The following is a 112,452-nucleotide window of genomic DNA, read 5'->3' on the forward strand; positions in this document are numbered from 1 at the left end:
ACACAGCGCCGCCGCGTCGAGCAACTCACGGTTGGATTCGCTCCGTCCTTGCACCCGACAATTCTCGACGGTCTGGGCCCAAATCGCGAGCACCGAAGCGAGAATTGTTCAACAGTGTCCTAGCTGGCCGTGAAGTTGGCCGGGCGGCGCTCGCCGTAGGCGGCGGTCCCCTCGGCGAAGTCGGCGGTGGCCCGCAGGCGGACCTGCTCGGCGTCCTCGTGGCGGGTGATCTCTCGGATGGCCGCGGGGAGCTGTCCCCGCAGCGTCTGGCGGATCGAGCGCACCGCGAGCGGAGCCGACTGGGCGATCTCGAGGGCGAAGGCGTGGGCCGCGGCCCGCAGCTCGTCGGCGGCGACCAAGCGGTCGACCAGGCCCATGGTGTGGGCCTCTTCGCCGGTCAGGCGCCGTCCGGTGTAGAGCAGGTCGAGGCTGCGCTGGTGCCCGACGATCAGGGGGAGGGTGACCGACAGGCCGAAACCTTGGTGGAAGCCGAGGCGGGCGAAGTTGGCGCTCAGGCGGGACTCGGGGGTGGCGAAGCGGAAATCGGCGCTGCAGGCCACGCCGAGTCCGCCGCCGACCGCTGCGCCTTGGAGCGCGGCCACCACCGGCGTCTGGTTGGAGAACATCTTGACCGCCTCGGCGTAGAGGGCGCTGGCCCCCTGGGCGTCGAGCGGTTCGGCGTCGCTGGCGCCGTGGAAGTCGGCGCCGGCGCAGAAATGCTTGCCCTCCGAGCACAGGACGATGGCCCACCCGGCGTTGCTTTCGTCGACCCAGCGGTACGCGTCGGCGATGTTGCGGATCAAGGTGGTGTCGAAGAAGTTGGACGGTGGCCGGTGCATCTCCACCGTGGCCACGTGGTCTTCACCGATCTCGACGGTGACGTCTCCGAACTCGTTCGCTGCCATGGCCGCCACCTTAGAAGCTGCCCTCGACCCGCCTCAGGAGCCGCCGCCCTGCCCGCCGCCTGGGTAGCCGCGCTTCACGCCTCGCCGCTGATCTCCGGAGGTTGGTGGGCCCTCACCGGGGGTGCCACCCCATCGAAGCGGGCCAGCTCCACCAGGGCGTGCTGGCCGGTGCACGCCTGGCTGAGACGGGACGCGGCGCGGTCTGCGGTCAACACGTTGGGGTTGCCGTGCACGCAGGTGGGAGCGTCCGCGGCCGGGTCGTCGGGGTCGTACCAGGCGCCGGTCGACAGCTGCACGACGCCGGGCATCACGTCGTCGCTCACCACCGCGCCGGCGAGGACGCGGCCCCGGTCGTTCCATACTGCGACCACGTCGCCGGTGCTCACGCCGCGTGGCTCGGCGTCGGAGGGATGGATCCGCACCGGCTCGCGCCCCGCGACCTTCGACCCGGCGGAGAGCGCCCCGACGTCGAGCTGGCTGTGCAGCCGGGTGGCGGGGTTGTTGGCCACCATCACCAACGGCCAGCGCGCCGCCGCGGGGGCGCCGGCCCACTCCGCGGGTTCGATCCACGTCGGTACGCCCGGGCAGTCCGCGTACCCGTAGCCGTCGATGACCGCCGACGCCAGCTCGATGCGCCCGCTCGGGGTGGCGAGGGGGTGGGCGGCGGGATCGGCCCGGTACGCGGAGAGGTACACCCGCCGGTCGTCGGCGGCGTCGAAGCGCTGCTCCCCCGCGGCCCAGAACTCGTCGAAGCTCATGGTGGGCATCCCCGCGTCGGACAGCCTCCGGCTCCACCGGGCCCACAGGTGACGCAGCCATCCGTCCTCCTCGCGCCCTTCGGTCAGCTCCGCCTCGAAGCCCAACCGTCGCGCCAGGCCGGCGAAGATGTCGAAGTCGTTGCGGGCGGAGCCGTAAGGCGCCAGCGCGGCCTGCATGGCGGTGACGTGGCCGTCGCCCCGGCCGACGGCCACGTCGTTGCGTTCGAGGGTGATGGTCGCGGGCAACACGACGTCGGCGTGGCGGGCCGTGGCCGTCCAGTACGGCTCGTGGACCACCACGGTGGCCGGCCGCCGGAGGGCTCGGCGCAGCCGGTTGAGGTCTTGGTGGTGGTGGAACGGGTTGCCGCCGGTCCAGTACACCAGGTCGATGGCGGGGTAGACCCTCGCCTCGCCGTCGATCTCGTAGCGGCCGCCGGGGTCGAGAAGCATGTCGGCGACCCGGGCGACTGGGATCCAGCTGCGCGCCGGGCGCCCGGCGCCGGGCAGGCTGGGGAACGGCACCCGGTTGCGGCCGCCGCCGATGTCGGCCAGCGACGAGTACCCGTTGCCGAACCCGCCTCCCGGTAGCCCGATCTGGCCGAGAAGGGCGGCCAGCGCGATCGACGCCCACACCGGTTGCTCGCCGTGCTCCGCCCGCTGCAGCGACCACGAGGTGGTGACCAGGGTCCGCCGGGACGCCATCCTCCGGGCCAGGCTGGTGATGACCTCGGCGGGCACTCCCGACAGCGACGACGCCCAATCGGGGGTCGCGCCGGCCAGCCCGGCGACGAAGCGGTCGACCCCGGCGCAGTGGGTGGCGCAGAAATCGAGGTCGGCGAGCCCCTCGTCGACGAGGACGCGCGCCATCGCCAGCATGACCGCCACGTCGGTGCCGGGACGCACCGGTTGCCATCGGGCGCCGAGCCCGGCGGCGACGTCGTCGCGAAGCGGGCTGAACGAGACGATCTCGAGGCCCCGGGCCGCGCCGGCCGCCAGGTGGTCTTTGACGGTGTGACGGGTGACGCCGCCGGGTGACACCGCGGCGTTCTTGGCGGGCAGGCCGCCGAAGCAGACGAGCAGCTCGGTGTGCTCGGCGATGACCGGCCACGCGGTCGCGGAGCGCCACACCTGCTCGTCGCTGCCCACCACGTGGGGGAGGATCCGTTCCGCGGCGCCGGTGCTGTAGGTGTTGACCGACACGGTGGAGCCGCCGAACAGGTTGAAAAAGCGGCGCAGCTGGCTTTGGGCGTGGTGGAACCGCCCGGCGCTGGCCCAGCCGTAGGACCCGGCGTAGACCGCTTCGGGCCCGCCAACCGAGCGGACCCGTTCCAGCTCGGCGGCCAACCGGTCGAGGACCGCGTCCCACCCGACGGTCAGCCATTCGTCCCGGCCCCGACGTTCGTCGGCTCCGGGGCCGTCCTCCCACCATCCCCGCCGCACGGTCGGTGAGAACACCCGGGCGGGGTGGCGGGCCGCGGCGGCGATGTTGTCGAGGAGCGGGGACGGGTTGGGGTCGTCGGGGTGGGCGACGACTCGCAGCACCCGCTCGCCGTCGGCGTCGACCGAGAACGAACCCCAGTGCGATGCGTGCCGGGCCCGGCGGGGACCCGCGGCGGTACCGGACCCGGTCATGCCCGCGGCCGTCCCGGCGCCGGCGCCGCTGGCTGCGACAGGGACCCGAGGCGGCGGACCGCCTCGGCTAGGACCTCGGGCCGCTTGCAGAACGCGAACCGCACGAACGCCTCGCCGCCGCGGCCTCCGGGGTAGAAGGCCGACGCCGGGACTGCGACCACCCCGCAGCGCTCCGGGAGGGCCCGGCACAGTTCGACGCCGTCTTCGAACCCGAGCGGGCGGATGTCCGCCATCGCGAAGTACGTCGCGGCTGGCGGGGTGACGGCGAAACCGGCGGCGGCCAGCCCGGCGCAGAGCTGGTCGCGCCCGGCCCTCAGCCGGTCCGCCATGGAGGTGAACACGTCGTCGGGAAGTCCCAACCCGAGCGCCACGGCAGGCTGGAAGGGGGCGCCGTTGACGTAGGTCATGAACTGTTTGGCGGTGCGCACCGCGGCCACCAGCGGCGCCGGCCCGCACGCCCACCCGATCTTCCAGCCCGTGAAGGAGAAGGTCTTCCCGGCGCTGGAGACGGTGACGGTCCGATCTGTCATTCCCTCCCGCTGGGCCAGCAGCCGGTGGGTGCCGTCGAACACCAGGTGCTCGTACACCTCGTCGCTGACCGCCAAGAGGCCGGACTCGACGCAGCAGCGGGCCACCTGGTCGAGCTCGTCGGCGGAGAAGACCTTCCCGGTCGGGTTGTGAGGGGTGTTGAGCAGCACCAGGCGGGTGCGGGGGGTGATGGCCGCGGCCAGCTCGTCGGGATCGAACGACCAGTCGGGGGCCCGCAGCGGCACGGTGACCAGGCGGGCGCCGGCCATCGCGACCGCCGCGGGATAGGAGTCGTAGACCGGGGCGAAAGCCACCACTTCGTCGCCGGTCTCGCACAGCGCCATGACCGCGGCGGTTACCGCCTCGGTCGCCCCGGCGGTGACCAGCACCTCGGTGTCGGGGTCGAGGGTCTGGCGGTAGAACCGCTCCTGGTGGGCGGCGACGGCGCGGCGCAGGACCGGCATGCCGGGGCCCGGAGGGTACTGGTTGACGCCCGAACGGATCGCTTCTACGGCGGCGTCGGACACCTCGGAGGGGCCGTCGGTGTCCGGGAAGCCCTGGCCCAGGTTGACCGAGCCGGTGGCCCCCGCCAGCGCCGACATCTCCGCGAAGATCGTCGTGCCGAGCCCCTGCAGCCGCGACGCCACGTAAGGCACTCGCTCGGGCACGGCGCGGGGGCGTCCAGGGTCGGGCACGGACCTTTACGGTACCGGGCCCCCTCCGGGCTGGCGCGCCCCCGGCAAAGCCATTAGCGTCGTCTGGGTCTTGGCATCCAACCGGACGCTGCCACGCGCAGCTGCCTGCCGGGGCACGAGTCGCCGCTTCACCGTTCGTCGCACTTCCGATCGGCGCAGCGCTCGCAGCCCAGTGCAGACGATGGTGAGCCTTCTGGGCGCCGTTGTCGTGTTCGCCGCGCCGGTGCTTCTCGCCACCTCCACCGCCGGGGCCGACCCGATCGGCTCCACCCAGTCGCAGATCGCCTCGGTCGAGGCGCAGATCGCGGCCAGCGCGGGCCGGATCCACCAGCTGACCAGCGCTTTCGATCAGGCCAACCTGACCGCCACGACCGGCGCTCAGCAGCTCTCCGCCGACCAGGCCACGCTGGCCGCGGCCCGGGCCAGGCTGGCCGGGACCGAGCAGGCGCTGCGCCAGGACGCCCTGCGGTCCTACACCGGCGGGTCCGTCGGCCCGGTGGCCGACACCCCGTCGGTGGCGCTGGATCCCGGCGTGTCGAGCGCCTACATCAACGTCGCGGTCGGCGACTTGTCCGACTCGGTCGACCAGTTCCACCTGCAGCAGCAGCAGCTGGAGGCCGACGTGGCCGAGGTCACCGCCCAGCAGCGGATCAATCAGCAGGCCCTCACCGCGGCCGCCAACGCCCGAGCCGCGGCGCTGGCCGAGGCGGGGGCTGCGCAGACCAAGCTCGCCGCCTTGCAGTCCAGGCTCGGTTCGCTGGAGGCGGCTCAGGCCGCGGCGGCCGCCGCGGCTCGGGCCGCGGCGCCGCCCCGCTCGCAGGGCGGCCCGGTCGGCAACGGCCTGGTGGCCGTGGTCACCGCGATCGTCCAGGCTCCTGCGCCCGCCCCGGCAGTGGCCGCTCCGGCCGCTCCGGCCGCGCCTGCCCCCGCTCCGGCTGTCGCCGCGCCGGTCCAGGCCCCGGCGGCCCCGGCGGCCCCGGCCGCCACGCCCCCGTCTGGCGGTGTGTGGCTGCAGCTGCGGGAGTGCGAGTCGGGCGACAACTACCAGGAGAACACCGGCAACGGATTCTTCGGCGCCTACCAGTTCAGCCCTTCGACGTGGTCCGGGCTGGGCTTCCCCGGCCGGCCCGACCTCGAGCCGCCGGCGATGCAGGACCAGGCCGCGGTGAAGCTGCAGGCCAGCTCCGGGTGGGGCGCGTGGCCGGCGTGCTCCGCCGCTCTCGGGCTCCACTGAGGACCCGTATCCGCCCCGCGAGGCGTCTATCCTCGGCGGGGTGAGCGCGCTGCCGGACTTGTTGCACTTCGACTGCCCTCGCTGCAACCAGCCCGTCGACGAGCGGTTGTACGGCCCGTGCCGGGAATGCCGTGACGCCCTGTCCGCCCTCGGAGGGCAAGGCGGTGGTGAGGTCGTGACCGAGCGGTTCGAGCCACGGATGCACGTGGTCCCCAACCAGGTGGCCACCAAGGAATAGCGGTTCGGCGCCGGAGCCTCGGTTGGCCCCGGCCCGGTCCGGGTACGAAAGCGGAGCGCTTGGGCCTATTCGGCCGGGAGGAGACACGACCAAATGGCCGAAGGGTTCACCCTCTCGCTCGGGGGGCTGCAGGTCCACTGGGACACACCGTCAGATGGCTCGGTGCGCCTCGACTTGGAAGGGGAACTGGACAACTTGAGCGTCCCGGTCCTGCGCCAGGCCCTCGACTCGGTGTACGCCGACGAATGCTTCCGGGTCCGCCTGGACCTGGCCGGGCTGGAGTTCATCGACTCGAGCGGCCTGGGCGCCTTGGTCGGTGCGTGGCGCCGATGCTCGCAGCAGGAGGGGTCGGTCACCGTTCTCAACCCGAAGCCGACGGTGAGGCAGCTTATGGACATGACCGGGATCTCCAAGTTCCTCCTCGCCCCGGAGGAGTAGACCCGGCATCACCGGCGGCGCAGGAGGGTATGTACCCCCGCCGTGACTTCCCCCCAGCCTGACGCTGTACGACCGCCGCAGGTGTCGGTGACCAACAGCCCTCGAGAAGAGGCGCTCGAGCGCAGCTTCGACCGGATCGTCGAGGACGGACGCCCGCGGCTGCGCCGGGGCGCCACCGACTTGTTGGCGACCGGCGCGACGGGCGGGATCGAGGTCGCCTTCGGGGTGCTCGCCCTCCTATACGTGGAGGACCGCACCGGCGACCCGCTGCTCGGCGGCCTGGCCTTCTCGATCGGTTTCATCGCGTTGCGTCTCGGTCACAGCGAGCTGTTCACCGAGGGGTTCTTGGTGCCCGTCACCGTCGTCGCCGCCGGCGAAGCCCGGGTCCGGGACATGCTGCGGATGTGGGTCGGGACCCTGGCGGGCAACCTGGCCGGCGGCTGGCTGGTGGCGTGGCTCATCGACACGGCGTTCCCCGAGCTGAGGTCCACCGCCAACCAGGTCGCCGGCTACTACATCCGCGCCGGGATCAACGCCCGGTCCTTCGCGCTGGCGGTGCTGGCCGGCGCCGCCATCACCCTCCTGACCCGGATGCACAACGGGACCGATTCGGAGCCGGCGAAGCTGATCGCGTCGGTGGCCATCGGGTTCTTGCTGGCCGGGACCCGCCTGTTCCACTCGGTGCTCGACTCGCTGCTGGCGTTCGTGGCCCTCGACACTGGCCGGGCGCCGTTCGGCTACCTCGACTGGGCCGGGTGGGTGGTGTGGGTGGTGGTCGGCAACGTCCTCGGGGGGCTGGTGCTGACCAGCGCCCTCCGGCTGGTCCGCAGCCGGGGCCGGCTGCTCGACCACCGAGTCGCCAACGACCTCGACACCCCCGGCGTGTCCGTCGCCGTCGGCAGGCAGCGCGACGGGGTCACCACAGACCGCTGAGATCCCGGGCCACGGTGTCCGCCAGTGCCACGACCCCCGCGGCCGGCGCCACGTCCTCGGTCGCCGAGCGCACGGCCCGATGCTCGAGGAGGTGATCCAACTCGGGCGGCAAGAACCGGGTGCGCGGCGCGTACCCGTGGCGGTCGCCCCTCCCGGACTGGCCGCCGAAGTGGTAGCGCAGCGGGGCGTACACGTGGAGGTGGCGGCGGGCCCTGGTCAGCGCGACGTAAAACAGGCGCCGCTCCTCGTCGATGCTCGCCTGGTCTCCTGTCGCCATGTCGGAGGGGAAGTTGCCGTCCGAGGCGTGAATGACGTGGACGACGTCCCACTCTCCGCCTTTCGCCGAGTGCACCGTCGAGAGGACCACGTAGTCGTCGTCGAGGAGGGGCGGGCCGGCCAGGTCGCCGGTGGCGGACGGCGGATCGAGGGTCAGGTCGGCCAGCAGCGCGGCCCGCGAAGGCGACCCGACGGCCAGGCGGGCCAGCTGGTCGAAGTCTCGGAGGCGGACCTCGGCGTGGTCGTAGCGGCGCCGGATCATCGGGTCGAGGATCTCGCGCAGCCGCTCGACCTGGGCTCCGGGGGGTAGCTCCCCCCGGCAGTCGGCGAGGCCCGCGGCCAGCGCATCCAAGTCGCCGCCGGCCCGGCCCGGCGCCGGTCTGGTGCCCCCGACGAAGCGCTGCAGCGGGTCGGCGTCCCCGGACCCGTCCCCGTCGCGGCGCGGGCGGACGCCGAGCGCCTCGAGCAGCCGGCGGGTCGCTGCCGGCCCGACGCCGTCGGCCAGGCCGAGCACGCGCGGCCAGGCCAGTTCGTCCCACGGGTTGTCGAGGACCCGCAGCAACGCAGCCAGGTCCCGCACGTGGGCCGCCTCGAGGAAGCGCAGGCCGCCGTACTTCACGAAAGGGATGCGCCGGCGGCGCAGCTCGACCTCTACCAGGTCGGAGTGATGGCCGGTGCGGAAAAGGACCGCCTGGGCCCGCAGCAGCACCCCCCGCTCGTAGTACTCGAGGAGCGTGTCGCACACTGCGTCGGCCTGGGCGGCCTCGTCGGGGCAGGTCGCCAGGATCGGGCGGGCCCCGCCGGGCTGGTCGCTCCACAGCTGCTTGGGCCGACCCTCCGACAGTCCGGCGACCACCGCGTTGGCTAGGTCTAGGACCGGTTGGGTCGAGCGGTAGTTGTGCTCGAGGGTCACCGTGGTCGCGCCGGGCCAGTCCCGCTCGAAGTCGAGCAGGTTGCGGACGTTGGCCGCCCGGAACGAGTAGATCGCCTGGGCGTCGTCGCCGACCACGGTCAGGCGGTCGTCGTCGCTTCGGAGGTGTCGGAGGATGGCGGCCTGCACGAGGTTGGTGTCTTGGTACTCGTCGACGAGCACGTGGTCGTAGGCGCCGGCCAGGACCGGCCCGAGCGACGGGTCGGCCAGCGCGGCTCGCCAGTAGAGCAAAAGGTCGTCGAAGTCGAGCAGGAAACCGGCCCGCTTGCGCTCGGTGTAGCCGCGGAAGATCTCCCGCAGCCCGTCGATGTCCTCGCCGCACCACGGGAACCAGGTCCTGACCGCCTCGTCGACGGGCACTTGGGCGTTGACCACCCGGGAGTACACGCTCAGCACCGTGTCGGCCCGGGCGAAGCGCCGGCGGGGACCCTGGCGGCTCGACTCCTCCACCACCTCGGCGCGGACCAGCTTGACCAGCTCTGCGGCGTCGGCTTGGTCCAAGACGGTGAATCCCTCTCCGAGCCCCAGGCTGCGGCCGTGGCGGCGCAGCACCCGGTGGGCCACGGCATGAAAGGTGCCGGCGTGGATGCCCCGGGCCAGCGCCGGGTCGGTCAGCGCCCCGACCCGGCGGATCATCTCCTGCGCCGCCCGCCGGCTGAACGTGACCAGCAAGATCCGCTCCCCGGCCACGCCGCCCTCTAGGAGCCGGGCCACCCGGGCGACCAGCGTCGCGGTCTTGCCGGTGCCAGCCCCGGCCTGGATGACCAGCGGCCCGCCGTCGTGGTCGACCGCGGCGCGCTGCTGCGGGTTCAGGCCGCCGGCCCAAGCCGCCTCGTCGCCGCCGGCGGCCTCTTCGCGGTCGGCGGCCAGGTGGGCTCCGCGGGCGTCTGCCCCGCTGTCAGCCTGGTTGCCCACGGTGTAGACCACCCCCCGACGCTACCATCCGCAACGAACACACGTTCGCCACCGCGGCTGCCAACATGGTCGGGTGCTCTCCCCCCGCTTGGTCTTGGCGTCGGCCTCACCCGGCCGGTTGGGGCTGCTCCACGCCGCCGGGATCGACCCGCTGGTCGAGGTCAGCGGCGTCGACGAGGACGCTGTCGACGAGCTCGACCCCGACGCGATGGTGGCGATCCTGGCGCAGCGCAAGGCCGAGGCGGTCGCCGCCCGGCGCTCCGAGGGACTGGTGGTCGGCGCCGACTCGACGCTCGTCCTCGACGGCGTGGCCCTGGGCAAGCCCCACACCGCGGAAGAAGCGACCGCCCGCTGGCGCCGCCAGCGGGGCCGTGCCGGGGTGCTGGCCACCGGCCATCACGTGATCGACGCGGCGTCGGGCCGCCGGGCCGGCGCCGTCGCCCGGACCGCGGTCCATTTCGCCGACATCGACGACGAAACCATCGCGGCTTACGTGGGGACCGGCGAACCCCTCGAGGTGGCCGGGGCGTTCACCCTGGACGGCTACGGCGCGGCCTTCGTCGAGCGGGTCGAGGGCGACCCGAGCAACGTGATCGGCCTGTCGCTGCCGCTCCTGCGCCGCCTCCTCGCCGATATCGGCGTCGAATGGCGGACACTGTGGCGATGACCGGCACTGCGGCAGCGACCGGCACTGCGGCCACGACTGGGCGGGCGCTGCAGATCGGGCCGCTGCCGGTGGAGCCGCCGGTGGTCCTGGCGCCGATGGCCGGGGTGACCAACGCGGCGTTCCGTCAGCTCTGCCGGCGCTACGGCGGCGGCCTGTACGTCAGCGAGATGATCACCGCCCGGGCCCTGGTGGAGGGCAACGAACGGACCCTGAGGATGTTGGCGCCCGCGCCCGGCGAGCAGGTCCGCAGCGCCCAGCTCTACGGCGTCGACCCCGCCGTCATGACCAGCGCGGTGCGCCGGCTGGTCGACGACATCGGCGTCGACCACGTCGACCTCAACTTCGGCTGCCCGGCGGCGAAGGTCACCCGCAAAGGCGGCGGGGCGGCGCTCCCCTTGCACCGCGTGCTGTTCCGCAACGTCGTGCGGGCCGCGGTGCGCGCCGCGGGCCGGGTGCCGGTCACGGTGAAGATGCGCATCGGCCTGGACGACGCCCACCGAACCGCCATCGAAGCCGGCCTGACGGCCGAGGAGGAGGGGGTCGCGGCGGTGGCCCTCCACGCCCGCACCGCCTACCAGCACTACGCCGGCACCGCCGATTGGGAGGCCATCGGGGAGCTCAAAGCCGCGATCAGCACCATCCCGGTGCTCGGCAACGGCGACATCTGGGAAGCCGGCGACGCCCTCGCCATGATGGCCGCCACCGGCTGCGACGGTGTGGTCGTCGGCCGGGGCTGCCTGGGGCGCCCGTGGCTCTTCGCCGACCTCGACGCGGTGTTCGCTGGCGGGCAGCCCGCCCCTCCCCGCCGCTTCGGGGAGGTGACGGCGGTCATGGCCGAGCACGCCCGACTCCTGGGCGAGCACCTGGGCCCCGACCGGGGCATCCGGGACTTCCGGAAGCACGTCGGCTGGTACCTGACCGGTTTCCCGGTCGGTGCCGCCCTCCGCGGCGCGCTGGCCCGGATCACGACCCTCGAGGAAATGGGGCGCCTCCTCGCCGGCGTGGACCCCGATCTGGAGCTGCCGCCGGGCGCGCAGCGCCTGGCGCGGGGCCACACCAACGGCCCGCGCCCCGTGGCGCTGCCGGCCGGGTGGCTCGACACCCTCGACGACCCGTCTCCGCCCGCCGGCGCCGACACCTTGGTGTCCGGCGGCTGACAGCCGACCGGGGAGGACCTGATGCCAGAAGGGTTCAAAGAGCGGGTCATCGCGGTCGTGTCCGGGCTGTCCGCCGGCGAGGTGGTGTCCTACGGCGACGTCGCCGCGCAGGCCGGCTACCCGGGGGCGGGACGCGGCGTCGGCGCGGTCCTCGCCGGTGGGACCGGACCGCTCCCCTGGTGGCGGGTGGTGTACGCCGACGGCCGTCTGGCGCCGGGCAAGGAAGCCGACCAGGCCCGCCGGCTGCGAGCCGAAGGCGTCACCGTCAACGACGGGCGGGTGGCGCGCTCCTCCCGACCGCCCCGCTGAGCCTCGCCGCTGAGCTTCGCCCCCGGGCCGGCCGGGCCCGCGGGGAGACGCTCCCCGCGGCGGTAGACCTCCGCCGTGACCGCCGGGTCCCTATGCTAGGCCCGCTGCCCGCCGGCGCCGCCCCGGGCATGCGAACGGACGCGGGCCCGACGCCCGCCGAGGAGTGGTGAGTGGCACTGGCAGCCGAGGTTCCCGGAGATGACGAGGTGCAGGTGTCGGTCGTCGTGCCGACCCGGAACGAGGCGCCCAACATCGCGCTCCTAGTCGAGCGGCTCGGAGCCGCCCTCCGGCGCGACCTGGGACCGGACCTGACCTGGGAGGTCATCTTCGTCGACGACTCCGACGACGCCACCCCCGCAGCCATCCAGGCCCAGGTCGACGCCGGCCACCCCGTCGCGCTGCACCATCGCCGGGCCGGCAACCGTCCCGGCGGGCTCGGCGGAGCGGTCCGGGACGGGTTCGAGGTGGCCCGCGGCCGCACCGTCGCGGTGATGGACGCCGACCTGCAGCACCCGCCGGAGGTCATCCCCCGGCTCCTGGCACCGATCATGGCCGGCGAAGCCGACCTGGTGTCAGGGAACCGTTACGCCGCAGCCGGCGACCGCGGCGGTCTGGCCGGCCCCTGGCGTCGGCTGGTCGCATCCTCGAGCCGCCGGCTGGTCCACGCCGTGATCCCCCGCTCCCGGGTCCTCCGCGACCCGATGAGCGGGCTTTTCGCGTTCGACCGCGGGAGCCTCGACGGAGTGGACCTGCAGCCGAACGGGTTCAAGATCCTCCTCGAGGTGATCGCGCGCGGCGACTGGCAGCAGGTGGGCAACGTCTCGTACCGCTTCGACCGCCGCCACGCCGGGCACTCCAAGGCGTCGCTGCGCCAGGGTTGGCTGTTCGCCCACCATCTCCTGCGCCTCGCCCGCGTGACGCGCTGCCCCCCCGACGAGCTGGCGCTGCGCCGCCGGGCCGTGGTGGGAGGCTGACCGGTCGATGACCGACCTGCGCCAGGCGCTGCGGGCGACACCCGCGGTACGGGAGTTCACCGACGAGCCGGTGAGCCGCGACACCGTCGCCGCGATCCTCGACACCGCCCGGTTCGCTCCGAGCGGCGGCAACCGCCAGGCGTGGCGGGTGGTGCTGGTCGAGGACCCGGCCACCAAGGCCGCCCTCCGGGACCTGTACCTGCCGGGCTGGTACGACTACCTGGCCATGGGTGCCGCCGGGCTGGTCGCCTGGTCGCCGCTCGCCGACCGCGAACAGGAGGCGAAGGCGAAGGAGGCCGCGCCGGAAATAGCCGCCCGGGCCGCGGCCGGGCCTGGCGGGATGGCCGAGCACCTCGAGCGCGTGCCGGTCCTCTTGGCGGTGTTCGCCGACCTGGGGTCCCTGGCGGCGGTCGACCGGGACCTGGATCGCTACACGCTGGTGGGCGGCGCGTCGGTGTACCCGTTTGTGTGGAGCATTCTCCTCGCCGCCGGCGAGCACGGCCTGGGCGGGGTGATCACCACCATGCTGACGGCGCGCGAAGCGCAGGTCCGCGACCTCCTCGGCGCTCCGGCGTCGATGGCGTTGGCCGCGATGGTGGCCCTCGGTCACCCGGTCCGGCGGCCCACCAAGCTGCGCCGGCGGCCGGTCCCAGAGTTCGCGACCGTCGACCGCGTCGATGGCGTCCCTCTCGAACCCCGGTAGCTGGCCGGCCGGCGCCGGTCAGTCAGCGGTGCTGCGGTGCTCCTGGTCCCCCGGGTCGGTTTCGCGGGTGGCTTCCCGCCGGTCGGAGTCCTCGAGGATCGCCGCGGCCTGCGCGCCGGGGTCGTCGCTGCCAGCGGCCTTCTCCTCGGGGAGCAGCTCGTCAGCCCGCTCCGCCCACCGCTTGTCGTCGCTCTCGGCCATCCTCCTCTCGTACCCACCGCGGCGCCGCCCTACTCTGAGCGCCAACGGCTACAAGAGGGACCGATGACCGATCTCCTTTCCGACCTCGAGGGGTACTACGTCGGGGAGGACGACGACGACGACCCGGTCCTCTACGGCCCTGATGGCCAGCCGGTGTCGACGTGGAAGGAGCACTACCCCTACTCGGAACGCCTCGGCCGCGACCACTACGAGACGACCAAGCGGCACCTGCAGATCGAGCTGCTCAATCTTCAGCGCTGGTTGAAAGACACCGGCGGTCGGCTGGTCATCCTCTTCGAGGGCCGCGACGCCGCCGGGAAGGGCGGCACCATCAAGCGGTTCATGGAGCACCTCAACCCGAGGGGCGCTTCGGTCGTCGCACTGGAAAAGCCCACCGAGCGGGAACGGACACAGTGGTATTTCCAGCGCTACATCGCCCACCTACCCGCCGCCGGCGAGATCGTCCTGTTCGACCGGTCCTGGTACAACCGGGCCGGGGTGGAGCGGGTGATGGGGTTCTGCACCGACGACCAGTACGAGGAGTTCCTCGTCCAAGCGCCGCAGCTCGAGGCGCTTCTCGTCAGCTCCGGCGTGCACCTGATCAAGCTGTGGTTCTCCGTGTCGCGCGCCGAGCAGCGCACCAGGTTCGTGATCCGCCAGGTGGACCCGGTCCGCCAGTGGAAGCTGTCGCCCATGGACCTGGCGTCGCTGGACCGGTGGGACCAGTACACCACCGCCAAGGAACGGATGTTCCTGGCCACCGACACCCCCGAAGCGCCGTGGACGGTCGTGAAGAGCAACGACAAGAAGCGGGGTCGGCTTGAGGCGATGCGCTACGTCCTCAACCGGTTCCCTTACGACGGCAAGGATCACGACCTGATCGGCCGTCCCGACCCGCTGATCGTCGGGCCCGCGGCGGAGGTCACCGGCGGCGACGACCGCCGCTGAGCGCAGCCGCGCCTCCGGCTCGCCGTCACCCCTGCGACATCGGTCACTCTTGCATGTGCGACATTGGTCACGTACTGTTTGGGTGTAAGAGGGGGCGTCCGAGGCCGGTGGTTGACGGGGGACGGGGGGGCGCCACCTGGCCCGGACGTGACGGTCCCGGACCGGTACCGGTTCGGGTCTACGGTGGCGGCGGTGCCGCCGAGAGCCGGCCGGGCCACGGGAGGTAGAGGATGATCGGAGGCGAGGCGCTGCTGCGCACGCTGGTCGCCAGCGGCGTCGACACCTGCTTTATGAACCCCGGCACGTCGGAGATGCACTTCGTGGCCGCCCTCGACGCGGTCCCGGAGATGCGGGGGGTTCTGGCCCTCTTCGAGGGCGTCGCCACCGGCGCCGCCGACGGTTACGCCCGGATGACCGGCCGGCCCGCCGCGGTGCTGCTCCACCTCGGACCGGGGCTCGGCAACGGCGTGGCCAACCTGCACAACGCCAGGCGGGCGTGGTCGCCCGTCGTCGCCGTGGTCGGCGACCACGCCACCTATCACAAGCCCTTCGACGCCCAGCTCGAATCCGACATCGAGACGGTGGCCCGCAACGTGTCCCCCGCGATCATCAGGGTCGCATCCTCCGCCTCGGTGGGCGTGGACGCGGCGGCCGCGGTGGCGGCCTCCACCGGTCCGCCCGGGCGGGTCGCCACCTTGATCCTGCCCGCCGACCTGTCCTGGTCCGATGGCGCGACGGTCGGCGCGCCGGTGGCTCCCGCCCGACCCCCTGCCACCGAGGGGGCGGCCGTGGCGACCGCGGCCCGGGCGCTGCGCTCCGGGGAGCGTGCGGCCATCGTGGTCGGCAGCAGCGCCTGCCGCTCCGAGGAGTTGCGGCTGGCCGCGTCGATCGCCGCCTCTACCGGCGCGCCGATCATCTGCGAGACGTTCCCCGCCCGCCTGCAGCGCGGCGCCGGCCTGCCGGCGGTGCCGCGGCTGGCGTACCTCGGCGAGATGGCGGCCGCCCAGCTCCAAGGTGTGCGCCACCTCATCCTGGTCGGGGCCAAGGCACCGGTGAGCTTCTTCGCCTACCCCGGCAAGCCGAGCCGGCTCGCCCCCGAGGACTGCGAGCTGCACCAGCTGTCGGCGCCCGGCGTCCCGTCCCTGGCGGCCCTCGACGCCCTTGCCGGCGAGCTGGCGGTCGCTGCGTGGAAGCCGGGCCCCGACGCCCCCCGCCCGGCAATCCCCTCCGGCGAGCTCACCCTCCAAGCGGTCAGCGCCGCGATCGGCGCGCTGCTGCCGGAAGGGGCGATCGTCTCCGACGAGTCCAACACCTCCGGCCTCGGTCTGGGCGAGGCGACGGCCGGAGCGCCCCCCCACGACTGGCTGACCCTGACCGGAGGGGCCATCGGCCAAGGGCTGCCCGCCGCGTGCGGCGCGGCGACGGCCTGCCCGGACCGCAAGGTGGTGGCCCTGCAGGCCGACGGCAGCGCCCTCTACACCTTCCAGGCGCTGTGGACCATGGCCCGCGAAAGCCTCGACGTGGTGGTGGTGCTCTACAACAACCGGTCGTATGCGATCTTGAACATGGAGCTTCAGCGCACCGGCGCGGCCACCGGCGGCACCCGGGCCAAGCGGATGCTGGACCTGTCGGACCCCGACGTGGACTTCGTGGCGCTGGCGTCGGGGCTCGGCGTGCCGGCGCAGCGGGCGACCACCGCCGACGACTTCGCGGCCGCCCTGGGCCGGGCTTTGGCCGCTCCCGGCCCGGCGCTGATCGAGGTCGTCGTCCCGACCCTCTACTAGACGCAGAGCCCCTGCTAGCATCCTCCGCCGTTAATCCGTTGCAATAGTCGTCCAAGTTCTTCGAGGATCTGGTCGGCGGTCTTGGTCCAGATGAACGGCTTGGGGTTGTCGTTCCATGCTGCAATCCAGGCACGGATGTGGATGTCGAGTCCGTCGGGGACCGTGGCGTCGATCTTGGCCAGGAACTTCTTGAACTCGATCGGGCGGTGCCGGCGGTGCAGCGAGGAGATGACCGACCCGTCGGAGGTGTTGAACGCCGCGAACAGGCTGGTCGTGCCGTGCCGTAGGTAGTCATGCGTGCGTTTCTCGGGCATGTACGGCATCATCGGGAACGCCGGCTGCGAGCGGGCCAGCGCCTGCATGTGACTTCTCGTCCCCGCAATAGACGGCGCCGTCAGGAGGGTTGAGGTAAAGCCCAACGACGTCGTACACCTTGTCCACAAACAACGGATGGTTTGACAGCTTGAACCCGTCGGTCCGGTGCGGTTGACCAGCGCCTTCGTCGGGTCCTGAGCCCGAGGGTGGTGCGCTGGCCCTGAACCCCCGCCACCATTTGCAGGAGCTACGTGCCCCACCCCGGGCGCAGTGTTGGGTTCGCCGGCTCCCTCGCCTGGGGCATCTGCAGATCTGTCGGTCCAACGGATAAGCGATTAGCCGCCGACCGCCGCCTGCGACGATGCGAGGTCGGCGCGCAACGCGGCCATCACTGGCATCTGGTCGAAGCCGACGGTGATCATCCGGAAGCCCTGCTTCGCTCGTACGGCGGCGAGGGCGGGGCTGGCATGCACACCGGGAACGACGCCGTTCCGATCGCAGGAGTCGACGACGGTCGCCAGTGCGTCGAGGAAGTCCGCGTCGTCATGATCGGCGAGCGGGGGGAGACCCATCGTCAGTGACAGGTCGGACGGCCCGACGTACACGGCGTCGATGCCGGGGACGGCGAGGATCTCGTCGATCCGCTCGACGGCCTCGACAGTCTCGATCATCGGGATGCACGCAACCTGCTCGTTCGCAGTTCCGAGGTACTGGACGCCGTGTCGGGTTATCGCCGTGACCGGTCCGAAGCTGCGGCTACCCGCGGGGGCATACCGGCATGCGGCCACTGCGCGCTCGGCGTCCTGCGCATCGTTGACCATCGGAATGATGACTCCCAGTGCTCCGGCGTCGAGCACGCGGCCGATGATGCCGGGCTCGTTCCACGGCACGCGCACGACCGGTGCCGCCGCCGAGCGTCCGAGTGCCTGCAGCATGGCGACGGCGTCGGTGTAGGACGCCAGGCCGTGTTGCATGTCGATGCAGACGTAGTCGTATCCGGCGTCTCCCGCGGCCTCGGCGAGCACTGGCTCGCGCAGGAACATCCACGCGCCGAGGACGGTGGCGTCGTCTTGCCAGCTCTGAGGGAGAGGAATGGCCGTCATGGCCCCACCGTAGACCCGCTGAGACTGTAAACCAAGCACTTGCTTGTGTCGCCTGGATTCCGTACGCTCGTCGGAGGCCACGACAGGGGGATCTGATGAGCGACGGACGGCGTACGACCATCGACGGGGTGAGCGTCCCATGCGATCACCTGATCGACGGGGAGCGCGTCGGAGGCGGCGAGCTCTATGCGGTGCGCTCGCCGGTGGACGGTTCACACCTCGGCGACATCCCAGACGGCAACGCCGCCGTCGTCGACTCGGCGGTCGCCGCCGCACGTCGCGCCTTCCCGGAGTGGGCGGCACTGGGCCCCGACGGACGGGGTGACATCCTCGACCGGTTCGCCCAGGCCATCCTCGACCGGGCCCAGGACTTGGTGATGGTCGACACTGCGGACAACGGTTCGGTGCGCGCCGCCATGCTGCACGTGGGGACCGGGCGCAGCGCGCATAACGTCAAGTTCTTCGCCGACCTGGCCCGTACGCTGGAGCACCCGCCGATCGAGGGACCGGTCGCCGACAACTCGGTGCGCTACGACCCGTCCGGCGTGGCCGCCCTGATCGTGCCGTGGAACGCGCCCCTCATGCTCGGGACGTGGAAGATCGGGCCGGCGCTCGCCGCGGGCTGCGCGGTCGTGGTCAAGCCGCCGGAGTGGGCGCCATTCAGCTTGTCCCTGCTGGGTGAGATCGCCACCGAGGCCGGCTTGCCACCCGGCGTTCTGAACATCGTGCACGGCGTCGGCGAGCGCACCGGTGCGGCGCTCGTTTCGCATCCCGACGTGGACCGCATCAGCTTCACCGGGTCCCCCGACACGGCACGAGCGATCGCGATGGCGGCGGCCCGCAACCTCACGCCGTTGAGTTTCGAGTTGGGGGGGAAGTCGCCGTTCATCGTGTTCGACGACGCCGACCTCGAGCTGGCGGTGCGGACCGCGGCAGCGCAGTTCATGAACGCTGGCCAGGTGTGCCTCGCCGGGACGCGCCTGCTCGTGCAGGACACGATCGCCGACCGCTTCACGGACGCGTTGCGTGACGCGACGTCCAAGCTCGTCGTCGGTGATCCTCGCGTCGAGGGCACCAACATCGGCCCGCTGATCCACCCGGAGCACTTCGAACGGGTGGCGGGCTTCGTCGAACGCGCCCTGGCCAGTGGAGCGAAGCCGTTGGTCGGTGGGAAGCCATCGGCGCTGGGCGGGAGCTGGTTCGAGCCGACGATCCTCACCGGAGTCGAGCAGTCATCGGAGATCGTGCAGCAGGAGGTATTCGGACCGGTCCTCACGTTGCAGACCTTCAGCACCGAGGACGAGGTGATCGAGCTGGCAAACGGCACCGAGTACGGCCTCGCCGCCACGCTCTTCACCGGCGACGAAGCGCGGGCCGAGCGAGTGGCGGCGCAGATCGTCGCCGGCACCGTATGGATCAACTGCTTCTACGTCCGCGATCTCGCGGCGCCGTTCGGGGGCAGCCGCAGGTCGGGGGTCGGGCGCGAAGGCGGCATCTGGAGCTTCGACTTCTTCTGCGATGTGAAGAACGTCGCGGTGCGCCGGAGCTCGTTCACTTCATAGGTACCATCGACATCACGATGGCGAAGCCGACGACCACGAGGGCGGGGACCCGTCCCGCAGACTCGGCCCGCCGGCGCGAGATCCTCGACGCTGCAACCGAGGTGTTCGCCGAGAAGGGCGTGGTGGCGGCGACGGTGCGCGACATCGGCGCGCGCGCCGGGATCCTCTCGGGCAGCCTGTACCACCACTTCGCCTCGAAGGAGGAGATGGTGGCCGAGATCCTCGTCCCCGTCCTGCGGTCGCAGGTCGAGGCGTTCGACGCCATCGCTGCCGAGACCAGCGCTCCCGAGCAGATCCTGCGCCGGCTCATCGGCGCGGCCGTCGCGCAGACCGCGGCGGACCCGCACGCCGCGCGCATCATCCGCAACGACACACGTCACTTTGGGGAGATGCAAGGACTCGACGAAGTGGTCCGCCAGCAGCGGGCGGTCACCTCACGGTGGACCTCCGCAGTCAAGCAGGGCATCGCCCGCGGCCGGTTCCGGTCAGACGTCGACCCTTCGATCGTGACGAAGTCCATCGGCGACGTGGTGCTCGGCGCGTACCGGTTCATGCGGCCCATGGGTCGCATGCCAGCAAACCAGGTGGCCGAGCAGCTGGCCAGACTCATCCTCGACGGCCTCGAAGTCCGCTGAAGAACCCCGCTCAAGCGGTGGCGAAGGTGACGTCGCCGAGTGTGTCGAACAGAGCGGTGAACGTGTCGCCGCCCGCGAATGGGATCGCCTTCAGGAACGAACCCGAGAGGATGACGTTCCCCGCCTCCACCGGCACCCCGAACTCACCGAGCTTGTTGGCGAGCCACACGACGGCGTTCACCGGGTTCCCCATAACCGCGGCGGCGACGCCGCTCTCCTCGACCACGCCGTTCTTGTAGAGCGCAGCCCCCTCGCGGCGCAGGTCGAGGTCGGTCAGCCGCATCGGACGACCGCCCAGCACCACGAGCCCACACGACGCAGCGTCGGCGACGCTGTCGACGAGCAGGTTCGTGCCGTAGCCGTGGTAGCGGGTGTCGACGATCTCGATCGCCGGCAGGATGAAGTCGGTGGCGCGGATCACATCGGCGGCGTTGTTGTGGGTACCGGTCAGGGGGGTGCCGAGCACGAACGCGATCTCGACCTCGACCAGCGGTCGGTTCAGTCGTGCCATGTCGACGGTCGAACCCTCGAGCACGAACCAGTCGTCGAACATCGACCCGTAGTCCGGCTCGTCCGTCCCGACGAGCTGCTGCATGGGCTTGGAGGTGAGGCCGATCTTGTGGCCCTTGATCGTCCGGTCGCGGGCCACCTTGAGCTCGGTGACGGCCATTGAGATGCGATAGGCGTCCTCGACGTCAGCCTCCGGGTACGTCGTCGAGACGGCGTCGATCGGGGAGCGCTCGAGCTCTGCGTCGAGGAGCGCCTGGGCGGCCGCAGCGCACTCCTGGTCGGTGAGGGCGCTCACTGCGCTGCCGCCTGCTCGGCGTCGCGGGCCGCCCACCAGTCGCCGCCGAGGGCGACGCGGCGGATGGCGTCGGTGTCCATCGGCTGGTGGCCCAGCGTGTGCGACGGTGCCGGTCGTTCAGCGACGGTGTTCGTGAGTCGCCCGATGCCGGTGACCTCCACCTCCACCACGTCGCCCAGCTCCATGGGCCTCGAGTTGGCCGGTGTTCCCGTGAGCACGATGTCGCCCGGCAGCAGGGTGATGTGCCGGCAGAGGTCGGCGAGTTGGTAGTCGATTCCGAACGTCATGTTGGACACCGGATCCTCCTGCACCACCTGACCGTTGAGGTAGGTGCGCAGCGTCTCCTGCCGGATGTCGACCCCGCGCACGATGCCGGGCCCGACCGGGCAGTAGCCGTCTTGTCCCTTCACCCGTGTCATACCTCCCTGGTCGGTCTCCCGGAAGTCGTGCAGGCCGACGTCGTTCGCCGGTGCGAAGCCGGCGAGGTGGTCCCACACGTCGTCGGGCGCCACGTTCTTCATCGGCCGGCCCACGATCGCCGCGACCTCGCCCTCGAAGTTGATGTACTGGCAGTCGGCCGGGCGGTACAGGAGGCCCCGGTGGCTGTTCATCGTTGTCGGCGGTTTCTGGAAGTACGTCGGCGTCGTCAGCTCAGGCGCCCGGAACTCGACCCGGCGGGAGTCGAAGTTCAGGTGGATGCACAGGATCTTGGTCGGATCGCACGGTGGCAGGTACGTCGCCGTCGCCTCACCGATCCGTCGACCGTCGGCAAGGACCAGCTCGGTGCCGTCCTCGGACGGCATCACCCACTGGGGGGTCCCACCCTCGATGATGCGACGAACTTCACGCCGCGGCCCCTCAAGCACGGTCATGTCCATCCCCCTGTGTCTGCATGGATTGAACCCTACGTCGCGACTCGATCTTGCACAAGCAAGTGCTTGGTTGTATGGTCAGGACAGCTGCGACCAGGGGGAAGCAATGACCAGCCCACAGGGGCCGAAGATCGGCCATCTCGTCTTGACCGTTCGTGACATCGAGGCGTCGCACGCCTTTTACGGGGGGGTGCTCGGCTTCGAGCAGTGCGGGCAGTTCAAGAGTGAGATGTTCCCGGACATCGACATGCGCTTTTACCGCGGTTCGGCGAGTCGGCACCACGACTTCGCGCTGGTGCAGTCACCGGATCCGGCGACGCAGCCACCGGTGGAGCCGTTCGACATGTTCGGAAACCGCGTCGGTGTGAACCACATCGCCATCTCGTATCCGTCGCGCGAGGCGTGGCTGGCCAAGCTCGAGGAGATCAAGGACCAGCAGGTCCCGGTCTACCTCCGGGGCAACCACGGGATGACCCACAGCTGTTACCTGCAGGACCCCGACGGCCATGGCGTCGAGGTCCTCTACGACCTACCGCAGCACGTGTGGGAGGGCGACGTCGACGCCGCCCTCAGCCACTTCGAGTTCGTTCCCGACGAGCACTTCCTCGAGGACGACACCAACTACAAGATCTTCGGGAGGCAGTCATGAGTGCTCGCACCGGTGAGGAGTTCCTCAAGGGCCTACAAGCCCGACCACGTGAGGTGTGGGTCGGTGGCGAGCGGGTCGAGGATGTGACCACGCACCCGGCGATGGCAGGTCCGGCCCGGACGATGGCGAGTGTCTTCGATCGCCAGCACGAGTACGCCGACGAGTGCCTGATGCCCGACCCCGAGACGGGCGAGGCCATCAACGTCAGCCACATGATCCCCCGGTCCAAGGAGGACCTCGAACGCCGCGGCGTCGGGCTGCGACGGATCGCCGAGACGACCGTCGGGATGATGGGGCGCACGCCCGACTACATGAACGTGACCTTCGCCGGGTTCGCCGGCGAGCCCGAGTCGTGGCTGGGACCGGACGGCAGCAACGTCGAAGGAACAGCGAACCTGGCTGCGTTCCAGAAGGAGCTGGGCCGTCAGGACATCTCGCTGACCCACACCATCATCCACCCCACGATCGACCGCGCCACGGACGGGACGTTCACCGGCAACGCAGTGCCGTTGCACAAGGTGGGCGAGACCGACGACGCGATCGTCGTGCGCGGTGCCCGGATCCTCGCCACGCTGGCGCCCTTCGCCGACGAGCTCGCCGTATACCCGGCGTTCCCGTTGCCTGGTGAGGCTCCCGACAGCTACGCGCTCAGCTTCTCGGTGGGGATGGAGGCGCCCGGGCTGGTGTTCCTCTGCCGTGACAGCACGACTGCGGAGGGCGCCGATCCGTTCGATCGACCGGTCTCGACGCGCTTCGACGAGCAGGACGCGTTCGTGATGTTCGACGACGTCGAGATCCCGAAGTCCCGGGTGTTCATCGACGGCAACAAGGACGTCTACAACTCCGTGATGTTCCGGGCCTGGTACCCGAACGTCATGCAGCAGACGACCACACGTGCGCTCACGAAGCTCGAGTTCGCGTACGGGCTCGCCAGTCTCCTGGCCGAGGCCGTCAACGACACCTCACCGCACACGCTTGAAGCACTCGGTGAGATCCAGAGCTACGTCGAGGTGACCCGAAGCGCGCTCCTGCTCGCCGTGGAGCACGCCGCGCCGAACGAGTCAGGCGTCTGGTTCCCCGACGGCCGAGCCCTGCACCCGATGCGGTCGCTGCTGGCCACGTGGTTCCCGCGGGTCAACAACATCATCCTGACCATCGGGAGCCACAACCTGTTGGCGACCCCGAGCCGCGCCATGCTCGACGACGCCAGGCTCCGCGCGCTGAGCGAGGAGTTCCTCTGCGGCGCCAAGGGCATGGATGCCGAGCGACGAGCGGCCCTCTTCCGCCTGGCATGGGACTTCGTCGGCTCCGGCCTCGGCGCCCGCATGGACCTGTACGAGCGCAACTACCTCACCTCGGCCCGCACGAACCGCACGCTCGCCCACATGATGGCCGACCGGACCGTGCCTTACGCGCTCGTCGACGAGATCCTCTCGTTCGGACGATGACCCCGTCCCCCATGACCGGGACGGTGGCCCGACCCGTGCTCGGCGACCGGCCTGCTGACCCGTCGTCGCCGCCCGACTACCGCCGGGTCCTGGGTCGGATCCCGACGGGTGTTGCGATCGTCGCCGGCATATACGGTGCCAGGCCAGTGGGTGTGGCAGTCGGCTCGTTCACGTCCGTGTCGCTCGACCCACCACTCGTCGGCTTCTTCATCGCCACCACCTCGACCACGTGGCCAGTCATCGAGCTGTCAGGGGGGTTCTGCGCCAGCATCCTGGGTGCCGACCAGGACGGGGTCTCACGGCAGTTCGGCACCAGCGGCGCCGAGAGGTTCGCCGGCTGCGGCTGGCGGTCCAGCCCGGGCGGCCGGCCGATCATCGACGGAGCGGTGGCGTGGCTGGACTGCTCGATCGAAGAGATCCTGCCCGCCGGCGATCATCGGCTGGTCCTCGGCCGCATCGAGTCCATGGCATCCTCGCACGATGGTGAACCCCTCGTCTTCCTCGGAGGCCGCCACCGGCGGCTAACGGAGGAGCGTCGTGACGCCTGACGTCATGGAGGCTCCGCCAGCGACGGACCGGCCGAGCATCGGGTGCCAGGCGCTTGATGACCGCCCACTGACGACTGCGGTGTGGCTGCCCGCCGTGGTCGCCGCGCACGCGCAGCGCGATCCGTCGCGCACCGCGATCGAGGTCGCGGGTCGTCCCACGTCGTTCGCCACGCTCCATCGGCGCAGCCGCAAGCTCGCGTCCTCACTCGGCGGGCTCGCCGCGCCCGGAGCGATGGTGGACATCGTGTGCTGCGCCGAACACCTCGATGAGCTGCTCGTGGCCTACCTCGCGTGTCGTACCGCCGGGTTGCGTCCGTGCGTCCACATGCCCTCCGAGCTCCCAGCCGATCGCGGCCACGGGGCGGTCGGTGCCGTCGCTTGCGAGTCGGGCACCGCTGCATGGCAGGCCGCCGGACTCCGGGGATGGCTGGTCGGTGACGGACTCGGCGCCCGGTGGTGGCGGCTGCTCGAGCTCATACACCCTCCGCTCGAGCTGGATAGGTCACACGCAATCGCCGACGAGGTCGACCTCATTCGTGGACCAGGCACCGTCGTCGGTCCAGGCGACATCCGGACGTCGCTCGGCGCGCTTGCTGCCGGCGTCGTGCAACGGCTCGGGTGACCCGACCTCCGGAGGGGCCGACCAAAGGGCCACGGGACTGACGTCGGCCGGTACACCGATCCACCCCAGCGCGCCAGAGTGGTTCCGTCGAGCCCTGGCGGTGCCGTTCACGGATGGGTTCGTCGACGTCGAAGGCGCGTCCGTCCACTACGTCGCCTGGGGTGAGCCCGGGCAGCGGGGCCTGGTGTTCGTGCACGGCGGGGGAGCGAACGCTCACTGGTGGACCCATGTGGCCGCCGCATTCGCAAGCGAGCGGCGCGTCGTGGCCGTCGACTTGAGCGGCCACGGGGACAGCAGCCACCGTGAGCGCTACGACCTCGGACAGTGGGCCCGCGAGGTGCTGTCCGCTGCAGACCACGCCGGCGCCGTAGGCCCGCCCGTCATCGTCGGCCACAGCATGGGGGGCTTCGTCGCCATCGCCACGGCGTCGCTCCACCCCGCCCAGGTGGAAGGGATCATCGCGTGTGACTCGCCCGTGACCGAACCAGACCCCGAGGTGGACTCGTCGCGACGGGTTCAGGAGGTCAACGAGCGGCCCCGTCTATGGGCCAGCCGCGAGATGGCAGTCGACAGGTTCCGCACCGTCCCGCCGCAGGCTAACTACCTCGACTTCGTCCGCGACCACGTCGCTCGGCGTTCGCTGAAGCCTGTCGAAGGTGGCTGGCAGTGGAAGTCCGACCGCGCGCTGTCCGAGCAGTTCCAGCAGCATTTGCAGGGAATGGCGCTGCCCTACCTTGAGACGCTGGCGGCACGCTTCGCGCTGCTGCGCTCCGAGTTCGGGTTGGTCACCGACGACATCGGCGCCTCCATGTTCGAGGTCACGGGTCGGAAGGCGCCTGTGTTCGTGCTGCCCGAAGCCGGCCACCACCCGATGCTCGACCAACCGCTCAGCCTGCTCGCGGCGCTCCGCGCCCTACTCGCCGACTGGGACCACTCCGAACCCCACCGTCGGCTTAGCAGTGAATCGACCTGGGTCTGATGGAGGCTCGGGCTATCGGATTCCACCCCAGCGCACCATCGCAGCGGGGCGCGAGCCGGCCCGTCGGCTCCCAACCCGAAGATCACGGGTCGTGCGCGAGGCTGGCTCGGATGTCTTTGGTCCATCGATACAGCCTGGCTAGTGTCTTCCGCCGGCGTGCGAAGTCATCCCAGGCGTTGGCGTTGCGGTCCCGGATCGTGCTGGCCTGCGGAGACGGCTTGTCGAACAAGGCGGTCGCCGAGCGGGAGAGGGTCAACCAGGCGACGGTCGGTAAATGGCGGCGCCGGTTCCTCGACGCCCGCCTCGACGGGCTGGTGGACGATCCCCGCCCGGGGCGGCCGCCGTCGATCACCGCCGAGCAGGTGGAGGATGTTGTGGCTGCCACGTTGGAGCAGACGCCGGCGAACGCAACGCATTGGTCGAGGACGAAGATGGCGGAGCGGACGGGGTTGTCGCCGTCGACGATCGGCCGGATCTGGAAGACCTTCGAGATCAAACCACACCGAACCGAGGGGTTCAAGCTGTCGAATGGCCCCGCCGTTTGCGGACAAGGTCTTCGACGTCGTCGGCTTGTACCTCAACCCTCCAGACGGCGCCGTTGTCTATTGCGTGGACGAGAAGTCACAAGTGCAGGCGCTACCCCGTTCTCAGCCGGCGTTCCCGATGATGCCGTACATGGCCGAACCGCGCACGCATGACTACCGCCACGGCACGACCAGCCTGCTCGCGGCGTTCAACACCGCGGACGGGACGGTGATCTCCGCCCTGCACCGCCGGCATCGGGCGATCGAGTTCAAGAAGTTCCTGGCCAGGATCAACGACACGGTCCCCGACGGGCTCGACGTGCACCCGGTCTGCGACAACTACGGCACCCACAAGGCGCCCGGGGTCAAGGCGTGGCTGGACCGCCATCCCCGTTTCCACGAGCACTACACGCCGACCTACTCGAGTTGGATCAATCAGGTCGAGCGGTTGTTTGCCTACATCACCCCCGATCTGCTGCAACGCTCCGACCGCCGCAGCGTTCAAGCCCTCGAAGCAGACGTACGATCCTGGATCGCCGCCTGGAACGACAACCCCAAGCCGTTCATCTGGACCAAGACCGCCGAGCAGATCCTCGACAAGCCCGGACGACTATTACAACGAATTAACGGCGGGGTACGCTAGCTCTAGAGCCTCTACCAGCTCCACACCCGGCGCCAGCTCACGAGCCGGCGCTAGTTCACGACCCGGACTTGGGTTTGCGGGCCCGGCTCGGGGCGACTCGGGGCGGCTCGCCGGGCATCTTCGGGTAGACCGGCGGCCACGGCGCGTCGGGGAGCCCGGCCGCCTGGTCGCACTCCACCAGCGCCAGCAGCGAGGTCAGATCCTGGGGGTGGTCTTCCATCACCGCCCACGGATCGCCGTCGGCGGCGACCCGGTCGGGCACCGTGGCGATGGTCAGCGCGTCGATGTCGATCCGGTCCAGCTCGTCCCACCCGAACGGCGTGGACACCTGCGCTCCGGGGCGGGCCCGCACCGACCACGCCCCGAAGATGGTCTTGTGGGGTGCGTTCTGGTTGAAGTCGATGAACACCCTCGCCCCGCGTTCCTCCTTCCACCACGCGGCGGTCACCAGGTCCGGGTGGCGCCGTTCCATCTCCCGGGCCACCGCGACCGCCGCGGCCCGCACCTCTATCGAGCTCCAGCGGGGAGCCAGTCGGGCGTAGACGTGGATGCCCCGGTTCCCGGTGGTCTTCGGGTAGGCGGCGACGCCGTGCTCGTCGAGGAGCGCCCGAACCGACCGGGCCGCGTCGCGGATCATGGAGAAATCGACGCCGGGGCTGGGATCGAGGTCGATGCGCAGCTCGTCGGCGTGCTCTTGGTCAGAGGCCCGGCTCGGCCACACGTGGAACCCTAGGCACCCGAGATTGACAGCCCAGATCACGTGGGCGATGTCGGCGATGACCAGCGCCCGCGACGGCGTCCCGTTGGGCGTCGACACGGTGGTCGTCGCCAGCCACGGCGGGGCGGTGTCGGGTACCCGCTTCTGGAAGAACGACGAGCCGCCGGCGCCGTTGGGGAAGCGCTGCAGGAGCACCGGCCGGTCTCCCATCGCCGCCATCACCGGCCCCTCCACGGACAGGTAGTAGCGGGCCAGGTCCTCCTTGGTGTCGCCCCTTTCGTCGAAGAACACCTTGCCCGGGCTGGTGATCGTGACCTCCCGCCCGGCTGCTTCGAGCACCACGGCATCGTCGCTGGCCACACGCGGAGCGTAGCGAGCCGACCCTAGAACTGCAGCGACGCTCCGATCGGCGGGTCGTCGCCGTCGAGCGGGAGGCGCTCGAGGGACGGGTCGAGCAGGTCGATGCGGGCGCCGGCGCGCACCAGCACCGGGATCCGTTCCAGCGGCGCGTCGAGGGTGATGGCGGCGCCGGCCGGCCCCCCGTGGTGGACGACGCCCGGGGCTTGGCGGCGCAGCCCTCGGGTGGTCGGGTCGTAAGACACTGCGCTCCACAGCTCGACCCACTCGCCTGGCGGCACCGCGACGAGGCGGGATGTCGCGCCGGGGGTCAGGACCGGTGCCACCAGGAGGTCGGAGCCGAGGAGGTACTGGTCGTCCACGCCGGCCATCCGCTCGACATCGGGCCACACCAGCCCGCACGCCCGCATCAGCGGCGCCCCGCAGCGTCGGTACTCCTCGACCCCGGCACGGAGGTACGGCAGCAGCTGGGTGTGCAGCGCCGCCCACCGCCGCCAGTGCGGGAGGATCCCCTCGTCCCAGACCTGCGGCCGGCGGTAGGGGAACACCTCGATCCCCGACGATTTGGTTCGCATCACCGGCGAGAGGGCCGAGAACTGGATCCAGCGGATGAGCAGCTCCGGGTCGAGCTGCTCGACGCTCGAGAAGAACCCGCCGGTGTCGCTGCCCCACACCGCGACGCCGCTGGCGCCGATGGAAAGGCCTTGGCGTACGGCGCTGGCCAGACCGTCGAACCCCCATCCCGTCGTCGGGTCGCCGCCCCACACGATCGGCGCCCACGGGGCGGTGCCGGTCCAGCCGGAGCGAACGAAGCGCGCCAGCGGCCGTCCCGCGGCCGCCTCGAGCGCGGCGGCGACGCCCGCCGCGGCGCGGTGGTAGTCAGTCGGGTAGCGGTTGTGGAGCGCCTCTCCCGGCGTGCCGTCGGCGGCGACCGCGTCGAAGGGGGTGTACTCGCCGAAATCCTCCATCCACCCGTCGTGGCCGGCGTCGACCACCTCCGCCGCGACGGCGCCCCATGCGTCCGCGGCGCCCGGAGCGGTGAAGTCGTACTGGGCTTCGATCGCCTCGGGCGGCGTCCGGCCGCCGGCGTAGGCGGTGAAGGTGTAGGGCGTCCCGTCGGCTCGTCGCTGCAGGGCGCCGGCCGCCGCGGCCGCCGCGTACGCGTCGGTGAAGTCCTCCCCGACGAAGGGGTTGAGGTAGCTGAGCGTCGCCAGGCCCTCGGCGTGGAAGTGGGCGCAGCGGGCCCGTTCGTCTTGCTCGTGGCCGCGGTGTTCGCCCATCGGCAGGTACCGGCAGTGGGTCTCGACCGCGGACACCGGCGCCCCCGCCTGGTGCAGCGCGGCGAGGTGACCGGCTTCCTCGTCGAGGGGGACGTGGTTGGCGTGGCCGGTCTGGACCCACGGGCCGAACCACCAGGCCGGCCCCGGCGGGGGCTGGCGGCCGGTCGCCTCGCTGAAACGGCCCAGAGCCTCGAGGGGGGACGGGCCGGGGAACACCCTGTAGGCCAACCGGTCGGCCTCCACCTCGAGGCTCCAGCGGTCGTCGCCGCCGGGGCGCAGCCGGTGGTAGCTGACCTCGTGGTTGTCGAGCAGCACCCCGTATCCCGCCGTCGAGAGCAGCCAGGGGACCGGGTAGTAGGACGCGTCGGCACGCTGGCGCAGCGCCCACGGCGGGAACACGTCGACGAGCACCTCGTACTCGTAGTCCTGGTAGGGCCCTTCGCCGACGTACGCCTCGACGGTGCCGTCCCGGCGGTCCACCTCGTCGCTGCGCTCACCGAACCCGAGCCACCGCTCGCCGGCCGCGGCGAGGAACCCCTGCCCGAGCGCCTCGATCTGCGCCGGTTGCCTGCCGCTGTCGATGGTCGCCTCGACGACCAGCGCGTCGGCCGGTCCCGCCGACAGGCGCACGGCGATGCTCCAGCCGTCGGGGTGGTCGGTCGCCAGCCGGGCCTCGAAGCCGGCGGCGCCGAAGCCTCCGTCGGTCGCCGACGTGGCCGCCCACAGCTGCCGCAGGGGTGGGGCGTCCCCGTTGGCCGGGCCCGGCCGCTGCCGCCACGGCCCGGACCGCCACCGGCGCCGGGCGTCTCCCAGCGCGGTCTGGAAGCCGACCGGTCCCCACGCCTCCGGCCCGGCCGGCGCCTCCTGCAGGGCCGCGCCGCCTTGCGCCGGCATCATCACCAGCTGCCACGGGTCGCGGCGCACCTCGACGCGCCACTCCCCCACCTCGCCGCGCACGACTTGGTTGGCCACCGCCGTAACCTACCGGCGAGGAGCGGGCCGCCACCACGCTGGGCGGGACGGGGCGCCGGAGCGAGCTTCGGCCCCCCTTTCTCCGCCTGCGCCACACTGCAGCGATGCGTTTCGTCGAGATGATGGACCTGGCCGCCCACGGACCCGACACCTTCGTCGGGCGTGGTCCGCAGTACCCGTGGGGCGACCTGTACGGCGGTCAGATCGTGGCCCAGTCGCTGCGGGCGGCCGCGGCCACCGTGGACCCGGCCTACCGGGTCCATTCGCTGCACGCCTATTTCATCCGAAGCGGCGACCACAACCGGTCGATCCGCTTCGAGGTGGACCGGCTGCGCGACGGCCGGTCGTTCGTGACCCGTTCGGTCGTGGCCCGCCAGGACGCCGCCATCTTGCACATGGCCGCGTCGTTCCAGATCCACCGGCCCGACGCCGCGGCGGTCGACTACGAGTCCAACGTCTTCGACGTGGCGCCGCCCGACGGTTCGTCCGACGACAGCTGGAGCCCGATGATCGAGCGGGTGGTGATCCCCTCCGAGCCGGGACACGCCCAGGCGTGGATGCGCGTCGCCGACGACCTCGACGGCGACCCGGTCCTGGCCGCGTGCGCCTTGGCCTACCTCTCCGACGACCTGCCGTCCGACGCCCACACGTCGCTGCAAGAGCCGATCCCCGGCGGCCGCTGGTACGGCACCTCCCTCGACCACTGCGTGTGGTTCGCCCGTCCGATACCCGCCGGATGGCAGCTGCACGATCTGCGCGCCGACGGCAAGCGCCACCCGCGGGGACTGTCGACCGGGCGGGTCTACGGCGCGTCCGGGGAGCACCTGGCCACCGTGGCCCAAGAGCTGCTGGTGCGCCGGTCCGTGGACGCGCCGGGAGGGTAGCGCCGCTCAGGCTGACGGCGAGGCTGCGGTCTCGGCCGCCACCCGCAGCGCCTCTAGGGTGCGCTGCATCATTACCTGGTTGTGGGAAGGCACGTCTTTCACACCCCGCAGCCAGCCGCCGAGGACCTTGACCATCGGTCCCCTCCGGTCGGTGAACGATTCGGTCACCGCGGTCGTGTCGCCGTCGGCGCGCAACCGGTAGCCCCACGTCGCGATGGGCAGCCCGGCGACAGCCACGTCCCATGCGATGGCCCGGCCGGGATCCGCCTCGGTGACGGTGCAGGTGGTGCTCCAGCGCCGCCAGCCCCGTCGGTTGGAACCCCGGAACCGGGCGCCGGGGACCGCTTCGGTGGCGCCGTCCAGCCAGCGCCCCGACACGCACTCAGGCGACAGGTCGCCCATGCGGGTCGGGTCCTCCAGCAGGCCCCACACCGCCTCGGTCGAGGCGTGGATGGTGAGTTCTACGTCGACGTCCCCCATGCCCGGACTGTACCGCTCGTCGGGTTCGCCCGGCACCGCCGGCGAGGGTCGTTGCGCGCCGGGCCCCCCTCGGGCATGCTGGTGGGCGGAGAAGGTCGCACCTTTGGTGCGCCCTGCGGGTGGAGATTTCCGTATCCCGAGGCGCGTGCGCCCACCTGCAGAGCAGAGGTCCGATGGCACTCCACATGATCAGGTCCACGCCGAACTTCACGAGGTCCATGCGCGGTTACGACGTCGAGGAGGTCGACGAGTACGTGGACGCGCTCCGGGAATCCGAAGACGAGCAGGCCGAGGCCATGGCCTCCCTGGAGGCTGCCAACAGCGACCTCAACGCCGAGATCGAACGGCTCCGCGGGCGCATCGCCGAGCTGGAGGCCTGCATCCGCTCCGAGACCCCCCGCTCCATCGCTGCTCTGGGCGAGCGGCTGACCTTGGTCCTCGAGGAGGCCGAGGCGGGAGCCACCGAGGCGGTGCGCGCCGCCCGGGAGGAAGCCGACACCCTCCTGGCGTCGGCGCAGGCCAGCGCCGAGGAGCAGCGGCTGCTCAGCGCGGCTCGCACCGCGGACGCCGAGCAGCGGGCCACCGCCCGGATCGCCAGCGCGGAGGAGACGGCCCGCAACCTCGAGGCTTCGGCGCGACTCCGAGCGGAGGACATCGTCAACAACGCCGAAGCCCGGGCGCTGGCCCGGCGCCAGGAGATCGAGGCGTGGGTGGAGCGGGTCCGGGCCCATATCGAAAACGAGGAGGCCCGCGCCGCCGAAGAGTTCGCCCGGGTTCGGGGACTGCGCAACGCGGAGCTGGCCGCGCTCGGTCGGCGCCGGGAGGCGATGTTCACCAGCATGCAGGAGATGGCCGAGAGCCTGCGGGCGATCGTGGCGGCGGCCACCGCCACCACCGACCGGGCCGCGGATTCCATGCCGGAGCTGAGCGCCGGGGCCGCGTCACCCGAGGCCCCCGCCGACCCTGCCGCCGCCGAAGACGCCGACGACGCCAGCGGTGACGCCGACGCGAAGGCCGGGACCGACGCCCACCCGGAGGCCGAGGAGGCCGGCGACCAGTCCCCGACCGGGGACGGCGCTCCTGGTCCCATCCTGACCGGACGGGTGATCGCGTCGGTCGACGACGAGCCGTCCGAAGCCGAGGAGTCGGCGATGGTCGCATTCTTCGGTCCCGAAGCGGCCACGGCCCGCCGCGCCGACGGCAGCGCCGGCGGGGATGACGACACCGCCTCCGTCCCGGCGGTGACCCATGTCCCCTTCGACGGTGAGGCCGATGCTGCGGTCAGCGAGACCGACGACGCCCCCGCAGCCAGCTTCTACAGCGAGCACCGGGGCCGCTGAAAACGACCGGCCTCGCCTGAACGGGCCAGGCCGGGCCGGCTCACAGCAACAGACCGGCGGCGACCGCGGCCCCGAGCTCACGGCACGCGGCCAGATCCGCGGGATCGGGGGCGCCGAGCAATTCCACGACTGGCTGCGCCAGGCGCCACCCCAGGCCGGCGGTGATCGTGCGGATGGCTCGCACGCCGCCCTCCAGACCCTGGTTGCCGTGCAGGTACACCCCGAAGGGCCGGCCCCGGGTCTGCTCCAGGCACTGGTAGTAGACCGTGTCGAAGAAGTGCTTCAAGCCGCCGGCCAGGTACCCGAGGGTGACCGGCGCTCCGAGGAGGTACCCGTCGGCGTCCAGCGCGTCGCTGGCCGTCGCCGACAGCGCCGCCCGGCTCACGACCTCCACACCCTCGATGGCCGGGTCCGACGCCCCCTCCAGAGCGGCCAGGTAGCAGTCGTGGGTCGCCGGTGACACGGTGTGGTGCACAAATAGGAGCCGGGGCACCGGGGGAAGCTACCCCGTCTCCTGGAGCGGCAAGGGGAGGAGGCGGCCCCCCGGCCCACCCCTCAAGACCGACCCTTTCATGCACATGATAGATCCGATAGCATTCGTCATCGGGATGAGCGCACGGCAATGAAGTTCGTTTACGACGAAGACCAACAAGCCCTGCAGGCCAGCACTCGTGGGTTGCTCGAACGGCGTCAGCCAGCGGCTGGGGCGCGCCGGTTGTTGGAGGCCGGACCCGGGCTCGACCGCGCCGGATGGCGCCAGGGCGCGGAGCTGGGGTGGTTCTCCATGCTGGCGCCTGAGGCGGCCGGAGGCGGCAGCCTCAGCGGGCAGGGGCTGGTCGACGCCACGGCCCTTGCCGAGGAATGGGGCCGAGCTCTCGCCGGCGGTCCGCTGATCTCGACCAATGTCGCCATCAACGCGCTGAGCGCCCACGGCACCAGCGAGCATCAGAGCCTGCTCCCGGCCCTGGTTTCGGGCACCACGCTGATCACCGTGGCCCTGGCCGAGGACGCCGGGGACTGGGATCCCCACCGGACGGCGACGCGAGCGGAGCGGGCCGGCGAACGGTTCTACCTCACCGGCACCAAGGTCCTGGTGGAGGCCGCCGCCGACGCCGAGTGGCTGCTCGTAACCGCCCGGGACGGCGAGAGGGTGATCGCCATGCTGGTGGCTGCCGATGCCGAGGGGATCAGCGTGCAACCGCACCGCTCGCTGGACCTCACCCGCCCGCTCGGACGGGTGAGCTTCGACCGCACCCCTGTCGAATCGACCGCGGTTTTGTCGACGGGGTCCATGGCCGCATTCCAGGAGTGGATAGATCTCGGGGCGGTCCTGGCCTGCGCTGACAGCGTCGGCGGCGCCGAGCGGGTGGTGGAGATGACCGTGGAGTACACCCGCCAGCGGGTCCAGTTCGGCCGCCCGATCGCGTCGTTCCAGGCGATCCGCCACCGCTGCGCCGACATGCTGCTCGCCCTCGAGGGCGCCCGTGCGGCCACCCGCTACGCGGCCCTCGCCGCCGGCGACGGGTTCCCCGACGCTCAAGGAGCGGTCGACTTGGCCAAGGCCCACGTGGGAGACGCCACCGCAATGGTGACGGGAGAAGGCATCCAGCTCCACGGGGGTATCGGTTTTACCTGGGATCACGACATGCATCTCTTCGCCCGGCGAGCCAGGACCAACGCCGTCCTGTTCGGGACGACCGCCTGGCGGCGGTCGCGCTCGTGGGACCGGCTCGCGCCAACAGCGGAGGTGGGTTGAGATGGACGTGGACGCGCCGGTCGCTCCGCCGGAGTACGACCCGTTTCGCGCCTCAGTGCGGGCATTCGTCGCGGAGCACGCACCGCCCCGACCGGAGCAACGCAAGGCCGGGATGCGCACCCCCGAGGACGCGGGCGAGGTAGCCGCCCTCCAGCAATGGCTGGGGCTGCTGCACCGCGCCGGTTATAGCCCCCTCGAACTGGCTGCCGGCACCGACCCCTGGCCGGCCAGGGTGGCCATCGAGGAGATCGAGGCCGCTGGCGCGCCGTGGAGGATCGGCAACCCTCTCGTCGAGACGGCACTGACGGAGCACGGGACCGCGGACCAGCAGCAGCGCTTCCTGTCCCGGCTGCGGGCCGGCGAGGACATCTGGTGCCAGCTCTACAGCGAGCCCGACGCCGGCAGCGACCTGGCGTCGCTCACGACCAGGGCCGTCCGCGACGGCGACCGCTATGTGGTCAACGGGCAGAAGGTGTGGACCACATGGGCTCAGTGGTCCGACTACGGCTACCTCCTCGCCCGCACCGACCCCGCAGCGGACAAGCACGCCGGCATCACCGCGTTCGCCATCGACATGCGCCAGCCCGGGGTGGAGGTCCGGCCTCTCCGGGAGATGACCGGGACCTCGGACTTCAACGAGGTGTTCTTCACCGACGCTGTCGTGTCCGTCGCCGACCGCATTGGGGAAGAGGGGCAAGGCTGGGCCATCGCCTCCCGCAGTCTGATGTCAGAGCGCAGCCGGCAGGGTAGCGGCGACCGCGACATGTGTGAGCAGGTGAAGGACCTGGTCGCCCTAGGCACCCCCGGCCTCGTCGACACCGCGGGCCTCGTCCGGCTCTACGAGCGGGCGCACGTGCTTCGCCTGCTCGAGCACACCATGGCCAGTCGAGCGGCGCTGCAGCAGGAGACGCCCGCCGACGCCCCGGTGCTCAAGACGTGGTTCAGCACCCTCAACCTCGATGTCGCCGAGGAGGCCCTCCGGCTTCTCGGCTCCCGCTCGGTGCTCGTCGAGGGGGACGCCGGAACCGAGGCTAACGGCCGGTGGCAGGACATGTGGCTCTACGCCCGGGGCTACACCATTTCCGCCGGCAGCAACGAGGTCATGCGCAATCTCATCGCAGAGCGAGCCCTCGGAATGCCACGCGACCGGGCCCGCTGAGCGCCGGTCGTCGCCGCGGCGCGACCCGGCTATGAAGCGAAGTATCGGCTGTTGATCTCCTCGATATGGCGGTACCAGTGCTGCCTGGCCCCGTCAGCGGACCCGGCCCGGACAAGGGCCAGGAGCCTGGCGTGGGACCGGGTGGCCCTGCTCCGGTTGGCACTGCCCTCCGTCCCCGTCTGCACGCTCACGGCGATCGCCTGGTGCTCGTCGATGATCTCGGAGAGCATGTCGGCAAATAGGCAGAGGGTACGGATGCCGCTTGCGGCGACCACCCCCTCATGGAACCGGACCGCCGCACTAGCCCACCCGCGAGGATCATCCACGAGGGATTGCTCGCGCGCCAACAGTTCCTCTAGCCGGGCGATCGCCCCGCCGTCGGCCTGGCGGGCGGCCTCGTAGGCCGCTCCCGGCTCCATCGCCAGCCGGGCCCGGTAGATGTCCGGGAGCGGGGTGCCCTCCATCTGCAGGATGACCGCCGCCGACCGGGCCGCGACTGCGACCGACGGCACGCGCACCACGGCCCCTCCGACGTTGCCTCGCATCACCCGGATGAGGTGCTCGGATTCGAGGATCCGCAGCGCCTCCCGAAGGGCGGGACGTCCGATCCCCCACCGTTCGAGCAGCTCGGATTCGGGGGGCAGGGTCTCGCCTTGGCGCAGCTCGCCTCTCACGATCTGGCGGCGGATGCGCTCGGCGAGGACCTCTGCGGCCTTCTGCACCACCGGCCGGTCTTCGTGGCCACCCCCGGCGGTGGCCGGATGGAGTGCCGCCCCAGCCCACCCCACCGCGGCCGCCGGCTCCCGGTTCTCGGTCACGGTTGCGGCCAGCGCAGTTCGGCCAGACCGATCGCGTGGCGCCGCGGGCCACCCAGTTCGCTGCGCAAGACACCGAGGCGCATCGTGGAGGCGACCAAGCCGTACTCCCGGGTGATGCCGATGGCGCCGGTCACCTGATGGGTGCGCTGGACGATTAGGCCCGCGGCGTCGGCGGCGTACGTTGCGGCCGCCGCAGCCAAGATCGTGTCGTCTGGGTCGGCCGCCGCCCTCCGGGCCATCCAGATGGTCCCCTCGGTCGCCACCTTCGCCTCCGACAGTGCGTGGCTGACCGCCTGGTAGCTACCGATCGGCCGGCCGAACTGGGTCCGGTGGGTGACGTAGGTCGCGGTGAGGTCCACCGCCCGGCGCATCGCCGCACCCATCTCGGCGGCCAGGGCCACCTGCCAGGCGGCGAGCAGGCGTCCGCCGGTACCGCTGCCGAGGCGTGCGGCACGGCGCACCCTGACCCGCCCGAGCGGGTATCCCCACCGGCTCGGTTCGGGCGTCACGTCGACCTGGGCGGCCTCGGCGTAGCTCGCGCCGCCGGAGTCGAGGACCAGGTAGGCGTCGCACAGCCCCGCGTAGCGCGTCAGGGCACACGGGTCGGTGTCCACCAGGCCCACTACGAGGGGGGCGCTGTCGAGCAGGCGCGCTGCGACCAGCGCGCGGGCCGCCACCGGGGCCCGGGCACAGGCCGCTTCGGCCTCCTCCACCACGAGGACGGCGTCGAGGAGGGTGCCGCCCTCGGTGGAGGCGACGTCGAGGAAACCGGCTTGCTGCATGCTGGAAAGAAGCGGCCGGTCGACGTCGTTCTCCAGCGAGCGGGACCGCTCCCACCCGGCCTGGCGGTCAAACAGTACCCGCAGGGACTGGCGCAGCTGGTCTTGGTCAGCGGTCAACTGCAGGAGCACCGGATCATCCCTTCGGGAGGTTGAGCGACAGCCGGGCCACGTTGTTCAACTGCATCTCGTAGCTTCCGGCGGCGATGGCCACCGTCGTCGCCGTAGCCAGTTGCTCGTCGGCCTCCGGGTCGACCAGCGCCGGCTGTCCGAGCAGCTCCAAGGAGGTTTCGGCGGTGCGGCGAATGGCGGTCACCGTAGCGACGCGCGAGATGGAGGCGGCCGGACGCGGCCCCTCCCCTGCCGAGATCCTCTCCTGGACTGCGGCGTAGTTGAGCACCCGGGCCACCTCGTTGTAAGCGAGGGCCCGCCCTGCCAACTCCTTCTCGCACGGTCCGAACGGTCGCCCGGCCTGGCGAGCGTTGGCCACCGCGGCGTCGAGGGCCCTGGCCGAGCGTTCGAAGCGGGCAATGCCGATCCGTTCGTTGGCCAAAGAGTTGAGCACCAGCGCCCAGCCGTCGTTCTCCGCTCCGAGCAAGCAGGAGGCGTCGACATGGACGTCGCGAAAGAACACCTCGTGGATCACGTGGGCGCCCGCGATGTTGGGGATGGTACGGACCTCTATGCCGGCGCTGTCCATCGGGACCAGCAGGGCGGAGATGCCCCGGCGGGCCTCCGCCGTCGGGTCGGTGCGGGCCAGGAGGAAGCAGTAGTCGGCGGCGTGGGCGTAGGACGTCCAAATCTTCTGCCCGTTGACGACATAGGTGTCGCCGTCGCGCACCGCCGCGGTCCGCATCGCCGACAGGTCGCTTCCCGCGTCGGGTTCGGAGAACCCCTGGCACCAAAAGACGTCCCCATTGGCGATCAAGGGCAGGTGCAACTCTTTCTGCCGCGGGGTGCCGTAAGCCATGATCGCCGGTCCGATCCAGTTGACGTTCATGTACTGCGGTCCTCTGGGCTCGAACGCCCCGTGCATCTCCTCGCTGAGGATCAGTTGCTCCCACGGGGAGGCGTCGCGCCCGCCGTACTCCTTGGGCCAGTTGGGCGTCAGGAGGCCCTCCTTGGCCAATGCCCGGCAGAAGGCGCGGCACGTCTCCGCCAGCTCCGGGGTGGTCAGCTCGAAGTCCCTGGGTCCCCACTCCGGCGAGCCGTAGCGGGCTATCGCGTCGCGCACCGCCTCCCGAAAGGCCTGCTCCTCGGCGGTCCATTCGAAGTTCATGCGGTTCCCTCCTCCTGCGGTGCCACTCGGTGCAGGTAGGACAGAAGCCCCACCGGGATGCGGCTGCCGCCTGTCACTTGGATCACGCTCCCGGTGGTCCACGATGCCTCGTCGGACGCCAGGTACACGCACAGGGGGCCGATATCGTCGACGGTCCCCAGCCGCTGAAGCGGGATGGTCTCGACCTGCCGGCGCCGGCGAGCCGGGGACGACATCGACCCGGCCCCGGCCGCGTGGGTCTCGGTGAGCACGACGCCAGGGGCGACGGCGTTGACCCGAATCCCCCGGTGACCCCACTCCACGGCCATGGTGGCGGTCAGGTTCTCGACGCCGGCCTTGGCCGCACCGTACTGGCCGGTCATCGGGTTCGGCTGCGATCCGCTGCGAGACGAGATGTTGATGATCGAGCCGCCCCTTGCCATGACCCTGGCCGCGGCCTGGGCCGCGAAAAAGGTCCACTTGAGGTTGGTGTCGACCACCGCGTCCCACTGGGCCTCGGTCATGTCGATCAGCGGACCGACATCGGACGACGATGCGCTGCCAGCGTTGTTGACCCATACCTCGATGGAGCCTCCGCCGAAGGCCAGCGCGGCGGCCACGAGCGCGTCGAGATCGGCGCGAGAGGTGATATCGGCCGGCACCATAAGGGCCCGCACACCTATCGCCTCCAGTTCCTTCACGGCGTCCTCGAGCGGAGGCAGCGACCTGCCGCTGACGACCACGTCGGCTCCGGCCTGGGCCAGGGCCCGGGCGATGCCCCGGCCGATACCGCGCCCGCCGCCAGTGACGACGGCGGTTTTGGACCGCAGGTCGAACATCACCGCCCCGTCCCAGACACCGATTCGGAGCTGCACCCATCCGGGGAGGAGAGCCGCGCCCGCAGCTCAACCTTACGGATCTTGCCTGACGGCGTCCGGGGCAGGTCGTCGACGATCACCAGTCGCTCCGGGGTCTTTTGCCGAGCGACGCCGAGCTCGGCGAACCACGACCCGATCGATCGAAGATCGACGGTCTCACCGGGCCGAGGGACGATGAAGGCGCACGCCGTCTCGCCCAATCGATCATCCGGCGCGGCGACGACCGCCGCCTCGGCGATGAACGGGTGGCGGGCCAGTGCATCCTCGATTTCCTTGGAGGACAGGTTCTCGCCGCCCCGGATGATCACGTCCTTGCGCCGGTCTGTGATGGTCAGGTTGCCGAGCTGATCCAGGTGGCCGATGTCGCCGGTGCGGAACCAGCCATCGGGCGTGAACGCATCGGCATTGAGCTCGTCGGTGAGGTACCCGGAGAATTGGTCGGGACCGATAGAGAGGATGTCACCGTCCCTCCCGGCGGGGAGGACTCGGCCGTTCTCGTCGACGATGCGGACCTCGGTGCCGGCGATGACACTGCCGTCGGTGAACGCCCTCACCTCGAACGGATCGCCCGGGTGCCCGGTGCTGATCGTGGGGTGCTCCGTCGACCCGTAGCAGCGGTAGCCGGGCATTCCGGCCTGGTCAGCGCGCGCCACCGCGCTGGGCGGCACGCTGGCAGCCCCGAGCATGAACTCGCGGAGGCCGAGGGTGACACCCTTCGCCTCGGCCACATCCAGCATGGTGTTGAGGAACACCGGTGCCCCGACCGATGCGGTGACCCCGTAGCGCAGCGAGAGGTCCACGGCGTCCTCAGGGTTCCACGCGTCCATCGAAACTGCTGTGCTGCCGTCGAGGAAAGGACGGGTGTTGGTCAACGCCCCGGTGATGTGACCGGCCGGCCCGCCGTTTAGGAACACTGTCGAGGCGTCCCTCGTGAGCTCATTGGCCATGGTCTGGATCTCCGCCAGGAAAGAGTTGCTGGTGTGTACGACGCCCTTCGGATCGGCTGTCGTCCCCGATGTGTATAGGAGGAGGCAGGGGTCGTCGGGGCGCCGCGGCGCGGGCCCGCTCGGCGCCGCCTCCTCGTGCACCAGGTCGTCCCAGACCACTCCGCCGGGGACCGCCCGCTCTCCAACGGCTACCACCAGATCCAGCGCCGGGCAGGGCCCCATCGCTGCGATCCGCTCCAGGTAATCGTAAGAGCGCCAGGTGTCGGGCGTTATGAGCGCCCGGGCGCCGCAGTCCCGGACGATGTAGCCCAGCTCGGCCGCGCCGTAGATGTGAACGACCGGCGCCACGACCAATCCGGCGTACATCGACGCGTACCAGCCGACGGCCCACTCGGCCCAGTTGGGCAGCTGCATGACCAGCGTATCCCCAGGCCGCAGGCCCCTCCGGGCCAGCACCGCGGCCAAGCGCCGACCCTGCTCCTGCACGTCGCGGGTGGTCAGCGTGGCGGGGCGGGTCCGCGAGCCGAACACCAGCCTGGCGGTCGGGTGGCGCTCCGCGCCGGCGTCGAGGGCCGCGGCCACGGTCTGCTCCGCCTGCCACCCCTCGCTCCGCCAGCGGGCCGCCAGGGCCTGCCGGGCCTCCTTGTAAGGCGCGTGTCGCATCCTTCCTCCTCCCACCTGAGCCGCGGCTCTTACCGCTCCATCATATGCATAATGGCGCCTGGTCGGCGGCGCCGGAGCCCCGGGCAGCGATCTGACAGGAGTGTCGCCGCCAGCAGCGCCCCGACGCTACGCTCGACACCGTGCCCGACGCTGCCCGCCGCGACCTGCCGACGATCGACGACGACACGCGCCCTTTCTGGGATGCGGTCAGGGGCGGGAGGTTCCTCATCGTCCGGTGCCGCTCGTGCGGGGCCGCGCACCACTACCCGCGCCCGTTCTGCCCCTCGTGCTGGAGCGAGGAGGTCGAGTGGGAACAGGCCAGCGGGCGCGCCACGCTCTACACGTGGTCCACGGTGTTCGTCAACGACGCACCGCCGTTCTCGAGCCGCCTGCCGTACGTGGCGGCGGTCGTCGACCTCGAGGAAGGGCCCCGCGTGATGACCAACGTGGTCGGGTGCCCTCCGGAGGAACTGCGGGTCGGCATGGCGCTCACGGTGGCCTACGAAGAGGCCACGCCGGAGATCACCATTCCGGTTTTCACCCCGGCTGCGTAGCTCCGAGAGCCGGCGCCGCGGCGGGCAGCCGTGCCCCCTCCCGGCGGACGCCGGTCGCCCGCCGAGCCCGACTCACACCCCGAGCAGCATCGTCCCGCTCGAGCAGAACCACCCGCCGGTGCCGCTGACGCAGGCGATGCGGGCATCAGGTACCTGCCGGTCCCCGCACTCGCCTCGCAACTGCCTGGTCGCCTCGACAAGCAGGAACAGTCCCCTCTGGCCGGGGTGGCAAGCCGACAGCCCCCCGCCGTCGGTGTTGGTGGGCAGCTCACCGTCCAGGCGCAACGCCCCGCTCGCTGCGAACGGGCCGCCGTCGCCCTTGGCACAGAAACCGAGATCCTCGAGGGTGATGAGCAGCATGTAGGTGAACGCGTCGTACAGCTCCGCCACGTCGACATCCGCCGGCGTCAGGCCGGCCCGCTCGAAAGCCAACCGGCCCGACACTGCGGCCGGGCCGGTGGTGAAGTCGGGCCACTGGCTCATGGACATGTGCGACGTGTGCTCCCCGCTCCCGAGCACCCAGACCGGGGTCTGGGCCGTGTCGGGCACCCGATCGGCTGCGGCGAGGACGATCGCGGCGCCGCCGTCGGAGCGGATACAGCACTGCAGCTTGGTGAAGGGATCGGCGATCATCGGGCCCGACAGGACCTCGTCGACGGTGATCGGATCCCGGTAGTAGGCCTCGGGGTTGGGCCCGGCGTTGTAGCGGGCCGAAACGGCGATCTCCGCCATCTGCTCGAGCGTGGTGCCGTACTCGTGCATGTGCCGCCGAGCGGCCATCGCGTACTTGGAGATGAGCGTGTGGCCGTAGGGGGCCTCCCACTGGAGGGGTCCGCGCGAGCCCCAGTCCAGGTTGGCGGAACGCAGGCCGGCCCGCAGGTCGGCCCGAGCCGTGGAGCCGTAGGCCAAGATGATGACATCTGCGTGGCCCGCCGCTATGGCGTCGACGGCATGCGCCGCCATTACCTCCCACGATGATCCGCCGACGGTCGTGGAGTCGACCCATCGAGGGGCGAGGCCCAGGTACTCCGCCACCTCGACCGGGGGCATGGTGCCCAGGCCGGTCGAGCCGAAACCGTCTACGTCGGCCGGCGCGAGGCCGGAATCCGCCAACGCCCGGCGCGACGCCTGAGCCAGGAGAGCGTAGGGCGACGAGTGATCCACTCGTCCGACATCTGAGAGAGCCGCGCCGACCACAGCGACGCGGCGGCCGCCGTCACTCATCGACGAGAAACTCCGCGGATCCGGCGATGGCCACGCCACCGGTCTGGCGAGTGCACAGCAACTCCACGGTGGCGATAGTGCCCTGGCTACCGGCCTCCACGGAGACGACCTTACCGGTGCAGGTCAGCACGTCGTCGGGCCACACCTGCTCGCGGAAGCGCACCGCGAAACGGCGGACCCTGTCGGCGCCGAGCCAGTCCGCGGCGAAGCCGGCAAGGAGGGCGGCCTGGTGCATGCCCTGGGAGAACACCGAGGGAAACCCAGCAGAGCGAGCAAAGCCGTCGTCGTAGTGGATCGGGTTGAAGTCCCCGGATGCGCCGGCATACCGGACGAACATCTCCCGGGTCAAGGGACCAAACGTGGCCGCCTTCGGGCTGTCACCGACTGCGACGGTCATGCATCCTCCTTCGGTGCTTGGGCCGTCTCGACGACGGTGGAACGCTGCTCGGCTACAAGGTTGCCCTCTGCGTCCCGGAATTCCGTGACCAAAACGGCGAAGCGCATGGTCCCTCCCCGCCGACCCTCCTTCTCGTACCGGCGACCGATGCGGAACTCCACCTGCAGATGATCCCCCGCGCGCGGCAGGGGACCGTGGAACACGTACTCCTGCTCACCGTGGAGCAGCCGCTTGCGGTCAAAACCGGCGTCGGGCCGGGTCCCTTCGGGAGTCCACAGCGCGACGGACGCCAGGAAGGTCGGAGGTGCGACGGCATCCTCGCCGTCGTAAGCCGGATTGGCCGTCTGCATGGCAGCCGCGAACTCACGGATCTTGCCTCGTTCAACCACATATTCGAAGGACATGAGCTCCCAACTCGGCGCGTAGCGCGACCAGAACGAAACGTCAGAATAGCCTGCCGGTCGCTAACAACATATGCTCCAGGGGAACGTTGCGTCGTGTGACGCTACCGTCAGACACGCAGGGGGGAGACACGAGGTGGCCGCACGGTTGGCAGGCAAGGTGGCGTTGGTCTCGGGCTCGACCCGTGGCATCGGGCGATCAATCGCCGAGATGTTCGCGGCCGAGGGCGCGGCGGTAGCGGTGACGGGACGCACCGAAGAGAAGGGCCACAAGGTGGTGAGCCGGATCACGGAGGCCGGAGGCACTGCGGCGTTCTTCCGGCTCGACGTGACCGACGAGGGCAGCGTCGAGGAGGTCATCGCGGCGACCGTCGAAAGATTCGGGTCGCTCACAACGCTGATCAACAACGCGGCACCCACCGACGTCGTCGCCACGACGGTCATTCCAGTCCACCAGTACTCCACCGAGGACTGGAACCGGATCATGGTGGGGGCGCTCACCGGCAACGTCTTCTGGGCCTCCAAGCACGCATGGCCCCATCTGGCGGCCGCCGACGGAGCCTCGATCCTCAACATCTCCTCCGGCCAGTCCCTGGCCGGGTTCACCGGCTTTGGCGCCTACGCGGCCGCCAAGGGAGGGATGAACAGCCTGACGCGCGTGCTGGCCGTCGAGGGCGCCGCCGACTCGATCCGGTGCAACTGCCTTGTCGTCGGCCGGGTGCAGAGCGGTCGGGGAGACTCCGGGGTGGGGGTCGGAAAGGCGACAGGCGGCCGCCTGACGCGCATGGGCACCCCCAACGATGTCGCCTACGCAGCCCTGTGGCTGTCGTCGGACGAGGCCGCCTACGTGACCGGAGACCTCATTCCCGTCGACGGGGGGTCCAGCATCAACGGCGACGTGGCCCTCGACGCCTGATCGGCGTCGAGCGGTCAGGCTCAAGTGACACGCGCGTAAGATGGTGGTTCGCAAGTCGCCCACGGGGAGAGGCCACCGAATGTCACGCCTGCTTGAAGGAAAGATCGCGCTCGTCACCGGCGCCGGCCACGGCATCGGCCGCGGCCACGCACTGGAGCTGGCTCGCCACGGCGCGACTGTGGTCGTCAACGACCTGGGATCGTCGGTGAGCGGGGAGGGCCATGGCCGCGACGCCGATGTCGTGGTGGACATCATCACCGCCCGGGGCGGCACTGCGGTGGCGGACTACGGCGACGTGGGCGACGAGGACCAGGCCACCGCCATGGTGACAGGCGCCGTCGATCGCTTCGGTCGCCTCGACATCCTCGTCAACAACGCTGGGATCGTGAGGGACCGAGCGGTGTGGAACATGGGTGCCGACGACTTCGACCTGGTCATGCGGGTCCACGTGCGGGGCACCTGGCTGACGTCGAGGGCGGCGGCGCGGCACTGGCGCGATCGGGCCAAGGCCTCCGGGGAGAAGGTGGCCGGCCGGATCATCAACACCACGTCGGGTGCCGGGCTGCTCGGCAACTTCGGTCAGACCAACTACGCGACGGCCAAAGCCGCCATCGTCGGCATGACTCTGACCCTCAGCCTGGAACTGGCCAGCATTGGGGTCACCGCCAACGTCATCGGCCCTGGAGGCCTGACGCGCCTGTCAGCCACGATGCCCGGCGCTCCCGCACCACGCGAGGCAGACGAGCGCGACGAGGACGAGTTCGATCCGTTGGACCCGACGCTGTCATCGCCGGTGGTGGCGTGGCTGGCCAGCGATGAGGCAGACCACGTGTCAGGCCAGGTGATCCGGGCCATGGGCGAGAAGATCTTCCTCATGGGCGGATGGACCGAGGACCGCGTCCTGTCCAGCGGCGGGAAGCGCTGGGATGCGACCAAGCTGGGGGCCATTTTCGCCACCGACCTGTTCGGGACCCGGGCACCCGGCCTCCGGATGGGTGGCTGAGCACCGCAGGGTCACCGTCCCGATGCCTGCAATCCATCCCGGACGATCCTTCTGGGATCTGATCGAACGCCGGGCGCAGCTGACGCCCGAGAGGGTGATGCTGCGCGACAGGGACGGTGCGATGCTGAGCTTCGCCGGCTACCGGTCGGCAGCCGAAAACGCCGCCGCCGGCCTGCTCGATTCTGGCGTGGCCCCCGGCGGCCGGGTGGCCTGGCAGTTGCCCACCACGGTCGCTGCCGCCGTGCTGATCGCAGCCCTCGCCCGCCTCGGGGTGGTGCAGGTCCCGGTGATCCCGATCCTGCGCCGCGAGGTGGCGTTCATGGTCGACCAGGCGAGGGCGACGACTCTCGTCGTGCCGGCCACCTGGCGTGGTTTCGACCACGCTCGGTTGGGCGCCGAGGTGGCCGGCTCCACCGGTTGCGGCCTGATCGTGGTCGGCGCCGGGACCGACCCCGATGACCTTCCCTCAGCTGATCCAGCTGGGCTGCCTGCTCCGCCACCGGCACCCCTCCGAGGAACGGGACCGGAGCGTTGGGTGTACTACACCTCTGGGACCACTGCAGACCCGAAGGGCGTGCGCCACAGCGACGCCTCGGCCATGGCCGCCTCCAACGGGATGGTTCTGGTCGGGGGGCTCGGGGATGACGACGTGGTCTACGTCCCGATACCGATCACCCACATCGGCGGGGTCATGATCCTCGCCACCGTGCTGCGCACCGGCTGCTCAGCACTCCTCGACCCTGCGTTTGACCCCCAGCGCAGCCCCCGCCTGGCTGCGGACATGGGCGTGACGGTCCTGGCCGCTGCTGGCCCGATGTACGGCGCCTACCTCAGCGCACAGCAGGAGCAAGCTCCCGAGCCGCTGCTGCCTCGGCTGCGGATGTGCTGCAATGGGGGCGCCCCCCTGCCCGCCGGTTTGCACCAGAAGGTGAAGGCCACTCTCGGAGGCATCGGGATCACTTCGAGCTGGGGGCTCACCGAGGCGCCAGCGCTGACCTTCCCACCGCTCGACGCAAGCGACACGGACCTCGACACCACCGTCGGCGTGCCGGTACCCGGCGTCGAGCTCAGGGTCGTAGGCCCCGATGGTCCGGTGCCAGACGGCGACGAAGGCGAGCTGCGGGTCCGGGCACCCCAGTCGTTCCTCGGTTATGTCGACGCCGCCCTCGACGCTGCCGCCTTCGACGCGGACGGATTCTTGCGCACCGGGGACCTCGGGACCCGCCGCCCCGACGGGATGGTCCGTATCACCGGGCGCAGCAAGGACATCATCATTCGCAACGCCGAGAACATCAGCGCACGCGAGGTGGAAGACGTCCTGTCAGGCCACCCGGCGGTCGCCGGCGTGGCAGTCATCGGCCTGCCCGACCCCCGCACCGGCGAGCGGTGCTGCGCAGTGGTCGAACTGGCGCCCGGCGAGGGGCTGACCCTCGCCGAGGTCGCGGCCCACTGCCGCCGCGTCGGGATGGCCACCCAAAAGATCCCTGAGCAGCTCGAAGTCATCGAGAAGTTGCCCCGCAACGACCTGGGCAAGCTGCAGAAGGCACTCCTGCGCAAGCGCTACAGCACCTGAGAGCTACCCGGCCTCAGTCCCCGATGAACCTGGGGGGGCGCCCCTCGACGAACGACTGCATGCCCTCGCGCCGGTCGGCTGTGGTGGAGAGGAGCGCGGTCGCCGACCGCTCCTCATCGAACGACGTGGCCATGTCAGAGCTGAGTGAGCGCCGGTACAGCCGCTTGGTCAGGCCCAGAGCGCGGGTCGGTCCCTCCGCGAGACGGCGCGCCAGATCCAGCGCCACTGGGAGTACTTCCTCGGCATCGACCAAGCGGTTGATCACACCCCATTCGGCCAGCTGCGCGGACGTGACGGGATCACTCAGCAGGGCCAGCTCGTTGAGCCGATGAAAAGGGATGATGCGGGGCAGGAAGTACGGGTCTCCGGCATGGGGCACCATGCCCCGGCGGGAGAACACGTGGGTCCAGCGCGCGGTCCGGTCGGCGACCACCAGATCGCCCAGCAACGCGAGCATCCAACCCGCTCCGGCGACGGTGCCGTTGACCGCACTCACCACAGGCTTCTCCACCTCCCAGAGCGCCTTGAACAGCCGGCGGAACGGCTCGGTCGCGTAGCGGTAGTCGAGCGGGCTCGGCTGAGGCCCGGCGGCGGCGACGTCCGCTCCTGTGCAGTAGTCCCGGCCGCTACCGGTGATGACTACCGCTCGCACCGAGCGGTCGGTGTTGAGCTCCTCGAGCCACTGGGTGAGGCGGGCCGCGGAGTCGCCGTCGATGGTGTTGCGGCGCTTCGGCCGGTCGAGAGTCACGACGGTGACCGCAGACGTGCCGTCGAGTGGTTCGATGCGCAGTTGCGCGGCCTGATCGCCCGCTGCCGGGCCGTCGGAAGACATGACAGCGATGTTAGACAGCCGCGGCGCAGGCCGGGCGGCCGACGGCCCAGCGGCTCCGCGAGGTAACCGCTGCGCCGCGGCCAGGGTTCGCAGCGCACGCCGGTCCACCTTGGCCATGGGGGTGAGAGGAAGCTCGTCGACGATGCGTACCTCGTCGGGAGCCTTGTAGTCGGCCAGGCGGGCGCCTACCCAGGCTCGCAGTTCCGCCGGGGTGGGCGGGTCGTCCGGTTCCGACGGGACGACGAAGGCCACCCCGATCTGCCCGATGACAGGCGCCTCTGCGCCGACGACCGCCACCGACGCGATCCCTCCGTGCTCCGACAGGACCGCCTCCACCTCGGTGGGGTAGACGTTGTAGCCCCCGCGAATGTAGAGGTCGTCGGCTCGCCCGGCGAGGGCCAGGTTGCCGTCCGTCCCGATCGAGCCGAGGTCTCCGGTGGTGAGCCAGCCGTCAGGAGCCAAGACTCTGGCCGTGAGGGCCGGCGCGGCCCAGTAGCCGCGCATGACCGACGCGCCCCGGACCCGCACCCGCCCCGTCGTCCCGACCGGGAGCACCTCGCCCCCGTCACCCACCACGGTGACCTCCATACCGGCCTGGGGTCGTCCGACGGTCCGCTGCAGCACCTCCGGGTGATCGCCGGGCTCGGTGCCGGTGATGCTCGGGGACTCGGTCATCGCATAGCGGACGATCATGGGGCAACCGAGGACCGCTTCGACGCGGCGGACCAGGTCGGGGGTGGCGGGGGCGGTGGCCACCAGGGCAACGCGCAAGCGCGACAACGCGAGACGCTCCAGCCCGGGCTCTTCCAGCAACTTGGCCCACTGGGTCGGGACGCCTCCCGCGACGGTGATCTTCTCCTCCAAGAGGAGGCGGAGCATGTCCCCTGCGCGCCACGGCGTCGGGCTGATCACCATCGCCGTGCCCCATGCGAGCTGCTCCCAGAGTTTGGCCATGTAGCCGGCGTGAGCGAAGGGCGTCCCAACGAGCCGCCGATCGTATGGGGCGCTCATCACCCCCGCGGAGTGGACTGCCGCCTCGAGGTTGCGGTGGTCGAACCAGGCTCCCTTGGGCATGGCTGTCGTACCGCTGGTCCAGATGATCACCGCCGGGTCGTCGGGCCTGCGGACCGGGGCGGCCGATCCGAGTCCTGGCCGCTGCCTTGCGGCGTCCAGTTCGCTGCGCCACATGCTGGGCGCAGACCCTGACGTGAAGGGTGCCGGCGCAGCGCCCTCGACGCCAGACTTCGCGCTCGACGACGGGCCTTCCCTCACGACCAGCGCCGGACGGCATTGCTCGAGGATGCCGGCGATCTCCCGCGGCCCGAGCCGGGTGTTGATGCCCGTCGCCACGGCGCCGGCGCGCAGGGTGGCAGCGACAGCGACTGCGTAGTCGATCGACGGCGGGAGGTGGAGGGCCACGACGTCGCCTGGGCGCACCCCCCGATCCACCATCTCGGCGGCCACCGCGTCTGCTGCCGCCGCCCAACCCCGGAAGCTCAAGTGGGCATCCCCCTCCACGTAGGCGTCGGCGTCGCCGTGCAACGCGGCAGCTGTTTCCAAGGCCTCGTTGAAGGTAGAACCGCATTCGCCAAGCGGGGGCCCGCCGGTTGTCCGGCTCACTCGGCCGGAACCAGGTCGAGCAGGTGGGCGAGGTGCCACCGCAACGGAGCCATCGTGGCAGCAACTGCGTGGGCGTGCTTGAGGTGCAAGTTGGCGTCGTTGCCGAAGGTGTAACCCTGACCGCCGTGGATCTGGATGTTGTCCCGGGCGTTGTCCACCGCGGCGTTGGTGGCGACGATCTTGGCCGACGACGCCTGGAACCCGGTGTCGGCCCGGTCCCCGTCGATGGCAGCAGCGGCGAAGAAGACCTGGGACGTAGCGGCCTCGCACCGCAGCGCCATCTCGGCGCAGCGGTGCTTGATCGCCTGGTGGACGCCGATCGGCCGCCCGAACTGCACTCGGGTCCTGGCGTGCTCGGCCGCCTGGTCGCGCACCGCCTCGGCGGTGCCGGCAAGGATGGCGGCCGCCAAGACGGTGCCCCGCTCGAACAGCGCTCCGGCATCGGCGTGGGGCAGGACCGTGGCCGGCGCTCCCGTGAGATCAATCCGTCCGAGCCTGCTCGCCGGGTCGAGCGCGACCAGGCGCTTCACCGGACCGAGCGCGCTCACGTCCACCAGGGCGCTGCCTCCGGGTCCAGCGACGAGCAGCACCGAGGCCCCTTCGTCGTCGATCAGATCGAACGCTCCATAGAGCGGATCCTCGACCGCCGCGTCAGGGTCTCGTGGCAGGCCGAGAGCGGCGAAGCAGTCGCCGGCCATCAACGCCCCGGCCAGGTCGATCCGACCCGTCTGGAGCGCGGCTCGCACGGCCAGGCTCGTCGCCAGGAAGGGACCGGGTGCGAGGCCGCGCCCGATCTCCCGGAAGAGGATGGCCTCCTCGACCAGGCCATATCCCACGCCGCCGTTGGCCTCTCCGACGCCGACACCGAACCAGCCGAGATTCGCGCACCGTGCCCACACCTCCGGGTCGACGGCCCGCTTCTCGTGGCGACGCGCTCGCACACCGTCGATCGGGAGCTCCTTGGCCAGGAATGCCGCCGCCGCAGCGGCGATCTCCTGTTGTTCATCGCTGGGCAGTAAGTCCATGGGTCATCCTCTCGGGAGGCCGAGCACTCGCTCGCCGATGATGTTTCGCTGAATCTCGGAGGTCCCCCCGCCGATCGACTGCGAGAAGGAATACAGGTACTTGCCGCTCCATCCGCCTGCTGACGAGCGCGACCTGTACTCGAGACCGTCCTGTCCGACGATGTCGAACGCCAAGCGGTACACCCGTTGGGCGGCGTCGGAGAAGAAGAGCTTTAGCATCGAGCCCTCGGGCCCGGGGGATCCTTGGCGGCGACTGCGAGAGATGGCCGCATAGGTCATGGCCCGCAGAGACGCCACCTCCGCCCGGGCCGTGGCCAGGCGCCGGGCCAGCTCCTCGTCGCGGATCAGCGGCCGGCCATCGGGGGCCGACCGGTCGCGGGCCTCGTCGATCAGGTCCTCCACGATGCGCGACAGCTGGACCTGGCTCAGCGTGAAGGCCGTGCCCCGCTCGAAAGCGAGCGTCGACATGGCCACCCCCCACCCGTCGTCGATCTCGCCGACCACGTTCGCGAGGGGCAATCGAACGTCGTTGTAGAAGACCTCGCAGAAGTCGCTCTCGCCCTCCATCGTCTCGAGGGGACGGATCTCGATACCCGGAGAGTGCATGTCGCAGATGATCCAGGTGATGCCCTTGTGCTTGGGGACATCAGGATCGGTCCGCACCAGCAGCTCCTGCCAGTCAGCGATGTCCGCGTAGCTTGTCCAGATCTTCTGACCGGAGATGACCATCTCGTCACCGTCGACGTGGCCCCGGGTGCGCAGGGACGCGAGGTCAGATCCGGCGTCGGGCTCGGAGAACCCCTGACACCAGACGACCTCACCCTTGAGGATCCTCGGCAGGTGGTAGGCCTTCTGCTCGTCCGAGGCGCGGGCCATCAGGGTCGGACCGGCATGGCTGATGCCGACGAAGCGGGCGTCGATGTCCGGCAGGTCGTAGCGTCCGTACTCCTCGTACCAGATCAGCTGCTCGGTGAGGCTGAGACCCCGCCCGCCGTACTCCTCGGGCCAGGAAATCCCGGCCCACCCTCCGTCCCACTGGGTGCGTTGCCACTCCAGGTCGAACGCTCGCATCGCGGCCCGCTGCGTCGGGCGACCCTCGCGTGGCACATGCTCCGCCAGCCAGGTGCGGACCTCGTCGCGAAAGGTGCGATCGCTGTCGGTGAAGTCAAGGTCCATGTGTCTTCCTCCCCTGGCGCCGGAGCGGGTACGGCACCCTGCGGTGACACTGCCGTCAGATGCCCGGCTCGAAGCATAGCCTTGCGGCCGGTTGCGATCAGAGCTGCTCTGGTCGGCACCTGTCAGCACGAGCGGACCCGGCATCGGTCCCGGACGCGGTTTGCGCTTTGCGCGGTCGAGCCCCGCGGCGGCCCCTGCCCAGCAAGCCGCGCTCGATCACCACCGCCATCGTCTCGACCAGGCGCTCGTCGCTCATGCCCCCGAGGGCGTCGGCGACCTGGCCGGGCAGCTGCTCGAGCAGCGAGAGCACGATGAGGGAACCGGCCTTGACGTCGAGCGGGTGGCGGCGTTCGGCACCGGTCAAGACCCGGGCGAAGGCGTCGACCAGGACGGTCCTTGCGATCCGACCTGGCACCTGCACGGTGTCGACATCGGGCTCTCCTTCGGACCAGGCCCGGAAAACCCCCATGTAGCGGCGGCGCAGGATGACGAACTGACGCAACCAGGATCGGAGGTCCTCTCCGGTGAGCCCGCCGGCGGCGCTGGCGTCGAACTCTCGCAGGCCACGCGAGAGGGCGAGGGCCCCGTCCTCGGCCAGCACGCCGAGCAGATCGGTCTTGTCGGAGAAGTACTTGTAGAACGTGCCCCGTCCAAGTCCAGCCTGCCGGACGATGTCGTCCACGCTCGTCAGGTGGTAGCCGTTGGCCGCGAGGGTCTCCGCTCCGGCATCCAGCAGGCGCCCCACCGTGGCCCGCACCTGCGGGCTGCATCCCTCCAGGCGACCAGCGCTGCCCCGTTCCGTGATCGCGCGCCGGCGGCTGACGGGACGCCCGCCCCGACGGGGCCGTGGTGAGCGAAGCGCAGGTTGCTCCGACGGGCCCCCCGTGTGCACCAGCGCCGACGCGGGGGTGGAGGGATACATGACGAGCTGGAAGACCGTCGCCAGAGCGTCCAGGAGCGGCCCGTCTCCGACGCCCCCTGTGGCCGCTACCGTCCGGTAGTAGTTAACCCTGGTCACGGTGGCCAGGAGGGCCGCGGCCAGGTCCTCCAAATCCAACCCCGTGACGTGGCATTCGGCGAGGCGGTCGGTCATCCGCCGGGTGTACTCGCTGTTGAAATCGGCGATCAGCGGTCGCAGCGGCGCCCTTGGCGAATCAACGTGGGACCACTGCACAAACATGGTGGAGTACTTGTCGTACACCCAGGCCCACTCCCCCAGCCACCAGTGGAGATTGTCGTAGCCAGCGGGAGTAGGGCCGGTACGGCCCAGGCGGGGTATGACCCGCAGCAGCGCGGCGCCGCACTCCCGGAGCAGCTCGACGAAGATCTCCTCCTTGCTCCCGAAATACTGGTAGAGCGCGGCGCGCGAGATGCCCACTGAGGACGCGATGTCGTCGACCAGGGTGCCGTGGAACCCCTTCTCCTCGAAGAGAAGAAGGGTGACGTCCACGATGCGCCGGCGAGTGCGTGCCCCACGCTCTCCGACTGCCGGGCTCGCCGGGCCGTAGCTGGCTCGGCGCGTGAAGTCATACGCTGCCATACAGGCCGGTTACGTTAGCGGCCGGGAGGGACATTGAAGATGCTGGCTGCTGTGCTGCATGCCTATGGCGACCCCACTGCCTTGATCCTGGAAGAGCGGCCCGACCCCGTGGCCGGGGAAGGTCAAGTCGTCGTGGACGTCGCTGCCGCGGCAATCAATTTCCCAGACGTCTTGATCATGGCCGACCGGTACCAGGTATCGGTGCCCCTGCCATTCATTCCGGGGAGCGAGCTGGCCGGCACCGTGCGCAGCGTCGGGACCGGCGTGGAGGGGGTTTCACCGGGGGATCGGGTGTCGGCCACGGTAATGGTCGGCGCCTTCGCCGAGCAGGTCGCCGTCGCCGCCTCATCGCTCGTCCCAGTCCCTGCTGGGGTCGACCTGATCAGCGCCGCCGCTCTGCAAGTGACCTACCTGACCGCGTACCACTCGATCGTAAGCGTCGCCGGCGCGTCGCCCGGGGAATGGGTGGTCGTCCTCGGCGCGGCGGGGGGTGTCGGCATGGCGGCCATCGACATCGCCCGACAGATCGGCTGTCGTTCCATCGCGGCAGTCTCCAGTGACACCAAGGCCGCAGCCTGCCTGCAGCGCGGCGCCGACGCTGCGGTGCGCTATGACGAGGAGGACATGAAGAGCCGGATACGGGAGATCACCGGCGGTGGCGCCGGAGTGGTCGTCGATCCTGTCGGTGGGCCCTACGCCGAAGTTGCCCTGCGGGCTATGCGCTGGGGCGGTCGGTTCGTGACCGTCGGGTACGCGTCGGGCGTGATTCCCCGCATCCCGCTGAACCTGGTCTTGCTCAAAGGGGTCACGGTGCGAGGCTTCGAGATGCGGACCTTCTCCGAGCACGAGCCCGAAGCCGCCCGCCGCGGCAGCGCGGCGTTGATGGCCATGGTCGGGGCCGGCCTCCGTCCCCACGTGTCAGCCGTGCTTCCCCTCACGGAGGCAGCGGCCGGGCTGCAAGCCGTAGCCGAGCGGCGCAGCACCGGCAAGGTCATCCTCGTCCCTCAGGAGGGCGGCGGCGCCTAGCCGCCGACTGGGACAGCTTGGCGAGTAGCGGGCGGGGCAACATTCCAGTCTCTGGGTTGGGAGGGGGTACCGGGGGATTCCCCGCCGGTACCCCCTCCTGCAACCGCTGCGGGGGGAGCTCGTGGGGTGCTACTGGGTCGGGCCGCCCGGGAACTTGAGCAGCGATCCAGCGTCCACCCTGATCTGCTGGCCGGTGATGTAGCGCGACTCGTCCGAAGCCAGGAATAGCACCAGGTTGGAGATGTCAACCGGCTCTATGTAGGGGATGGGCATCGCCTGGAAGGTGGTGAACGCCGGCTCCGCGTCCTCGCGCGTCGGGTGCTCCAGGTCCGGGCGGAACACTCTGTAGAGCCCGTCGTTGTGCAGCAGGTGGGTGTTGCAGTTGGTCGGGTGGATGCAGTTGACCCGGATGAAGCGCCCGGCCAGGTGAAGAGCGAGCTGCTCGGTATAGCTGATCAGGATCCGTTTCGACCAGCCGTACCCGGCGCTTCCCGGCCCCATCGCCGGGTTGTCGGTGGTGTTGGGCATCATCCCCGCGGTCGAGCCGGTGATCACGACGGACGCCGCGTCGGGGAGGTGGGGCAGCGCAACGGCCACGGTGTTCATCACACCGGTGAGGTCGACGTCCACGGCATCTTGGAAGTCCATTGTCTGGGGGTCGCCCATCGCCATCGGCAGGATCCCGGCGTTGGCGACGACGGTGTCGACGTGGCCGAGGTCCGTGATGCCGGCCTGCAGCGCGTCGCGCAGTTCGTCACGCTCGCGGACGTCGGCCTGGCGGGCCACGATCCGCCGCCCCAGCTCCTTGACCGCACGCTCCGTTTCGGCCAGGTCCTCCGGCGACGACAGCGGGTAAGGGTTCGATTCGATCTGGCGGCAGATGTCGACCGCGATGATGTCCGCCCCCTCCTGGGCCAGGCGGATGGCGTGACTTCTACCCTGCCCGCGGGCCGCGCCCGTGATGAACGCGACCTTTCCCTCCAAACGACCTGCCATGGTGCTCTCCTGTCTTTTCGTTGTCGTGTCGACTGGTCAGGGGCGGAGCCAGGCGACGGCCTTGGTCTCCAGATACTGCTCGAATCCCTCGAGGCCGTTTTGCCGGCCGATTCCGCTGGTCTTGTAGCCCCCGTAGGGCGAGTCGGCGCCGTACCAGACGCCTCCGTTGATCCCGATCGAGCCGGTCCGAACCCGCCGGGCGATGGCCGTGGCCCGCTCCTCGGACGCCGAGAACACGCCACCGGAGAGACCGAACGCGCTCTCGTTGGCGATGCGGACGGCGTCGTCGTCGTCCTCGTAGGGGATCACGCACAGCACCGGCCCGAAGATCTCCTCCTGGGCGATGGTCATGGAGTTGTCGACGTCCACGAAGAGCGTCGGCTCGACGTAGTACCCCTTCGGCAGGTGCGCCGGCCGGCCCCCGCCGAGAACCAGCTTGGCCCCCTCCTCCTGACCCTTGGCGATGTAACCGAGGACGCGATCCCGCTGCCTGGAGCTGATCAGCGGCCCGGAGAAGTTGGCCGGGTCCTGCGGGTCGCCGTAGGCCACCGCCGCCATCGCCTGGGTGATCAGCTCGACGCCTTCGTCGTAGCGGGAGCGGGGCAGCAGCATCCGGGTCTGCATGGCGCACCCCTGGCCGGCGTGCATGCACACGAACGAGCCGGCCGGTACCACCGAAGCGAAGTCCGCGTCGTCGCAGACGATCATGGCCGACTTGCCGCCCAACTCGAGGAACACCCGCTTGAGGGTGGCGGCACCCTTCTCCATGATCCGCTTGCCCGTCACCGTCGATCCGGTGAACGAGATCATGTCAACCAGCGGCGAGAGGGTCAGCTCCTCTCCCACGAGGTGATCCGAGGATGTCACGACGTTGAAGACCCCGGCGGGCATGTCGGTCTTCTCGGCTACGAGGCGGCCCAGGCGCGTGGCGTTCCAGGGGGTGTCGGGCGCCGGCTTGAGCACGGTCGTGTTGCCGGTGGCCAGCACTTGGGCAATCTTGTTGCTGGTCACCTCGAAGGGGTAGTTCCAAGGGACGATCGAACCGACCACGCCCAGCGGCTCTTTCCAGACGGCCCGGGCGCTGTGGGTCCCGAAGGCGTCGCCGTCGCTGAGCGACCGCTCCCAGGGGAACTCGTCGATCAGCTTGGCCGGGTACCGGAAGGCGTCAGCCAGGGGCCCTTCCAGCTGGGCCATGTAGGTGACCGACCTGGGAGTGCCCACCTCTGCGATCAACTCCTCGCGCAGCTCCTCCCGCTCCGCCTCCAGCGCGTCTTGCAACTGCTCCAGGCATCGCTTGCGCAGCTCGCGGTTGGTCGACCAGTCGGTCTCCTCGAACGCCCGCCGGGCCGCTGCGATGGCCCGCTGCATGTCCTCCCGCGATGCGTCCGCCACCGGGCCAAGGACTTCCTCGGTCGCCGGGTTGATGTTGTCGAAGGTCTTGCCGGAAGCTGCGCCTACCAGGCTGCCGTCGATCAACATCCGGGTTTCGGGGGTGAACCCGTCGGTCCTTGACATCGGATCTCCTCGCTACCGGGACAAGCAGGCGCCCGCCCGTGACCAACAGACGCCAGGTCTCGCCGGTACGAGCCGCTCACACACACTTACTGTTGCCACGGCCCACTTCCACCCCCGGCGCTTGCAATCTCGCTGGTGTTTTTACCATACCGCTCCGCCACCTGTTTGCCTGCGCATCGGGAGGCCTTCCTGGCGCACCCCGGTCGCTGCTAGCTTCCGACAGACATGTCAAGCGACCAGGTCCGCTTCGCCCAGCGGGTAGACCCGGCTCACACCGTTCTCCTGACGGTAGAGCTGCAAAAGGGGATCGTCGGCGACGACGCCATCCTCCCGGCCTTACCGGCGGCCGTCCGGCGGGCCGGCCTGCTCGAGGTGGCTGGCCGGATCTGCGCCGGGGCCAGGGCCTCGGGCGTGCGGGTGCTCCACGCCACCATGCGCGAGCGCTCTGACGGTGCCGGGCAGACGGTCAACTGCCGCATCTTCGCGCTTGGCGCGCGCCGGCGGGCCGATACCGGCCACAACCCGACCGACACAGACCAAGCGGGTGTCGCCCTCGTCGACGAGCTCGACGTGCAGCCAGAGGACATCGAGGTTCCCAGGTCTCACGGCATGACGCCCTTCACCTCCACGTCGCTGGACCAGATCATCCGCAACCTCGGTGCCCGAACGGTCGTCCTCGTCGGTGTATCGCTCAACCTGGGCATCATCGGCGCCGCCCTCACCGCCTTGGACCTCGGTTACCAGGTGGTCGTCGTTCGCGACGCGGTCGTAGGTCTCCCCGCCGAGTACGCCCAAGCCGTCCTGGCCAACTCCATCGCCATGATCGCGGACGTCGTCAACGCGGATGAATTGCTGGCCGCCTGGCAGGCCGCCACCCCCGCTGGCGCGACCGGGCTCGGGGACTGAGCAGTGGACCTGGAGGTCTGGAACGACAGCGGTGTTGTCGTCGCCCGGATCAACCGGCCCGAAGCCCGTAACGCCATGACCCAGGCAGTGATCGCCGGAATCGGTCGGACCATGCGCGAAGCCGACGCGGACCGCGACGTCCGGGCGGTGGTGCTCACCGCGACGGGAGACCGGGCGTTTTGCGCTGGCATGGACCTGCGGGGCTTCGTCGCAGGACACGACGGCGCCGAGTCCACTGAGGACCTGGCCTCGTTCGGCCGCTGGCAGCGCCAGGGCATCACCAAGCCGGTGATCGGCGCCGCCAACGGGACGGCGGTGGCGGGCGGCTTCGAGCTGCTCCTCGCGTGCGACATCGTGGTAGCCGCCGAGGGGGCCCGCTTCGGCCTGCCCGAGGTCAAGCGGGGCCTCCTAGCGGCCGGCGGCGGGGTCCTGCTCTCAGCTCGCATACCCATCGCCGTTGCCTACGAGTTGACGCTGACCGGTGAGTTGATCGACGGAGAGCGAGCCTTGGCGCTTGGTCTGGTCAACAGGATCGTGCCGAGCGGCGCCGTCCTCAACGAAGCGTTGGTGATCGCCCGGCAGATAGCGGCCAACGGACCGCTGGCAGTGGCCGCCACCAAACGGCTGACTCGGGCAGCGGCCGAGCGGCCCGCCGCGGAGGTCTGGGCCCTCCAGGACGACCTGGCACCGGCAGTTTTCGCCAGCGAGGACGCCAAGGAGGGCGCGACGGCCTTCGTCGAGCGCCGGCCAGCCGTGTGGAAAGGCCGCTGAGCGCACCAACCCCGCGACGTCCCGGCGGCCAGGCGGCAGGGGACAGGGTGACGGGCCGAGCCCGGACGGCACCACCTGGCTAGGATGCACCTAAACTTGACAGATACGTCGAGTTACCCCGCCGCGCACCCGCCGGACCGACTGGAGAGACCATGCCGTTCGCACCCACTCCGCACCTCCTCGTAGAGGCCGATGGCCCAGTGACCATCGTCACGCTCAACAACCCCGAGATGCGCAACGCGTTCCTCGACGACATGCACGAGGGGATGCAAGAGATCTGGATGCACCTCGCCGCCGATCACTCGTGCCGTGCTGTGGTGCTCACCGGCGCCGGCAAGGCGTTCAGCGCCGGCGGCAACATCCCCGATTTCATCCGCAGCTACGAGGATCCCGACCACCGGCGGCTCTCCCTTAGGGGCGCCAAGCGGCTCATGGACGCCATGGCGGAGTTCCCGAAGCCGATCGTGGCCGCCATCAACGGGCCCGCCGTGGGCCTCGGCTGCAGCGTGGCCGTCAGCTGCGACCTGGTGCTGATCGCCGAGAGCACCTTCATGGCCGATACCCACGTCAACATCGGGCTGGTCTGCGGTGACGGCGGGGCGGTGGCTTGGCCGCTGATGATGAGCCTGCTCAAAGCCAAGGAATACTTGCTGACCGGTGAGCGCATTCCCGCCGCCGAGGCCGTGGCGCTCGGTCTGGCCAACCGGACCGTCCCCGACGACAAGCTCATGGAGGAGGCCACGGCCCTGGCCCACAAGCTCGCGGCCCAGCCGGCGCAGGCCCTCCAGGAGACCAAGCGGGCCCTCAACATGCACCTCCAGGCCGCCATCGCCCTGGTGGCGCCCTTTGCGCTCTCGGCCGAGGGCGAGTCGTTCGCCACCGAGGACGTCCGGCGGACCATCGAGACCTTCAAAAAGCAGGCCTGAGACCCCGCCGGTGGCCACCGAACCCGACGCTGTCGAACCGGTCCTCCGGGAACTCGACCAGGGGGTCCTTCTCCTGACCCTCAACCGACCAGCGCGCAACAACGGCTGGACCCTCGGGATGGAGAACGCCTACTTCGACGCCCTGGCTGAGGGCGCAGCGGACCCCAAGGTGCGGGTCGTCGTGGTCACCGGCGCGGGCCGGTCCTTCTGCCCGGGGATTGACATGGAGGTGCTGTCCGCGGCGGTCGGCGGCACACACCTTCCGACCGAGGACAGGCGGCCGATGACCTTCGCTCGCACAGTCCCCAAACCGGTGATCGCCGCTATCAACGGTGCCTGCGCGGGGATCGGCTTCATCCAGGCCTGCGCCGCCGACATCCGGTTCGCTGCGAGGGGAGCCAAGCTGACCACGGCATTCGCACGCCGCGGCCTGCCGGCGGAGAACTCGATCTCCTGGCTGCTGCCGCGGCTGGTCGGCGCCGGGCGGGCGGCGGACCTCCTGTTGTCCTCACGAGTAATCCTGGCCGAGGAGGCCCATGCTATGGGACTCGTCGATCACCTGAGCGAGCCGGGACAGCTGATGGCCGACGCGATGGCCTATGCCAGGGACATGGCCCTCAACTGCTCTCCTCACTCGATGGCGGCGATCAAGCAGCAACTGGTGGCCGACTGGGAGCGACCGGCGGAGTCGTCCCGGCTGGCGGCCATGCAGCTCGTTCACGAATTGCAGGAGGAGGACGACTTCTCCGAGGGCGTGCGCAGCTTCACGGATCGCCGACCGCCATCGTATGAGGGACTCTCGATCGACCTCGGGGCACCGCCTCACGCGCCCTAGGGTGCAGCGGCCGCACGGGCGCTGGTCTAGGGCCCCTAGATTCGGCCCGTGGCCGAACACGTCTCGATCCATACACGGCGCTCCCGCGATCCCCGTGCCTCTCGCAGCAGGGAGGCTGTGCTCGAAGCCGCAGCGGAGCTTCTGTCGCAGGAGGGAACAGGCGCCATCACCCACCAGCGGGTCGCCGAGCGCTCCGGGGTCAGCCGCGCCACCATCTACCGCCATTGGGCGACGGCCGCCGACCTGCTCTACGCGACGATGGCCAACATCGACGAACCCTTCTTCCGCGAGGGTGACGGGCCCCTGCTGTCTTGGCTGCGCAAAGAGCTGCGGCGAGCCGTTCAGGACATGAGCCAGCCGGCCGCCGTGCAGTTCACGGCCTTCCTTATCGAGCGGGCGGCCCTGGAGCCGCCTGGCGCCGACCTCAGGGATCGGCTCCTGAGGCGGACGACGATCCCGTTAGAGCGGGCGCTGCGAAGAGCCGTGGCGGCCGGCGAACTGGTGGGGCTCCCCACCACCGACGACCTCCTGGCCGAGCTTCTAGGCCCGATACTGTTTCGCGTGGTCCATTCGGGTGGCGTGGCCGACGACGCGTTCATCGACCGGGTGATCGACCTGGCCCTCGCACCGTGGCTGGTCCGGGCCGAATCCAACGGTTAGAGGCCGCTTCCGAGCGCCGCCTCGTAGGCGGCCCCCTCTGTGGCAGCCACCGGGGTCACCCCGCAGGCAGGAGGGATACGGCCCGCTCGGGACAGGCGGTTTCCGCTCGCTGTGCCGCCGCTTGCAACTCGGGCGGAACGCTCCCGTCGCCGACCACGCGCCCGTGGCCCTGCTCGTCGTCCTCGAACAGCTCCGGCGCCAGCGAGTAGCAGCGACCGTGTCCGGTGCAAGCGGCCGCGTCGATGAGGATCCTCATGCCGCACCGCCGACGGGCGAAGCCGCGACCGTTGCCGGGAAGATCACTGGAAGGGACTCGTAATGCAAAGTCCCCGATGGCCAGTGGACAGCCGGCCGAACGCCCTCTGCCAGCGTGAAGTCGGGTATGAACGAGAGCCACTCTTCGACCACGATGCGCAGTTCCCGCCGGGCCAGGTGCGACCCGAGGCAGCGATGGATGCCGCCGCCGAAGCTCATGTGACCTCTGTCGCCGGCGCCCAGATCGATGCTGTCGGGGTGGTCCCGGTCCTGCCGGTTGACCGTCGCCAGACACAAGAAGGCGTACGCGCCGGACGGGATCGTCGTCCCGCACACCTCGACCGCCTGGGTCGTAACCCGAGGGGTCATGGGCGCGGGCAGTTCCAACCTGAGCACCTCCTCCACCAGCGGACCGGTGAGCTGCGGATCCGCGGCGATCCGTGCCCGCAGGCCGGGGTCCTCGCCCAAGGCGCGCAGCACGAAGCCGATGGCGGCGGTGACGGTGTCGAGGCCAGCGAGAATGAAGAGGAAGCACAACCCGAGGATCTCCTCGTTGGTCCAGGCATCCTCGCCCTCCATGGACAGGACCCGGCTCAACATGTCGTCGGCCGGCGTCGCTCGCTTCTCGTCGATGTACTCCTGGAGATAGCTGAACAGCGCCAGCCCCGCCTCCATCTGCTCGGGAGTGGCTTCGCCCACGCCACCCCCCGACGAACCGACGAGCACCTTGGTCCAAGCGATGAAGGTGTCCCGGTCCTCGAGGGGGAGCCCGAACAGGGTCATGATCACCTGCGCCGGGTAGAGCTTCGCCAAGTCGGCCATCACGTCACAGCTTCCCCGGCCGGCGAACTCGCCGATGATCTCCCTCACCTGGCGACGCAGTTCGTCCTCGATGCCCCCGATCACGCGCGGGGCCAGCATCGGGTCGAGGAGGCGCCGGTAGCGGACGTGGGCAGGCGGGTCGATAGCGATGGGGATGAGCGGGACCGGGCTGCCGAGGCTGTCGAACGCCTTGGCCGAACTGAATATCTCTGGGTGCTGGTGGGCGAAGCGAACCGCCTGCGGGCTGGTGAGGTACCAAAGCCCGTCGCGCTCGTACACGTCCCCAGGACCCCGAAAGTACGCCCATCCTTCCGTGCGGTCGAAGGCCATCGGTGCGGCGTCGTAGAAGCTCGCGGCGGCGCCGCCAGTGTCGTGTGCCATCCCCCATCCCCCTGCATCTCGGTGTCCGGTCACGATATCGCTTTGTGAGGCAATTTGTCTCATAACCGGGGGACCGCCCCAAGAGCCCCCCGCTGGGAGCGATATCATCGAGGCAGACGCTGTCAAGTCTGTACAGGGGGGAAATGGCCGTAGGTGGGGACGCAGGGGTCGCGGTCTCGGTAGCGCCGTCCCAGTTGACCGGGGACGTGTGCCCTGATTACCCGGTACTGCTGGTCGGCCCGGTGGACGACGACGCACCGGGCCTGCGCGACTGGCTGGGCCGCAACGGGTGGCTGGTGACACTGGCCCCTGATGCCGACCGGGCCCGATGGCTGGCGTCGATCCAGAAGATCTCCGTTGCCCTGCTCACCGGCCCTCCCCCGCTCGTCTGGTCGACGGTTCACGCCATCCGTCCCGTGACCCTCGCGCCGATCGTCGTGCTCGGCTCTCCCCCCGCCGACGATGCCGCCGCGCTCGTGGCGGCCGGCGTCGATGCCATCGTCGAGGCCCGGAGCGGAACGGTGGGTATCGCAGCGCGCATCGCCGCCTTGGTGCGCCGGGCTGACAGCAGCTGGGAGCCGGGAGTCCGCTTCCTCGCCGCGGGAGATCTTTGCGTCGACCTCCGCGCCCAGCAGTGCCGCCTGCGCGACCAGCCCCTTCACCTGTCCCCGACCGAGTACGCCCTCCTGACGTTTCTCATGCGCCAGCCCGGACAGGCGTTGACCACCGAGGTGATCGTGCGAAAGGTGTGGGGATGGTTGCCGACCGATGGCCGCAACACGCTCCGGATCTTCGTCAACCGACTGCGCCGCAAGCTGGACGACGATCCTCGCCAGCCGCGCTACATCGCTTCGGTGCGCGGCACGGGCTACCGCTTCGCTGCGGACGTGACCGAGCTCGGTGACGTCGGCACGCCGGGGGCCGCCCCCGGCGACGACGGGGCGTCGCTGCTGCGGGCCGTGACAGCCTTGAGCCAGGCGCTGGCCGTTTGCCGCTCGGTAGAGGATGCCGGCGCCGAGCTGCTGGCCCGCATCGACGAGACAGGCTACGCAGACGCGATGGCAGTGTTCCGCACGATCGGCGAGGGGATGCGGCTGGTGGCCGAACGCCACATGCCGCCCGCCTGGCACGATCGGGTTGCGGACGGCGTCCCCCTGCTCCCCTCCTTCGCCAGCGCCCACAGCGTTATGACCAACGAACCGGTCCAGTTCGCGGACATCGCGGCGCGCGGCGAGCAGTTCACGGCGACCGCCGACCACCTAGTGGCGGCGGGCTACCGAGCGTGCCTCTTCCTCCCAATATTGCGCGACGATCGGGTGTGGGGCCACCTGGGCCTTGTCCGCCGGTCGCCCGAGGCGTTCGATGCCACGGGAACCGCCTTCCTCAGGGCGATGTGCGCAGTGTTCAGCCTAGGGCTGAATCGCTCGGGTGCCCTTCGTCCGCTGGCCGAACCGCTCCTCGACGACCCTCTCCTCGGGGAGCGGAGCCCAAACTGACATCTTCGTCACGTCTACGGTGACACTGTGAGCGCGGGGCCGGCCGGGCCCGAGCCGGATTTAGCGAGGCACACATGGACCTACCGAAGCTGATCAGCGTCGACGACCACGTCGTCGAGCCGCCGCACGTGTGGGACCGTTGGCTCCCGGCGAAGTACCGGGATCGGGGCCCGAAGATCGAGCGGCGGGGCATCGGCAACATCGACTACGTGGGCACCGCAAGCTACAAGGAGCACTTCGACGACTCCTCCCCCACCAAGGTTGACTGCTGGGTCTACGAGGACTTGATCTACACCCACAAGCGGATGGTCGCTGCCGCGGGGTACCCGAAAGAGGAGATGACCCTCACGCCGATCACCTACGAGCAGATGCGGCCCGGGTGCTACGACCCGAAGGCTCGCCTCGATGACATGGACGTGAGCTGGGTCGAGGCCTCGATGTGCTTCCCGACGCTGCCCCGGTTTTGCGGCCAGACGTTCTACGAGGGCAAGGACAAGGACCTCGGGATGGCCTGCGTGGTGGCCTACAACGACTGGATGGTCGAGGAGTGGTGCGGCGACTCCGGAGGGCGCCTCATCCCGCTCGGCATCATCCCCCTGTGGGATGTGCAGGCCGCGGCGGCCGAGGTGCGCCGCAACGCCGCCCGGGGGGTACGAGCGGTCTGCTTCAGCGAACTTCCGTACCACCTCGGCCTCCCCACCATCCACTCCGGCTACTGGGATCCCTTCTTTGATGCTTGCGCCGAGACCGGCACCGTGGTGGCTATGCACATCGGGTCCTCCTCGAAGATGCCTGCCGCGTCACCAGACGCGCCGCCGTCGGTGAGCGCCACACTGGCGTTCGGCAATGCGATGACATCGCTGATCGACTTCTTGATGTCGGGCTTGCTCGTCCGCTACCCGGCTCTCAAGTTGATGTACGCCGAGAGCCAGATTGGCTGGATCCCCTATGCGCTTCAACGGGTCGACCAGGTGTGGGAGGACAACCAGGGCTGGGCACAAACCAAGCACATCCCGGAGCCTCCGTCCACCTACTACTACCGCAGCGTCTACGGCTGCTTCATCAACGACCCGCATGGCTTGGACTCCATCGACGAGGTCGGGGAGGACAACATCACCGCCGAGACCGACTACCCCCACAGCGACTCGACCTGGCCCGACAGCGGCACAATCATGGCCAAGCTCACCGCTGGCCTCACTCCCGAGCAGACGAGGAAGGTCCTCCGGGGCAACGCCATTCGGCTCCTCGATCTTCCGCTGGAGCCCTGAGGAGGATCCCGGCTACGAGGAGGCCGCCGGGGCGCTCCGGCTCTGGCGGTGGGCCAAATAGTCGGCGTCGAGGCGGGGGACGGGCAGCCCGAGGCGGGCGGCGATCATACGGGTGACCGCGTTGCCGTGACCCATCCCGGTCCCTGCCGGCAAGAGGCCGGCCTGCACGCGCAGGTCGGCCTGTCGGATCAAGGTAGTGGCCACCATCGTCTCCGCCATTAGCTCGAACCACTCGAGGTTGCGCAGCGTCCGGCCGCTAGCTGCCTCATAGCGGGCGATGGTGGTAGCCCGGTCCGGGAACCCCTCCAGCGGTTCGACTCCGGCCCCCTCGGTGAAGAACCGGTCGAAGAAAAGCCAGTGTCCCAGGTCGACCTCGGGGGGGCCTATCGAGGCCAGTTCCCAGTCGATGGCGGCCGCGACACGGAGGTCGTCGGCGACGATCATGTTGCCGATCCGGGCGTCGCCCCACACAAGGACCGGATCGCCGGCGCGCACGGCGGGGGCTTCGGCGCGCAGCGCATCCAAAGCGGCGTCGGTGACGGGGAAGGATCGCCCTCCGGTCACCCACCGGTACCACCTGGCGAGCGCCGCCAGCCGATCCTCGAGAGTCGGGTCGCCGCCCGGCGCCAGCCACTCATGGGTGTCGCGCCAGTCAGTCTCGTGCACCGCGACGACCACATCGAGGGCCGACGACCACAGACGCCCCCGCTCGGCGACGCTCAGTTCTGGCAGCCAGCCGGCGGTGTGGATCGAAGGGCGGGCGGTCGGCACCCGCCCGGCCACCCGGCGCATCACGAAAAAAGGCGTCCCGATCACGGCGGCATCTGCTTCGGACCAGAGCATCTCCGGGACCGGGACCCGGGAGCGCAACTGCAGAGCCGCCATCACATCGAACTCCCGGATCACATCGGCATCGTCGAAGAGCCGGTTGGCGCCCGGTTGCCGGCGCAGTACGAACTCGCCGGAGCGGGGCCGGTCGCCGCCGGTCCACCAAGCCCGGAAGAGGGCGGTGTCGTTGGACTGACCGGCGGCGGCAGGTTCCAGCGCGCCGACCGTGACCTCCCCGGTGTTTCCTTCGCCCAGAGCGGCCAGGCGGGGCCGCAGCCAGGCGGCCAAACGGGAGGCGACCGAGGTGGGGTCGGGCTCAGCCACCCAGCCGCTCCCCGGCAGCGGGGGCGGACGGGCCGAACGCTCCTGCTAGCCCATCGAGGTGCTCCGCGGTCGAACCGTGAACGATGATCTCGTCGGCACCGGCACGCAAGTAGCGGTGCAAACCTGCGGCACAGTACGCAGCCGTGCCGGCCAGGGCCGTCGTCTCCAGCCAGCCTTCCGGCAGCTCCCGGCTGAGCTCGATGAGCTCGGGCCTGGACAGAGTCTTGTCGGCGGAACGGTCGCCCAGCGCCCGCAGCACCGGATGGGAGCGGTAGCGCTCCAGCTCCGACCGGTCCCACCCGTTGGCCCGCACCAGCGAGTCTCCGAGCCCGGGCACGGAGAAATAGCCGGCGGCGCGGGCCCCGATGGCCAGATCGGTGTCGGCCGCCGTTCGGTCCGGTGCCACCACGACCGTGACCACGCACCGGACGGTCTCCGGGTCCCGGCCGGCGTCGGCCGCAGCCTGCCTCACGATCCGGCAGGACTGCGACACCGCGTCGACGGTCAAAAACGGATGGAGGATCGCGCCGTCGAAGCAGGCCCCGGCAAGCGCCAGGGTCCGGGGCCCGACCGCGGCGAGGAGCATGTCGGGAGCGGGGGCGTCGGGACGCTGCGCCAGCCGCAGCTGCGGGTAGCACCCCGCCGGTCCGTCATAGGAGACGGTGCCCCCCGCCCACAGGGAGCGGAGAATCCCGGCGGTGTCGGCCATGGTCCGCAGCGTCGGTTCCGGCACCCCGTATGCGTCCCACCGCCAGGACGCGGAGCGACCGAAACCCAGGGTGAAGCGCCCGCCACTCAAGGATTGCAGGGTCTGGCCCATCGACGCCAGCACCATGGGGTGGCGGAGACCGAAGTGCGTCACCCCGGCACCGATGCGCACACGGCCGGTCGTCGCCGCGATGGCGCCGGCGAGAGCCGGTAGGTCCTTGGTGTCGTAACGCTCCCCGATCCACACCCCGCCCATGCCGATCCGCTCGGCGGCTGCGGCCTGCGTCAGCGCTGCCCGGGAGTCAGTGACGCCTCCAGGAAGCACGTAGCAGGCCAGCCGCCCGTAGCGGCCGCCGCTCGGCCCGTCGCCTTGGCGCGCGGTGATCTCCCCCGGTCTCATGGTGCCCTCACCACCGTAACCGGCGCATCCTGTCCGTTGCCTTTCCACCCCCACAGCCGGGCTCGGGACCTCCCCCACGCACGGGGACGCTTCCTACAGTGACCGCGATGAACGTCGGTCAGATGCTCTCCGCCACCGCCCGTCGACTCCCGGATGCGCCGGCTCTGACATGGGGTCAGCGCTCTGTCACCTACGGAGAGCTTGACCGGCGCTCCGATGCCCTGGCCGCGGGTCTGGCCGCCATCGGGGTGACCCGTCAGGACCGCGTGGGCGTGCTGATGCGCAACCGGCCGGAGCTGCTCGAAGCGATGTACGCCTGCTTCAAAAGCGGCCTGTGTGTCGTTCCCCTCAACGCCCGCTTCACCGGCCCGGAGGTCGCCTACCACCTCGAGGATTCCGGCGCAGCCGCCATCATCACCGACCCCGCCAGTCTGGACATGGCTCTCAAGGCGGGCGTGCCCGGAGTGGAGGTCGTCGTGGCGGACGGGCCGGGGGGGCTCCCGACCGGCGTGCACGCGCTGGACACCCTCGTGTCGAACCACCTCGGCGACCGGCAGCGACCCGTCCCCGTCGGGCGCGACGACCTGGCCTGGCTCTTCTACACCTCAGGGACGACCGGCCGCCCGAAAGGGGCGATGCTCACCCACGCCAACCTGTCCTTCGCGGTCGCCTCGTGGTTGGCCGACTTGACCCCGATGGACCACACCGGCGTCACGCTTCACGCCGCGCCGTTAAGCCACGGGGCCGGCTTCCACGCCCTGGCTGCGACGGCCCGCGGCGCCCACCAGGTGCTTCCCCCCGACGGCGCCTTCGACGGGCGGGCGATTGTCGAGCTGATGCGCCAACACGGCGTGACCAACACCTGGTTGGTGCCGACCCAGATCGTGATGATCCTCGACGCAATGGCCGGAGAGGCCATCGACCTTCCGGCCCTGCGCCAGGTGGTGTACGGCGGCGCGCCTTTTGCCCCCGCTGATCTGTCCCGGGCCGTCGACGCCTTCGGCCCGGTGCTGGTCCAGCTCTACGGCCAGGGGGAAACCCCCATGACCGCGACGGTCATGCCGGCCGCCGATCACGTGCTCCCCAAGGACGCGGCAGGGCCGGGTCACCTGGCGTCCGCCGGTTACCCTCGCCCCGGCGTGGACGTGCGCATCCTCGGAGGTGACGACGAGGAGCTCCCACTCGGCGAGGTCGGCGAGATCTGCGTGCAGGCGCCGTGTGTGATGCTCGGCTACTGGCAGCGGCCGGAGGAGACCGCGAGGACCCTCCGCGGCGGGTGGCTGCACACCGGCGATCTGGGACGCCAGGAGGCCGACGGGTACCTCTACCTGATGGACCGGGCCAAGGACATGATCATCAGCGGGGGGTCCAACGTCTACGCGATGGAGGTCGAAGCCGCTCTGGCCGAGCACCCGGCGGTTCGTGACGTCGCTGTGATCGGCGTCGAGGACCGGACCTGGGGCCAGCTCGTCGTGGCAGTCGTGGTCACCGACCTCGCGGAGGATCAAATCGCAGACGCGCTCGACGCTCACTGCCGCGAGCAGCTGGCCACCTACAAGCGGCCTCGACGCTTCGTGGTGACCGGCGCGCTGCCCCGCAATGCCTACGGCAAGGTCGACAAGAGATCCCTTCGCGAGCGCCTGACAGGCCTGTAGCGCCGGCGGCCGTCACTCTTGGGTGGCGGTCACCCCGGTGTCTGCCAGGAGGTGCTGGAGGGAACGGAACAGCACGTTGGGCGAGTACTCCCATTCCTGCCCCTCGACGAGCCTGATCCCAGGCATCATCTCCCGCATCGCCTCCAAGACGAGCCGAAGCTCCAGGCGGGCCAACGGTGCGCCGAGACAGAAGTGAACCCCCTTGCCGAAGCTCAGGTGGTCGCGGGCGTTGGGCCGGCTCACGTCGAGTACGTCCGCGTCGGGAAACTTGGCACCGTCATGGTGGGCGGACGCAAACAACAGGATGATTTTGGCCCCTGCCGGGACCGGCGTACCGCCGATAGCGGCGTCGCGGGCAGCGAGCCGCCGATGACCCATCACCGGTGGGTCGAAGCGCAAACCTTCCTCCACCGCGTCAGGGATCAGGCCCGGTTCGGCGCAGAGACGCTGCCACTGCTCGGGGACCGCGAGAATCCGGCGGAGGCTGTTGGCGATCGCGTTGCGAGTCGAGTCATGCCCGGCCAGCGCCATCGAGTAGACGATGTTGAGCACGTCGTCGGTCGTCACCAGGTCCGGATTGTCGTCGCGGTACTGGAGTAGATCGCTGGTCAAGTCGTCGGCGCGTTCCTGGTCGCGCCGGGTCACGAAGGCGTCGATGTAGTTCCAGAACGCCACCACGTTGCCGGCCACCGCGACCTGCTCGTCAGGAGGTAGGTGCCCGTAGGTGAGCACCACCCGGCGGGACGACCACTCGAGGATCTGGTCGCTGTCCTCCATCGGGAGCCCGAGCAGCCCCAGGGCGGTGTGGATCGGGAGCGGCTCTGCGATCGAGGAGACGAGGTCGACCCTCGGGCGGCGGGCCATCTCGGCCACGCATGCCCGAGTGAACTCCCGCAGCTCCGGCTCGAGCGCCCGCAGCCGCCGGGGCGACATGCAGGCCAGGACCGCCTTGCGCATCGGTCCGTGGCGGGGCGGATCGGCGTTGTTGAGCGTCGGGACCCTCCGATAACCGCCCTCCTGCATGATGGCTGCGGCCTCGGGCACCGGAGGCCAGATCGGGGACGAGGCGTTGGCGGCGTGGAAGGTGTCCCGATCGAGCAGCACCTGCTCGATGTCGGCATAGCGAGTAACGATGTAGTGGCCGAGCTCCTCGTCGTACCAGACCGGGGACTGCTCACGGAGCGTCCCGATCGCGTCGAACGGCTCCGCCAAGAACGCCTGGTCCAGCCAGTCCACCCCGTGGGCTACCGGGCACGTCGCTACATCCACGCTGACCCCCTTCGTCACGGTGCCAGCCTACGGGCATCGGTGATGTCGGTCGTGTGTCGGCGCGCCACCGGCGGCGCGCGTTGTGCTGAGGTGGGCGCATGGACCTCGTGGACATCACCTACAGCCCCATGGACGGCTTCGCCGAGATCGTGCTGGACCGGCCCGATGCCCTCAATCCGATCTCGGCCGCCTCCGGGGGAACCCGGGACCAGATCCTCGCTGCTCTGGCCATGGCCGAGGCCGACCCGGCGGTCGGCGCCGCGGTCATCCGCGGTGCCGGGCGGGCATTCTCGGCGGGGGGCGACCTGACGGGCAACGCCCGGCGCGAGTCCGCCGCCGAAGAGCTCGGCTTCGTCGAGGGCGCCGCTCGTTTCCACGCCGCCCTGCGGGCGACACGCATCCCCGTCGTCGCCGCCGTCCACGGCTACTGCCTGGGCGCGGCGCTCGGGCTGGTGGCGGCCTGCGACCTCGTCGTCGCCTCGCACGAAGCCCGCTTCGGTCTGCCCGAGGGTCGGCTGGGCCTCGTAGGGGCAACCCCGCTGGTGCCGGTCATCGGCCGGCAGTGGGCCAAGTACCTGATCATGACCGGCGAGATGATCGGCGCCGAGCAGGCGGCCCGGATCGGCCTGGTCCTAACCGTCGTGGCGGCCGACGGGCTCGTCGAGCGGGCTCGGGACCTCGCCGGTCGCCTGGCCCGGATGCCCTCGGAGGCGATCGCGCTCAACAAGCGAGCCATCGACGCTACCGCTGACGGCATCGAGTCGGGCGGGTTGGCGACGGGCGTGGCTCACGACGCGGTCACCTTGGCGAACTCATCGCGGGCGATGGCTCCCGACGGGCGCCCTTTTCGCGACATCATCGCTGCGGAGGGCATGGACGGGCTGAAGAAGGCCCGGGCGCAGCAGTGGGACACCCCGTGGCTGGTGTCCCCGACGGCCTAGTCAGTCGCCCTGCGACCATGTCGGGCGGATGTCCATCGCCGCCCGATACCGAGCCTCCGTTGTCCGGCGCAGACTTGGTCCCTAACCTCCAAACCGGCTGGACAACCCGGCCAACGTACGCTCGGGAGGCGCCCGTGACCCTTGCTGACCACCTCGAACGCAACCTCCTCGAGATCCCGATCCCCCCGTCGGGCCGAGTCGATGTCTACTCCGGAGTCGCTCGCCTGTCCGGCGCGACGTGGGCGTCGGAGGTCCGCCGCAAGGGCCACACGCCCACCACCGCCGTGCTCATCGTGCACCCGACCGCCAACTTCCTCGGACACTACGCACTGCCCACGCTGGCCGAGCTCGGAGTCGGGGCGGTCGGGATGACCACCCGCTACGTAGCCAACGACTCGAGCATGGTCCTCGAGAACTGCCTGCTCGACATCGCATCGGCCATCCTGACGCTGCGCCAGCGGGGCTACGAGCGGGTCGTCCTGGTCGGCAACTCGGGAGGCGGCTCGATCGTCCCCTACTACCAGGCCCAGTCGGAGCGCCCCTCGGTGACCACGCCCCCGGGCGGGGTGGGACCCGATCTGACCGCCGCGGACCTGCCGGCGGCGGACGCCGTGGTCCTCTTGATGGCACACGTGTCGCGGGCCAAGCTGAGCACGGAGTGGCTCGACCCGGCGATCATCGACGAGGGGGCACCGTTCCAGCGCGACCCGGCGCTCGATGCCTTCGACCCGGACAACGGCCCCCCCTACACGCCGGAGTTCGTCGAGCGGTACCGGTCGGCGCAGCTGGAGCGCAACCGCCGGATCACCGAGTGGGCGGAGCGCCAGCTGAACGCCATCGGCAGCGCCCGGCACTTCCCTGCCGGCCTCGACGACCTGGCGTTCGTCGTGCACGGGACGTCGGCAGACCTGCGCTTCCTCGACCCGACCGTCGACGCCAGCGATCGGGCCGTCGGCTCTACCCTCTGGGGCCGCCCGGAGGTCGCCAACTACCTGCCGGCGGGCATCAGCCGTTTCACGACGCTGCGCTCATGGATCAACCAGTGGTCATTCGACCGCACCAACGGCAACGCCCTGCTGTGGCTACCCAAGCTCGAGACCCCGGTGCTGGTCATCGGCGGGTCGGCCGACTCGGGATCCCCTCCGTCGGTTTTCACCCAGCTCTACGACGCGGTCGGCACGGCTCGACGGGAGCTGCTCGTCCTCGAAGGGGCGACCCACTACTACGAGAACCAACCGGAGCTGTTGCGCCAGGCCTGCGAAGCAATCGTGGCCTGGTGAGCGGCACGGGACCAGCCACGGAGGACACGATGATCGACCAGACCGCCACCCCGGCGGCGGACGCCACTGGCGCCGTCGCCGTTAGCGACGCCGAGGCGCCGATGCGCCTGAACCACCTGGCGTACGTCACCCACGACACCCGGGCCACCGTCGACTTCTACACCCGGGTAATGCGGATGCCGCTCACCGAAGCGGTGATGAACAGCCAGGTGCCCTCGACCGGGGACCCCTTCCCCTACGTCCACTTCTTCTTCCGCATGCAGGACGGCTCGACGATCGCTTTCTTCGAGGCCGTCGGCCTCCCGGAGCGCTCAGCCCCCAGCCACCAGGCCTACGACACCTTCGATCACCTCGCCTTGGAGGCGGCCGACACCGACGAGGTCGACCGGTGGCGCGACCACCTGTTGGCCGAGGGCGTCGATGTCCTCGGGCCCATCGACCACGGGATCATCTACAGCATCTACTTCCACGACCCGAACGGGATCCGCCTCGAGATCACGACGCCTCTCGTGGCCGACTGGAACGACCGGCCTGCCTCCGCCAAGGCCATCGTGGATGCATGGCTGGCCACCAAGGAAAGCGGCGTCGCCGCGGACCTGCCGGACCGGCTGAGGGCCCTCATCGCGTCGAACGAACACTCAAAGTGAGCATCGCCGCCGACGACGGCCCCACTTCCCTGGGCCGGCTGCTCTCGCCCCGCTCGGTGGCGCTGGTCGGCGCCAGCGAGGGACGGACCATGTCCGACGTCGCCGTCTCCCACCTGCAGAACGCGGGCGTGGACCTGCACCTGGTGAACGCGCGCAGCGCCACCGCCTACGGGCTGGCCACGGTACCGAGCCTGTCTGCGATCGGCACCCCGGTCGACGCGGTGCTGACCCTGATCGGGGCGAAGGCGACCGCGGACGTCGTCGACGAGGCCGGCGCCCTGGGCTGCGCAGGCCTGGTCCTGGTCGCCAGCGGCTTCGCCGAGGTTGGCCCCGACGGCGTCGGACTCCAAGGCCGTATCGTCGACGCCTGCCACCGCTACGGCATGGCCGCCGTCGGCCCCAACTGCACGGGCTTTGCCAACATCTCCGAAGGGGTGTCCCTGTTCACGGGCATGCCGGTGGCGCTGCGGCCAGGACCGCTGAGCATCGTGTCGCAGAGCGGCTACTTGATGCGCGCCGCCATGGTCGCAGCACGCGAACGCAACCTCGGCGTACGCCTGGCCGTGTCATCCGGCAACGAAGCGGTCACCGGTCTCGCCGACTACATCGACTTCCTGGCCGCCGACCCCGAGACCACGGTCATATGCCTGGTACTCGAGACGATCCGGGACCGGGAAGGCTTCTTCGCCGCGGTAGGCCGGGCCCGGGCGGCCGGCAAGCCGATCATCGCGTTGAAGCTCGGCCACAGCGACCGGGGCCGCGACATCATGCAGTCCCACACCGGAGCGATCGCCACCGAAGCGTGGGTGTACGAAGTCGGGTTGCGCCAGGCCGGCGTCGTCCTGGCCGAGGACCTCGAGGGCCTCTTGGACCGGGCCCAGCTCCTTGTGCAGCTGCCGCGGGAGCGGTGGCGCGTCACCCGCAACGTGGCCCTCATCGCTTCCTCGGGCGGGGTCGCAGCGCTGGCCAGCGACATCGTTACCAGCGAAGGCGTCGACCTGCCGGCCCTCGACGACCTTCGCGAGCGGGTCCGCCAGACCATCCCCACCGCCCCCTACGCCAACCCCCTCGATCTCACCGGCTTCGCGGTCGAACCGCCCTCGGTCGTGGAGGACCTGGTCGAGATCTTCACCGCGTCCGACGACGTGGATGCCCTGGTGGTCGGCTGGTGGACCGGCGACGAGGACGCTCGCCGAGCCGAGATGTTCCTGGAGCCGCTGCGCAACGTGGCCGGGCGAACCGACACGCCTCTCATCATCACCACGGTCGAGGAATCGCGGATCGGCACGTGGACCACCGACGCAGCCCAGGGGCTTGTCGCTTGCACCCGGGGGCTGCGGGGCACCGCTCGCGCCCTTGCGGCCATGGCCGAGCATGTCGGGTTCCGTGGCGGCCCGCTCGGCACTCCACTCCTGCGGGACCCCCTCCCCCGCCCGGCGACCGTCAACTCCGCGGCCGGCCCGATCGTCGGGTTCGCCGACAGCCTCCGGCTCCTCGCGGAGGCGGGCGTCCCGGTCGCCGCTCCGATCATCGCCGACGGTCCAGGCGGCCTGGCTGACGCCGACCTGAGCGGCCTCGGCGATGCTGCAGTCGTCAAGCTGGCCGACGTCCCCCACCGCACCGAGATGGGGGCGGTCCGCGTCGGGGTTCCCTCGGCGGACCTCCTCGCCGTGGCCGAGGACCTCGACGCCATCGCCCGGCGCGAGGGCGTCCCTCCCACCCTTGCGATCCAGCCCCTGGTCACCGGCCGCGGCGAGGCGTTCATCGGCGGACGCAACCGGACCGATCTCGGGGCGATCATCGTGGTGGGTCTGGGCGGGGTCCTGGTGGAGCTCACCGGTCGCCCGATCGGTCGCCTTCTGCCGGCAACCACCGAGGACATCGAGGCAATGCTCGACGAGCTGGGAGCCGGCACCGTCTTCGCCGGCCTGCGAGGTCAGGAGGCCTGGGACCGCAAGGCCCTGGCCGCAGCCGTGGCCGGCGTGGCCGAGCTGATGACCCGAGCGCCGTGGCTGGAGTCGATCGACGTCAACCCGCTGATCTGTGACGAGCGGGGGTGCACCGCCGTCGATGCGTTGCTCGTCATGACTCCGGAAACCTGACCACCTGCGGTGTCAGCGGTGAGGGTCGACCATGATCTTCACGTGGCGATCGGGATGGTGGAGCAGCTCTTCGAGGCCGTCGCCAACGAGTTCTTCGAGGCCGATCTCATCGCTGATCATGCCGGCGTCCACCCGCCCCGAGGCCAGCAGGGCCAAGGCGGCGGGGAAGTCGACGGCGGGTTCGTAGGTCATTGTGAAGCGCAGGTCCAGTTCCTTGGCCATGCACCGTCCCATGTCCAAGGCGCTCCGATGCTGCCAACCGGCCACGTTGACAAGCGCGCCTCGCTGGCGCAGGGCGCTGAGCGCGTCGTCGAGGGCCCGGTCCGACCCTGTGGTGTCGAACACCACGTCAACCCCGGGGCTGGTGAGGTCCCGGCACACCGAAGATGCCCGCTCGACCGAGGGGTCGGCGACGGCTGTCGCCCCGAAGCGAAGGGCCGCAGCGCGCCGCGATACCGACAGGTCCGACGCCACGACCAAGGCGGCGCCAGCCGCCCGGGCGCACTGGAGGACGGCCAGTCCGACCGGGCCGGTACCGAGGACGAGCACTGTCGACCCGAGTGGCATCGGCGCCCGCCGAACCGCGTGAACGGCCACCGCGACCGGTTCGGTCAGCGCAGCAGCCCGGAGGTCCAACTCGTCTGGGACCGAGAACAGGCTGCGGGCCGACACGACGGCGCGGGGAGCAAGGCCGCCGTGAAGCGGCTGTCGGTAGCCCCCGTAGATAGCCAGGCGCCGGCACAGGTTCGGCCACCCCTGTGTACAGGGCCAGCACTCCCCGCACCATTCGATGGGCGCCACCGCCACCCGGTCGCCCTCGAACACGGTTGTGACCCCCTCCCCCACTTCTCTGACCGTTCCCGCGAACTCGTGGCCCAACACCACGCCGGGCACGTGCATCGCAGCACCCCCAGTGTCCGACCCGACGTAGGTGTGGAGATCACTCCCGCAGATCCCGTTGCGGTCCACCTCAATCACCACCTGCCCCGCGCCGACCGACGGTGTCGCCACGTCCTCGATTCGGATGTCGCGCGGGCCGTAGTACACCGCCGCCCGCATCATCCCTCCACCCCCGGCAACCACACTATTGAGGTTAGACCCCGCCGCCTGCCGCACGCCTTTCAGTGACCATGCCGGCTGCGACCACCTACCCCGACACAGCACGACCGGCCTAGTGTCTCGGGCTATGACCGCGGACGAGCGTGGCGCCGTTGAGGGAAGCCACTGGGTGTTCGATCTTGACGGCACCCTGGTGGACGGGCTCGCGGCCACCAGTCTGAGGCCAGGGGCCGCCGCCTTGCTCGACCGCTTGGGCCTCGCTGGCGCACGGGTCTTCCTCTGGAGTGCAGGCGGGGCGGCATACGCGAGCAGAGTCGCCGAGGGGTTGGGAATCGCCCACTGGTTCGCCGCTGTCGCCGACAAGGAGCCCGGTGCGGACGGGCGCTGGGTGCTCCCCAGGGAGTGGGCGTCGGGCCACGAGGTCGTCTGTGTCGATGACGAGCCCGGCCGCCTTCCTCACGGCGTCCGCATCGTCGCGGTCCGACCCTGGCTTGGGGCGACGAGCGACGCTGTGCTAGACGGCGTCGCCGCATGCCAGTAGGCCGGCCGGCGACAGACCAGCCCGGCTGATGATCGAAGCGGCTGTTGACCGGAGGCGTCCCCTCGGGACGCCTCCGGTCACGCCTACCGGCCTCTCAGGTGGATGCTTTGAGCCCTGGGATCCTCGTGCCGCAGATCGGGCCAGCGCCGCTGATCGTGGTGAAAGTCGATCCCGAGAGCTTGGCCACATACATGCAATCGCCCGGCCCGACGGAGCCGGCGACGTTGCCGAACTGCGAGAAGTCGAGGGTGTGCGTGCCGTACAGGCCGAAGCCGTCGAAGTCCGTCACTTCGCGCAGTGCAGTCATGAATGACGAGGTGGTCGGCGACGCGCCGCCCTTCAGCAGGCCCGACGTCAGTCCGGCCACAGCCAGGTAAGCCTCGTACTCGGAGAAGGTGGGGATGGTCGTGACGTTGGCATAGCTCTTCAACGCGGCTTGGAACTGCTTCGTGCCTGGCGTGTTGAGGTCGACCGTGGCGGCGGTCGTCTCGAAGTCGATGCCTTGGGCGGCCTGCACCCCCGCCGGAGACTGGAGCAAGTCCCCGCCATAGCCAGTGGGACTGAGGAACACTTTTGGCTTCGCTCCGAGAGCGAGCAGCGCGGCATACAGGGCAAAGGACGTGCTCGGCACGACCGGGACATAGACGCCGTCGACCCCGGCCGCTTTCATGGCGATGGCCAGCGGTTGTACGTCGGTGCTCCCGAAGGGAAAGTTCAGGTTTTGGTAGGCAATCGAGATGCCGGCGGTTGAGGCCGACTGCGCGGCGCCGGCGGCTGCCTCCCTGGCCGTCGCCGAGACCCCATAGCCGACGACGCCGATCTTGGTCACGCCCTGGCTCTTCATGAAGGCGCCGATGGTGGTCGACACACCCGAGTAGTCCACGCTGCCGGCGACGTCGAACAGGTTCGACAGCGCTCCGGTCGACCACTCCGGCCCGTCGAAGCCTCCGCCAATCACCGGGATGTGCTGTTGGAAGAGGTACTGCGCTGCGCCGTAGAAGTCGGAGCTGACTTCGAGGATGGCGAAGACGTGGTCCTGCTCGACTAGCTTCTGCGCCGCAGCCAGGGCCCCAGCCGGCGTGGACTGGGTGTCGGCCATTACGTATTGGATCTTCAGGCCCTTGGTTGCCGCGACGCCGATCCCCGCTTTGATCCCCGACTCCGTCCCTTGAAATCCGGATGCGGCCGCTCCGGTGGAATCGGTCATAACCCCGACTTTTACCGTCGTTGTTGCGCTCGTGCCAGTAGATCCGCCGCCACTTCCCGGTGTTGCAGTCGTGGCACTGGTGCTAGCGGATTTTCCGCTCCCGCACGCAGCCGTGGCCATTGCCAGCGCCGCGGCGACGCCGGCCCCCCTTAAAAGTGCTGAACGCACGTATTTCCCCCCTGATAGCGGATTCGATAGAACCCGCCATCAACGTAGTAGCAACGTTCCCTCGCTACAACCGTTCCGACTGTCAGCGAGATGTCGGTCCCGGGGTCCCCTGCTCGACCGCGGACTGGCCGCTACGCCACCTCGGACGAATCGCTGCCGAGATAGCGGGCGGCGACCTCGCCGGCTGCCGCGTTGGCGGGACCTGACCAGGCTTGGGTGCCCCGTTCGAGGATGAGGCAGGAGTCGGCGAAGCCGAGAGCGCGGTGCACGAATTGCTCGATCATGAGGACGCTGACGCCGGCTTGTTGGGCTTTGGCCAGCGAGTCGAAAACGACGTCGACCATGCGGGGGGCGAGACCGAGTGACATCTCATCGGCGATGATCAGCTTGGGTGAGGTGGCCAAGGCCCGGGCGAGGGAGAGCATCTGCTGCTCGCCGCCAGAGAGCAGCCCGGCCCGTTGACGGCGGCGTTGGCCGAGCACGGGGAACAGCTCGCAGGCTCGTTCGATGGCGTCGCGGCGTTGGGGCCTGCCCTCGATCTCCGACACGGCCATGCGCAAGTTGTCGATAACCGAGAGGGCAGGGAAAACGCCGCGCCCTTCGGGGAGATGGATGATCCCGGCCTTGCGTATGACATGGGGTGCGCGGCCAGTGAGGTCGTGTCCGTCGATCGCGAAGGTGCCGCCGACGGAGGGGATGAGCCCGCTGAGCGCTCGGGCGAGCGAGCTCTTGCCGGCGCCGTTGGCGCCGAGGACGGTGATGACCTCACCGGCACGGACGTCGAAGCTAATCCCGCTGAGCGCACGGGCGGCGCCGTAGCGGACATCTAGGTCCCGGACGCTGAGCAACGGGGTTGGGGTCCCGGCATCGGAGGCCCCGCTGGGCTCGGTGGTGGTCATGCCGGCACCCCCGGGGTAACAGGCTCCTCGCCGAGGTAGGCGGCCCGCACGGCCGGATCGGAGCGGACTGTCGCCGGGGCGCCGCAGGCGATTCGGACCCCGAAGTCAATGACTGTCACCGTCGAGCACATCGAGAAGACCAGGTCGACGTCGTGCTCGACGAGCACCAGCGCGACGCCCTGGGCCTCCGACGCGGAACGCAGCACTGCGGCGAGGGCTTCGGTCTCGCCCCGGTCGAGGCCCGAGGAGGGCTCGTCGAGCAGCACCACCGATGGGCCCACGGCCAAGGCACGGCCGACCTCGATCAGCCGGGCTATCCCGAGCGGGACGCCGACTGCGGGACGCCCGGCCACGGGTCCAAGACCCAGCTGCTGGATCAAGGCGTCGATCCGCTCCCTCTCCGCTTTCGTGTTGCGGCGAAGACCGCCCATCGTGACGAGGTCACCCCAGAGACGCCTCCGGTTGTAGCGCATACGGTCCGCCAGGATCAGGTGCTCCCGGATCGTCAGCCCCGAGAACAGCTCCGGGTGCTGGAAGGTGCGGGCCAAGCCCCGACGGGCGCGGGCCGGAGTCGGCAACCCAGTGATGTCCTCTCCATCGAGCCACACCGTCCCCGCCGTCGGGCGCAGCAAGCCTGACAGGACCGCGAACAGGGTGCTCTTGCCCGCGCCGTTGGGTCCAACCAGCCCGCAGATGGCGCCAGGCGCTACCTCCAGGTCCACCTTGTCGAGAGCGGTCAGCCCTCCGAATTGGACGGTGATGCCATCCGCGCGCAGGCGCATATCAGTGCCGGTCACTGGTCACCTCCAGAAGATACGGGGACGGCCGCAGGCGGCAGGGACTGCTGCGGCGGGGCCTGCTCAGGTAGGGCCAGATCGGCGTCGTCGAACTCGCCGGCGGCCGGGGAGCGGAGTACAAGGTGCCGGATACGCCGGACGTTCGACACCGCCGCGCCTTCGGGGTCGGTGGCCAGGCCGATGGCCCCGAGGCCGAACAGGATCGGCGGAACGTTGCCCCACTTGGTCGACAGGTAGGTGGTGAAAATTCCCGGGATCAGCGTGAAGGCCATTCCCGCGACCGCGGCGCCCAGTATGGAGCGCACGCCGATGGTCACTAGGACCGCCAGCCAGATGATCCCGGCGAAGGTTGGGTACGACGTCGGCAGGGCGGAGCGGGCGTCCATAGCCAAGAAGGCTCCTCCGATCCCGGCGACGAACGCCGCCAGCCCCGACACGAGGACCTTCATCTGCAACACGCTCAACCCGAGGGTCTCCGACGCCGGCTCGCTGGAACGAACCGCCCCGAGCGCCAGCCCGGCGGTCGATCGGCGCAGGTTGAGCATCAAGATCCCGATCACTGCGAAGACCGCCAGCGCCAGGTAGGCGAAGGCCCGGTCGCCGTTGGCGAACTGTGGACGGTTGAGGACCACGCCCAGGCCTTGCTGGAAGAAGCGGGTTCGGGTGTATACGAGCGTCTCCATCAACAACCCGAAACTGAGGGTCACCAATCCGACGTAGAGGTCACCGAGACGGATCGTCAACGCACCGAGCAGGGCGCCGATTGGCAGCATGATCAACCCGCCGAGCAGTACCGCCAGCAGCACCGGCAGGTGCTCGACGGTCGCGAACTGCGCGGCGGCAATGGCCCCCCCGCCCGCGAAGGTGATCTGGCACAGCCAGATCATCCCGCCCTCACCGGTCACCAGCGTGAAGGACAGGAACACCAGGGCGAACGAGGCACCCATGTCGACCTGCTCCAGCCAGAAGCCGTGGAAGATCACTGGCGACAACGCCAGCAGCAAGATGATAAGGCCGCCACCAGCCCGGTTGAAGCGAGTCACGTCGCGAGCCGGCGCCTCCTGGGTGCCGACACCGGTCTCGGCGTCCTGCGTCTGGATCGCCCGGTCCAGCGCACCGCTGGCGCCGCTGCCCTCACTTACCCTGCCGCTGCGAAGGATGTAAATGATCAGGAACACCAGGATGAACCCGAACGGGATGCTCGGCACGATCGCCGCCGTGTAGGAGCTGTTCGCCGGCAGGTACTTCTGGATGATCTCGGTGACCAGCCCCATCAGGACAGACACCCCTACCGCCACGGGCAGGCTCCGCAGACGGGCCGCGACCACCGCTGCGAACGCAGCGGCCATCAACGTGGTCATCCCGCCCGGGGTGAGCCCGTCGGTCGGGGCGACCAGGATTCCGGCCAGGCCGGCCAGGAACGCACTTGCCGCCCACACTGCCAGGGAGATGAGGTTGGGGTTGCGCCCCGACAGCGACGTCAGGGCCTCCGAGTCGACCATGGCCCGAACCTTGAGTCCCGCGTCCGTACCCCGCAACACCAGCGTGCCGATCACGAGCACCGCGATCACGCAGATATAGGTGATCACGGCGTTGAGGTCCACTACGCCGCCGAACACCTTGTACACGTGCACCGGCACCGGCGCCAGACCCGGGGCCGAGGTGATCGTCGCGTCGCCAAAGAGGATGTTGGCCACGGGGGGGATGGCCACCGACAGACCGATCGTGGCCACCAACTTGATCAGCGATGACCGCAGGCGCAGATACCGGAACAACACCGCCCACAAGAACACCCCGAAGGCTGGCGCCACCAGCAGCAGTGAGACCAGCGCGGACAGCACCAACCCTTGTCCGTGCTGGGTGTGCATCCAGTAGAAGAAGCGGGCCACGAAGAACGCCATCGCCCCAAAGGCGAAGTTGAGGATCCCGGCCGACACGAAGGTGACGACCAGGCTCGACGAAGCGATCGCGTAGATGCCGCCCAAAGCCAGACCGGCGAAGATGTACTGCAGCATTCCCGGACGCTCCCCCTTGCAGGACCGTTGCCGACCCTAACTAAAATCGTACACTGATTGTAGCGTCGGGTCAGCGCCGGTGCAGTCAGGCCCCGCCCGGCGTCGCGACGGCCGCGGCGACCGCGTCCCCCCACGACTGGATGCGCGACCAGAGGACCTCGCGCGTCGACGCGAAGTTGTGCATGTGAGCCATCCGCGGCACCACGACCACGGTGATGTCCGGCGACGAGATGTAAGCCCGCGGCTCAGAGCGCGGGTCGGCCATCACGTCGCGCTCACCCGCGGCGATGAGCACCGGGGTACGGATCGCGGCGGCCTCCGTCGACACCGTCCCCGGCGCAACCATCTTGAGCGCGCAGGCCGGAATAGTGGCGGACTTCCACGCGGGGAGCGGGTCAGCGGGCCTCATGTCCGCCGCCACCACCTCGGCCGGCTCGTCGTCGTAGTGGAAGGCCCAGCTCCACGGGTTGGCCGCCCCGTCGCCCGGCTCCGCCGGTACCGGGGCGGCGAGATCCTCGGGGTTGAGGATCACCGGATCGGACATGTCGCTCCTCCGCGTCACCCACGGCATTGGCACGATCGGCTGGCCTGGACGGGACGGCACCGAAGTGTGGATGGCGCTGTAGCCGAGGATGCCGACCGCGTCGAACACCCGGTGATGAGCCTGGAGGACGATCGTGAAGCACCCTCCCATCGACTGGCCCAGCCCGATCGTCACCGGATCGGTGATCGCCGGGAACCCGTCGGCCAACCCGCCGGCCGCCAGACGCTCGAGGACCGAGCCCACGACGACCCGGTTGGTCTCGGCGATGGATTCGTAGTCCAGCGTGTCGGTCGGCGGGATCCACGAATCCCCGACACCAAGGTGGTCGCAAGCCACGAAGATCCAGCCGCGCCGGGCATGCCAGCCAGCCTCTCCACCGCTCGACGCCCCCGGCATGTCGAAGGTGTAGTAACGACGGCCGTAGCCGCCGCCGGGGAAACCGAAGCACACGACTGGCCGGCCCGGCAGGGCGGCGGCGTCGGGAAGGATGACCGTTACGGCCGCATGGGCCTGCCCTGCCAATGCAAGTGGCGATGGGACATCCAGGTTCAAGTCGATCTGGCGCATCGCTCGGCCGTCCTAGAGCATGCCGACTCGAGGCACGGACCGGGTGGCTTGGAGACGCTGACCTATCTCCACCTCGAGGCTACGCCAGTCGCCGAGCAGCCAGTCCAGTGCATAGGTTCGCCGCAGGTAACGGTGGAACTCGTGCTCCCAGGTGAACCCGATCGCACCGAAGGTCTGCTGGGCCTGGGTGCAGCCCATCTCCGCGGCCCGGCCGGCAACGGCCTTCGCGACGGTCGCAACCCACGGGGACCCGCTGTTGGCTGCCACTTCCACGACGCGCCCCGCTCCGACCAGACTGGCGTGCGCGCCGGCCAAGCGGTGCTGCACAGCTTGGAAGCTGCCGATCGGCCGACCGTATTGGTGCCGCTGCGCGGCATACTCCACCGCAGTCGCCACCACGTGGCGCCCCACCCCGAGCAGTTCGGCGCCAAGAGCCCAACGACCGGTGGCCACCGCCGCGGCCCACGACTCCCGCGCCGGCACGCCGGTGACCAACTCGACGTCGGCCTGGTCGATCTCGGCAGCCACTCGCCACAGGCCGATGCTGGCGTCGGTGCCGCTCAGCTCGGTGACGCTCCACTCGACCCCGGCCGGAATGATCGTCACCGCCACGTCGTCGCCACTGGCGACAGGAACCAGGACCGGCGCTCGCCCGGGGGGGGACCCGGTGACGCCGGCCACCGCCACGCGACCTTTGTCGACGCGCGACGACAACTCGTCGGGCCGGAGAGAACTCGGCAGCACTACGCCGGCCCCAGCCAACTCGGGCCGCTGAAGGATCAGCGCAGCAGCTCTCGCCATGGCCGGCCCGAGGGCATCCCCGGGCGCGGCCGTTTGGCCCTTGACCTCGAAGAGGGCCCGAAAGGCGGTCGGGGCGTCGTCGTCGAGGACCTCGGCCCACCCCAGGGTGGCGAGCCGGGCGCTCAGCTCGCGGTCGGCCTCGTCGACCAGTACCTTCGTCAGGCTCCGGCGCAGCAGCTGCTCGGTGTCGGTGTCCATCACTTCTCCCTCGGCATGCCGAGCACCCGCTGGGCCACGAGGGTGCGCTGGATCTCCTGAGAGCCCCCGTAGATGGGAGCGGCCCGGCTGAAGAAGTACTCGGTGCGCAGCCAGCCGAACCGCTCGTCTAGATCGAACGCAGGGCCGAGGTGGTGACGGATGGCGTCCCAGGTAGCCAGCTCGGCGTCGACGAGGAGGAGCTTGTCGATCGAGACCTCCGGGCCGAGCACCTCCTCTTCCGCCAGCCGGTCGACCGTCGCCTTGGTGTGGAGCCGGAGGGCTGTCGCCATCGCGTATGCGTGACCGAGCATCGCCGCCGAACCCGGGTTGTCGCCGCCGAGACGCAGGGCGTGCTCGAGGCGACTGTGGAAACGGCCCTGCTGCAGCCAGCCGTAGGCCCCTCGCTCCCATTGCAACATGTACATGGCAATGGCCCAACCCTGGCCGAGCTCCCCGATGACCCGATCACCTGGCACATGGGCACCATCGAGGAAGATCTCGGAGAAGTGGTTCTCCCCGTCCTCAGAGCGGATGGGCCTGACATCTATACCGGGCTGGTCGAGATCAATGAGCACCATGGTCAACCCACGATGCCCCGGACCTCCGGAGCGAGCCAGGAGCACCGACCGCTGCGCCAGATGAGCGAAGCTGGACCACACCTTCTGACCGGTGAGCCGAAAGCCGTCGCCATCGGGCTCCATCCGCGTCCGCAACGACGCCAGGTCGCTGCCGGCATCGGGTTCGGAGAAGGCTTGGGCCCAAGCCTCGTCGCCCCGGAGCAGAGAGTAGAAGTAGCGTTGGGCCAAGTGCGGCGCGTGCACCAGCATCACCGGGGCGAGGATCTCGAGGGTGTTGAACGGCTCCGGCACCGGGATGTCGTGTTCCCACAGGGTATCGAACATGGCCCCCCGGAACCGTGGGTCCCCGCCGAGGCCACCACAGCGCTCCGGCCACCCGAGGCGCGACCACCCCTCATCGGCCAGGACCGCCTGCAACCCCTTCAGACGTGACGCGCTCTCCTCGAGGCTGGCGGGGCGGTAGCCCCGGTAGCCCTGGATCCGCTCGTCAACAGCCAGCCACCCCGAGAGGGCGGCCATGTACTCGGCCGTAGAGCCATAGCCCGCTGCTGCGCTCATGCGTAGTTTGCCCCGAAGGACTCGAGGAACTCCCTCGAGCGAGCCGGCGAGCCCACTGGGCCGCTTACCACCACCCAGGTGACACCGATGTCGGCCAGCCGGCCCAGCGAGTCCTTGTGGCGCTCCACGTCCGTGCCCGGGGAGGCGATGGTCGTGTCGGTGTACGGCAGTGCGACGTCGAGGGCGTCACCGCGCTCCCCAGCCATGTCACGTAACTCCTTGATCTTCGACCCGATCTCCTCTATCGACGAGAGGTTCGCAGTCCGAGCGGTGGTGAACAGTTCGTCAGGACCGAGCAAGGGCATCCAGCCCTGGGCTCGTGCCGCGACCCGGCGAAGCGTCAACCGTGAGTTCCCGCCGATCCAGATCGGGATGGGGTCCTGCACGGGACGGGGCCTGGCGATGATGCCTCGCGCCGAGAAATGCCTCCCCTCGTAGCTGAAGGGGTCACCGGCCCAATGCAGCGGCAGAACGTCGAGGGCCTCGTCGAAGAGGGCGTTGCGCTCCTCGAAGTCGACGCCCAGGGCCGCGTACTCCCCCTTCAAGTACCCGGTACCCGCTCCGAGTGTCAGCCGCCCGCCGGAGAGCTTGTCGACCGTGGCGGCGGCCTTTGCCAACAGGAACGGGTTGCGGTAGGGCAGGACGGCCAGATACGTGAGCAGCCTGATTCGGCTGGTGACCGCAGCGACGTGCCCGAGCGCCACCAGCGGATCGAGGGTCTGGTGCCCGCCGTTCTCCAGCCACCTCGCACCCGGCGCCGGATGCTCGGTGAAGGAGAACCCGGCCCAACCGGATCCCTCCGCGATCACGGCGAGCTCCGCGACAGGTCCGGAGTCCAATAGATCCGTGTCCGTCCCATGCGCGTCCGGGTACTGGTAGATATACCGCATCGGCGGAACCCCCTTCGAAAACGAAGAGCCGACGAGCGCGGCTCCGTTGCATGGCATCGCCTGCTGTACGGTCCAACATACTCGACGACACCGTCAACTGCTCTGGAGGCACGATGCGATTGGGATTCTCCACGATGAACACGCCAGAAGACGTGCCCCCCGACGTACTGGCACGCCACCTCGAGGAGCGGGGCTTTGACTCGCTCTGGATCGGCGAACACTCCCACATCCCGGTCTCCCGACTCACGCCCTACCCCTCGGGAGGGGAGATGCCCGACCAGTACCGGCGGATGATGGACCCGTATGCCAGCCTGCTCGTAGCGGCCACGGCGACCACGGACCTCCTCATCGGCACGGGGGTCGCGCTGGTCCTGGAGCGGGACCTCCTCGCAATGGCCAAGCTCGTCGCCACGGTCGACCGCCTGAGCGGCGGCCGGCTCCAGTTCGGCGTGGGCGTCGGCTGGAACCGCGAGGAGCTGGCCAACCACCGCCCGTTCCCCTGGGCGCAGCGGTACCGGGCACTGGCCGAGGGCATTGCTGCCCTCCGCACGCTCTGGAACGACGAGGAGTCGGAGTACCACGGGCAGTACTACGACTTCGACCCGGTGTGGTCGCTGCCCAAGCCCCTCCAGCGCCCCCACCCTCCCATCTGGTGCGGGACCGGAGGGAAGCTCGGCACCCAACACGCCGTCGCCTGGGCTGACGGCTGGATGCCCATGGACGTGGCTCTCGGCGACGTGGCCCGAAAGGTCAGTCGGTTCCGGCAGGTGGCCGCCGATGCCGGGCGGAACCAAGTGCCGATCACGATCGTGGCCTTCGGTGATCCGACACCGGCGACCCTCGCCAGCTACCGTGACCTTGGGGTAGAGCGCGTCGTCCTCGGTGCCTCCCGCGCCGGGTGGGACGACCCCTCGACGACACTTCCCTTCCTGGACCACTACGCGCCGCTCGTTGCAGATCTGGCCTAAGGGGAACACCTTGTGACTCGACGATATCGTCAAGTAGCTTGGTCTCGAGGGAACGCGAGGGGAGAAGCATGAGACCGCTGCAGGGGATCAAGGTCGTCGAGGTCGCGTCGTGGACGTTCGTCCCCGCCGGGGGCGCGGTGCTGGCCGAGTGGGGCGCGGACGTGCTGAAGATCGAGCACCCAGACGGGGGTGATCCGCAGCGGGGACTGGTCTCGTCAGGACTGGTGCCGTCCGGGAGCGGCGGAGTGAACTTCTTCCTAGAGCAGCCCAATCACAACAAGCGCTCCGTAGCCCTCAACCTGCAGCATCCCGACGGGCGTGCCGCCCTCTACAAGCTCTGCGAGACCGCGGACGTGTTTTTGACCAACTGGCTGCCAGGCGCCCGCCGACGGGCCAAGGTCGACGTGGAGGATATTCGCGCCGCCAACCCCAACATCATCTACGTCCGCGGGCACGGTCAGGGCATCCGCGGCCCTGACGCCGACAAGGGGGGTTACGACGGCTCTGCGTTCTTCGCCCGCTCGGGCGTCATGGCATCCCTAATGTACGGCGACGACCCCTACGGGCCGACCCAGCCCCCGGCGTTCGGCGACCTTCCCGGCGGCCAGACCATCGCGGGTGGCATCGCCGCCGCCCTCCTCCGCAGGGAGCGCACCGGGGAGGCAGCAGTCGTCGACGTGTCCCTGCTGGGCTTCGGCATGTGGGTCAACGCCCCCAACATCGTCATGTCGAAGCTGTTCGAGGGCCAGGACGTGCCCCGGATGAGCAGAGACAACCTGCCCAACCCGCTCGTCAACCGGTACCTGACCAGCGATGGGCGCCTCCTCCAATTGGTCATGCTCCAAGGGGTCCGCTTCTGGCCTGAGCTCATCAGTGCCGTCGGCCGCCCCGATCTGGCCGACGACGAACGCTTCACCTCGCCCGAAGCCCTATTCGCCAACCGGGCAGAGGCGACGCGAATCCTTGACGGGATATTCGCCACCAGGAGCCTCGACGAGTGGCGCAAGGTGCTGGCCGGGGTCAAGGGAGTTTGGTCCGCCGTCCAGCAGGGGCTGGATCTCTACGACGACGAGCAGGTCCTGGCCAACGGTTACCTGGCCGAGGTCGCGTCCGAGCAAGGCAACGCATTCCCCCTCGTCACCAACCCAGTGCAGTTCGACGAGTCGCCGCCCGAACTGACCCGCGCCCCCGCTCTCGGCGAACACACCGACGACGTGCTGCGCGAGGCCGGCTACGACGACGAGACCATCATCAACCTGAAGATCGACAACGCGATCCTGTAGAGAGGGAGACCACATGGGAATTCTCGATGGAAAAGTAGCCATCGTGACTGGCGCCGGACGCGGCATCGGGCGGGAGCATGCGCTGCTGCTCGCCCGCGAGGGTGCAGCGGTCATGGTCAACGACCTGGGAGGCGACGGTCGGGGCGAGGGGCAAGACCTGACGCCCGCCCAGCGGGTGGCCGACGAGATCCGCTCTTTCGGTGGGAAAGCCGAGGTCAACGGCGCGAACGTCGCCGACTGGGCCGCCGCGGAGGGCCTCGTGGCCCAGACCGTGGAGGCGTTCGGGAAACTCGACATTTTGGTCAACAACGCCGGGATCCTCCGGGACCGGATGTCTTTCAACCTGGGCGAGGACGAGTGGGACGCGGTGCTCAACGTCGTCTTGAAGGGCAGCTTCGCTCCGTCGCGCTTCGCAGCCACCTACTGGCGGGAGCAGACCAAGAAGACACAGGAGCCGATCAACGGTGCCATCGTCAACACGTCATCCGAGTCGGGCCTTTATGGCAACGCCGGCCAGGCCAACTACGCGTCGGCGAAAGCCGGGTTGGTCGCCATGTCGCTCGTGATGGCCCGGGAACTCGAACGGATCGGGGTCAGGGTGAACGCCATCGCTCCCCTTGCCGCGACGCGCCTACTGGGCACCGTGATCCAGCCCGAGGAGGGCTCGGCCGAAAAGCGGGACACGATGTCACCGGCCGAGATCTCCCCGCTGGTGGCCTGGCTGTGCTCCGACCTGGCCAAGGACGTGAACGGGCAGGTCTTCGCCGTCAGCGGGGAACGCATCCAGCGGATCCAGGGCCACCACCCAGTCACCGAGATCCCCGCCGGCGACGAGTCGTGGAGCATCGAGCGCATCGAGGGCGCCCGGGGCGACCTCCTCGGGAGCGCAAGCAGCTGGATCCCCGCCTTCCTCCCCCCCGTGAGCTGATGGGACTCCTCGATGGCAGGGTTATCATCGTCACGGGAGGCGGGCGGGGTCTCGGCCGCGCCCACTGCCACGAGCTGGCCCGCCACGGCGCCACGGTGGTGGTCAACGATCTCGGGGTGGGACTGCGAGGAGAGGTCGAGGAATCCGAGATGGCGCCGGCCGAACAGGTCGTCGCCGAGCTCGAGGCCATGGGCGCCACAGCCGTAGCCGACGGGACGTCGGTTACGGACTGGGACGGCATGGAGGACCTGGTCTCCCGTGTCGTGGACCGCTTCGGGGCCCTTCACGGCGTGGTCAACAACGCTGGGTTCCTTCGGGACCGGATACTGACTTCGATGACCGAGGACGACTTCGACTCGGTCATCGCCGTCCACTTGAAGGGGACCTTCGCCCTCACCCGCCACGCCTGCAGCTACTGGAAGGCCGAGGTGAAGGCGGGCCGGAGTGTGAGCGGCCGAGTGGTGTGCACGACCTCGGGCGCCGGCCTCTTCGGCAATGTCGGCCAGGCCAACTATGGTTCGGCCAAGTCGGCCATCGCGACCTTCACCCAGATCGTCGCCTTGGAGATGCAGCGCTACGGGGTCACGGCCAACGCCCTCTCTCCTATAGCCGCCACCCGCATGCTCGCCACGGTGGGACGGGAGGCGAAGGACGACGGCACCTGGGATCCGCTCGATCCGGCCAACGCGTCCCCGCTGGTCGCGTGGCTCTGCTCTGCGGAGGCCGGCTGGCTGAGCGGGGCCGTCCTCCGCGTCGACGGCAATGCCGTGCAGCGGGTCAGCGGCTGGGCGGTGACCGACGGCTACACCGCCAAGTCCGGGGAGTCCCTCACCGTGGAGGAGCTGGGCCTCGGCCTCCAGCGCCTCTACGGTGTCATGCCCCGCGGCCTCGGAGGCTAGCGCTAGTGGCGACGGCACTATCGATTACGGTGCAATGATTAAGCTGAAAGCTGCAAGAGAGGATCAGCATGTCTGAAGCATGGATCATCGACGGGGTGCGCTCGCCGCGGGGGAAGGGCAAGGCCAACGGCTCCCTCCACCACCTCCATCCCCAAGAGCTGCTTGGTCAGGTGCTCAACGCGGCCCGCGAGCGCATCGGCTTCGACGCGGCAGACGTCGACGACGTGATCATCGGCAACGGCAACTCGACCGGCGACCACGCCAACTGCATCGGGCGTATGTCGGTGCTGGCAGCCGGCTGGCCGGTCGAGGCTACCGGCGTCACCCTCAACCGCTTCTGCGGCTCGGGGCAACAAGCGATCACCTTCGCGGCGATGGGAGTGCAGGCCGGCCACCAGGACCTCGTGGTAGGCGGCGGCGTCGAGATGATGTCGCGCTGGGAGAGCACCGATGCTCCGCCGGACTTCGCAGCCGGCAACGCCGCCCTCCGTGCTCTGTATCCCATGGTGCCCCAGGGCGTCTCGGCCGACCTCATCGCCACGACCGAGGGGATCAGCCGGGAGGACGTCGACGCGTTCGCTCTGCGCAGCCAGGAGCGTGCCGCCAAGGCCATGGCCGAGGGCCGTTTCGACCGCAGCGTCGTGCCGATCCACAACGCCGACGGCACCGTGGCGCTCGACCGCGACGAGTTCCCGCGCCCCAACACGACGCTCGAGGGCCTGGCCAAGCTGGAGCCGTCGTTCGCCAAGATGGGGTCGAAGGTGTTTCCGGGCTTCGAGACCTCCTTCGACGACATGTGCCGGCAGGTCTACCCGGAGGTCATGACCGTCGACCACGTCCACCACGCAGGTAACTCCTCGGGGGTGGTCGACGGTGCAGCGGTCGTCGTCGTGGCCTCCCCTGACTTCGCCCGGGCCCACGGGCTCGCCCCTCGCGCTCGCGTCGTCATGAGCGCCGCGGCCGGGGCCGAGCCCGTCATCATGCTCACCGCCCCGGGGCCGGCCTCCGCCAAGTGCCTTCAGCGGGCCGGCATGACTGTGGACGACATCGACCTCTGGGAGATCAACGAGGCGTTCGCTACCGTCCCCTTGAAGACCATCCGGGACCTCGGCATCGATCCCGACAGGGTCAACGTCAACGGGGGCGCCATCGCCCTGGGGCACCCGATCGGGGCGACCGGTGCCATGCTGATCCAGACCGCGCTTGACGAGCTCGAGCGTCAGGACAAGTCAACCGCGCTGATCACCATGTGTACCGGAGGCGGGATGGGCACCGCCACCATCATCGAGAGGATCTAGGGCTCTAGGGCCGCCGCGGCGCGACCGGTCTGGCGGGGGCCGGGTCGCGTAGCGTGGCGCAGATCACCTCGGCGATCTGGCGTTCGAGAGCACCATCGGAGATGGTGCCTGCATAGAGCTGGCGGTAGGTCCAGGCCCGCTCGAGGGCGCTGAAGATGACCAGCCCGTGTGCAGCGGGGTCCGCGAAGGGACGGCCCCGCAGGTCGCCCATCGCCTTTCCCATCTTGGCGCAGTCACGCAGGTGCCGCTTCATCCCGGCCTTGTGGATCACCTCGTCCTCGTAGGCGGCCTGCGTCCAGGCGATACCGAAGCTGGCATGGTCGTCGAGAACGGCGAAGGACTTGACGACGAAATCCTCGATAGCGGCATCGCTCCACGGCAACTCGATCGCCCGCACGTAGCCGACCATGACTTCCGCGGCGTGGGCCGACTCCGCGCCGAGGGCCAGGAGCACGTCGCGCTTCGAAGGGAAGTAGGTGTAGAACGAGGCTCGGGAGATACCGGCGACACGGGCGATCTCGTCGACGGTCGTGCCGGCGTAGCCCCTCGTGAGAAAGATGTCCTTGGTTGCGCCGAGGATCAGGCCGACGGTCCGGGTTGCCCGGGGGCCTCGCTCCTTCGCCGGCTGGCGGAGGGTCGGGCTAACCGGGAACTGCCGCGCTTGGCGGCTCACAGGGGGGGCGGGCATAAGAGGCTTGACGTTACCGTCGACTGCTCCCTGCCGACCACCCTGGTTCGCAACAGGCCCCCGAGGTGCTTTAGCGGAAGGCGGAGCGGGGCCGCTCGACGAACTCGAAAGGCACCCCGTCGGGGTCTGACAGGAAGCAGATCCACATGTCAGGCACCGGGGTCCCGTGCAGCTCGACCTCCATAGGCGCCCTGTCGAAGGTCCAGCCGGCCGACACCATGGCCTCGTAGGAGCCCCGGGTGTCGTCGACGCCTACCGCGGTACGGAACAGACCGGCGTGGGTGGGGTCGGCGACGTGGCGGCCGTGGGACGCCGGCGTGCGCCACTCCACCAGGAGCGCCTCGAACGGCTCGTCTGGCAGACGGAGCCGCGCCACGTCCGCTTCCACCTCGCCGTCGAGGCCGAGGTAGGAGGCATCGGTCAGCGGCGAGGTCTCGAGGTGTTCGAAGCCAAGCCCCTCGTACCAGGGGATCGACGCCGCCAGGCTGGTGACGGTGATGCGCAGATGCCGCATCTGGGTGCTGCCTGCCTCGAGAGCGGGCTCGTCGACCAGGTCGAGGGTAACGCCGGTGCCGTCCCGGAGGGTCACCCACGGCGAGTCGGAACTGGAAACGCCTCGCCCGACCACCTGGCATCCGGCTTCGGTCAGATCGCCGACCGCGGCCTCGATCTCTGGTACCGAGAATCCCAGGGCCTGGATCCCGACCCGCGTGGGGTCCGCTACCGGGGTCCCGGACAGGGGCGGGTCGATCCAGCTTTGGATCTCGATGGCCGGGCTGGTCTTCGGGCCGCGCCGGTCGTAGACGAATGCCGCACCACCGAGCACCTGGCGGTCCAGGCCCAGGATCGCGCCGTCGGACTTCTCGACCGGGACGCTCATGGTGTTGCGCATGGCCAGGTTGTTGACGAAGAAATCGGTCACCGGGCCCGTGTCGGCACAGCAATAGCAGACATGCAGGAACCGGCGGGCGGGTCTGGAGAGATCGTCAGTGGTCACGGGCGGCCTTTCGGGGAAGTCTGGGCGAGGGAGATCAGCGGCCCGAGAGAACTTTGAGGTTCTCCCGCAAGGCCAGGCGCTGCTCGTCGGGAGTAAGCGAGACGAAGTCAGGGATCCACGCCCGCGGCTCGGAGAGCCCTTCGGGGTGGGGCCAGTCGGAGCCGAGCAGGATCCGGTCGGCACCGATGGCGTCGCGCACGCGGCAGATGTCGTCCTCGTAGAAGGGCGCGACCCAGACGTGCTCGCGGAAGGACTCGACCGGGTCCCGCCCGAACAGCTGCGGGGTCTTTCCGTAGGAGACCTTGAGCCGCCGGATCAGCTCCGAGACCCATCCGCCGCCGAGCTCGAGCGAGGCGATGCGCAGCCGGGGGTGGCGGTCGAACACCCCGTGGCAGATCATCGCGGCCATCATGTCGAACATCGGCCGCTCGATGTGCACCGACATGACCTCGGAGAGCGGCGAGGACTTCATGCCGGTGTACTGCTGGGACTCGCCCCAGTTGGCCAGGTACTTGCCGTAGCCGGAGTCTGCGGCGTGGATGGCTATCACCAGACCGGCATCTGCGGCCAGGCCCCACACCCGGTCGTACGCCGGGTCCCCCGGCGAGCGGGGTCGCCCCGGGATGTCGACCGGGGCCGGGCGGAAGGTGATGAAGCGGGCGCCGCGGTCGATGGCCCGCTTCACGTCGGCCTCAGCCTCGGAGGCGTCGAGGAGCGAGATCAGTGGGCCGGTCTGGATCCGCCCGTCTCGGTCGTAGCCCCAATCCTCGTCCAGCCAGTCGTTGTAAGCACGGAAGATGGCGTAGAGGGCCGTCGGGTTGTCGAGCAGCATTTCCTCGAGCCCGAGCCCTAGGCTCGGCAGCAGCCACGCCAGCTCTACGCCCTGCTCGTCCATCCGGGCCAGGCGGGCCTCCCGGCTGCGGTACTCGGGCTGGATGGCGTGCATCTTGATGATGTCGCGCAGTTCCTTGCCGCTGTGGTTTTCGCTGCGGAAGTACGGCTCCAGGGATCCGGGCACACCGACGGGGTCGTATGTCGGGTTGGGCACGACGGTCACCAGCTTGCCGTTGACCACCAGGGTGCGCCGGCCTTCGATGTCCGCCCAGCGGACCAGGCCCCGGTGCGAGCGGTCCAGGTGACGGGTGAGAGCGTCCTCCGCCTCGTAGTAGTGCTCATCCGCGTCATAGATCCCGTAATCGACCTTGATCGCAGAAGCTTCGTCCTGGACGAGTGTCACGGTGCTCTCCTCGGTCAGCCGCCAACTTGACTGTTTCGTCAACTATACCGCGTCGCCACCCGTTGTGTCCATAGCATCGAGGACACCCACCGGGACCGCGTTGAGGTAGCCGTCCTCCGGCCAGTTGAACCAGCCGGATGCCGCGAAGGTCCCTCCGTCGGGATGCAGCGTGATCCCGGTCATGTACGACGACAGCCCAGATGCCAGGAAGACCACGCTGCTGGAGATGTCCTGCGGGGTCCCGAGACGGCCCATCGGGACGGCGATGCGAACGCCCATGGGCGAGCTGCCGATCGGGCGGCCGCCGGAGATCTTCTCCATGTTCGGGGTGGGAGCCAGGTCCGGTGCGACGCAGTTGACCCGGATGGCGTCCGGCGCCAGTTCCACGGCCAGGGTCCGGGCGAACTGGGCGACGGCCGCCTTGGCCGCGGAGTAGACCGCGAAGTTGGGGGCGCCGCGGTGAGCTTCGATCGTCGTGACGTTGACGATGCTGCCGCCCCGACCGCCGACGCGCATCCGGGGGATCGCCAGCGACGACGCGTGGAGGACGTGCATGAGGTTGGTGCGCAAGAGGGCGTCCCACGCCTTGGGGGTGCTGCCGGCGAAAGGCGCCTTGAACGTGCCGCCGACGACGTTGACCAGGGTGTCCAGTCGGCCCCACTCGTCGTCCACTCGGCCGAAGAGGGCGGCGAGCTGGTCGGGGTCCCGGGCGTCGCCGACGACGGCGACGTGGTGGGCTCCGGCGGCGGACAGCGACCGCTCGATGCTTGCCACTGCGGCCTCGTCACGGTCGATCAGGGCCACCCGGACGCCGTTGTCGGCCAGATCGGTGACGATGGCCTCCCCCAGCCCGCCGGCGCCCCCCGTCACCAGCGCCACCGTGCCCTCCAGGCCGCCGCGCTGCTCGAACCATCCGGTCATCTCTTCTCCTGTCTTGTCTCCCCCGCCCATTGAATGATCCGGGTGATGCCTGAATCAGGCCCTGGTGATCCTGTTCATCGGGTGATACGGGGCCAGAGGGCGTCCGCTCCGCTGCTAGCGACCTCGCTGCCGAGCCATCTCCTCCACTCCCTGGCCTGCCGGTACTCGTGGCGCCAGGCCCACAGCAGCCGGGTGTAACGCTGCAGGCCGTACTCGCGAGTCACTCCCATGGCGCCGTGGGCCTGGTGGGCCGCCCTCGTCCCCTCGATCGTTGCCTCATCGACGATCACCCTGGCGGCGGCCACCTCCCACGCTCCGCCTCCCCCCTGGACCGTGCGCACAGCGGTTTCGGCGGCCATCGAGGCCCGCACGGCAGACTGCGCCACGGCAACCAGGTGGTGCTGGACGGCTTGGAACGTGGCGATCGGCCGCCCGAACTGCCGGCGCTGGCTGGTGTAGTCGATGGTCATCTCGCTGATCGCCTGGAGCGCCCCGGCCGCCAGCACGACGCGGGTGAGGCATCCGTCGCGCTGGAGGTCGTCGGCGGCCCCGTCGGGCAGCGGGGCGGTCACCAGCTCGGAGAGGGCCACGTCGAAACGGACGTCGTCACGGGGCTCATCGGCCATGTTGAGCCGGCGTTCGATCCCCAGCTGCTCCGGGCGGGCCGCCGCCAGCACGGGGCTGCCGTCCAGGTCGACCACAGCCAGGACCTGGTCGGCCTCGGCGGCCCAGGCGACCACCGCGCTCCCCGTGAGCCGGCCGTCGACCACGGCCAGGCCTGGTCCGGGCACCACCGCGAGCGATCCGCCGCTCACCTTCAGGCCGGCGCCGGCCAGCAGCCGGCCTCCGAGCATCGTCTCGGCGATCGGGGCGGAGGTGGCATGCCTGCCGGCCACCCTCAGCACCGACGCGGCGTCTCGGAGGTCGCCTCCTGAACCGCCTGCCGACTCCGGCACCGAGACCCACGCGAAGCCGCCCGCGGCCAGGTCGACCCACGGGTCCTCACCCGGGGGGGTGGCATTCAGTAGCCGCTCGACGGTCTCGGCGAGGAGATCCTGCCCGGTCACCGGGAGCCCCCGGAGGGCGCCAGGCCCTTCGAAGCCACCGATCTGAGGATCTCGTTGGTGCCGCCGCGGATGGTGAAGGACGGCGCAGTGAGCGTGGCGGTCACGAGAAGCCGCTCGAACATCGAGCGGGCAGGCAGCCCCGGCTCCAGGTCGATCAGCGCCTGGATGCCGGAGAGGACGTCCTGCTCGAAGCGGGTGCCCATCTCCTTGACCAGTGACGCTTCGATCGACGGCGAGCGGCCCTCGTCGACGGCCCTGGCGATCGAGAGGGTCAGGTGGTGCAGCACCCAGTAGTTGGCAGCAGCGGCCCCGAGAAGGTCGGCTACCTCATGCGGCACCGGCCCACGCTCGAGGCCACGGAGGTACTCCTCCACCACGAGATAGGTGCTCAGCCAGCGGTCCGGCCCACCCCGCTCGAAGGCCAGCTCGGAGGTGTTTTGTGTCCAGCCGGCGCCGATGGTGCCGAGGACTTGTTCGTCGGGCACGTACACGTCCTCCAGCATCACGTCGCAGAAGTCCGCGGTTCCGTCGATGAAAGGGATCGGGGTGGCGACCACGCCATCCGCGCTCAGCTCGACCATCAGCTGCGACAGCCCGCTGCGCTTGTCGCCGCCCTCCTCAACCGGCGTGGTCCGGCACAACACGATCATCCAGTCGTTGACGGCGGCCCCGGTCGTCCACACCTTCCGACCGTTGAGGAGCCAGCCGTTGCCATCCCGGACGGCTCTGGTCGCCAGTGACGCCAGGTCGCTGCCGCTGTCGGGCTCGCTCATCCCGATCGAGAACGACAGGATGCCCCGGCAGATCGGGGGCAGGAAGCGTCGCTTCTGCTCCTCGGTCCCGTACCGGGCGATGATCGGCCCGGACTGGCGGTCCGCCACCCAGTGGTGTCCGACCGGGGCTCCCCAGCGCAGCAGCTCCTCGGTCACTACCAGCCGCTCCACCATGCTGCGCCGGTGACCGCCGTACTCTTCGGGAAGGGTCATCCCGAGCCACCCCCGCCGCCCGAGTTTCGCTGAAAAAGCCGGATCCTTGGCCGCGTTCATGCCCAGCCCGGGGACGAAGGAGCCCCTCGGCAGCTCTTCGGTCAGGAACTGCCTCACCTCGGCTTGCAACGCCCGCTCGACGGCACCGAGTTCTGTGACCTCGAAGTGCATGGCTGCTCCCCTCCTTTCTCCGTGGACTCCCCGGTGCACATGACAGTAGCGTCAAGTGGGTTACCGTCATCGGCGTGACCGATCGCGTCGAGATGCAACCCTGGGTCCTGAGCGCACGTGAGCAGATCCGGGACCTCGTCGCCCGATACAACGCCAACGGCGACACCGGGCGATTCGAGCAGGTGATGGAGCTGTTCGCTCCCGACGCCGTTATGGAGGTGCCGGGCGGTCGGATCGAGGCCGGTCATGAAGGGATCCTCGGCATCTTCACCGGGGCGCAAGACCGCGGCCGCGCCGCGGATACTTCGTTCTACTTGCGGCACATGACCGCGACCCATCAGATCGATATCCTCGACGAGGCCACCGCCGCCGGCCGCTGCTATTACCAAGTGCTCACCACTGTCGGCCTGGATCACTGGGGGCGCTACATCGACCGCTACCGCGTCGTCGAGGGTCGGTGGCGTTTCGCCCACCGGAGGGTCACCATCGACGGCCAGAGCCCCAAAAGCCTGATGGCCGGACCCACCCGGGGAGGGCAATGAGCTCCCCGACCCCGGCAGACACCGGGCTCGAAGGAGAATCGCGGTGGGCGGCCAACGGCTCGGTCAGCCTTCACTACCTCGACCGGCGCGCCGATCGGCACGAGCCTGCGGTCCTGTTCGTCCCCGGGTTCGGGGAGGACGCCGGAGACTACGTCGCGATGCTCGACGCAGTCGCTCCACGGCGAGCGCTCGCCGTCGATCTCCGGGGCCGCGGCCGCTCGACGGTCCCCGCAGCCGGATACCGGATCGAGGACCACGTGGCTGACCTTGACGCCATCGTCGCCGACGCCGGCCTCGGGCCGGTTCACCTGGTCACCTACTCCCGGGGCACGGCCTACGGGCTGGGATGGGCCCTCTCGGGGGGCGGACGCCAAGGGGGGCCCTCCGCCCGCGTCGCCAGCATCACCATCGGCGACTATCCGCCCGCACATCTGGTGCCACCTGACAACCTCGCCGAAATTGCCGCCACCCGACGCTGGAGGAAGCGGGTCATGACAGATCGCATGCCGGCCACGGCCATAGCCGCCATGGTCCGCGACGCGGTCGCTGTCGACTGGTGGTCGGAGATGGCCGCCTGCGATGCGCCGGTGATGGTCATCCGGGCCGGTCCCGGTGGCATGGTGGGCGACGAGGTGGAGGCGATGTACCGTGACCGCATCCCGGGGGTACGGATGGTGACTTTCGCCGACTCCGGCCACGACCTCTGGTCGCCCGACGCCGACCGCTTCGCAGCCACGCTGGTGTCGTGGTTGGACGAGCTGGAGAGCCAGCAGCGAGTGGCGAGATGACCGCCGCCGACCTGGTGCAAGTGGAGCGGGACGGACCCGTGGCCCTCCTTGTGCTCAACCGGCCCGAGGCCCGCAACGCCATGGATGCGGCCCTGGCGCAGGCCACGGTGGATGCCATCGAAGGCTGCCAGGACGCCGCTGCCATGGTCCTCACCGGAGCCGACCCGGCCTTCTGCGCCGGCCTGGACCTACGCGCCCTCGGCGTCGATCGCCTCACGGCTCTACCGGGCTTCATCGCCGCTGCCGCCTCGTCCCAGGTGCCGATGATCGCCGCGGTTAACGGCGCGGCAGTGACCGGCGGCCTCGAGCTGGCGCTGGCCTGCGATTTCATCGTGGCGTCCGAGCAGGCCCGCTTCGCCGACACCCATCTCCGAGTCGGTGTCTACCCCGGACCCGTGTTGGTCGAGTTGCCCCGGAGGGTAGGCATGGCACGCGCCCGGGAGATGTCACTGACGGGCAACTTCGTCGACGCCGACACGGCCCTGCGGATCGGGCTGGCCAACCACGTCGTCGGGCACGAGGACCTCGTACCCTTCGCCATGGACTTGGCCCGGGCCGTCGCCGAGCAGGACGCCACGATGGTCCGGGCCATGCGGCGCGACTGGGACGCGACGGACCGGCTGCCCGTCGCGGAGGCCCACCGGCTGCACGGGGAACACGCGGAGCAAGGCGGCTTCACGACCGTGGCTGCCGGCGACATCGCCGCCCGCCGGGAGACGGTCATTGATCGCGCTCACCGGCAAGCTCCGGACGCTGGCCCCTGAGGGGCCGGGGCCTCACAGCTTGCGAAAATCCCACGAAACGACCTTCTCGGGCCGCAGCCTGAGCCAGCCGTGACGGCCGTCGGACACGAAGTCCCCCCCGGTCCCGAAGTACTTCTCGGCGAAGCGCCGCTCCGGGTCGGCTAGCACCTCGTCGGGAGCCGAGGTTCGGGGTACCTCCCCCACCTGCTCGAGCGAACCGGTCATCTCGACGCCCCGCAGCTCGCCGTACTCCCGGCCGGCGTCGACGACCACGCTGACCGCCGGGTTGCGTTCGATGTCGGCCCACCGTTGGCTCTTGACGATCGAGTGCAGCCACAGCGCGCTGCTGTCCCAGACGAACCACAGCGGCGTGTTGTGCGGCGCTCCGCCCGGGCCGACCGTCGCCACTCGGCAGGTGCGCTCCTCGCCTAGGAAGCGGTCCAGCTCTTCGGCTGTCATCGCGATTCGCCGCCCCCGGCGCTGCTCCTTGGGCATGGTGCTAGTCCCTTCTGCCTCTCGCCCCCAGGCGGGGACCACGGCATGCTACGAGCCTGCGCCGGCGCCTTGCAGCCTGCGGGCGCTGCGGCCGGCGCCGCCGCGACCGCCTCAGGCCGGTCGGGCCTCGGCTTGGCGCATCGGGGCCGGGGCGCCGAGCGCGCCGCGGCGTCGGGCCCGGGCCCGGTCCGCCCGGTTCATGCCCCCCCACACCCCGTTGAGCATCGGTCCCTCCGCGAAGGCCCAGGCGCGGCATTCGTCGACGACGAGGCACCGGGCGCACACCGCTTTGGCCTGCTCGTCGGCGTTTTGCTCGTCGGTCAGCCAGGACAGCTCCCCGGCGTCGCCGTCGTTGAACCAGGAGATGTAGAAAGGGGCCTCGTGGCAGGCGGCATCGGCGTGCCAGGCGGGCCTGCTGCGCTCGAGGATGCCCAGGAGATCCTCGACGCCCAAACCCGAGGGTAGGTCGGCCGTGAAATGAGCCATAGTCAACACATCGGGTGGATCACGGAAATCCTAAGGAAAACTTCTGCCGGCGGGTGTAAAGGCGCCCGGTCAGGGGCCCGAAAGCGTCCCGGCCAGGTGCCGAAGCCCGCGGTGCAGGCGGTGCACGCCCTTCACCGGCTCCAGGAACATCAGCGGGCAGGCGCCGGCCACCACCGGCACGCCGCGCTGGTCGCACACCCGGACCGCCTCGTCTGACACCGCGCCGGGGCCCGCCCCCTTGAACAGCCAGATGCTGCCTACGCCCGCGTCGATGCAGTCCTCGACCACCGCCGCGGCGTGATCCCGGCCCACCATAATGATCGCCCCCGCCACCGCGCCGGGGATCGCCGCCACGGAGCGGTAGCAGTCGGCGCCCGCCACGTGAAGGGAGGTCGGATGGACCGCCACCGTGTCCACGCCGGCATCGAGGAGCGCCTCGACGATCGTCCGACCGAAGTTCTTGGGGTCGTCGGACGCGCCGACCACGGCGATGCGCCCCGAGGAGAGGAACTGCCTGGCCTCTGCGGTCACGATCATACGGACCTCCTCTCGCCCCGCTCCCGCGGTCTGCCGACGACGCTAACCCCGCCCGCCGGGAGGTCATAGGGTCGAAAGCCCCTTCAGGCCCCGACCCGGCCACGGGCCTTCCCCGGGCGGCGGCCCGGTACTACGCTGCCGCGGGGCACCGGGACCTCACCGACGCCGCGAGGGGGGATGGCTTATGAAGGTGGAAGCGCTGCTTCGCCGGAAGGGCAGCGACGTGGTGACGGTACGACCCGACGACCGTGTCGGCGTCGCGGTACGGAGCCTGACCGAGCACAACATCGGCGCGCTGGTGGTGTCCCCCGACGGGCGCACCGTCGAGGGGATCGTCTCCGAACGTGACATCGTCAACCGTCTGGGCCGGGGACCGGCCGGGCTGCTGGAGTCGACGGTGGCCTCTGTGATGGTCACCGACGTGCAGACCTGCAGCCTCGCCGATGACGTCGCGTCCCTGATGAGCGTGATGACCAACCGGCGTATCCGCCACCTGCCCGTCGTCGAGGGCGGCGCGCTGGCTGGCATGGTCAGCATCGGTGACGTCGTGAAAGCCCGGGTCGACGAGCTCGAAGAGGACCGCGACCGGCTGCACGACTTCATCAACGCCCGCTGAGCGCCAGCCGAGCTCAGCGGGAAGCCGCCACGCTCCCGTCGCTCCCGGACCGGCACAGCCCGGCCGGCTCGACCGGGGCCGCGACGCCGGTCGGGGCGGCCAGGAAGTCGTAGAGGAGGATGGTCCCGTCGAGCTGGCCGACCGGGCAGTAGGCCCGGAGCCATCCGAGCTGCGAGTAGCCGCCGGCGGTGAGCACCGACGACGACACCGCCACCCACCCAGTGACAGTCCGGGGGTCGACCGCCACCAGCCGACCGGCGCGCCTGACAAGCAGCGGCCGGGCGCCTGGGATGTCCCCGACGGTCAACGCCAGGCCGGAGTACGCCACGAACGCCTTCCTCGGGGTCGCCCACCGGCGCAACGAGTAGAAGTCCTGGCCCCAGTCCTGCGACGAGTTGCTGGCCACCTGGTAGGACGGGCCGAGCCCCGGGTTGACCCACGCCAGCGAGTGCGGAGCGGACCCGACGGTCTCCACGACGGCCACCGCGGCCGCCGCGGCCATGAGCCCCCCGGCGGCTACCGCCGCGGGTCCCCGGCGCCGAGCGGGTCGCCCGTCTTTGACGGCCCGGGACCGAAGCGCCGAGGGGACCTCGGCGATCGGCGACGCCAGGAGGGCGCACAGCGCGACGATCGGCAGCGCGTAGCGGACCCCGATGTCGCGCTTCACCTGCAGCAGCGCGATCGCCAGCGCGACGGCCGGGACCCCGAAAGCGGCCAGCACCTCCCGCCGCAGGCGTCGGGGCAGTCGGGGGTACGCGAACGGGCCGGCGAGGACCAGCGCCAGCAGCGCCCACGGCACCTTGACCGCCAAGCTGAGCGGCCAGTACCACCACCGCCCGCCGGTCCACGACCAACCCAGCAGGTAGCCGACGGCGGGCCGAGTGTCGTGGGTCAACAGGTAGCCGACGCCCTGCACGAAAGGCTCCGGCACCACGACGTAGGGCAGGACCGAGGCCGGGTCGAACACCGCGTAGCCGGCGCTGAGCGACAGCCACCCGGCGACCGCTACGGGCAGGACGCGTCCTGCTGCGTTCCACCGCTGCTTCCGCCACCCGGCGGCGACCACCACCAACAAGGCGACGCCGGCCAGCCCGAGCCCGTCGGCGTTGGCCAGGATCACCCCGCCGCACGCCGCTCCGAGCACCAGCAGGCGACGCCGGGACGGCGCCCGCACGGCTAGGAGCAGCGCCCACCCGAGGAGCATTGTCGCCAGGGTCATCGGCACGTCGACGCCGTCGAGGTGGGCCAGGCCGAGGGTCAACGGGTCGGCGAACCACACGACCGCGGCGAGCAGCCCGGCCAGCGGCCCGAACAGGGTCCTGCCGAGACGAAACAAAAGGAGGCCGACCGCGGCCGCCTCGGCCAGCGGGACGAGCCGGGCCAGGAGCATGACGAGGCGTAGCTTCCCGGCCCGAAGCTGGGCCTGCGCGAACGCGACGGCGTAGGGATGCTGGTCCATGTGCCGGTAGCCGGGGGGGATCACCGGGTGCGCGAGCAGGACCGGCAGGGCGGCGAGGGCCTTGCCGAGCGCCGGGTGCTCGTCTTCGAAGGTGACGTCGTGAGCGGTCAGTGCCAGCACGCCGGCCGCTACGTATGTCGGCTCGTCGTAGGTGGGCGCGTCGGACCACGCCTGCCAGACACCGAGCGCTACGAACACCGCGCAGAGGACCACCGCGACCACGCCCGGCCACCGCCGCGCCGGCGCCTCGGGGTCAGCCGCCGAGGTGGGCGGCGCCTCCAGCACCTCGTCGGCCATGGCGCGGACACTACCGGCGCTTTCGCTTCGGCCCCCGCCACCTGCCGGGCTGCGCCCGGAGCGGTAGCGTCCCGGCGGTGACCCGGTCGGAGCGTGTCGTCGCCGCCGGCGGCGCTCACCGGGACGCGGCGGCGACCCGGGAGGCCAGCCCGGCGGGGTCGGGCCCGTGGCGCAGCCCCCGGCTGCTGGCCGGCGCCGTCCTGGCCGGGTATCTGGCTGTGCTGGTCGCGATCTCGCTGCACGAGTACCGCACCTTCAACCTGAGCTGGGATTTCGGCCAGGCCGAGCAGGCCTGGCACCTGATCGCCCACGGGACCCTCGACCCCTACGACTCCCTTCACCATCACGCCTGGTGGCAGGACCACGCGGCGCTGCTGATCTGGCTGCTGGCGCCGCTGTACTGGCTGGCGCCCAACGACGGCTTGACCCTGCTCGTCGTCCAAGACGTCGCCATCGTGGTGGCGGTGGCAGCCGCCGCCGACTGGGCGGTGCTGTTCTGCACCCGCCGAGGGGCGCGCCCGGCGGTGACCGCGACGTGCGTGTCGGCGCTCCTGGCGCTTTGCGTGTTCAACGTCGGCCTCTACGCCACGGTCCTCTACGACTTCCACGACCAGGTGCTCGGCGTCGCCTTTTTGGTGCTTACCGGTCGCGACGTCTACGCCGGCCGGAACCGTCGGGCGGTGCTGTGGGCGGCGCTCACGTTGCTGTCGATGGACCTCAGCGCCCTCAACCTGGCGGCCCTAGGAGCGGGCCTGGCCCTCACCGAGCGCCGCCTCCGCCGGCCCGGGGTGGCGATGGTCGCTGCGGGAGCGGCCTGGTACCTGGCGGCGGGACTGCTCGGCGGGACCAAGGGCACCACTCTCAGCTACTACGACGCGCTGGCCGGGCGGCGCCTGACCGGCGGCCTCGGCGACTACCTGTCCATCCTTCGGGGGGCCGCAGCCCACCCGTCGCGGGTGTGGCACCAGCTCACCGTCTACCGCTACCGCCTCTACGAGGATTTGATCCCCTCGGGCGTGATCGGCCTGCTCGAGCCGGCGGTGCTGCTCCCGATCATCGTGGTGGTCGTCCCCGGAGCGTTGAGCTCCTACGGAGGGTTCGTCAAGCTCGGCTTCCAAAACTGCGCCGCCTACATCCTCGCCGCGCTCGGCACCGCGCTGGTCCTGGCCCGGATGGCGACCCGGCCGGGCCACCGGTCCCGGCTGTGGCCGGTGGTGGCCGTGGCGGCGGGCGCCGTCGCCGTCGGTTTGGCCTGCGACGGGTCGGTCGCCGTTCGAGGCGCCGAGGTCGACTACAGCGTGTCGGGCGCCGCCGCGCACCAGCTCGCCGCGGTCCGCCAGCTGACACCCGCCGAGGCCGAGGTGGCGGTCCCCTTCGGCGTCGTGGGACGGTTCTCGGGCCGCCGATACGTCTACTTGATCCATGACCTGCCGTGGACGCTGCCGGTGCGAGCCAGCCGCGTCGAGGTGGTCTTCGCTCCCCGCGCCGGCAACGAATGGCTGCCGCTGCCGAAGGTCGCCGCCGCGGAAGCCGCTCTCGTCGGCCGGTACCGGGCGCGGGTCTTGTACCTCGGCTCCGAGGTGCAGGCCTACACCGTCGAGGACGCCCCCATCGGCGCCACGATCACCCTCCCGTGACGCCGCCGGGGCGTCCGAGCAGCCGGCCGACCAGCTCGTCGAGCGCAGCGTCGGCCAGCGCCCGCATCTCGTCATCGGTCCGGTCTTGGATCGGGTGGGGGACGAACACCGACGCGGGGGTCACGCCCAGCGCCGCCGACTGGGCCGCGGCGGCGTCCACGAACGTGCTCGACGCCACGAACACGCCGGGCACGCCCCGGCCTTCAAGATCGACGATGTCGTGCACACTGCACGACGTGCAGCTGCCTCAATCGGCGAGCGCCTCCATCACCGCCTGACACTCCAACGCGATCTCGTGGCGGAGGTCGATCGGCGCCGGCTTGGTGTAGGTCGGCTTCTTGTAGCGCCGGGTGACGACCCCCCGCTGGCGGAGCAGCTCCTCGATCCGGTCGAGGAACACGTTTCCTCGCGGCTTGGAGATGTCGAGCAGCCCGACGGTCACTCCGGCCAGCGACGCCAGCCGCGGCGCCAGCGGGCGGCTGGCGGAGCCGATCTCAGCGGTCGGGTCCATAAGGACTACACCCACGGCGTGACCTCCCTCGTGACGGGTTCGCTGCCCTCGGCACCGTTGACCCAGCCTCCCATGACAGCAGAGAACATCCCCGCGTCGCCACCGCAGTGCACCAGCAGCAATCCGCCGTCACGGAACTTCGGCAGCACCCGATCGGCCAACCCGGAGGGGATCCCCTCCGAGATGCCGCCCGCCCCCTGCACCAGCTCGGATCCCGGCAGCTGGAGCAGGCCTTGCAGCTCGCCGACCAGGCGGCGGCGGTCCCAGCCCTCCGCCGCGAAGGTACGCAGATGCTCGGGTGACACCGCCACGATGGCGTCGAAAGCCATCGGCAGCTTCGGATGCCCGACGCTGCGCAGGCAAGCCGCGAACGAGCGGGCCAGCGAGGCCGCGGTGCGGGACTTTTGATCGACGATCCCTCGGGGGGCTTCCCCGGCGAACAACGTGACCGCTGACGTCCCGCTCGGCACGCCTCGCTCTTCCGCCAGCGACATCCACCCCGCGGCGCGCGCCGGGCCCTCCGACTCGGCGAAGCACAAGCCCGCCTTGCCGGGGTTGCCGAAGGTGGCACGGTCCACGCCACCGGGGCGGCCCCCGCCGACGTTGCGGATCACCAGCTGCAACGCCCGACCGATCGTCGAGTTGGCCCGGGTGCCCTGCCCGAACACGTTAACCCCGCTGTTGATCCCGACCGCGGGTGCGATCGGACCGTTGACGACGAGCACCGGGCCAGCGAAATGGGTGGTGGCGAGCAGACCATGAGCGTTGAACTCCGTGGTGCAAGCGGCCTCCACCGCGGTCAGCACGACGGGGAGGTACTCCGGGCGGCAGCCGGCCATGACCGCGTTGACGGCCACCTTCTCCACGGTGCACTCGACGAGGTTGGGCGGCACGACGGCCACGACGTCGGTCGCGGCGCGGGTGGTGCCGGCGAGCATGCGCAGCACCCGCACCTCGGTCGGGGCGACGAGCGGAAGGCCGTCAGACCAGCCCCGGTCGTACATCGCCTCCGCTTCGTCCTCGGCGCTGGCCAGCTCCACCCGGCGGGACCGCAGCGGGCTGCGACCGAAGCGAACCGCCAGCGTCTCGGGCATCCCGACGTCGTGGGTGCGCGACCCGCACCCGGGGCGGTAAGGCGGCAGCGCCGGGAACGCTGCTCCCAGGTCGACGCCGAAGAACTCGGACCACCGCCCCACCTCCCACCCCACGACCCGGCTCTGCTCCCGACCGTCGACAACCCGCACGACGGTCGGGACCGTCTCGATGTCGAGATGGAAGCTGACCGCGAGCTCGCGGTCGTCGATGACACCGGGGACGCCGTCGGGGAAGGCCGGGTCGTCTTGGCTGTAGACCGCGGCGATCGCCCCGTCAGCGGCGAGGCGGGCGATGACTGGGGCCACCAGCTCGCAGGTCGGGCAGTCCCGCTTGAGGACCGCTACCACCCCGTCGGGCACCGCCGGCGGAAACGGGCCGCCGGGTGCAAGTGGCGCCTCGGCGCCGACCGTCGGGCTGGGCGGCTGGTTCCCCACCGCGCCACCATACGCCCCGGCATCGCACGGTCGCCGGGGGCAGTGGGCGATGATGACCGCCATGGCCCAGGCGAGGACACCAACGGACCGCGACGGGAGCAGAATCCCGGAGGTCTTCTCGTCGCTCAGGGGCTACCAGGCGTCGTGGGCCGGCCCCGACGCCATCGCCGGGGTGACCCTTCTGGTCATCGCCGTCCCCGAGCAGATCGCCACGTCGAGGCTGGCCGGCATGCCCCCCATCACCGGCCTGTACGCGTTCGTGGCCGGCACCGTCCTCTTCGCCCTGGTCGGACGCAACCCCCGGATGTCGGTGGGGGCCGACTCGACGATCGCGCCGCTGTTCGCGCTGGGCGTGGCCCAGTTCGCGCCGGCCGGGACACCGCGTTACGTGGCGCTGGTCGGGCTCCTCGCGGTCCTGGTCGGGGCGCTGGTGGCGGCGGTCGGGCTGCTGCGGCTGGGGTGGCTCGCGGAGTTCCTCTCCGCTCCGATCATCACCGGATTCCTGGCCGGCATCGCAGTGGTGATCGTCATCCACCAGCTCCCGGACCTGCTCGGCATCCCCTCCTCGAGCGGCTCGAACCTCCATCGGGTCGGCTACATCGCCACCCACCTCGACGGGGTCAACGGCTGGTCGGCGGGGATCGGGGTGGCGGTCCTGGCCGCGGTGGTCGGCGCGGAGCGCGTCGACCGGCGGATCCCGGGCGCGCTCGTCGGCCTGCTCGCCTCGACGATCGTGGTGGCGGCCGCCGGTCTGCGCGGCCACGGCGTCGCTGTGCTCGGCCACGTGGTGCATGGCGCCCCCCGCTGGGGTCTCGCCGGCCTGTCGTGGAGCGCGGTGCGCGACACCGCGCCCATCGCCGGGGTCGTGGCTCTGGTGGTCATCAGCCAGTCGGCCGCGACGGCCCGGGCCTTCCCGGGCAGCGCCGAGTACCAGGAGGACACCAACCGGGACTTCGTCGCGGTCGGCGCCGGCAGCATCGTCGCCGGGCTCGCCGGCGCCTTCCCGGTGAACGCCAGCCCGCCCCGGACCGCCGCGGTGGCCTCCGCCGGCGGCCGCTCGCAAGCGGCCGGGCTGGGGGCCGCCGCCGCCGTGGTGCTGCTGGTCCCGGCCGCCCGGCTTCTCACCGACGTTCCCGTGGCGACGTTGGCCGGTGTGCTCATCTTCGTGGCCGCCCGGATCTTCCGCGTCGGGGACCTCGTCGCGGTGCTGCGCTTCGACTACGTCGAGTTCGCCTTGGCCGTGGTCACGTTGCTGACCGTCGCGCTGGTCGGGGTGGAGCAGGGCATCGGAGTGGCGGTCGGGCTGGCCATCTTGGACCGCACCCGTCTCAGCGCCCGGCCCCAGCTGCACGTGCTCGGTCGGATCCCGGGGACCACCAGCTGGGCGCCGCTCAGCGGTGTCGAGCACGCCGCGCAAGTGCCCGGCGTCCTGGTCGTCCTTTTCGCCACGCCGCTTTGGTACGCCAACGCCGTGCACTTCCGCGCCGAGCTGCAGACCGCTCGCCTGCGGGTTGCCGGCACCCTCCACGCCGTCGTCCTCGACGCCATCGGGATGAGCGACATCGACTACACGGGAGCCAAAGCCCTCGCCGAGGCGCTCGACGACCTCGACGAGCAGCAGATCGGATTCGCCATCGCCAGAGCCGGCGAGCACGTCCGCGTCAGCCTCGAGCGCAGCGGGCTGCTGGCCCGCATCGGCGAGGACCACCTGTATCCCGCGGTCGACGAGGCGGTGACCGCTCTGACCGCCGGCGGCGCTCCCCGCCAGCCCTAGCCTCCTGGCTGCTGGTTCGCCGGGCCGCCAGGATGGGGCTTCGCCTCGCTGGAGTCGCCGGTCGGCTGCCCGAGGCTGGGACTTGACAGTCCCCTCACCGGCCGTTAGACCCGGTGCTCGATAACACGGGAGCCCGGTGACACCGGACTGAGAGGGGCGCTCGAAGCGCCCGACCGTCGAACCTGATCCGGGTCATGCCGGCGAAGGGAGCGTGGAGTGCCGGGCCGCCTGCATCTGATCACCGACACGAGGTCCGGCCTGGATCCGTTGGCCGCGCTGCCCGCCGCCCTGGCCGCCGGCGTGGACGTCGTCCAGGTCCGGATGAAAGAAGCGACCGACCGTGAGGTCCACGCCGCGACCCGCCGGGTCGTGGCCATGTGCGACGCCCACGGCGCGACCTGCATCGTCGATGACCGCCTCGACGTGGCGCTCGCCGCCGGCGCCGCAGGCGTGCACCTCGGAGCGGAGGACCTGCCGGTGGCCGACGCCCGGCGGGTGGCCGGCGCCGGGTTCGTCATCGGCGCGACCGTCCGCGATCCCGACGCGGCGCTACGAGCCGTCGACGACGGCGCTTCCTATCTCGGTGTCGGACCGGCGTTCGCCACCTCGACCAAAGCCGGCCTGCCGGCGCCGCTCGGCCCGGCCGGCATCGCAGCTGTGTGCGCGGTCGCCGGCGTGCCTGTGATCGCCATCGGCGGTGTCCGGGCCGGCCGGGTGGCCGCCTTGATGGAGGCCGGCGCGGGCGGGGTGGCCGTCGTGGACGCCGTCTACGGCGCGCCCGACCCGTCCGACGCGGTCCGGGCGCTTCGCGCCGCGCTCGACGAGGCCGGAGCTTGACCGGCCCCGACGTGGTCGTGGTGGGCGGCGGGGTCATCGGCTTGTCGCTGGCGTGGCGGGCGGCGACGGCCGGCATGGCGGTGACGGTGTGCGACCCGACCCCCGGGCGAGGGTCCTCTTGGGTCGCGGCGGGGATGCTGGCGCCGGTGACCGAGGCGACGACCGAGGAGCGGGACCTGACCCGGATGGGGCTGGCGTCGATCGCCCGCTGGCCGCGCTTCGCCGCGGACCTGGAGGAGGAGACCGGCGTGGACGTGGGGCTCCGCCAGGACGGGACGCTCCAGGTCGCGTTCGACAACGACGACCGGCGGGCCCTCGACCATCTGGCGGCGGTACACCACGATCTCGGATTGGCCAGCGAGCGGTGCTCGTCGAGCCGGTGCCGGGCCCTCGAACCGGCGCTCAGCCCCGGCGTGCGCGGCGGGCTGTTCGCCGGCGACGACTGGCAGGTCGATCCCCGCTCCGTCGTGGCCGCGCTGCGCGAGGCCCTGCAGCGTAGAGGCGTCCCGGTGCTGCGCACCGCGGTCCGCAGCGTCGGGGTCGGACCCGGCGGCCGGGCTACCGGCGTCGACACCGACGACGGGGAGTTCCGCCGGGCGGGGGCGGTGGTGCTCGCGGCGGGAGCCGACTCGGCGAAGGTGGCGGGGGTCCCGGACGCGGCGCGGCCCGCGGTCCGCCCGGTGAAAGGAGAGATCCTTCGGCTGCGAGCCGAGCCCACCGAGGTCCCCTTCACCCGGACGATCAGGGGCAGCGTGCAGGGGCGCAGCGTGTACCTGGTCCCGCGGCTCAACGGGGAGGTGGTGGTCGGCGCGACGATGCAAGAAGCCGGTTACGACACGACGGTACGGGCCGGCGCGGTCCACGACCTGCTCCACGCCGCGATCGACCTGGTACCCGCGATCGAGGAGCTGCGCCTCGTCGAGGCCGCGGCCGGCTTGCGCCCCGGGAGCCCGGACAACGCGCCGCTGCTCGGAGCGTCGGGGACCCCCGGACTGCTGCTCGCGACCGGTCACTTCCGCAACGGCGTGCTGCTCGCGCCGCTCACCGCGGACGCGCTGGTCGAGGTCCTCGCCGGACGGCCGCTGCCGGCCGACGCCGCGGCGGGCTGCGCCGGGAGGTTCCAGTGATCACCGTCGTCGTCAACGGCGAAGCACGCGAGGTAGAACCAGCGTCGAGCGTCGACGCGCTCGTCGAGGACCTGGGGTGCGGGCGGCGGGGAGTGGCGGTGGCGGTCAACCTCGAGATCGTCGCTCGAAGCGCGTGGCCGGCGACGCTGCTCCAGCCCGGCGACCGGGTAGAGGTCCTGCGGGCCGCCCAGGGAGGATGCTGACGTGGACGACCACTTCCAGATCGCCGGCACGAACATGACGTCCCGGTTGATCCTCGGCACCGGCGGGGCGTCCAGCATGGAGGCCCTGGAGGCGGCCATCCGGGCGTCGGGAACCGAGATGGTCACCGTCGCGCTCCGGCGGGTGAGCGCCGGCGTGCCCGGCTCGGTCCTCGACGTCTGCGACCGGACCGGGGTTCGGGTCCTGCCGAACACGGCCGGCTGCCGCACCGCGCGCGAGGCGGTCCAGACAGCCAAGGCCGCCAGGGAAGCGTTCGAGACGGACTGGATCAAGGTGGAGGTGGTAGCCGACGACCGCACCTTGCTGCCCGACACCGGAGAGCTGCTCGACGCCGCCGAGACCCTCGTCGACCTCGGGTTCGTGGTCTTGGCGTACACCAACGACGACCCGGTAGTGGCCACCAGGCTGGCCGGGGTCGGTTGCGCGGCGGTCATGCCGCTTGGATCCCCGATCGGGAGCGGCATGGGGATCCGCAACCCGTACAACCTGGCGCTCATCAGGGACCAGGTCCAGGCGCCGGTCATCCTCGACGCCGGCGTGGGGACCGCGTCGGACGCGGCCATCGCCATGGAGCTTGGATGCGACGCGGTCCTGGCCGCTTCGGCGGTGACCCGAGCCCGCCGCCCGGAGGTCATGGCCGAAGCGATGGGCCTGGCCGTGCGTTCCGGGCGGCTGGCCTATCTGGCCGGACGGATCCCCCGCCGGTTGTACGCGCAGGCCAGCACCACCGAGCTCGGCGTACCCGAGCTGTGACCGCCCCGGCGGCGGAGTCGGCGCCTCGATCCCTCCCGCGCCTACCCTCCGTCGTGGTCCTCACCGACGGCGCCGGCACCGGGGGCCGGCCGCTCGCCGATGTCGTGGCGGCAGCAGTCGAAGGCGGCGCTCGGGCGGTGGTGCTGCGCGAGAAGCATCTGCCCAGGACCGAGCGGGCGGCGCTGGCCGATCGCCTCCGGCCCCTCCTGGCCGCCGTCGGCGGCCTCCTCATCGTCGCGTCGGACCCTGCCATCCCCGCCGACGGCCTGCACCTGGCCGCCGCCGACCCGATGCCAGCGCCCGGCCCGGCGCTCCTCGGTCGTTCCTGCCACGACGCCGCCG

108 protein-coding genes, 2 pseudogenes and 1 riboswitch (1 of these 111 only partly in view) are annotated in these 112,452 nt (G+C 70.4%); of the genes and pseudogenes, 57 read left to right on the top strand and 53 right to left on the bottom strand.

From position 1 onward, the window contains the following. Positions 1-119 precede the first annotated feature (119 nt). The 3 genes from K6U06_RS03435 to K6U06_RS03445 all read right to left on the bottom strand — a co-directional run bounded on the left by K6U06_RS03435 (position 120) and on the right by K6U06_RS03445 (position 4,458). Positions 120-905 carry an enoyl-CoA hydratase/isomerase family protein gene (locus K6U06_RS03435; RefSeq protein ID WP_262320498.1) on the bottom strand — a complete coding sequence of 262 codons (786 nt, stop codon included), beginning with the start codon at positions 903-905 and terminating at the stop codon, positions 120-122. Between the two features lie 74 nt (positions 906-979). Continuing rightward, positions 980-3,295, bottom strand: a complete 2,316-nt coding sequence (locus K6U06_RS03440) for a molybdopterin-dependent oxidoreductase (protein ID WP_262320499.1) — start codon at positions 3,293-3,295, stop codon at positions 980-982. Continuing rightward, positions 3,292-4,458, bottom strand: a complete 1,167-nt coding sequence (locus tag K6U06_RS03445) for a pyridoxal phosphate-dependent aminotransferase (protein WP_410050981.1) — start codon at positions 4,456-4,458, stop codon at positions 3,292-3,294. Before K6U06_RS03445 ends, K6U06_RS03440 begins: the two co-directional genes overlap by 4 nt. Before the next feature lie 241 nt (positions 4,459-4,699). On the opposite strand from K6U06_RS03445, the gene K6U06_RS03450 reads away from it, so the two are divergent. From K6U06_RS03450 to K6U06_RS03465, 4 genes are all read left to right on the top strand, one after another. Continuing rightward, positions 4,700-5,752, top strand: a complete 1,053-nt coding sequence (locus K6U06_RS03450; RefSeq protein WP_262320501.1) for a transglycosylase family protein — start codon at positions 4,700-4,702, stop codon at positions 5,750-5,752. Positions 5,753-5,792: 40 nt separating this feature from the next. Continuing rightward, complete coding sequence (locus K6U06_RS03455; protein WP_262320502.1) at positions 5,793-5,990, top strand: hypothetical protein; 198 nt, start codon at positions 5,793-5,795, stop codon at positions 5,988-5,990. A 93-nt stretch (positions 5,991-6,083) separates the two neighbouring features. After that, positions 6,084-6,428 carry an STAS domain-containing protein gene (locus tag K6U06_RS03460; RefSeq protein ID WP_262320503.1) on the top strand — a complete coding sequence of 115 codons (345 nt, stop codon included), beginning with the start codon at positions 6,084-6,086 and terminating at the stop codon, positions 6,426-6,428. An 87-nt stretch (positions 6,429-6,515) separates the two neighbouring features. Next, the gene (locus tag K6U06_RS03465) at positions 6,516-7,361 is read left to right on the top strand and encodes a formate/nitrite transporter family protein (protein WP_262320504.1); all 846 of its coding nucleotides are present in this window, start codon (positions 6,516-6,518) and stop codon (positions 7,359-7,361) included. Here the strand turns inward: K6U06_RS03465 and K6U06_RS03470 are convergent. Further along, positions 7,345-9,495: an ATP-dependent helicase gene (locus K6U06_RS03470; RefSeq protein WP_262320505.1), complete on the bottom strand. Its 2,151-nt coding sequence runs from the start codon at positions 9,493-9,495 to the stop codon at positions 7,345-7,347. The two genes, K6U06_RS03465 and K6U06_RS03470, sit on opposite strands and share 17 nt — an antisense overlap. Positions 9,496-9,556: 61 nt before the next feature. Between K6U06_RS03470 and K6U06_RS03475 the strand changes: the two genes are divergently transcribed. The 5 genes from K6U06_RS03475 (at position 9,557) to K6U06_RS03495 (ending at position 13,293) form a co-directional block, all read left to right on the top strand. After that, positions 9,557-10,150, top strand: a complete 594-nt coding sequence (locus tag K6U06_RS03475) for a Maf family protein (protein ID WP_262320506.1) — start codon at positions 9,557-9,559, stop codon at positions 10,148-10,150. Then, positions 10,147-11,307 (top strand): tRNA dihydrouridine synthase DusB, encoded by a 1,161-nt coding sequence (dusB, locus tag K6U06_RS03480; protein WP_262320507.1) that lies wholly within the window; start codon positions 10,147-10,149, stop codon positions 11,305-11,307. The genes K6U06_RS03475 and dusB overlap by 4 nt, the downstream gene beginning before the upstream one ends. 21 nt (positions 11,308-11,328) lie before the next feature. After that, positions 11,329-11,616, top strand: coding sequence for an MGMT family protein (locus tag K6U06_RS03485; protein ID WP_262320508.1), 288 nt, complete (start codon positions 11,329-11,331; stop codon positions 11,614-11,616). Positions 11,617-11,786: 170 nt separating this feature from the next. Continuing rightward, positions 11,787-12,590 carry a glycosyltransferase gene (locus K6U06_RS03490; protein ID WP_262320509.1) on the top strand — a complete coding sequence of 268 codons (804 nt, stop codon included), beginning with the start codon at positions 11,787-11,789 and terminating at the stop codon, positions 12,588-12,590. 7 nt (positions 12,591-12,597) lie between these two features. After that, on the top strand, positions 12,598-13,293 hold the full coding sequence (locus K6U06_RS03495) for a nitroreductase family protein (RefSeq protein ID WP_262320510.1): 696 nt from the start codon (positions 12,598-12,600) through the stop codon (positions 13,291-13,293). 18 nt (positions 13,294-13,311) lie between these two features. Here K6U06_RS03495 and K6U06_RS03500 read toward each other — a convergent pair whose 3' ends face one another. Then, on the bottom strand, positions 13,312-13,494 hold the full coding sequence (locus K6U06_RS03500) for a hypothetical protein (protein ID WP_262320511.1): 183 nt from the start codon (positions 13,492-13,494) through the stop codon (positions 13,312-13,314). A gap of 63 nt (positions 13,495-13,557) precedes the next feature. Here K6U06_RS03500 and ppk2 point away from each other — a divergent pair, with 63 nt between their 5' ends. Together ppk2 and K6U06_RS03510 are read left to right on the top strand one after the other, a co-directional pair. Beyond that, positions 13,558-14,442: a polyphosphate kinase 2 gene (ppk2, locus tag K6U06_RS03505; protein WP_262320512.1), complete on the top strand. Its 885-nt coding sequence runs from the start codon at positions 13,558-13,560 to the stop codon at positions 14,440-14,442. 230 nt (positions 14,443-14,672) lie between these two features. Then, complete coding sequence (locus K6U06_RS03510) at positions 14,673-16,226, top strand: acetolactate synthase large subunit (protein WP_262320513.1); 1,554 nt, start codon at positions 14,673-14,675, stop codon at positions 16,224-16,226. A 14-nt stretch (positions 16,227-16,240) separates the two neighbouring features. Here K6U06_RS03510 and K6U06_RS03515 read toward each other — a convergent pair. Together K6U06_RS03515 and K6U06_RS03520 are read right to left on the bottom strand one after the other, a co-directional pair. Then, a pseudogene (locus K6U06_RS03515) lies at positions 16,241-16,712 on the bottom strand (IS630 family transposase); the annotation flags it as partial. 164 nt (positions 16,713-16,876) lie between these two features. Beyond that, complete coding sequence (locus tag K6U06_RS03520) at positions 16,877-17,725, bottom strand: HpcH/HpaI aldolase family protein (protein WP_262320514.1); 849 nt, start codon at positions 17,723-17,725, stop codon at positions 16,877-16,879. 14 nt (positions 17,726-17,739) lie between these two features. Here K6U06_RS03520 and K6U06_RS03525 point away from each other — a divergent pair, with 14 nt between their 5' ends. Together K6U06_RS03525 and K6U06_RS03530 are read left to right on the top strand one after the other, a co-directional pair. Next, the gene (locus K6U06_RS03525) at positions 17,740-19,206 is read left to right on the top strand and encodes an aldehyde dehydrogenase (protein WP_262320515.1); all 1,467 of its coding nucleotides are present in this window, start codon (positions 17,740-17,742) and stop codon (positions 19,204-19,206) included. A gap of 17 nt (positions 19,207-19,223) precedes the next feature. Then, positions 19,224-19,841, top strand: a complete 618-nt coding sequence (locus K6U06_RS03530; RefSeq protein WP_262320516.1) for a TetR/AcrR family transcriptional regulator — start codon at positions 19,224-19,226, stop codon at positions 19,839-19,841. Between the two features lie 10 nt (positions 19,842-19,851). Here K6U06_RS03530 and K6U06_RS03535 read toward each other — a convergent pair whose 3' ends face one another. Further along, complete coding sequence (locus K6U06_RS03535) at positions 19,852-20,646, bottom strand: 2-keto-4-pentenoate hydratase (RefSeq protein ID WP_262320517.1); 795 nt, start codon at positions 20,644-20,646, stop codon at positions 19,852-19,854. Further along, a complete protein-coding gene (locus K6U06_RS03540; protein WP_262320518.1) occupies positions 20,643-21,518 on the bottom strand; it encodes a fumarylacetoacetate hydrolase family protein in 876 nt (291 codons plus the stop codon). The genes K6U06_RS03535 and K6U06_RS03540 overlap by 4 nt, the downstream gene beginning before the upstream one ends. A gap of 106 nt (positions 21,519-21,624) precedes the next feature. Between K6U06_RS03540 and K6U06_RS03545 the strand changes: the two genes are divergently transcribed. The 6 genes and pseudogenes from K6U06_RS03545 to K6U06_RS24610 all read left to right on the top strand — a co-directional run bounded on the left by K6U06_RS03545 (position 21,625) and on the right by K6U06_RS24610 (position 26,931). After that, complete coding sequence (locus K6U06_RS03545) at positions 21,625-22,167, top strand: VOC family protein (RefSeq protein WP_262320519.1); 543 nt, start codon at positions 21,625-21,627, stop codon at positions 22,165-22,167. Continuing rightward, a complete protein-coding gene (locus tag K6U06_RS03550; protein WP_262320520.1) occupies positions 22,164-23,615 on the top strand; it encodes a 4-hydroxyphenylacetate 3-hydroxylase N-terminal domain-containing protein in 1,452 nt (483 codons plus the stop codon). Before K6U06_RS03545 ends, K6U06_RS03550 begins: the two co-directional genes overlap by 4 nt. After that, positions 23,612-24,163: a flavin reductase family protein gene (locus K6U06_RS03555; RefSeq protein ID WP_262320521.1), complete on the top strand. Its 552-nt coding sequence runs from the start codon at positions 23,612-23,614 to the stop codon at positions 24,161-24,163. The genes K6U06_RS03550 and K6U06_RS03555 overlap by 4 nt, the downstream gene beginning before the upstream one ends. Next, the gene (locus K6U06_RS03560; protein ID WP_262320522.1) at positions 24,153-24,785 is read left to right on the top strand and encodes a hypothetical protein; all 633 of its coding nucleotides are present in this window, start codon (positions 24,153-24,155) and stop codon (positions 24,783-24,785) included. The genes K6U06_RS03555 and K6U06_RS03560 overlap by 11 nt, the downstream gene beginning before the upstream one ends. A 100-nt stretch (positions 24,786-24,885) precedes the next feature. Continuing rightward, on the top strand, positions 24,886-25,764 hold the full coding sequence (locus K6U06_RS03565) for an alpha/beta fold hydrolase (RefSeq protein WP_262320523.1): 879 nt from the start codon (positions 24,886-24,888) through the stop codon (positions 25,762-25,764). 110 nt (positions 25,765-25,874) lie between these two features. Beyond that, positions 25,875-26,931: pseudogene (locus K6U06_RS24610) on the top strand (IS630 family transposase). A gap of 55 nt (positions 26,932-26,986) precedes the next feature. Here K6U06_RS24610 and ligD read toward each other — a convergent pair. Both ligD and K6U06_RS03585 read right to left on the bottom strand, forming a co-directional pair. Next, positions 26,987-28,009 carry a non-homologous end-joining DNA ligase gene (gene ligD / locus K6U06_RS03580; protein ID WP_262320526.1) on the bottom strand — a complete coding sequence of 341 codons (1,023 nt, stop codon included), beginning with the start codon at positions 28,007-28,009 and terminating at the stop codon, positions 26,987-26,989. Between the two features lie 23 nt (positions 28,010-28,032). Further along, entirely contained in the window at positions 28,033-30,258 is a 2,226-nt protein-coding gene (locus K6U06_RS03585; RefSeq protein ID WP_262320527.1) for a TIM-barrel domain-containing protein, read from the bottom strand. 104 nt (positions 30,259-30,362) lie between these two features. Between K6U06_RS03585 and K6U06_RS03590 the strand changes: the two genes are divergently transcribed. Beyond that, a complete protein-coding gene (locus K6U06_RS03590) occupies positions 30,363-31,142 on the top strand; it encodes an acyl-CoA thioesterase (RefSeq protein ID WP_262320528.1) in 780 nt (259 codons plus the stop codon). 6 nt (positions 31,143-31,148) lie between these two features. On the opposite strand, the gene K6U06_RS03595 is transcribed toward K6U06_RS03590, so the two are convergent. Next, entirely contained in the window at positions 31,149-31,622 is a 474-nt protein-coding gene (locus K6U06_RS03595) for an SRPBCC family protein (protein WP_262320529.1), read from the bottom strand. Positions 31,623-31,795: 173 nt separating this feature from the next. Here K6U06_RS03595 and K6U06_RS03600 point away from each other — a divergent pair, with 173 nt between their 5' ends. Beyond that, on the top strand, positions 31,796-32,962 hold the full coding sequence (locus K6U06_RS03600; RefSeq protein ID WP_262320530.1) for a DivIVA domain-containing protein: 1,167 nt from the start codon (positions 31,796-31,798) through the stop codon (positions 32,960-32,962). Between the two features lie 40 nt (positions 32,963-33,002). On the opposite strand, the gene K6U06_RS03605 is transcribed toward K6U06_RS03600, so the two are convergent. Further along, positions 33,003-33,455 carry a flavodoxin family protein gene (locus tag K6U06_RS03605; RefSeq protein ID WP_262320531.1) on the bottom strand — a complete coding sequence of 151 codons (453 nt, stop codon included), beginning with the start codon at positions 33,453-33,455 and terminating at the stop codon, positions 33,003-33,005. 129 nt (positions 33,456-33,584) lie between these two features. On the opposite strand from K6U06_RS03605, the gene K6U06_RS03610 reads away from it, so the two are divergent. Beyond that, positions 33,585-34,718: an acyl-CoA dehydrogenase family protein gene (locus K6U06_RS03610; protein WP_262320532.1), complete on the top strand. Its 1,134-nt coding sequence runs from the start codon at positions 33,585-33,587 to the stop codon at positions 34,716-34,718. A gap of 1 nt (position 34,719) precedes the next feature. Next, positions 34,720-35,877, top strand: coding sequence for an acyl-CoA dehydrogenase family protein (locus K6U06_RS03615; RefSeq protein ID WP_262320533.1), 1,158 nt, complete (start codon positions 34,720-34,722; stop codon positions 35,875-35,877). A 29-nt stretch (positions 35,878-35,906) separates the two neighbouring features. Here the strand turns inward: K6U06_RS03615 and K6U06_RS03620 are convergent, their stop codons facing one another. Genes K6U06_RS03620 through K6U06_RS03640 form a run of 5 tightly spaced genes read right to left on the bottom strand, consistent with a single transcriptional unit; the run spans position 35,907 to position 41,220 of the window. Next, positions 35,907-36,695 carry a FadR/GntR family transcriptional regulator gene (locus K6U06_RS03620; protein ID WP_262320534.1) on the bottom strand — a complete coding sequence of 263 codons (789 nt, stop codon included), beginning with the start codon at positions 36,693-36,695 and terminating at the stop codon, positions 35,907-35,909. Further along, positions 36,692-37,606: an acyl-CoA dehydrogenase family protein gene (locus K6U06_RS03625; protein WP_262320535.1), complete on the bottom strand. Its 915-nt coding sequence runs from the start codon at positions 37,604-37,606 to the stop codon at positions 36,692-36,694. Before K6U06_RS03625 ends, K6U06_RS03620 begins: the two co-directional genes overlap by 4 nt. Positions 37,607-37,610: 4 nt before the next feature. After that, positions 37,611-38,753, bottom strand: coding sequence for an acyl-CoA dehydrogenase family protein (locus tag K6U06_RS03630; protein ID WP_262320536.1), 1,143 nt, complete (start codon positions 38,751-38,753; stop codon positions 37,611-37,613). Then, a complete protein-coding gene (locus K6U06_RS03635) occupies positions 38,750-39,607 on the bottom strand; it encodes an SDR family NAD(P)-dependent oxidoreductase (protein ID WP_262320537.1) in 858 nt (285 codons plus the stop codon). Before K6U06_RS03635 ends, K6U06_RS03630 begins: the two co-directional genes overlap by 4 nt. Then, positions 39,571-41,220, bottom strand: a complete 1,650-nt coding sequence (locus K6U06_RS03640; RefSeq protein ID WP_262320538.1) for an AMP-binding protein — start codon at positions 41,218-41,220, stop codon at positions 39,571-39,573. The genes K6U06_RS03635 and K6U06_RS03640 overlap by 37 nt, the downstream gene beginning before the upstream one ends. Before the next feature lie 140 nt (positions 41,221-41,360). Between K6U06_RS03640 and K6U06_RS03645 the strand changes: the two genes are divergently transcribed. Beyond that, positions 41,361-41,774, top strand: a complete 414-nt coding sequence (locus tag K6U06_RS03645) for a Zn-ribbon domain-containing OB-fold protein (protein ID WP_262320539.1) — start codon at positions 41,361-41,363, stop codon at positions 41,772-41,774. 72 nt (positions 41,775-41,846) lie between these two features. Here K6U06_RS03645 and K6U06_RS03650 read toward each other — a convergent pair whose 3' ends face one another. From K6U06_RS03650 to K6U06_RS03660, 3 genes are read right to left on the bottom strand one after another with little or no spacing between them, the layout of a single operon-like run. After that, on the bottom strand, positions 41,847-42,998 hold the full coding sequence (locus tag K6U06_RS03650) for an acetyl-CoA acetyltransferase (protein ID WP_262320540.1): 1,152 nt from the start codon (positions 42,996-42,998) through the stop codon (positions 41,847-41,849). Then, positions 42,991-43,395, bottom strand: a complete 405-nt coding sequence (locus K6U06_RS03655; RefSeq protein ID WP_262320541.1) for a MaoC/PaaZ C-terminal domain-containing protein — start codon at positions 43,393-43,395, stop codon at positions 42,991-42,993. The genes K6U06_RS03650 and K6U06_RS03655 overlap by 8 nt, the downstream gene beginning before the upstream one ends. Then, a complete protein-coding gene (locus tag K6U06_RS03660) occupies positions 43,392-43,799 on the bottom strand; it encodes a MaoC family dehydratase N-terminal domain-containing protein (protein ID WP_262320542.1) in 408 nt (135 codons plus the stop codon). Before K6U06_RS03660 ends, K6U06_RS03655 begins: the two co-directional genes overlap by 4 nt. 133 nt (positions 43,800-43,932) lie before the next feature. Here K6U06_RS03660 and K6U06_RS03665 point away from each other — a divergent pair, with 133 nt between their 5' ends. From K6U06_RS03665 to K6U06_RS03675, 3 genes are all read left to right on the top strand, one after another. Further along, positions 43,933-44,712, top strand: coding sequence for an SDR family NAD(P)-dependent oxidoreductase (locus K6U06_RS03665; protein ID WP_262320543.1), 780 nt, complete (start codon positions 43,933-43,935; stop codon positions 44,710-44,712). A 79-nt stretch (positions 44,713-44,791) separates the two neighbouring features. Continuing rightward, positions 44,792-45,715 (top strand): SDR family NAD(P)-dependent oxidoreductase, encoded by a 924-nt coding sequence (locus tag K6U06_RS03670; protein ID WP_262320544.1) that lies wholly within the window; start codon positions 44,792-44,794, stop codon positions 45,713-45,715. Positions 45,716-45,737: 22 nt separating this feature from the next. Further along, complete coding sequence (locus tag K6U06_RS03675) at positions 45,738-47,288, top strand: class I adenylate-forming enzyme family protein (RefSeq protein WP_262320545.1); 1,551 nt, start codon at positions 45,738-45,740, stop codon at positions 47,286-47,288. 13 nt (positions 47,289-47,301) lie between these two features. Here K6U06_RS03675 and K6U06_RS03680 read toward each other — a convergent pair whose 3' ends face one another. The 4 genes from K6U06_RS03680 to K6U06_RS03695 form a co-directional block, all read right to left on the bottom strand. After that, positions 47,302-49,680 (bottom strand): AMP-binding protein, encoded by a 2,379-nt coding sequence (locus K6U06_RS03680; protein WP_262320546.1) that lies wholly within the window; start codon positions 49,678-49,680, stop codon positions 47,302-47,304. A gap of 56 nt (positions 49,681-49,736) precedes the next feature. Continuing rightward, positions 49,737-50,765 carry an acyl-CoA dehydrogenase family protein gene (locus tag K6U06_RS03685; protein WP_262320547.1) on the bottom strand — a complete coding sequence of 343 codons (1,029 nt, stop codon included), beginning with the start codon at positions 50,763-50,765 and terminating at the stop codon, positions 49,737-49,739. Positions 50,766-50,768: 3 nt separating this feature from the next. Further along, positions 50,769-51,941, bottom strand: coding sequence for an acyl-CoA dehydrogenase family protein (locus tag K6U06_RS03690; RefSeq protein ID WP_262320548.1), 1,173 nt, complete (start codon positions 51,939-51,941; stop codon positions 50,769-50,771). Between the two features lie 97 nt (positions 51,942-52,038). Continuing rightward, positions 52,039-53,391: a TetR/AcrR family transcriptional regulator gene (locus tag K6U06_RS03695; RefSeq protein ID WP_262320549.1), complete on the bottom strand. Its 1,353-nt coding sequence runs from the start codon at positions 53,389-53,391 to the stop codon at positions 52,039-52,041. A gap of 129 nt (positions 53,392-53,520) precedes the next feature. Between K6U06_RS03695 and K6U06_RS03700 the strand changes: the two genes are divergently transcribed. Next, positions 53,521-54,507, top strand: coding sequence for an NADPH:quinone oxidoreductase family protein (locus K6U06_RS03700; RefSeq protein WP_262320550.1), 987 nt, complete (start codon positions 53,521-53,523; stop codon positions 54,505-54,507). Between the two features lie 129 nt (positions 54,508-54,636). Here the strand turns inward: K6U06_RS03700 and K6U06_RS03705 are convergent, their stop codons facing one another. Beyond that, complete coding sequence (locus tag K6U06_RS03705; RefSeq protein WP_262320551.1) at positions 54,637-55,503, bottom strand: mycofactocin-coupled SDR family oxidoreductase; 867 nt, start codon at positions 55,501-55,503, stop codon at positions 54,637-54,639. 36 nt (positions 55,504-55,539) lie between these two features. Continuing rightward, a complete protein-coding gene (locus tag K6U06_RS03710) occupies positions 55,540-57,018 on the bottom strand; it encodes an aldehyde dehydrogenase family protein (protein ID WP_262320552.1) in 1,479 nt (492 codons plus the stop codon). A gap of 225 nt (positions 57,019-57,243) precedes the next feature. Here K6U06_RS03710 and K6U06_RS03715 point away from each other — a divergent pair, with 225 nt between their 5' ends. The 5 genes from K6U06_RS03715 to K6U06_RS03735 all read left to right on the top strand — a co-directional run bounded on the left by K6U06_RS03715 (position 57,244) and on the right by K6U06_RS03735 (position 61,116). Further along, positions 57,244-57,924: a cysteine hydrolase gene (locus K6U06_RS03715; RefSeq protein ID WP_262320553.1), complete on the top strand. Its 681-nt coding sequence runs from the start codon at positions 57,244-57,246 to the stop codon at positions 57,922-57,924. Positions 57,925-57,927: 3 nt separating this feature from the next. Beyond that, entirely contained in the window at positions 57,928-58,695 is a 768-nt protein-coding gene (locus K6U06_RS03720; RefSeq protein ID WP_262320554.1) for an enoyl-CoA hydratase-related protein, read from the top strand. A gap of 152 nt (positions 58,696-58,847) precedes the next feature. Then, on the top strand, positions 58,848-59,621 hold the full coding sequence (locus K6U06_RS03725) for an enoyl-CoA hydratase/isomerase family protein (protein WP_410050977.1): 774 nt from the start codon (positions 58,848-58,850) through the stop codon (positions 59,619-59,621). A gap of 10 nt (positions 59,622-59,631) precedes the next feature. Continuing rightward, on the top strand, positions 59,632-60,456 hold the full coding sequence (locus K6U06_RS03730) for an enoyl-CoA hydratase-related protein (RefSeq protein WP_262320556.1): 825 nt from the start codon (positions 59,632-59,634) through the stop codon (positions 60,454-60,456). Positions 60,457-60,573: 117 nt separating this feature from the next. Then, entirely contained in the window at positions 60,574-61,116 is a 543-nt protein-coding gene (locus K6U06_RS03735) for a TetR/AcrR family transcriptional regulator (protein WP_262320557.1), read from the top strand. A gap of 55 nt (positions 61,117-61,171) precedes the next feature. On the opposite strand, the gene K6U06_RS03740 is transcribed toward K6U06_RS03735, so the two are convergent. Together K6U06_RS03740 and K6U06_RS03745 are read right to left on the bottom strand one after the other, a co-directional pair. Next, positions 61,172-61,372 (bottom strand): ferredoxin, encoded by a 201-nt coding sequence (locus K6U06_RS03740; protein ID WP_262320558.1) that lies wholly within the window; start codon positions 61,370-61,372, stop codon positions 61,172-61,174. Further along, positions 61,369-62,574 (bottom strand): cytochrome P450, encoded by a 1,206-nt coding sequence (locus tag K6U06_RS03745; RefSeq protein ID WP_262320559.1) that lies wholly within the window; start codon positions 62,572-62,574, stop codon positions 61,369-61,371. The genes K6U06_RS03740 and K6U06_RS03745 overlap by 4 nt, the downstream gene beginning before the upstream one ends. Positions 62,575-62,717: 143 nt before the next feature. Here K6U06_RS03745 and K6U06_RS03750 point away from each other — a divergent pair, with 143 nt between their 5' ends. Then, positions 62,718-64,070 carry a winged helix-turn-helix domain-containing protein gene (locus K6U06_RS03750; RefSeq protein ID WP_262320560.1) on the top strand — a complete coding sequence of 451 codons (1,353 nt, stop codon included), beginning with the start codon at positions 62,718-62,720 and terminating at the stop codon, positions 64,068-64,070. A 74-nt stretch (positions 64,071-64,144) separates the two neighbouring features. Further along, on the top strand, positions 64,145-65,338 hold the full coding sequence (locus tag K6U06_RS03755) for an amidohydrolase family protein (RefSeq protein ID WP_262320561.1): 1,194 nt from the start codon (positions 64,145-64,147) through the stop codon (positions 65,336-65,338). 12 nt (positions 65,339-65,350) lie between these two features. On the opposite strand, the gene K6U06_RS03760 is transcribed toward K6U06_RS03755, so the two are convergent. Next, a complete protein-coding gene (locus K6U06_RS03760; protein ID WP_262320562.1) occupies positions 65,351-66,490 on the bottom strand; it encodes a phosphotransferase family protein in 1,140 nt (379 codons plus the stop codon). Continuing rightward, the gene (locus K6U06_RS03765) at positions 66,483-67,598 is read right to left on the bottom strand and encodes a TIGR03857 family LLM class F420-dependent oxidoreductase (protein ID WP_262320563.1); all 1,116 of its coding nucleotides are present in this window, start codon (positions 67,596-67,598) and stop codon (positions 66,483-66,485) included. The genes K6U06_RS03760 and K6U06_RS03765 overlap by 8 nt, the downstream gene beginning before the upstream one ends. A gap of 107 nt (positions 67,599-67,705) precedes the next feature. Between K6U06_RS03765 and K6U06_RS03770 the strand changes: the two genes are divergently transcribed. Next, the gene (locus K6U06_RS03770; RefSeq protein WP_262320564.1) at positions 67,706-69,253 is read left to right on the top strand and encodes an AMP-binding protein; all 1,548 of its coding nucleotides are present in this window, start codon (positions 67,706-67,708) and stop codon (positions 69,251-69,253) included. Between the two features lie 12 nt (positions 69,254-69,265). On the opposite strand, the gene K6U06_RS03775 is transcribed toward K6U06_RS03770, so the two are convergent. Further along, positions 69,266-70,540, bottom strand: a complete 1,275-nt coding sequence (locus K6U06_RS03775) for a cytochrome P450 (RefSeq protein ID WP_262320565.1) — start codon at positions 70,538-70,540, stop codon at positions 69,266-69,268. 80 nt (positions 70,541-70,620) lie between these two features. Here K6U06_RS03775 and K6U06_RS03780 point away from each other — a divergent pair, with 80 nt between their 5' ends. The 4 genes from K6U06_RS03780 (at position 70,621) to K6U06_RS03795 (ending at position 75,492) form a co-directional block, all read left to right on the top strand. Then, on the top strand, positions 70,621-71,463 hold the full coding sequence (locus K6U06_RS03780; RefSeq protein ID WP_262320566.1) for an enoyl-CoA hydratase/isomerase family protein: 843 nt from the start codon (positions 70,621-70,623) through the stop codon (positions 71,461-71,463). Between the two features lie 134 nt (positions 71,464-71,597). After that, positions 71,598-72,743, top strand: coding sequence for a hypothetical protein (locus tag K6U06_RS03785; RefSeq protein ID WP_262320567.1), 1,146 nt, complete (start codon positions 71,598-71,600; stop codon positions 72,741-72,743). After that, positions 72,740-73,390: a VOC family protein gene (locus K6U06_RS03790; RefSeq protein ID WP_262320568.1), complete on the top strand. Its 651-nt coding sequence runs from the start codon at positions 72,740-72,742 to the stop codon at positions 73,388-73,390. Before K6U06_RS03785 ends, K6U06_RS03790 begins: the two co-directional genes overlap by 4 nt. Then, on the top strand, positions 73,387-75,492 hold the full coding sequence (locus tag K6U06_RS03795) for an acetate--CoA ligase family protein (protein ID WP_262320569.1): 2,106 nt from the start codon (positions 73,387-73,389) through the stop codon (positions 75,490-75,492). Before K6U06_RS03790 ends, K6U06_RS03795 begins: the two co-directional genes overlap by 4 nt. A gap of 12 nt (positions 75,493-75,504) precedes the next feature. On the opposite strand, the gene K6U06_RS03800 is transcribed toward K6U06_RS03795, so the two are convergent. Continuing rightward, entirely contained in the window at positions 75,505-76,575 is a 1,071-nt protein-coding gene (locus K6U06_RS03800; RefSeq protein WP_262320570.1) for a zinc-binding dehydrogenase, read from the bottom strand. A gap of 103 nt (positions 76,576-76,678) precedes the next feature. On the opposite strand from K6U06_RS03800, the gene K6U06_RS03805 reads away from it, so the two are divergent. After that, the gene (locus K6U06_RS03805) at positions 76,679-77,092 is read left to right on the top strand and encodes an HAD family hydrolase (RefSeq protein ID WP_262320571.1); all 414 of its coding nucleotides are present in this window, start codon (positions 76,679-76,681) and stop codon (positions 77,090-77,092) included. A 94-nt stretch (positions 77,093-77,186) separates the two neighbouring features. On the opposite strand, the gene K6U06_RS03810 is transcribed toward K6U06_RS03805, so the two are convergent. From K6U06_RS03810 to K6U06_RS03845, 8 genes are all read right to left on the bottom strand, one after another. Continuing rightward, positions 77,187-78,419: an ABC transporter substrate-binding protein gene (locus tag K6U06_RS03810; protein WP_262320910.1), complete on the bottom strand. Its 1,233-nt coding sequence runs from the start codon at positions 78,417-78,419 to the stop codon at positions 77,187-77,189. Positions 78,420-78,598: 179 nt separating this feature from the next. Next, on the bottom strand, positions 78,599-79,366 hold the full coding sequence (locus K6U06_RS03815) for an ABC transporter ATP-binding protein (RefSeq protein WP_262320572.1): 768 nt from the start codon (positions 79,364-79,366) through the stop codon (positions 78,599-78,601). Then, a complete protein-coding gene (locus K6U06_RS03820; RefSeq protein ID WP_262320573.1) occupies positions 79,363-80,163 on the bottom strand; it encodes an ABC transporter ATP-binding protein in 801 nt (266 codons plus the stop codon). Before K6U06_RS03820 ends, K6U06_RS03815 begins: the two co-directional genes overlap by 4 nt. Continuing rightward, positions 80,160-82,178 carry an ABC transporter permease gene (locus tag K6U06_RS03825; protein WP_262320574.1) on the bottom strand — a complete coding sequence of 673 codons (2,019 nt, stop codon included), beginning with the start codon at positions 82,176-82,178 and terminating at the stop codon, positions 80,160-80,162. The genes K6U06_RS03820 and K6U06_RS03825 overlap by 4 nt, the downstream gene beginning before the upstream one ends. An 85-nt stretch (positions 82,179-82,263) precedes the next feature. Then, a complete protein-coding gene (locus K6U06_RS03830; protein WP_262320575.1) occupies positions 82,264-83,289 on the bottom strand; it encodes an alpha/beta hydrolase in 1,026 nt (341 codons plus the stop codon). A 12-nt stretch (positions 83,290-83,301) separates the two neighbouring features. Further along, a complete protein-coding gene (locus tag K6U06_RS03835) occupies positions 83,302-84,288 on the bottom strand; it encodes an acyl-CoA dehydrogenase family protein (RefSeq protein ID WP_262320576.1) in 987 nt (328 codons plus the stop codon). After that, positions 84,288-85,424: an acyl-CoA dehydrogenase family protein gene (locus tag K6U06_RS03840; RefSeq protein ID WP_262320577.1), complete on the bottom strand. Its 1,137-nt coding sequence runs from the start codon at positions 85,422-85,424 to the stop codon at positions 84,288-84,290. Before K6U06_RS03840 ends, K6U06_RS03835 begins: the two co-directional genes overlap by 1 nt. Further along, the gene (locus K6U06_RS03845; RefSeq protein WP_262320578.1) at positions 85,421-86,314 is read right to left on the bottom strand and encodes an LLM class F420-dependent oxidoreductase; all 894 of its coding nucleotides are present in this window, start codon (positions 86,312-86,314) and stop codon (positions 85,421-85,423) included. The genes K6U06_RS03840 and K6U06_RS03845 overlap by 4 nt, the downstream gene beginning before the upstream one ends. Before the next feature lie 134 nt (positions 86,315-86,448). On the opposite strand from K6U06_RS03845, the gene K6U06_RS03850 reads away from it, so the two are divergent. From K6U06_RS03850 to K6U06_RS03870, 5 genes are all read left to right on the top strand, one after another. Continuing rightward, a complete protein-coding gene (locus K6U06_RS03850; protein ID WP_262320579.1) occupies positions 86,449-87,282 on the top strand; it encodes an LLM class F420-dependent oxidoreductase in 834 nt (277 codons plus the stop codon). Between the two features lie 68 nt (positions 87,283-87,350). Next, the gene (locus K6U06_RS03855; RefSeq protein ID WP_262320580.1) at positions 87,351-88,565 is read left to right on the top strand and encodes a CaiB/BaiF CoA transferase family protein; all 1,215 of its coding nucleotides are present in this window, start codon (positions 87,351-87,353) and stop codon (positions 88,563-88,565) included. A 13-nt stretch (positions 88,566-88,578) separates the two neighbouring features. Further along, entirely contained in the window at positions 88,579-89,493 is a 915-nt protein-coding gene (locus tag K6U06_RS03860) for an SDR family NAD(P)-dependent oxidoreductase (RefSeq protein WP_410050978.1), read from the top strand. Next, positions 89,493-90,392: an SDR family NAD(P)-dependent oxidoreductase gene (locus K6U06_RS03865; protein WP_262320582.1), complete on the top strand. Its 900-nt coding sequence runs from the start codon at positions 89,493-89,495 to the stop codon at positions 90,390-90,392. The genes K6U06_RS03860 and K6U06_RS03865 overlap by 1 nt, the downstream gene beginning before the upstream one ends. Positions 90,393-90,460: 68 nt before the next feature. Continuing rightward, positions 90,461-91,690 carry an acetyl-CoA C-acetyltransferase gene (locus K6U06_RS03870; RefSeq protein WP_262320583.1) on the top strand — a complete coding sequence of 410 codons (1,230 nt, stop codon included), beginning with the start codon at positions 90,461-90,463 and terminating at the stop codon, positions 91,688-91,690. A 4-nt stretch (positions 91,691-91,694) separates the two neighbouring features. Here K6U06_RS03870 and K6U06_RS03875 read toward each other — a convergent pair whose 3' ends face one another. The 6 genes from K6U06_RS03875 to K6U06_RS03900 all read right to left on the bottom strand — a co-directional run bounded on the left by K6U06_RS03875 (position 91,695) and on the right by K6U06_RS03900 (position 97,757). Beyond that, the gene (locus K6U06_RS03875; protein ID WP_262320584.1) at positions 91,695-92,378 is read right to left on the bottom strand and encodes a TetR/AcrR family transcriptional regulator; all 684 of its coding nucleotides are present in this window, start codon (positions 92,376-92,378) and stop codon (positions 91,695-91,697) included. 70 nt (positions 92,379-92,448) lie between these two features. Then, a complete protein-coding gene (locus tag K6U06_RS03880; protein WP_262320585.1) occupies positions 92,449-93,300 on the bottom strand; it encodes a VOC family protein in 852 nt (283 codons plus the stop codon). 109 nt (positions 93,301-93,409) lie between these two features. Further along, entirely contained in the window at positions 93,410-94,612 is a 1,203-nt protein-coding gene (locus K6U06_RS03885; RefSeq protein ID WP_262320586.1) for an amidohydrolase family protein, read from the bottom strand. Positions 94,613-94,654: 42 nt separating this feature from the next. Continuing rightward, complete coding sequence (locus K6U06_RS03890) at positions 94,655-95,533, bottom strand: SDR family NAD(P)-dependent oxidoreductase (protein WP_262320587.1); 879 nt, start codon at positions 95,531-95,533, stop codon at positions 94,655-94,657. A gap of 74 nt (positions 95,534-95,607) precedes the next feature. Continuing rightward, the gene (locus tag K6U06_RS03895; RefSeq protein WP_262320588.1) at positions 95,608-96,600 is read right to left on the bottom strand and encodes an acyl-CoA dehydrogenase; all 993 of its coding nucleotides are present in this window, start codon (positions 96,598-96,600) and stop codon (positions 95,608-95,610) included. Continuing rightward, the gene (locus tag K6U06_RS03900; protein WP_262320589.1) at positions 96,597-97,757 is read right to left on the bottom strand and encodes an acyl-CoA dehydrogenase family protein; all 1,161 of its coding nucleotides are present in this window, start codon (positions 97,755-97,757) and stop codon (positions 96,597-96,599) included. The genes K6U06_RS03895 and K6U06_RS03900 overlap by 4 nt, the downstream gene beginning before the upstream one ends. A gap of 74 nt (positions 97,758-97,831) precedes the next feature. On the opposite strand from K6U06_RS03900, the gene K6U06_RS03905 reads away from it, so the two are divergent. From K6U06_RS03905 to K6U06_RS03915, 3 genes are read left to right on the top strand one after another with little or no spacing between them, the layout of a single operon-like run. Further along, positions 97,832-98,299 (top strand): nuclear transport factor 2 family protein, encoded by a 468-nt coding sequence (locus tag K6U06_RS03905; RefSeq protein ID WP_262320590.1) that lies wholly within the window; start codon positions 97,832-97,834, stop codon positions 98,297-98,299. Further along, positions 98,296-99,087: an alpha/beta fold hydrolase gene (locus K6U06_RS03910; protein ID WP_262320591.1), complete on the top strand. Its 792-nt coding sequence runs from the start codon at positions 98,296-98,298 to the stop codon at positions 99,085-99,087. Before K6U06_RS03905 ends, K6U06_RS03910 begins: the two co-directional genes overlap by 4 nt. After that, positions 99,084-99,851 (top strand): enoyl-CoA hydratase-related protein, encoded by a 768-nt coding sequence (locus tag K6U06_RS03915; RefSeq protein WP_262320592.1) that lies wholly within the window; start codon positions 99,084-99,086, stop codon positions 99,849-99,851. The genes K6U06_RS03910 and K6U06_RS03915 overlap by 4 nt, the downstream gene beginning before the upstream one ends. Positions 99,852-99,863: 12 nt before the next feature. Here the strand turns inward: K6U06_RS03915 and K6U06_RS03920 are convergent, their stop codons facing one another. From K6U06_RS03920 to K6U06_RS03930, 3 genes are all read right to left on the bottom strand, one after another. Beyond that, on the bottom strand, positions 99,864-100,325 hold the full coding sequence (locus K6U06_RS03920) for a pyridoxamine 5'-phosphate oxidase family protein (protein WP_262320593.1): 462 nt from the start codon (positions 100,323-100,325) through the stop codon (positions 99,864-99,866). 111 nt (positions 100,326-100,436) lie between these two features. Further along, the gene (locus K6U06_RS03925; protein ID WP_262320594.1) at positions 100,437-100,811 is read right to left on the bottom strand and encodes a WhiB family transcriptional regulator; all 375 of its coding nucleotides are present in this window, start codon (positions 100,809-100,811) and stop codon (positions 100,437-100,439) included. Between the two features lie 69 nt (positions 100,812-100,880). After that, on the bottom strand, positions 100,881-101,348 hold the full coding sequence (locus K6U06_RS03930) for a CoA-binding protein (RefSeq protein WP_262320595.1): 468 nt from the start codon (positions 101,346-101,348) through the stop codon (positions 100,881-100,883). Positions 101,349-101,532: 184 nt separating this feature from the next. Here K6U06_RS03930 and K6U06_RS03935 point away from each other — a divergent pair, with 184 nt between their 5' ends. Next, on the top strand, positions 101,533-101,964 hold the full coding sequence (locus K6U06_RS03935) for a CBS domain-containing protein (RefSeq protein WP_262320596.1): 432 nt from the start codon (positions 101,533-101,535) through the stop codon (positions 101,962-101,964). Positions 101,965-101,977: 13 nt separating this feature from the next. On the opposite strand, the gene K6U06_RS03940 is transcribed toward K6U06_RS03935, so the two are convergent. Continuing rightward, on the bottom strand, positions 101,978-103,720 hold the full coding sequence (locus K6U06_RS03940) for an ArnT family glycosyltransferase (protein ID WP_262320597.1): 1,743 nt from the start codon (positions 103,718-103,720) through the stop codon (positions 101,978-101,980). 77 nt (positions 103,721-103,797) lie between these two features. On the opposite strand from K6U06_RS03940, the gene K6U06_RS03945 reads away from it, so the two are divergent. After that, a complete protein-coding gene (locus K6U06_RS03945) occupies positions 103,798-105,357 on the top strand; it encodes a DUF2079 domain-containing protein (protein WP_262320598.1) in 1,560 nt (519 codons plus the stop codon). Here K6U06_RS03945 and K6U06_RS24495 read toward each other — a convergent pair. Then, positions 105,344-105,868: a UGSC family (seleno)protein gene (locus K6U06_RS24495; RefSeq protein ID WP_316044689.1), complete on the bottom strand. Its 525-nt coding sequence runs from the start codon at positions 105,866-105,868 to the stop codon at positions 105,344-105,346. The genes K6U06_RS03945 and K6U06_RS24495 overlap by 14 nt on opposite strands. 5 nt (positions 105,869-105,873) lie before the next feature. Further along, positions 105,874-107,397: a thioredoxin family protein gene (locus K6U06_RS03960; protein ID WP_262320601.1), complete on the bottom strand. Its 1,524-nt coding sequence runs from the start codon at positions 107,395-107,397 to the stop codon at positions 105,874-105,876. Between the two features lie 61 nt (positions 107,398-107,458). Here K6U06_RS03960 and K6U06_RS03965 point away from each other — a divergent pair, with 61 nt between their 5' ends. From K6U06_RS03965 to K6U06_RS03990, 6 genes are all read left to right on the top strand, one after another. After that, positions 107,459-109,171, top strand: a complete 1,713-nt coding sequence (locus K6U06_RS03965; protein WP_262320602.1) for a SulP family inorganic anion transporter — start codon at positions 107,459-107,461, stop codon at positions 109,169-109,171. Positions 109,172-109,295: 124 nt separating this feature from the next. Then, positions 109,296-109,381: riboswitch (TPP riboswitch) on the top strand. 6 nt (positions 109,382-109,387) lie between these two features. Next, positions 109,388-110,008 carry a thiamine phosphate synthase gene (gene thiE / locus K6U06_RS03970; protein ID WP_262320603.1) on the top strand — a complete coding sequence of 207 codons (621 nt, stop codon included), beginning with the start codon at positions 109,388-109,390 and terminating at the stop codon, positions 110,006-110,008. After that, positions 110,005-111,135 (top strand): glycine oxidase ThiO, encoded by a 1,131-nt coding sequence (thiO, locus tag K6U06_RS03975; RefSeq protein ID WP_262320604.1) that lies wholly within the window; start codon positions 110,005-110,007, stop codon positions 111,133-111,135. The genes thiE and thiO overlap by 4 nt, the downstream gene beginning before the upstream one ends. Further along, on the top strand, positions 111,132-111,338 hold the full coding sequence (gene thiS, locus K6U06_RS03980; protein WP_262320605.1) for a sulfur carrier protein ThiS: 207 nt from the start codon (positions 111,132-111,134) through the stop codon (positions 111,336-111,338). The genes thiO and thiS overlap by 4 nt, the downstream gene beginning before the upstream one ends. 1 nt (position 111,339) lies before the next feature. After that, a complete protein-coding gene (locus K6U06_RS03985; RefSeq protein WP_262320606.1) occupies positions 111,340-112,110 on the top strand; it encodes a thiazole synthase in 771 nt (256 codons plus the stop codon). 53 nt (positions 112,111-112,163) lie between these two features. Then, positions 112,164-112,452, top strand: partial view of a thiamine phosphate synthase gene (locus K6U06_RS03990; RefSeq protein WP_262320607.1) — the 5' end (the start) only. It continues 308 nt past the right edge of the window; only the first 289 of its 597 coding nucleotides appear in the window; its start codon is at positions 112,164-112,166; the stop codon falls past the right edge of the window.

This window comes from Acidiferrimicrobium sp. IK (genome assembly GCF_025499425.1).
Lineage (GTDB): Bacteria > Actinomycetota > Acidimicrobiia > Acidimicrobiales > Palsa-688 > Acidiferrimicrobium.

What these genes read in the sequence shown, in the direction of transcription:
- K6U06_RS03615 (WP_262320533.1), top strand. Translation starts at nt 34,720, where the DNA reads ATGGACGTGGACGCGCCGGTCGCTCCGCCGGAGTACGACCCGTTTCGC.
- K6U06_RS03485 (WP_262320508.1), top strand. Translation starts at nt 11,329, where the DNA reads ATGCCAGAAGGGTTCAAAGAGCGGGTCATCGCGGTCGTGTCCGGGCTG.
- K6U06_RS03700 (WP_262320550.1), top strand. Translation starts at nt 53,521, where the DNA reads ATGCTGGCTGCTGTGCTGCATGCCTATGGCGACCCCACTGCCTTGATC.
- dusB (WP_262320507.1), top strand. Translation starts at nt 10,147, where the DNA reads ATGACCGGCACTGCGGCAGCGACCGGCACTGCGGCCACGACTGGGCGG.
- K6U06_RS03860 (WP_410050978.1), top strand. Translation starts at nt 88,579, where the DNA reads ATGGGAATTCTCGATGGAAAAGTAGCCATCGTGACTGGCGCCGGACGC.
- K6U06_RS03500 (WP_262320511.1), bottom strand. Translation starts at nt 13,494, where the DNA reads ATGGCCGAGAGCGACGACAAGCGGTGGGCGGAGCGGGCTGACGAGCTG.
- K6U06_RS03725 (WP_410050977.1), top strand. Translation starts at nt 58,848, where the DNA reads ATGCCGTTCGCACCCACTCCGCACCTCCTCGTAGAGGCCGATGGCCCA.
- K6U06_RS03685 (WP_262320547.1), bottom strand. Translation starts at nt 50,765, where the DNA reads ATGGACTTACTGCCCAGCGATGAACAACAGGAGATCGCCGCTGCGGCG.
- K6U06_RS03825 (WP_262320574.1), bottom strand. Translation starts at nt 82,178, where the DNA reads ATGCTGCAGTACATCTTCGCCGGTCTGGCTTTGGGCGGCATCTACGCG.
- K6U06_RS03630 (WP_262320536.1), bottom strand. Translation starts at nt 38,753, where the DNA reads ATGAACTTCGAATGGACCGCCGAGGAGCAGGCCTTTCGGGAGGCGGTG.
- K6U06_RS03900 (WP_262320589.1), bottom strand. Translation starts at nt 97,757, where the DNA reads ATGCACTTCGAGGTCACAGAACTCGGTGCCGTCGAGCGGGCGTTGCAA.
- K6U06_RS03650 (WP_262320540.1), bottom strand. Translation starts at nt 42,998, where the DNA reads ATGAGTGACGGCGGCCGCCGCGTCGCTGTGGTCGGCGCGGCTCTCTCA.
- K6U06_RS03855 (WP_262320580.1), top strand. Translation starts at nt 87,351, where the DNA reads ATGAGACCGCTGCAGGGGATCAAGGTCGTCGAGGTCGCGTCGTGGACG.
- K6U06_RS03745 (WP_262320559.1), bottom strand. Translation starts at nt 62,574, where the DNA reads ATGGCACACGACACTGGCGGCGCCGCCGCGAGCTTCTACGACGCCGCA.
- K6U06_RS03550 (WP_262320520.1), top strand. Translation starts at nt 22,164, where the DNA reads ATGAGTGCTCGCACCGGTGAGGAGTTCCTCAAGGGCCTACAAGCCCGA.
- K6U06_RS03525 (WP_262320515.1), top strand. Translation starts at nt 17,740, where the DNA reads ATGAGCGACGGACGGCGTACGACCATCGACGGGGTGAGCGTCCCATGC.
- K6U06_RS03740 (WP_262320558.1), bottom strand. Translation starts at nt 61,372, where the DNA reads ATGAGGATCCTCATCGACGCGGCCGCTTGCACCGGACACGGTCGCTGC.
- K6U06_RS03545 (WP_262320519.1), top strand. Translation starts at nt 21,625, where the DNA reads ATGACCAGCCCACAGGGGCCGAAGATCGGCCATCTCGTCTTGACCGTT.
- K6U06_RS03920 (WP_262320593.1), bottom strand. Translation starts at nt 100,325, where the DNA reads ATGCCCAAGGAGCAGCGCCGGGGGCGGCGAATCGCGATGACAGCCGAA.
- K6U06_RS03930 (WP_262320595.1), bottom strand. Translation starts at nt 101,348, where the DNA reads ATGATCGTGACCGCAGAGGCCAGGCAGTTCCTCTCCTCGGGGCGCATC.
- K6U06_RS03460 (WP_262320503.1), top strand. Translation starts at nt 6,084, where the DNA reads ATGGCCGAAGGGTTCACCCTCTCGCTCGGGGGGCTGCAGGTCCACTGG.
- K6U06_RS03670 (WP_262320544.1), top strand. Translation starts at nt 44,792, where the DNA reads ATGTCACGCCTGCTTGAAGGAAAGATCGCGCTCGTCACCGGCGCCGGC.
- K6U06_RS03640 (WP_262320538.1), bottom strand. Translation starts at nt 41,220, where the DNA reads ATGCGACACGCGCCTTACAAGGAGGCCCGGCAGGCCCTGGCGGCCCGC.
- K6U06_RS03655 (WP_262320541.1), bottom strand. Translation starts at nt 43,395, where the DNA reads ATGACCGTCGCAGTCGGTGACAGCCCGAAGGCGGCCACGTTTGGTCCC.
- K6U06_RS03870 (WP_262320583.1), top strand. Translation starts at nt 90,461, where the DNA reads ATGTCTGAAGCATGGATCATCGACGGGGTGCGCTCGCCGCGGGGGAAG.
- K6U06_RS03940 (WP_262320597.1), bottom strand. Translation starts at nt 103,720, where the DNA reads ATGGCCGACGAGGTGCTGGAGGCGCCGCCCACCTCGGCGGCTGACCCC.
- K6U06_RS03660 (WP_262320542.1), bottom strand. Translation starts at nt 43,799, where the DNA reads ATGTCCTTCGAATATGTGGTTGAACGAGGCAAGATCCGTGAGTTCGCG.
- K6U06_RS03555 (WP_262320521.1), top strand. Translation starts at nt 23,612, where the DNA reads ATGACCCCGTCCCCCATGACCGGGACGGTGGCCCGACCCGTGCTCGGC.
- K6U06_RS03815 (WP_262320572.1), bottom strand. Translation starts at nt 79,366, where the DNA reads ATGACCACCACCGAGCCCAGCGGGGCCTCCGATGCCGGGACCCCAACC.
- ppk2 (WP_262320512.1), top strand. Translation starts at nt 13,558, where the DNA reads ATGACCGATCTCCTTTCCGACCTCGAGGGGTACTACGTCGGGGAGGAC.
- K6U06_RS03780 (WP_262320566.1), top strand. Translation starts at nt 70,621, where the DNA reads ATGGACCTCGTGGACATCACCTACAGCCCCATGGACGGCTTCGCCGAG.
- K6U06_RS03675 (WP_262320545.1), top strand. Translation starts at nt 45,738, where the DNA reads ATGCCTGCAATCCATCCCGGACGATCCTTCTGGGATCTGATCGAACGC.
- K6U06_RS03770 (WP_262320564.1), top strand. Translation starts at nt 67,706, where the DNA reads ATGAACGTCGGTCAGATGCTCTCCGCCACCGCCCGTCGACTCCCGGAT.
- K6U06_RS03530 (WP_262320516.1), top strand. Translation starts at nt 19,224, where the DNA reads ATGGCGAAGCCGACGACCACGAGGGCGGGGACCCGTCCCGCAGACTCG.
- K6U06_RS03765 (WP_262320563.1), bottom strand. Translation starts at nt 67,598, where the DNA reads ATGAGACCGGGGGAGATCACCGCGCGCCAAGGCGACGGGCCGAGCGGC.
- K6U06_RS03890 (WP_262320587.1), bottom strand. Translation starts at nt 95,533, where the DNA reads ATGACCGGATGGTTCGAGCAGCGCGGCGGCCTGGAGGGCACGGTGGCG.
- K6U06_RS03835 (WP_262320576.1), bottom strand. Translation starts at nt 84,288, where the DNA reads ATGGACACCGACACCGAGCAGCTGCTGCGCCGGAGCCTGACGAAGGTA.
- K6U06_RS03755 (WP_262320561.1), top strand. Translation starts at nt 64,145, where the DNA reads ATGGACCTACCGAAGCTGATCAGCGTCGACGACCACGTCGTCGAGCCG.
- K6U06_RS03540 (WP_262320518.1), bottom strand. Translation starts at nt 21,518, where the DNA reads ATGACCGTGCTTGAGGGGCCGCGGCGTGAAGTTCGTCGCATCATCGAG.
- K6U06_RS03850 (WP_262320579.1), top strand. Translation starts at nt 86,449, where the DNA reads ATGAACACGCCAGAAGACGTGCCCCCCGACGTACTGGCACGCCACCTC.
- K6U06_RS03810 (WP_262320910.1), bottom strand. Translation starts at nt 78,419, where the DNA reads ATGGCCACGGCTGCGTGCGGGAGCGGAAAATCCGCTAGCACCAGTGCC.
- K6U06_RS03590 (WP_262320528.1), top strand. Translation starts at nt 30,363, where the DNA reads ATGCGTTTCGTCGAGATGATGGACCTGGCCGCCCACGGACCCGACACC.
- K6U06_RS03435 (WP_262320498.1), bottom strand. Translation starts at nt 905, where the DNA reads ATGGCAGCGAACGAGTTCGGAGACGTCACCGTCGAGATCGGTGAAGAC.
- K6U06_RS03840 (WP_262320577.1), bottom strand. Translation starts at nt 85,424, where the DNA reads ATGAGCGCAGCAGCGGGCTATGGCTCTACGGCCGAGTACATGGCCGCC.
- K6U06_RS03610 (WP_262320532.1), top strand. Translation starts at nt 33,585, where the DNA reads ATGAAGTTCGTTTACGACGAAGACCAACAAGCCCTGCAGGCCAGCACT.
- K6U06_RS03750 (WP_262320560.1), top strand. Translation starts at nt 62,718, where the DNA reads ATGGCCGTAGGTGGGGACGCAGGGGTCGCGGTCTCGGTAGCGCCGTCC.
- K6U06_RS03595 (WP_262320529.1), bottom strand. Translation starts at nt 31,622, where the DNA reads ATGGGGGACGTCGACGTAGAACTCACCATCCACGCCTCGACCGAGGCG.
- K6U06_RS03845 (WP_262320578.1), bottom strand. Translation starts at nt 86,314, where the DNA reads ATGCGGTATATCTACCAGTACCCGGACGCGCATGGGACGGACACGGAT.
- K6U06_RS03830 (WP_262320575.1), bottom strand. Translation starts at nt 83,289, where the DNA reads ATGCGCCAGATCGACTTGAACCTGGATGTCCCATCGCCACTTGCATTG.
- K6U06_RS03805 (WP_262320571.1), top strand. Translation starts at nt 76,679, where the DNA reads ATGACCGCGGACGAGCGTGGCGCCGTTGAGGGAAGCCACTGGGTGTTC.
- K6U06_RS03510 (WP_262320513.1), top strand. Translation starts at nt 14,673, where the DNA reads ATGATCGGAGGCGAGGCGCTGCTGCGCACGCTGGTCGCCAGCGGCGTC.
- K6U06_RS03600 (WP_262320530.1), top strand. Translation starts at nt 31,796, where the DNA reads ATGGCACTCCACATGATCAGGTCCACGCCGAACTTCACGAGGTCCATG.
- K6U06_RS03705 (WP_262320551.1), bottom strand. Translation starts at nt 55,503, where the DNA reads ATGGCAGGTCGTTTGGAGGGAAAGGTCGCGTTCATCACGGGCGCGGCC.
- K6U06_RS03710 (WP_262320552.1), bottom strand. Translation starts at nt 57,018, where the DNA reads ATGTCAAGGACCGACGGGTTCACCCCCGAAACCCGGATGTTGATCGAC.
- K6U06_RS03915 (WP_262320592.1), top strand. Translation starts at nt 99,084, where the DNA reads ATGACCGCCGCCGACCTGGTGCAAGTGGAGCGGGACGGACCCGTGGCC.
- K6U06_RS03875 (WP_262320584.1), bottom strand. Translation starts at nt 92,378, where the DNA reads ATGCCCGCCCCCCCTGTGAGCCGCCAAGCGCGGCAGTTCCCGGTTAGC.
- K6U06_RS03965 (WP_262320602.1), top strand. Translation starts at nt 107,459, where the DNA reads ATGGCCCAGGCGAGGACACCAACGGACCGCGACGGGAGCAGAATCCCG.
- K6U06_RS03450 (WP_262320501.1), top strand. Translation starts at nt 4,700, where the DNA reads ATGGTGAGCCTTCTGGGCGCCGTTGTCGTGTTCGCCGCGCCGGTGCTT.
- K6U06_RS03440 (WP_262320499.1), bottom strand. Translation starts at nt 3,295, where the DNA reads ATGACCGGGTCCGGTACCGCCGCGGGTCCCCGCCGGGCCCGGCACGCA.
- K6U06_RS03495 (WP_262320510.1), top strand. Translation starts at nt 12,598, where the DNA reads ATGACCGACCTGCGCCAGGCGCTGCGGGCGACACCCGCGGTACGGGAG.
- K6U06_RS03690 (WP_262320548.1), bottom strand. Translation starts at nt 51,941, where the DNA reads ATGGACCTTGACTTCACCGACAGCGATCGCACCTTTCGCGACGAGGTC.
- K6U06_RS03935 (WP_262320596.1), top strand. Translation starts at nt 101,533, where the DNA reads ATGAAGGTGGAAGCGCTGCTTCGCCGGAAGGGCAGCGACGTGGTGACG.
- K6U06_RS03910 (WP_262320591.1), top strand. Translation starts at nt 98,296, where the DNA reads ATGAGCTCCCCGACCCCGGCAGACACCGGGCTCGAAGGAGAATCGCGG.
- K6U06_RS03925 (WP_262320594.1), bottom strand. Translation starts at nt 100,811, where the DNA reads ATGGCTCATTTCACGGCCGACCTACCCTCGGGTTTGGGCGTCGAGGAT.
- K6U06_RS03865 (WP_262320582.1), top strand. Translation starts at nt 89,493, where the DNA reads ATGGGACTCCTCGATGGCAGGGTTATCATCGTCACGGGAGGCGGGCGG.
- K6U06_RS03715 (WP_262320553.1), top strand. Translation starts at nt 57,244, where the DNA reads ATGTCAAGCGACCAGGTCCGCTTCGCCCAGCGGGTAGACCCGGCTCAC.